Below are 91016 nucleotides of genomic sequence, written 5' to 3'. Positions count from 1 at the left end.
CTGGCCAGAAAGCTGGCCAGGATCGCCTGGGGTGTCTTCAAAAGCGGCCGGGACTTCGATCCGGCCATGCTGAAGGTGGGTCAAGCCTGCTTCCAGCAGGCTTGACCACGAACATAGGATCTCGACTCTACAGAGGGGCGGGGTCACGGGCGTTTCGGGGCAAGCAGCCGAGCATCGCTCGGCTCTACCGAGATCACATCGTATGGGTCGGCTTGTCCGAGCCGGTCAGGCCGGCCAGCAGGGTCTCGATCTTGTGGCGCACGCCCTCGCCTTCGACACCATCGGCCAGCTGCACGCCGATGCCTGCGGTGCGGTTGCCCTGTGCGCCGGCCGGGGTCACCCAGATCACCTTGCCGGCCACCGGCAGGCGTTCGCTGGAATCGGGCAGGGTCAGCAACAGGAACACTTCGTCACCCAGGAAGTAGCGCTTGGGCGTGGGCACGAAGATGCCGCCGTTCTTCACGAATGGCATGTACGCGCTGTACAGCGCGGCTTTGTCCTTCACGGCCAGGGACAGGATGCCCTGGCGGGCGTTGCTGGCACTCATCGATTTCCCCTTGCGGCAGGCCGCTCGTTCACCTTGTTCCAGGCCAGCAGCAACTCGACCACGGCAAGGTCTGCACGCACCGTGGTGCGCAGCAGGTCGCGGGTGCGGTTGGCCGCATCGAACCAGGCTGCAAGCTTGTGCAATCGCTCCGGCGTGGTCAAGGCATCGGTGCTGGCCTGGGCCAGCGCCAGGTCGGCGGCGAAGCGCAGGCGCAGCGCCGCGTTGTCATCACCGCACCACTTCTGCGCCAGCTCCACCGCGCCGGTCTTGCCGGCGGCCAGCTGTTCCAGCTCGCGGCCCACTTCGCGGCGCAGGCTCAGGCCATCTTCGCGCAGCCAGTTGTCGGCCTGGCCGGGATGGCCGCGCGCTGCGTCCAGCGCTTCGCGCGCGGCCGCTTCGCTGTGGCCCTGCTGCTGCAGCCACGCCATGGCCTCCTCGCGCGGCGGCAGTTTGAATTCCAGGCGCTGGCAGCGGCTGCGCACGGTCTGCGGCAGGCGTGCCGGGTCGCTGCTGATCAACCACAGATAGCGGCCGGGCTGCGGCTCTTCCAGCGTCTTCAGCAGCGCGTTGGCCGCCGAGCGGTTGATCGCATCGGCCGGGTCGACGATCACCACCTGCGCCACGCCGTACTGCGGGGTCAGCGCCAGCTTGTCGGTGATCTCGCGCACCTGCTCGATGACGATCTCGGTGCGCAGCTTGTCGCCGCTCTTGTTCGGAATGAAGCTGACCAGCTGCAGGTCAGGATGGGTGCCGGCGGCGATCAGCTGGCGCGTGCGCATGGCATGCGCGGCATCGCCGCGCGCCAGCACGTGGTCGGCCAGCGCCAGTGCCACCTCGCGTTTGCCCAGCCCGGCCGGGCCGCAGATCAGCAGGCCATGACCAAGGCGGTCGGCATCGAGCGCTGCCACGGTCTGGTCGAACGCGCGCTGCTGCCACGGCGAGAATGTGCTCATGCGCCCTCCCCGTCCTGCAGCCAGCGCTCGACCTGCGCGACCACATCGGCCGCTACACGCGCCTGCACCTGGCCGGCGTCGATCAGCGCGAAGCGCTGCGGGTCCTGCTGCGCGCGGCTGCGGAACACTTCGCGCACGCGCTGGAAGAAATCATCCTGTTCGCTCTCGATGCGGTCCGGCCACAGGTCGCGGCCATTGGCGCGCGCGCGGCCTACTGCCACGTCCACGTCCAGCAGCAGGGTCAGGCCCGGCAGCAGGCCCACCGCGCGTCGTTCCAGATCGGCAATCCACTGCGGGTCGAGGCCACGGCCACCGCCCTGGTAGGCGTAGCTGGAATCGGTGAAGCGATCGCTCAGCACATAGGCGCCGCGCTGCAGCGCCGGCTGGATCACTTGGCGCACATGCTGCGCACGTGCGGCGAACACCAGCAGCAGCTCGGCTTCGGCGCTGAGCGGTTCGGCAGCAATCTCGGCATCGGGCTTCAGCACCAGGCCGCGGATGCGCTCGGCCAGCGGCGTACCGCCCGGCTCGCGGGTCAGCACCACCTCGTGGCCGTGGCTGCGCAGGCAGTCACGGATGGCATTGATAGCGGTGGTCTTGCCTGCGCCCTCGCCGCCTTCCAGGCTGACGAAACGCGGGTGGCGAAGCAGCGCGGGACTCATTGCGCCGGGGTCTCCTTGGTACGTTGCTGGCGCAGCTGCTGCAGGTAGCGGGCCACTGCGGCGTTGTGCTGGTCCAGGCTGGGCGAGAACACGTGCGCGCCACTGCCATCGCCCACGGCGACGAAGTACAGCGCGTCGCCCGCTGCGGGTTGCGCGGCTGCCATCAGCGCATCGCGGCTGGGCATGGCGATCGGGGTCGGGGTCAGGCCGGCGCGGGTATAGGTGTTGTAGGGGGTATCGGTGGTCAGGTCGCGGCGGCGGATGTTGCCGTCATACGCAGCACCGATGCCGTAGATCACGGTCGGGTCGGTCTGCAGGCGCATGCCGATCTTCAGGCGGCGCATGAACACGCCGGCGATCTGCGGGCGCTCGCTGGCCAGCGCGGTTTCCTTCTCGATGATCGAGGCCATCGTCAGCAGTTCGTAGGGCGTGTTGATCGGCAGGTCCGGCGCACGGCTTTCCCAGGCTTCATCCAGTGCGTCCTGCATTGCGGCGTGAGCACGCTTGAGCACATCCAGATCGCTGTCGCCACGCTGGTAGACGTAGGTCTCCGGCAGGAAGCGGCCTTCCGGATGCTGGCCACCGAAGCCGAGGCGCTGCATCAACGCGGCGTCATCGAGGTTGTCGGTGGTGTGCAGCAGCGGCTCGGCGCGCTTGAGCGCGGCACGCAACTGGCGGATGTTCCAGCCTTCAATGATCGTGACGCGGTGCTGCAGCACCTTGCCGGCGCGCATGCGCAGCAGCAGATCACGCGGGGTCAGGTCGCTGCTGAGCGCGTACTCACCCACCTTCAGCTTGCCGGCCGCATCGAGCTGGCGCGCCAGCAGCTGCCACTGCGCGTCCTGGCCCTCGTCCACGCCGGCGTCGCGCAGCTTGCGCAGCACGCTGTTCATGCCATCGCCGCTGGCGATGACCACGCTCTCGGCGGACGGGGTGATCGGGGCGTCGGCGAACCGGGTCTGCTGGTAGAAGAACCATGCGCCCGCGCCGGCCACGACGGCGGCCAGCACCACCACCAGCGTTACCACGAACAGACACCCGCGCTTGGCTCCCGCCATGGACTACCTCTGAACTCGATTCCGTCGTGCAGGATACCGTGCCGGTGGATTGGGGTCATGACCGGGGTGGCGTCGCCGTGCCGACCAACGGTCGGCACCCACCAAGAGCCCTATCCGGCACGGCCATCAGTAGATCCACGCCATGCGTGGATGAACGGCCGTGGAGGACTCCGTGCCGACCAACGGTCGACACCCACCCGAACAATGGCCCCACTGGTACCGGTAGTGCCGGCCGCTGGCCGGCACCACCCGCCCCCCCCCCCCCCCCACCCGGCCCCCCCGGGGCGGGGGCGGGGCGCCCGCGGCCCGCCACCACCGGAATACGCCTAGCCCTGCTGGCCCAGCGCGCGCAGCAGGCCGCGGGCCTTGGCGCGGGTCTCGTCCAGTTCCTTGTCCGGGTCCGAGTCGACCACGATGCCGGCGCCGGTGCGGAAGCTCACCTCGTGGCCATCCACTTCGGCGGTGCGGATCAGGATGTTCAGGTCCAGGTCGCCATCGCGGTTCAGCCAACCGAAGGCGCCGGTATAGGCACCGCGCGGCACCTGCTCCAGCTCGCTGATGATCTGCATGCAGCGCACCTTGGGGCAGCCGGTGATGGTGCCACCCGGGAACGTGGCGGCAATCACCTCGCCGGGCGTGATCTCCGAGCGCAGATGGCCGCTGACATTGCTGACGATGTGGTGCACATGGGCGTAGCTCTCCACCGTCATCAGCTCATCGACCACCACGGTGCCGGGCAGGCAGATGCGGCCCAGGTCGTTGCGTTCCAGGTCGATCAGCATCACGTGCTCGGCACGCTCCTTGGGGTGGCCGACCAGCTCCTGGATGCGCGCGGCATCATCGTCCCCCTCGAAGCGCGGACGCGTGCCGGCAATCGGGCGGGTCTGCGCGTGGCCGGCATGCACCGACACCAGCCGTTCCGGCGAGGAACTGACCACATGGCGGCCGTGCGCGCTGAACAGGCCGGCGAACGGTGCCGGGTTGGCACGGCGCAGCTGCGCGTACAGCGCCTGCGGACTGACCGGCGCGGCGAACTGCGCGCTCCAGCGCCGCGACAGGTTCACCTGGAACACATCGCCGGCACGCAGGTACTCGATCACCCGGCGCACGCCGTCGGTGAAGCGCTGCGGCGCATCCTCGCCCACCGACTGCGGCGGCTGCCAGCCCTGCCCGGCTTCGGGCAGCACGGCCGAGGCCAGTGCCACCAGCGCATCCAGCAACGCCTGCTCACCGGCTTCGGCGATGACGAAGCTGGCCTCGTGGTGATGGTCGTGCAGCACCGCGGCCGGGCAGCGCAGTGCCAGCGCGGTCGGGCGGCCGTCCTCGCGTGCGCGCGCCGGCAGCACCGGTTCTATCTGGCTGGCCACTTCGTAGTCCAGCATCAACGCCCAACCACCGCGGAACGGCAGGCTGTGGCTGCCGTCATGCGGCAGGCGTTCGTGCTGCCAGGCGCGGTCCAGCACCTGCAGGAAGCTGCCGGCCTGCACCGCATCATGCTGGTCGCGCACCTGGCCATCGGCATCCAGCCGCAGGCTATCGCCCTGCGCCGCCAGCAGCAGGCTCCAGCGGCCCTGGGCGGTGCCCGAGGCGGTGGATTCCATCAGCAGCGGGAAGCGTGCCGGGTCGTGCTGCTGCAGAGCCAGCAGATCGATCGGGTGCGGCAGCGGGTGGATCAGCGGTGCGTGGGTCATGGCGGCCAGTTCGGGGATTCAGATGCACGGAAGCCGCCTTGCGGCGGCCTCCTCGTGCGTAGAGTCGAGCTTGCTCGACTGTGTTGCACGTTCAGTCGAGCATGGCTCGACTCTACACAAGGGCGGAGTCGAGCAAGCTCGACTCTACAACGCCGGTCAGACGCGCTTGAAGATCAGCGTGCCGTTGGTGCCGCCGAAGCCAAAGCCATTGGACATCACCACGTCGACCTTGGCCTGGCGCGCTTCGTTGGGCACGTAGTCCAGATCGCAGCCTTCGCCCGGCTGCTGCAGGTTGATGGTCGGCGGAATGACATTGTCCTGCAGCGCCATCACCGAGAAGATCGCTTCCACGCCGCCGGCAGCGCCCAGCAGGTGGCCGGTCATCGACTTGGTGGAGCTGACCATCATCTTGTAGGCGTGGTCGCCGAAGGCGGTCTTCATCGCCATGGTCTCGCCCAGGTCGCCCAGCGGCGTGGAGGTGCCGTGCGCGTTGAGGTAGCCCACCTGTTCCGGGGTCACGCCGGCGTCCTTCATGGCCATGACCATGCAGCGGGCGGCGCCTTCGCCGTTCTCGCTCGGTGCGGTCATGTGGTACGCGTCGGAGCTGGCGCCGAAGCCGGCCAGTTCGCAGTAGATCTTCGCGCCACGTGCCTTGGCGTGCTCGTACTCTTCCAGGATCAGGATGCCGGCGCCGTCGCCCAGCACGAAGCCGTCACGGTCCTTGTCCCACGGGCGCGAGGCCTGTTCCGGGGCGTCGTTGCGGGTGCTCATGGCCTTCATCGCGCAGAAGCCGCCCAGTGCGGTCGGCGACGAGCCACGCTCGGCACCACCGACCACCATCACGTCGGCATCGCCGTACTGGATCATGCGCATGGCGGTGCCGATCGAATGGTTCGAGGTCGCGCACGCCGACACCGCCGAGAACGACGGGCCCTTCAGGCCGGTGATGATGCTCAGCTGGCCCGGCAGCATGTTGATGATGGTCTTGGGCACGTAGAAGGGCGAGATCTTCTTGCCCTCATGGAACTCGATGGTCTGCTCTTCGATGCCCAGCAGGCCGCCGATGCCGGCGCCGACGATGGCGCCGATGCGCTCGGCATTGGCGTCGGTGATCTCAAGGCCCGAGTCGTGCAGGGCCATGAACGAGGCACCGAGGCCGTAATGGATGAACGGGTCCATCTTCTTGGCATCCTTGCCGCTGACCCGGAACTTGCCGAACAATTCATTGTCGGCGGTGATGTCGAATCCCTTGACCTCACCTGCAATCTTGGTGGTGAACCGATCCAGATAGGCATCAGAAACGTTGGTCAGCGGACCGATGCCCGAACGACCCTGGGTGATGCCTTCCCAGCTGCTGGCCAGATCATTGCCCAACGGCGAGACGATACCCAGGCCGGTTACGACGACGCGACGCTTCATTGCTGATTCTCCTGGCCCGGATGATTTCAACGGGCAACTCGGTTTGCTTCGGTGTGATGCTCAAACACACGGGGCCGCAACAGCGGCCCCATGGGGTGCGGTGCGCGGCGAGCGTGAGCCCGCGCGCGCACTGCCGTCTGACATCAGGCCTTGACGTGGGCCTTGATGTAGTCGATGGCGGCCTGCACGGTGCTGATCTTCTCGGCTTCTTCGTCCGGGATCTCGCACTCGAATTCTTCTTCCAGGGCCATCACCAGCTCGACGGTGTCCAGCGAGTCAGCGCCCAGGTCATCGACGAACGATGCGCTGTTGGTGACTTCTTCTTCCTTGACGCCAAGCTGTTCGACGACGATTTTCTTGACGCGTTCTTCGATGGTGCTCATGGGATCTCGCTCCAGATGGAGTTGTGGTTCAAAAGTGGTCGCCATCAAAGGCGATGGCCGTGGGATAGTGTAGTGGAAACCGGCGCGGCCTTGCATCGCAGCAAAAACCTCCGCAGATCAACCACTTGCGGCGCAATCCCTGCGCCCCTTGCTTACGGCATGTACATGCCACCGTTCACATGGAGGGTTTCGCCGGTGATGTAACCGGCAGCCGGGCCGGCCAGGAAGGCCACCGCATGGGCGATGTCTTCCGGCGAACCCAGGCGTTCGAGGGCGATGTCGTTGATCAGCGCGGTACGCGCTTCTTCCGGCAACGCCTTGGTCATGTCGGTGTCGATGAAGCCGGGTGCGACAACATTGACGGTGACACCGCGCGAACCGATTTCCTTGGCCAGCGACTTGCTGAAGCCGATGATGCCGGCCTTGGCGGCAGCGTAGTTGGCCTGGCCGGCATTGCCGGTCACGCCCACCACCGATGCGATGTTGATGATGCGGCCCTTGCGCGCCTTCATCATGCCGCGCATCACCGCCTTGCTGGTGCGGAACACGCTGGTCAGGTTGGTGTCGATGATCGACGCCCAGTCCTCGTCCTTCATGCGCATCAGCAGGTTGTCGCGGGTGATGCCGGCATTGTTGACCAGGATCGAGATCGGGCCGAATTCCTTGGCAATGCCATCGAGCACACTGTCCAGCGCGGCGGCGTCGGTGACGTTCAGCGCGCGGCCGTGGCCACCGTGGGCGGCCAGGCGCTCACCGATCGCGGCGGCGCCGGATTCAGTGGTGGCGGTGCCGATGACGGTGGCGCCCTGGGCGGCCAGCAGATCGGCGATGGCGGCACCAATGCCACGGCTGGCGCCGGTGACCAGTGCGATTTCACCCTGCAGGGGCTTGCTCATGATGTTTTCCTCAGGCTGGGACGGCCGCCGTACCCGTACCGCTTGCAGCGGCCACCGGTACGGTCGGCAGGAACAAGGGGGATCAGGCCGACCATGCCTCGCGGGCGGCTTCGAAGTCGCCTGGCGTGGCCAGCGAACGGCCGTCGATGGCCTTGTCGATACGCTTGACCAGACCGGTCAGCACCTTGCCCGGGCCGCACTCGGCGATCCGGGTGACGCCACGGCCAGCCAGCGCCTGCACGCACCCGGTCCACTGCACCGGCTGGTACAGCTGCTGGACCAGCGCGGTACGGATCGCGTCAATGCCGTCATGCACCTTGGCGTCGACGTTCTGCACCACCGGCAGCTGCGGCGCCTGCCAGGCCAGGCCGGCCATCACTTCGGCCAGGCGGTTGGCGGCTTCGCGCATCAACGGGGTGTGCGAGGGCACGCTCACGGCCAGCTTGACCGCCTTGCGCACGCCCTTCTCGGCCAGCAGCGCCAGCGCACGGTCGACCGCGTCGGCGTCGCCACCGATCACGATCTGGCCCGGCGAATTGAAGTTGGCCGGCACCACCACCTGGCTGCCTGCGGCTTCGGCGCAGACGTCCAGCACCAGCTGGTCTTCGGCGCCGAGCACGGCGGCCATGGCACCGACGCCGGCCGGTGCGGCTTCCTGCATCAGCTGGCCGCGCAGGCGCACCAGGTGCGCACCGTCATGCAGGCTCAGCGCGCCAGCGGCAACCAGGGCGGTGTACTCGCCCAGGCTGTGACCGGCCAGCACCGACGGGCGCGGACCGCCCACGGCGTTCCAGGCGCGCCACACGCCGATGCTTGCGGCCAGCAGGGCCGGCTGGGTGTATTCGGTGCGGTTGAGCATTTCCTCCGGGCCACCCTGGGACAGCGCCCACAGGTCGACGCCGGCACCATCGGATGCCTCGGTGAAGGCTTCACGCACCTGCGGGTGCAGTTCAGCCAGCTCGGCCACCATGCCCACAGACTGCGAGCCCTGGCCGGGGAAGACAAAAGCGAGGGTGGATACGGTCACGCGGTCATCCGCTTGTTGCAATCGAAGCGGGCCATGATAAGGGGGAACATGCCGTGTCGTCTGTACGTGCGCGTATGCACGCGTATGGTGGGCCAGCCGCGGAACGCCGCCGGGCATGGCCCGGCGGACGCACAGTCAGCAGAACAGCTGCAGGACGTCCAGATCGCCGTCGGCGAGGAAATCCACGCACAGGCCCACCAGCATCAGCACGCCAGCGGTGCTGGCGCCATGGGCGATGAAGATGGAGTGGGCCAGCGCGCGCGCCGAGCGGCCCAGCTTCATGCAGACCCGGGCCAGGCTGCGCAGGCGGCCAGTGACCGCGTGCACGTGCTCGCGCACCGGCGCCTGCGCATCGCCCATCGCCTCGGCCATCATCGCCTGCAGGTGCTCGGGGCGGTCGGCGTAGTACTTGGCCACGCCATAGCCGAACATCAGCCAGTCGCGGGCCTGCGCTTCGGACAGATCCATCACTTCCAGCGGATCTTCCTCGAAGTCGATGAAACCGACCTTCTCGCCATCCCAGGTGAGATTGCGCGGCAACGGCTGGCCGAAATAGGCGCCGCGCGCATGCGCTGCGGCAATGGCCAGCATGGCCGCCATCACCAGGCGGTCGCGACCGGCCTCGTCGGCTTCGCGCAGGCAGGTATTGAACGAACTGCCGTTGTCGCCGATCACCAGCGCAGCATGGCCGGTGCCCAGCACATCGGGCACGTTCACGCCCTGCGCCTGCAGTTCTGCAAGGCGACGGGCTTCGGTTTCGCGCGCGGCGTCACCGCCACGGTGCGGCGGCGGGCGCAGGGCATCCAGATGAAAACGACGGGCAACAAAATTGAGCAGGCCAAGGGCCAGCGCGCGGCTTCCCTTGCCGTACTGCTTCAGCCAGGCACGTTGCCCTTCGATGACGATGGGCTCAACCATGACAGGTCCTCCTTAAACGCGTTACGGCCCCAAAGGGGCCGCAACGACAAAGCTTCACGTTGTCGTAACTTGCACTATCAATAGCGCAGCAGAGCCGAACCCCACGTGAAGCCGCCGCCGAAGGCTTCCAGCAGCAGCAGCTGGCCACGTTCGACCTTGCCCGAGCGCACGGCGGCATCCAGCGCCAGCGGCACCGAGCCGGACGAGGTATTGCCGTGCTTGTCGACGGTGACCACGACCTGGTCCATCGACATGTCCAGGCGCTTGGCGGTGGCTTCGATGATGCGCAGGTTGGCCTGGTGCGGAATCAGCCAATCCAGGTCGGACTTGTCCAGGCCGTTGGCAGCCAGAGTCTCGTCCACGACCGAGTCCAGCGCCTTGACGGCGTACTTGAACACGTCGTTGCCCTTCATGTTGATGGTGCCGCCGCCATTGGCGCCGTCCTTGAAGCCGGTCGAAACGCCAACCGGGTTCCACAGCAGCTCCTTCTTGCTGCCATCGGCATGCAGGTGGGTGCTGAGGATGCCGGTGTCTTCGTCGGCCTTGAGCACGACAGCACCGGCGCCATCGCCGAACAGCACGCAGGTGGTGCGATCGTTCCAGTCGACCATGCGGGTCAGCGTTTCGGTGCCGATCACCAGCACGTGCCTGCAGTCGCCGGAGCGGATGAACTTGTCGGCCACGCCCAACGCGAACACGAAGCCCGAGCAGGCGGCGTTGACGTCGAAGGCGGGGCACCCGGCCACACCGAGCTTTGCCTGGATCAGGCACGCGGTGGACGGGAAAATGAGATCAGGGGTGGTCGTGCCGACCACGATCATGTCGAGCTGCGAGGCGTCGATGCCTGCGGCTTCAAGCGCGCGCAGGGCGGCGTTGTAGCCAAGGTCGCTGGTGGTTTCGCCTTCGGCCGCGATGTGCCGCTCACGAATGCCGGTGCGCGACTGGATCCACTCATCCGAGGTTTCGACCATTTTTTCCAGGTCGGCGTTGGTCAGGACTTTTTCCGGCAAATAGCTACCGGTGCCCGCGATCCTCGAGTAGATCCGCTTGCTCATCATGTTTCCTGTTGCGCGGGCCGCCGATCACCGGCACACCCGGGAAAGAAGGCAAAGGCCGCTGCCCGGGGGCAGCGGCCTTCCCGGCACATCAATCTTCTTCGACGGCCGAGGTCTTGGTCTGGATGACCTTCTTGCCGCGGTAGAAACCATCGGCAGTGATGTGGTGACGCAGGTGCACTTCGCCGGTGGTCGGGTCGGTCGACAGCTGCTTGGCGCTCAGGGCGTCATGCGCACGACGCATGCCGCGGCGGGACGGGGTGACACGGGATTTCTGCACAGCCATGGGATTGCTCCAAACTCGGTTCGTTTTGCTTCGTCGTATCGTCGCGCAGGACGCCAGCGCCCAGCACACTTTCGCTTTCGCCGCAGCCGCCGACGACAATCCGGCTGCTATTGTTTCTTCAGTGCCGCCAACGCCGCGAACGGGTTGGCCTGCTTTGTTTCTTCTTCGCTCGGCGCCCAGTCCTTGTCGACTGCTTCACCGTCGGGCGACAGCGGCACCACAGGCACCGCCAGCACCAGCTCGTCCTCGACCAGGTCCAGCGGACGCAGCTGGCCGTCTTCCGGCACCAGCAACGCCTCGTACTCCTCCGGCAGGGACGATTCCTCGTCCTCGTCGCGGATCAGGCCAAGCCTCTGGGTCATCTTCACCGGCAACAGGAATCGCTGCATGCTGCGCTGACAGGTCAGCGGCAACGCGGTGTCGATGGTCAATTCCACATAGGATACCCGCAAGACGTCGTCGCGACCGAATTCAAGCGAGTAATTGCACTCACCGTCGGTATCTGCGACCAACCCCTGCAGGCGGGTCAATTCAGCCAGGGACACCTGACCGTCGAAGCGCCTTCGCGCTACAACCATCCGCCAGGCATCCAGCGTTTCGGGCACGTTCGCGGACATAAGCCGCTGAATACTAAGGATCGGGGCGGCGGCTGTCAAATGCCCGCCATACAGGACTTGCCGCTGGCGCTGCGGACACGCCAGACTGCCGCGCCCTGCCCCGGTATTCTCGCATGTCACTGGTCCTGGCCTCCACCTCCCGCTACCGCCGCGAACTGCTGCAGCGATTGGGCCTCGCCTTCGACTGCGCGCGCCCGGAGGTGGATGAAACCCCGTTGAATGGCGAAGCGCCGCGGGCTCTGGCCACGCGCCTGGCTGCGGCCAAGGCCGCCGAGGTGGCTGCCCGCCATCCGGGCGCCTGGGTAATCGGCTCGGACCAGGTCGCGGACCTGAACGGCCAGCCGCTGGGCAAACCCGGTACGGTCGAGGCCGCCTGTGCGCAGCTGGCAGTGATGTCCGGGCAGACCGTGCGCTTCCACACCGCCGCCTGTCTCAGCCGCGATGGAGAATCATTCACGGCCGTCGATCTGACCGAAGTCTGCTTCCGCGCACTGGAACCGGACGAGATCGCCCGCTACGTGACCACCGAGCAGCCACTGGACTGCGCCGGCAGCTTCAAATGCGAGGGCCTGGGCATCAGCCTGTTCGACGCCATCGACAACCGCGACCCGACCGCGTTGGTCGGCCTGCCGCTGATCGCGGTATGCGGATTGCTGCGCAGGGCCGGTTTCACGGTGCCCTGAACTGTAGCGTCGAGCCCTGCCCGACTGCTTCTGCTGTAGACGGCAGGCGGCCCGGAAAAAGCAGTCGAGCATGGCTCGACCCTACAAAAGCAGAGGCCTCAACGGACCTCGAACGGCTGCTCCTGCCATTGCTCCACGCTGCCATCGCGGCCATACAGGCGCAGGCCCAGCCAATGCCTGCCCGGCGCCAGCGTGGTGGTATCCAGCGATGCGTCGAAGCCCACCGCCGGGTGCTGCGGATCGGTGCTGTCCGGCCACACGGGGCGCACGTCGAACACACGCCCATAGCGGGCGTCACCGATGGAACGGCCATCGACCAGCACTTCGACGCGTGCCAGGCCGACGCCATCCTTGAACGCCCAGCCCTTGATCGCGAACGTGCCGGACACCTTCTCGCCATTGGACGGTGCATCCAGCCACGCCATCGCCGGCGTCACGCACGGCCCTTCCGCGCGCTGCACCGGCAGGCGGAACAACAGGAAGCGCTGGAACCCGTGATCACTGCTGACCACGCGTGGCGCCGGCATCGGCCCCACCTGATCGCAGATGGCGTGATAGCGCTCCAGCAGTTCGCGATAGCGCTGGTCGCTGGGTGACAGCACCAGCAGCATCGGCGCCGTGCGCTCGCCCTCATGCAGCAGGCCCCACTGTGCCAGCTGCGCGGTGCGGCCATGCTTGTCATTGAGCGGATGCGGCAGCACCTCGATGTTGCCATTGCCCAGCTGGAAGCCCAGCTCGGCGCCAACCTTGAAGTTGCCGGCCAGCACGCGCGTCCCTTCCGGCATCTGCCGCAGCTCTTCATGGACCGCTACGGCCAGTGGTTGCCAGCCAGCGAAATTGCGCGGGTAGTACTTGCTGCCGGCCATCTGCTCGCGCAGTGCCGGCGTGGATGCCATCAGGTAGTAGCCGAACGCCAGCACCATGCCCGCGCCTGCCAGCCACCAGCCGGTGCGGCGCAGCCAGCGCGGCCAGCCGTTGAGCACTACCGGCACCGCCACCAGCAGTGCGAGGTAGCCCGGCAGCGGCCAATGGAAACTGATCCGCTCGACGTCAGTGAAGAAGCCAAGCACGAAAATGCCCAGCGTGGATACGCCGCCCACCAGGCCGAAATAGCGCCACTGCACGCGCGCACCGCCACCGCTCCGGGTTCCTGCCAGCGCCACCTTCCACATCGCCATGCACAGGATCGGCGTCACCAGCATCGGCTGGATCACCAGGAACCACAGCCCGCCCCATTCAAAGGCCCAGGGATGACGCTCGACCACCTGGAATTTCAGACCGGCATCGTGGTTGTCCGCATTCCACGCCAGCAGTGGCAGCCATGCCAGCACGCCCACCGCCAGTGCGACCCACACGCGCGGATCGGCCAGCATGCGCCGCCCCTGCGGCAATGCCAGCAGCGCGATGAAACCGACGCCGATGACACCGATGAAACGGTAGTGGCTGAGCGCACCGATCAGCAGGCCCAGCGCCAGCTTCATCGCCGAGGAGGCATCCACGTTGTGCAGCAGGCGCGCACCGGCGTGCAGGCAGATCACCGCCGCCAGCGCCATCGGCACGTCGGGTACCGCCAGCAGGCCCAGCGTCGCCGACAACGGCATCAACAGCGTGAGGCTGCCCGCCTGCCAACCCGCCACATTGCCGAACCAGCGCGTGGCCGTGCGCACCACCAGCAGCGGCAACAGCGCACCGATGGCCAGGAACGGCAGGCGCAGCGCAAGCACGTGATGACCGCCGAGCTCCACGCCCAGGCGGGCCAGCCAGGCGGTCAACCCGGGCAGATCCGAATAGGCCGCGGCCAGATGCTGGCCTTCCTGCCAATAGAACGCTTCGTCGACGAACAGCGGCAAGCGCGCGGCAACGATCAGCTTGGCCGCTGTGACCAGCGTCCATAACCAGAGAAATATCGTCCGTGCGCGCTGTTCGCCTTGCATTGCTCTATGGATAATCGAGTGGATTCCAGATCTGAGACGATCATGCCAGCTTCGTCCCCCAACCCCAGCATGCTAACCGATCAATTGCGTCAGGCCCTGCGGGAGGCACAGGATCAGGTGAACGCACTGGTACTGGGCAAGGTGCCGGAAGTCAGGCTGGCGTTCGTCGCATTGCTGTCCGGCGGTCACCTGCTGATCGAAGATCTGCCCGGCCTGGGCAAGACCACGCTGGCGCATGCGCTGGCCAGCAGCCTCGGCCTCAGCTTCCAGCGCGTGCAGTTCACCTCCGATCTGTTGCCCGCCGATGTGCTGGGCGTGTCGGTGTATGAAGCCGGCAGCCGTCAGTTCCAGTTCCACCCCGGCCCGGTGTTCACCCACGTACTGCTGGCCGACGAGATCAACCGCGCACCACCGCGCACGCAGAGCGCGTTGCTGGAAGCGATGGCCGAGCAACAGGTCACCCTGGATGGACAGACCCATGCCCTGCCCGATCCTTTCTTCGTGATCGCTACGCAGAACCCGGTGGATCTGTCCGGCACGTTCCCGCTGCCGGATTCGCAGCTGGACCGCTTCCTGCTGCGACTGGCGATGGGTTACCCCAGCGCGCAGGCCGAGCGCGAGCTGCTGCGCGGCAGCGATCGCCGCGACCTGATCGCGCGTGCCGTACCGAAACTGGATGACACCCAGGTGCGCGCGCTGCGCGACGCAGTGAACCAGGTGCATGCCAGCGACGCGCTGATCGACTATGTGCAGGCGCTGCTGACCCGCAGCCGCCAGCATGCCGGTGTGCGCGTGGGCCTGTCGCCACGTGCGGGCCTGGCGCTGCTGCGCGCGGCCAAGGCACATGCACTGCTGCTGGGGCGCGGCCATGTGGTGCCCGAAGACGTGCAGACCCTGTTCGTGGCGGTGGCCGGTCACCGACTGGTGGCGGAAGCCGAATCCAGTTCGGGTCCGGCACTGGCGCGCGCGATCCTGCAGACCGTCGCGGTGGACTGAGCGTGGCCACACGCTGGGCACGCATGCAGCTGCTGGCTCGGCCACGCAGGCCCGAAGCCTTGCCGAGGCGGCTGGACCGCCATCGCATCTATGTGCTGCCCACCCGCTTCGGCCTGTTCGTTGCCACCCTGCTGGCGGCCATGCTGCTGGGCGCACTGAACTACAACAACAACCCGGCGCTGCTGCTGGCCCTGCTGCTCGCGGCAGCAGCAATCGCCAGTGCCATTGCCGCGCATCTCCAGTTGTCCGGCGTGCAGATCGATGCGATCTCCGCCGAGCCGGTAGCGGCCGGGCAACCATTGCGTCTGCGCGTGGACCTCTCACTGCGTGACCCGCGTGCGCGGCACGGCCTTCATCTGCAGCTGGGTGACAGCAACGCCTGGACCTCGCTGCCTGCGCACGGCCGTGGCGAAGTGGAACTGGACGTTCCCAGCGAACGCCGTGGCTGGCTGGAACTGCCGCGCATCCGACTGTCCACCACCCAGCCGCTGGGCCTGGTGCGGGCGTGGTCGTGGGTGTGGCCGGAACAGCCGCTGCTGGTCTACCCGCTGGCCGAAGCCGTGGCGCCTGCACTGCCGGAGAGCGGCAGCGATCCGCTGCACACCCGCGCCCATGCCAGCGGCGAGGAACTGCATCAGCTGCGCCCCTACCGGGCCGGCGATGCGCCGCGCAGCATTTCCTGGAAGCACTCGGCACGCCGCGACAGCCTGCTGGTGCGCGAGTACGAAAAGCCGGTCGGCATCGAAGTGATCCTCGACTGGCGCTCGTTGGCGCCGTTGGGCCATGAAGCACGCATCGCTCGATTGGCGCGCTGGGTGGATGTGGCAGAGCGCGAGGGCCGCCGCTACACCCTGCTGCTGCCTGCACACCCGCCGTTCGGGCCCGGTCAGGGCGCCAGCCACCATCACCTGTGCCTGCGCGCGCTGGCGCTGATGCCGCATGACTGAGACCCCGGCCCTGCTCGACCGCAATGCCCGCAACTGGACCCTGGCCAGCGCGGCGCTGGCCTTGTTGCCGTTGCTGCTGCAGCTGCCGCCACTGCTGGCTGGTGTGATCGCGCTGGCGGCGATCATCACCGCCGCCCTGTCGTGGCGGACAGTGTTGCCGATGCCGGTACGCCTGCTGCTGGTGCTGGGCATGCTCGGCGCCATCGTCTGGCAGATGGGCATGGTGCGCCCCGGGCGCGATACCGGTTGCGCACTGCTGGCCGCGATGCTGGCGATCAAGTCCAGCGAGCTGCGCAGCCTGCGTGATGCCCGCAGCCTGCTCGGCTTCGCGCTGTTCTCGCCCTTTGCAGCATTCCTGCTCGACCAGGGGCCGCTGACAACCGCGCTGGCCGCGCTGGCCGGGGGCAGCGCACTGATCGCGCTGCAACGCCTGGCCCAGGATGAAGGTCATGCCGGCCGCCTGCCACTGCGCGGGCAGCTGCATGGTGTCGGCCGCCTGTTGGCGATCGGCCTGCCGCTGGCATTGGCCTGCTTCTGGCTGTTCCCGCGCCTGGCCACACCACTGTGGGGTGTTCCCGAGCGCGCCGTGGGTACACCGGGGTTGTCCGACAGCATGGAGCCCGGCCAGTGGTTGGACCTGATGGCCGACGACAGCCCCGCGCTGCGCGTGCAGTTCTTCGGCACTCCACCCGAGCCGGCGCAGCGTTACTGGCGCGGCCCTGTACTGACAGCCTTCGATGGACGGCGCTGGACACGCGACCGCGCCAGCGCGCGGCGGCCTGCTGCGGTGGTTGAAGCAAGTACACAGGGCTGGGATTACCAGATCGACTACGAGCCGACCGACCGCCGCCAGCTGGTGGCGCTGGACCTGCCCAGCCGCGCGCCTGCAGGCAGCATGCTGGATGCGGACATGAGCCTGAGCAGCGAACGCCCGCTGGCCTCGCTCAGCCGCTGGCGGTTGCATTCGGCCCCTCCCCTGCGTTTCGACAGCACGCTGTCGCCCTATCTGCGCCGCGCGACGCTGCAGCTGCCAACCGGCTTCAACCCGCGCACCGCCACGTTGGCGCAGCAATGGCGACAGGAGGCTGGCAGCGATGACGAGGCCATCGTGCGCCGCGCGCTGCAGTGGATCACCACCGACTTCTCGTACACGCTGGACACCCCTGCGGCGGGACGCGACCCGATCGACGAGTTCCTGTTCGGCTACAAGGCCGGCTTCTGTGAACACTTCAGCTCGGCCTTCGTGGTGCTGATGCGCAACGCCGGCGTCCCGGCGCGGGTGGTGACCGGTTTCGCCGGCGGCACCCGCAACCGCATCGGCGACTACTGGGTAGTGCGGCGAATGGATGCCCACGCCTGGGCCGAGGTGTGGCTGCCGCAGCGCGGCTGGGTCCGGGTCGACCCGACCGCAGCCGTGGCACCGGAACGCATCCTGGACACACTGGATGACCGCCTGCAGGCCGGCACGGACACGCCACTGCAGCAGCGTTGGCTGCAGCTGGGCCAGCTGGGCGACTGGCTGCGCCGCGGCTGGAACGACCTGGTGCTGTCGTTCGATGCGCGCCGCCAGCAACAGCTGCTCAAGCCGTTCGGGCTGGACGATCTGGGCCCCGGGCAGCTGGTCGCTGGCTTCGTGGTGGCCGCACTGCTGGCGCTGGCGTGGATGGCCTGGCTGCTGGCCCGTGGCGAGCGCGAACGCGACCCTCTGCTGCGCGCCTGGCACCGGCTCGGACGGCGCTACGCCCGCCTCGGCCTGGCCCGTGAACCGCACGAAACCGCCCAGGACTGGGCACAGCGCGTACACCGGCAGCGTCCTGACCCGGCCCTGCTCGCGCTCAGCCAGCGTTTCGCTGATGCGCGTTACGCTGGAACTTGCACCGACCTCGCTTCATTATTGCGGGACCTGCGCAGGCATCGCCCGACTTCCGGAGCCTCCCCATGAACACCAAGTTCCTTCTCACCGCTGTGGCCACGCTGGCCCTGTCGGCCTGCGCCACGGCCCCCAAGCCGCTGCAGGGACAGTTCAGCCTGGTCTCCCCTCGCGATTCAGTCGCTACCCAGCAGGTCGGCACGCCGGTCCGTTGGGGCGGTCGCATCATCGAAACCAAGCCCGGCCAGGGCGAGACCTGCTTCCAGATCATCTCGCGCCCGCTCAATGGCAGTGGCCGCCCGAACACCACTTCGTCCGATGCCAGCGACGGTCGTTTCATCGCCTGCCGTGCCGGCTTCTACGACCCGGCGGTGTTCGAAGCCGGTCGTGACGTGACCTTCATCGGCAAGATCGACGGCTACCAGAACACCCGCATCGGCGAATACGACTACCGCCTGCCGAAGCTGTCGGCTGATGTGATCTACCTGTGGCCGGAACAGCGTCAGGTCGACGTGGTGCCCTATCCCTATGGCCCGTGGGGCCCGAGCCCGTATGGCCCGTACTGGGGCGGCTATGGTCGCTGGGGCTGGTGGTGATCATCAGCGCACAGGCATGACGGAAAAGGCCGCCCTCGGGCGGCCTTTTCCATCCACGCCGGGATACGGTAGATCCACGCCATGCGTGGATAGGGGCTTCAACGCCCCGGGGTACCGAAGTGCCCCAGCGGCGCACCGGCCAGCAGGTGCATGTGGATATGGAACACGGTCTGCCCGGCATCCTCGCGGCAGTTCATCACGATGCGGTAGCCGTCCTGAGCAAAGCCCTCGCGGCGCGCGTACTCGGCGGCAGCCAGCGCCAGCTTGCCGATCAGGTGCGCCTGCGACGGCTGCAGGTCATCCAGGGTCGGAATGATCTCGTTCTTCGGAATGAACAGCACGTGCACCGGCGCCTGCGGTGCGATGTCCTTGAAGCCCAGCACCTCGTCATCCTCGTAGACGATGGTGGCCGGGATCTCGCGACGGATGATCTTGCTGAAGAGGGTTTCGTTGCTCATGGTCGGCCTCGGCGGGGATGTCTCCCGCATTGTAGGCCGCCCGCGCCCGGCCATGCCGGCCGTTGCTCAATCGCGGAATTCGCTGCGCGTCCCGAACGCGTGCGACAGCGTGCCACGATCGACGTATTCCAGTTCACCGCCCAGCGGCAGGCCCTGCGCCAGGCGGCTGGGCTGCACCTTGCGCGCGCGCGCCAGCTGCGCCAGGTAATGCGCGGTGGCCTCCCCCTCCACAGTGGCGCTGGTGGCGATGATCAGCTCCTGCACCTCGCCTTCGGCCAGCCGCCGCTCCAGCTGCTCCAGGCCCAGCTCGCGCGGGCCGATGCCATCGAGCGGCGACAGCCGGCCCTGCAGCACGAAGTAGACACCGCGGAAGCCGGTGGCGTTCTCGATGGCCAGGCGGTCGGCCGGTGATTCGACCACGCACAGCTGGCTGCGCTCGCGGCTGCTGTTGGCACAGGTCGGGCACAACTCGGTTTCGCTGAAATCGCGGCATTGCGCGCAGTGGCCGATGCGCTCCACCGCCAGCGCCAGGGTTTCGGCCAGGCGCTGGCCACCTTCGCGCTCGCGCTCGAGCAGGTGGTAGGCCATGCGCTGCGCCGTCTTCTGGCCCACGCCAGGCAGCACCCGCAGTGCGTCGATCAATTGTTCAAGCAGGGGTGCGGACACGGCGGCAGGCTTTCATTGCGTCGAGCAGGCTCGACGGCTGTTTGTAGAGTCGAGCCATGCTCGACTGAAGGTTGGAGCAGTCGAGCAAGCTCGACTCTACGGGATCCGTGGCACCCGGTTACACGGGTGCCACGCTGAAAATCAGAACGGCAGCTTCATGCCCGGCGGCAGCTGCATGCCGGCGGTGGCCGAACCCATCTTCGACTTCGACTCGGCATCGATCTTGTTCGAGGCATCGTTGAAGGCGGCGGCGATCAGGTCTTCCAGCATCTCCGGGTCGCTGGCCAGCGACGGGTCGATGCGCACCTTGCGGCATTCCTTGGCGCCGGTCAGGGTCACGCTGACCATGCCGCCACCGGCGCTGCCGGTCACTTCGATCTTGGCGATTTCTTCCTGGGCCTTCTGCAGGTTTTCCTGCATCTTCTGGGCCTGCTGCATCAGTTGGGCGATGTTGCCGCGCATAGTGTCTTACTCGTCAAAAGAACGGATGGAATCGGAAACAACCCGGGCGCCGTGCTGTTGGATCAGCACCTGCACTTCCGGATCGTCCATGAAAACAGCCTCTGCCACCTGCTGCCGCTCGCCACGCTGGCGATCGGCACGCTGGTGCAGGGTCTCGGCCGGAACGTGTTCGGTTTCCACGGTCTCGACCACGATCTTCGGCGCTTGGCCGAGGGCCTTCTCCAGCATCTCGCCCAGGGCGGCCAGCGCGCGCTCCGAGCGCAGATATTCAAATCCGGGCGAAAGACCCAGTTTCAAGGTCCCGTGCTGGCAACTGATGAAGGCGGCGTTGGCGGCCAACTGCCGCGACGGGCCGCTCAGGCCACTGTTGGCGACCAGATCCAGCCAATCCTCGGCGCTGGCCAGATCGCTGACACCTTCCTGCGGCACGGCATCACGTGCCGGGGCCGGCTCGGCCGGCGCGATGGCAATGCCTTCAGTGCGGAACGGGCGCTCGGGCGGCGCAGGCTCGCTGGGAGCCGCGACGGGAGCTGGCGGTTCATGCCAGGGCGCCACCATGGCGGCGTCCGGCCCAGCCATCTCGGCCGCCAGCGCCTCGTCACGCGCCTCGGCTTCGTCGGTGGCCCACGGCGGCAGGTCGTCGCCCGCTTCGGCTTCAACGGATGCCGGTGCCGCTGCTTCGGCCTTCACCGGCGGCGGTGACACGGGCTCTTCCACCGGAACCGGCTCGGGCTCCGGGGTCGGGTCCGGTTCGGGTCGTGGGGCCGGCTCAGGTTCGGGTTCAGGTTCGCGCGGCGCGGCCTGCGCCGGAGCGGCCACCTGCGCTACTACGGCCGGGCTTGCCGAAGTGGCGGCAGCCGCCGGTGTCGCTTCGTGGGTACCCGTACCGCTGCCACCACCGGCAGCATTGCCACCCGGCGCATTGCCTGCACCATCCACCGACTTCGGCACCGGCGGGACCGCCGCGGCCGGGCGGAACGCCAGCATGCGCAGCACAGCCATTTCAAAGCCCGCGCGCGGGCTAGGCGCCAGCGGCAGGTCGCGACGGCCGTTCAAGGCCATCTGATACCAGAGCTGCACCACTTCCGGACGCAGGCGTTCGGCGAACACCGTCGCATCCAGGCCTTCGGCAGCCGCTGCGGCACCCGGTACCAGCTGCTGCACCTGGATGCGATGCAGGCCTTCGGCCAGCGCTTCCAGCACGCCGCTCCAGTCCGGCGAGAACTCCGCCAGCGCAGCCACTACCTGCAACAGGCGCGGACCATCGCCTTCGGCCAGCGCATCGAGCATCGCTGCCACCTGGGTGCGGTCGACCGTGCCCAGCATGGTGCGCACTACGTCCTCGCGCAGCGCGCCGCCGGCGTAGGCGATCGCCTGGTCCAGCAGCGACAGGCCGTCACGCAGGCTGCCGTCGGCGGCCTTGGCCAGCTGCACGATGGCGCTGCCGTCGGCCTCGATTTCCTCAGCCGCCAGGATGCGGGTCATCTGGCCCTGGATCTGATCCTCGTCCAGGCGCTTGAGGTTGAACTGCAGGCAGCGGCTGAGCACGGTGACCGGCAGCTTCTGCGGGTCGGTGGTGGCCAGCAGGAACTTCACGTGCTCCGGCGGCTCTTCCAGCGTCTTCAGCAGCGCGTTGAACGCCGCCTTGGACAGCATGTGCACTTCGTCGATCAGGTAGACCTTGTACTTGCCACGCGAGGGCATGTACTGCGCGTTCTCGATCACCTCGCGCACGTCATCCACACCGGTGTTGGACGCGGCGTCGATTTCCAGCAGGTCGATGTAGCGGCCAGCGTCGATGTCCAGGCAGGCCGCGCACTGGCCGCATGGGTCTGCGCTGGTGCCCTGCTCGCAGTTCAGCGACTTGGCGAAGATGCGCGCGATGGTGGTCTTGCCCACGCCGCGGGTGCCGGTGAACAGGAACGCGTGGTGGACCCGGCCGCTGTCCAGCGCGTTGCTGAGCGCACGGACCACGTGTTCCTGGCCCACCAGCTCGGCAAAACGCTTCGGACGCCACTTGCGGGCAAGGACGAGATAGGACATCAGGCCACCGTTTTCCATCGGATGTTCCATTGTGCCATGCCTGTCCAGCCCCCTCGCCTCCGGCACGTCCTTCGCAGGTTCCTGACCGGGGTGCTTGTGAAGTGTCGCGCAGCCCGCTAGAATCTGCGCCCCTGCTGAGGCGTTTGCCGATGGCAGGGATCCGGAGAGGTGTCCGAGTGGTTGAAGGAGCACGCCTGGAAAGTGTGTAAGCGTCTAAACCGCGCTTCGGGGGTTCGAATCCCCCTCTCTCCGCCAGACAAACGCAAAAGGGCCGCCCACAGGGTGGCCCTTTTGCGTTTGTCTGGCGGATGGGATGGGTGGTGAGAAGCCACGCCGGGGTTCGACGGTTCTGCAGGAGCAGAACCGGACCGCCGCAGGCGGGTCCCGAGGCGCAACGCGCATCGGGATCGGGTGCATGGATGCACACGACAATCCCCCTCTCTCCGCCAGATAACTGAAAAAGGCTGCCCCCAGGGGCGGCCTTTTTCAGTTATCTGGCGCGGGACGCGAAGTGCGCTGCGCGCGCTTCGCCCCAAACGTTGCTGCGCAACCTTTGGGCCCCTCCCTTTGCCAGCCTCTCCCCGCCCCTGTCGGGGGCAGCCCCTCAACAGAGGGGCTTGTTCCTCCAGATGCGCGACATGCACGGACAGATCACCGCAGGCGGGTCCCGAGGCGCAACGCGCATCGGGATCGGGTGCATGGATGCACACGACAGTCCCCCTCTCTCCGCCCCTGTTGGGGCAGCCCCTCAACAGAGGGACTTGTTCCTCCAGATCCATCAGTAGATCCACGCCACGCGTGGATGCTTTTGATCGCCTTACGCACGCTCGTTGGCACTCCAAAACAAAGCTGAACGAAACCTGAAAATTCGCTATCGTAGGCGCCTTCATCCGACGCCTGGCCCTTTGCCCATGAGTTCGACCGACAGCGCTCACGCCGACTGCGAGAACTGCAACACCGCCCTGCAGGGCCACTACTGCCATCGCTGCGGGCAATCGGCGCACAACCCGCTCAAGCACGTGGGCCACGCCATTGAAGAAGTGTTCGAATCCTTCTGGCACCTGGACGGGCGCATCTTCCGCACGCTGCGCGATCTCTGGGTTCCCGGCCGCATCACGCAGAACTACCTCAAGGGCCGCCGGGTCGGATACGTGCAGCCTTTGCGGCTGTTCGTCATCCTCACCCTGTTTACGTTCTTCATCGGCAAACTGTTCGTGCACGTCGACGACATCCGCATGGGCGGAGGCGATTCGCTGTATGCCAAGTCCATCACCGTTGAACAGGTCGAGGCCGCACGCGCGAAACAGCTGACGATGATCGATCAACAGCAGGCCAGCTCACCTGCTACCGGCAACGCCGGCTTCGCCATGGCCAGAGCGGCGGTGAATGCGGCAGCCGCACAGCGTAAAGCCGAGCTCACCGGCACCAGCAAGGAGGTCGCCACGACCGAGCCCGGCACCTTCTTCAACCACACCGTCAACGGCAAACCGTGGGACGCTGACACCAACCCCATCGTGGTGGCCGGCTGGCCCCGGTTCGCCAACAACTGGCTCAACAAGCGCCTGCACAACGGCAACGCCAACATCCAGCGCATGGGGGGCAAGACCGATCTGTACATGCAGGCGATCCTGACCGCATTGCCCGGTGCCCTGTTCTTCCTGATGCCGGTGTTCGCGCTGGTTCTGCGCATCGCCTACGTGCCACGGCAGATGGGGTATCTGGAACATCTGGTGGTGGCGCTGTACAGCCACTGCTGGCTGATGATGGTGCTGCTGGCAACCTTCCTCATCGCCGGCATCAGCAGCGCGCTCGCATCCCCCGCCTTCGCCGCCGCCAGCCAATGGCTGTATGCCCTGCTGTGGCTGGCGGTCCCGGTCTATCTGCTGTGGATGCAGCAACGCGTGTATGGCGGCAACAAGGCGCTGACCGTGTTGCGCTACCTTGCCATCGGCGGCGTCTACCTGTTCCTGGTGAGCTTCGTGGTGATGTATGCGGTGCTGGCGGGAATCTCGGCCTGAGGGATACACGCACGGCATCCGGCCCATGAATCCACGTGTAGCGTGGATCTACTGACGATCGTCTATCGTGGGCCCATGAACCTCCGCCTCTACCGCCCCGCAGATGCCAGCGCCTGCCTGTCGATTTTCGACAGCAACGTGCCCACCTACTTCGCGCCCGAAGAGCGCAGCGACTTTGAACGCTTCCTGCGTGAGCAGGCCATGGACTGCGCCTTCCAGGTGATCGAGCGCGACCACTGCGTCGTTGCCTGTGGTGGCCTGTCGCGCCGCGGCGATGGCAGCGCCGGTTTCTGTTGGGGCATGGTGCAGCGCGCGCTGCACCGGCATGGACTGGGCCGCGAACTGGCGCTGGCGCGCCTGCGCCAGGCCGAAGTGGATCCCTCGATCAATCGCGTCACGCTCAGTACCAGCCAACACACCCAAGGCTTCTATTCCGGTCTCGGCTTCCAGGTGACACGTGTGGTGCCCGATGGCCACGGCGCCGGGATCGACGCTGTGGAAATGGAGCGGGAGCTCTAGCGCTCCCGCCCCGGTGCCATCCACGCCCGCCGTGGTTCTACCGCTGGCCCGCTCCCCTCAGAAGCCCACGCGCAGGTTGATCTGCCCGCCGACATCGCGGCGACCGTCGCCGTGCTGGCCCTGCACGAACATCGACAGCTGGCTGTTGCGGCCGAGCCCAACCGCCACGCCCAGCTGGCTGACCAGCGCGTTGCGTGCCATCACCGCGCTGTACACATCGAACGCATTGCCGCCGACCGCGAAGCGGTTGCGGCTGGCCACGTCGGTGTCACCCGAAGCATGCTGCCAGCCGAGGCCGACCGTCAGCTGTGCAGGGAAGCGCTCGCCGCTGCCCACGTCCCAGCGGCCGCGCACACCCACGGTGCTGACATTGAGCGTGTCCTTGCCGCCTTCCAGCTCCAGCGCAGCAGTGCCGCCCTGCTCCACCGCGCGATCACTGTCGACCCAGTGCTTGGTGAACTGCACGTACGGCTGCAGCTGGGTCCTGCCGTGGGTCCAGGTCCAGCTGCCCTCCACCTGGGCGATGGTCACATCCGAGTCCTGGCGGCTGTACAGGGTCTGGCCCAGCAGCGGCACCTCACGTGTGGTGCGCGTGCGGTAGTCGCCGCGCGACACGCTGCCACCGACCGCAAAGCCGTTGTTCCACTGGCCCTGCGCATACAGGCCGAAGGTGTTGCCACGCAGGCGGGCGCGCGAGCTGCGATCGTACAGGCGCGTATCCAGCCGTTCGTTGCCGGCCGCTGCACCCAGCACCACGTGCTCGCCCAGCTGCCAGTCCACGCCGGCCATCAGCGCATTGCGGTTGGAGCGGATGTCGTCGCCGTTGCCATCACCATCCTGCCTGAACACCTTGCCGCTGCCGGCCAGCCAGGCCGAGGCACGCTCACCGCGCACGGTCGGCAGCTCACTGCCCAGGCGCTGGCGGATACCCTCTTCCAGGTAATTGTCGTACAACAGCACCGCACGGCTGGCCGCATGCACTTCACCGGACAGCTGGTCGAAGGCCGCGCGCGCGGTACCCGCGTCATAGATCAACACCGTGTTGTACAGCCCCAGTGCCGAGCCACTCTGCGGCAGGCTGTCCAGCGCCGCAGCGGTGTTGTACTGGTTGCGCGTCTTCGCCGCCGTGGTGAAGGCTGCGGTCTGCGCCACATCGATCTGCAGGTTGGCCGTGTTCGCCGTGTAGACCGGGGTGATGGTCAGGAAGGCCGACGGCGTCTTCGCCGAAGCGAACTGCCCGCTCACGCCACCGGCCGCGTTGACCACGGTGTACTGCTGGCCCTGCTGATAGCTGGTGCTCGGCGAGATGGTGTTCACCTGCACGTTGCTGCCACCCACGTTGGCACTGCCGCCCACCTGCACCGTGTCGCTGCCGGTGGCACCCAGATCGATGCCCAGCGTGCTGCCCGGCGCCAAGGTCAGGTTGCCACCCACCGTGATCGTGCCGGTGCCATTGCCCGCACCGCTGCCATTGCCTGGGCCATTACCCGGCGACAGCACACCGCCACTGGATACCGTCACGCCACCACCGGTACCCCCGATGGTGCCGGTGCCGGACAGCGTGGTACCGCTGCCGATGGTCCACTGGCCGCCGATGTTGCCGGTGACATTCAGGCCACCGCCGGTGACCTGGCCGGTGCCGCTGAAACCACCACTGTTGCCGCCGAGATTCAGCCCGCCCGGGCCGGCCTGCACGATGCTGCCACCTCCGCTGATGGTGCCACCCAGCGTGGTGCTGCCACCGGTGTTGATGATCAGCCCACCGTTGTTGGTGATGTTGCCGGTGATCGAGCCACTGGCGCCGCCATTGCCAACCTGCACCGTGCCACCGGCGTTGATGGTGGTGCCGCCGGTGTAGGTGTTGTTGCCGGTCAGGGTGATGGTGCCAGCGCCGGCCTGGGTCAGGCCACCGCTGCCGCTGATGGTGCCGCCAACGGTGGTATTGCCACCGACGTTGAACACCAGGCTGCCGTTGTTGCTGACGTTGCCGGCAATCGATCCGCTCGCGCCGCCGTTGCCGACCTGCAGCGTGCCGCCGGTGTTGATGGTGGTGCCGCCGGTATAGGTGTTGTTGCCGCCCAGGATCAGCGTGCCGCTGCCGGCCTGGGTCAGGCCACCGCTGCCGCTGATGGCGCCGCCGACGGTGGTGTTGCCACCCACGTTGAAGATCAGGCTGCCGTTGTTGGTGACGCTGCCGCCAATCGCACCGGTCGCGCCGCCATTGCCCACCTGCAGGGTGCCACCGGCAGTGATGGTGGTCGGGCCGGTGTAGGTGTTGTTGCCGGTCACGGTCAGTGTGCCGCTGCCGGCCTGGGTCAGGCCACCGCTGCCGCTGATGGTGCCGCCCAGCGTGGTGTTGCCCGCGACGTTGGACACAAGCGTGCCGTTGTTGGTGATGTCGCCGACGATCGAGCCGGTCGCACCACCATTGCCCAGCTGCAGCGTGCCGCCGGCATTGATGGTGGTACCGCCGGTGTAGGTGTTGGTGCCGGTCAGCACCAGCGAGCCACTGCCCGCCTGGGTCAGGCCACCCGCACCACTGATGGTGCCTCCCAGCAGGGTGTTGCCCGCGACGTTGGAGATCAGCGAACCATTGTTGGTGATGTCGCCAGCGATCGAACCGGTCGCTCCACCATTGCCCACCTGCAGCGTGCCACCGGTATTGATGATGGTGCCGCCGGTGTAGGTGTTGTTGCCGACCAGCGTCAGCACGCCGGCACCGGCCTGGGTCAGGCCACCGCTGCCACTGATCGCGCCGCCGACCGTGGTGTTGCCCGCCACGTCGAACACCAGGCTGCCGTTGTTGGCGACATTACCGGTGATCGCACCGGTCGCACCGCCATTGCCGACCTGCAGCGTGCCACCGGCATTGATGGTGGTGCCGCCGGTATAGGTGTTGTTGCCGGTCAGCACCAGCGTGCCAGCGCCGGCCTGGGTCAGGCCACCACTGCCGCTGATGGTGCCGCCCAGCGTGGTGTTGCCCGCCACGTTGGACACCAGCGCGCCGTTGTTGGTGATGTCGCCGACGATCGCGCCGGTCGCACCACCGTTGCCCACCTGCAACGTGCCGCCGGCATTGATGGTGGTACCGCCGGTATAGGTGTTGTTGCCGGTCAGCACCAGCGTTCCGCTGCCAGCCTGGGTCAGGCCACCGCCACCGCTGACCACACCGCCTACGGTTGCGGTGGTGCCCAGGTTGTAGACCAGGCTGCCGTTGTTGGTGATGTCGCCCAGCACCGAACCGGTGCTGCCGCCGTTGCCGATCTGCAGCGTGCTGCCACCATTGATGGTGGTGCCGCCGGTATAGACGTTGTCACCGCTCAGGGTCAGCGTGCCGGTGCCGCTTTGCACCAGGCCACCGGTGCCACTGAGCACACCGCCGAAGGTGGTGCTGCCGTTGTTGCCGCCGGTGGTCAGGGTCGCACCACCCAGCACCACGCTGGATCCGGCTACACCGGCCAGGCCACCAATGCTCTGGTTGCCACCGGCACTGATGTCCAGCGTACCGGCACCGGTCAGATTGACCGTGCTCGCACCCGACAGGCTGCCACCGGCCGCCACCGCCAGCGTGCCGCTGTTGATGGTGGTGTTACCGGTGTAGGTGCTGGCACCGCCCAGGGTGACCGTTGCTGCGCCATCCTTGAGCAGGCCGCCAGCGCCGCTGATAGGGCCGTTCAAGGTCAGCGCGTTGCTGCCGGCAAGGGTCAGCGTGCCGCTGGCCAGCTGCACGGTATTGGCCAGGGTCAGCGCGCTGGTGCCGTCCAGGCTGGCATTGCCGCCCACGGTCAGCGTGCCGGTTCCCAGTGCATTGTTGTTACCCAAGGCAAGGCCACCGGCGTTGAGTGCCACGCCACCGCTGAAGGTATTGCTGCCGGTCAGGCCCTGGATGCCTGCACCATTCTTCACCAGGCCACCGGTACCGGTAATGTCACCAGCGAAGGTCGTGTTTCCTACGCCATTGAGGGTCAGCGTGCTGCCGCCGAGCGCAACCGTACTGCCGGTAACACCCGCCAGTGATCCGATGCTCTGCGCGCCACCGGCAGAAATATCGAACGCTGTTCCGGCGTTGGCCAGTGTCACCGCGCCATTCGCTGCCAGGCTTCCTCCGGCGCCAATCGCCAGCGTGCCCGCATTGATGGTGGTGCCACCAGTGAAGGTATTGGCACCGGTCAGGGTCTGGGTGCCGGTGCCTTCCTTGATCAGCCCACCGGTACCCCCCACCGAACCACTGAACGTGCCATTGACGGGACCACCAATGGTCAAGGTGTTGCCGCCCAGGTTCACCGTGCCGTTGCCGATCAGGGTACCGAACTGCTGCGTGCCGCTGCCCGCCGACAGATCGAAGGTCGCACCACTGGCCAGGTTGACGATGCCACTGGCATTCAAGCTCGCGCCGGCACCCAATGCCAACGTACCGGCATTGATGAAGGTGCCACCGGTATAGGTATTGGCACCGTTCAAGGTCAGCGTTGCCGCGCCCTCCTTGGTCAGCGAGCCGGTGCCACTCAGGCTGCCGTTGAGGGTGAGGTTGTTGCTGCCGAGTACGGTCAGCCCGGCGTTGAGGACGAAGTTGTTGGCCAACGTCACCGCAGTGTTCGAATCGAGCGTACCGTTGCCACCCACCGTTACCGCCCCGGTGCCGAGAGCGGCATCGTTGCCGACCACCAGGCCGCCTGCATTGAGCGTTACACCGCCACTGAAGGTGCTGGCGCCGTTGAGGGTCTGCACGCCTGCGCCGTTCTTGACGAGGCCACCATTGCCGGTGATCGCACCGTTGAACGTGCTGTCTACCGTACCGCCCAGGGTCAGCGCACTGCCCCCCAGCGCCACGGTGCTGCCGGCCACACCGGCAAGCGAACCGATGCTCTGGTTGCCCGCAGAGATGTCGAGCGTACCGGTACCGGCCAGGTTCACCGCGCCGGTTGCGGCGAGGCTGCCACCGGCACCGATCGCCAGCGTGCCGCTGTTGATGGTGGTGCCTCCGGTGTAGGTATTCGCACCGGTCAGGGTCACGGTGGCCGCACCGTTCTTGATCAGGCCACCGGTACCGGAAACGATGCCGCCCAGGGTCAGTGCATTGCTGCCCAGCAGGTTGAGGTTGGCACCTGATGCCAGCGTGATGTTGTTGGCCAGGTTGGCCGCGGTCGAAGCATCCAGCGTAGCGCTGGCCCCCACCGTCAGCGCACCGGTGCCGAGCGCGGCGCTGTTGCCGACCACCAGGCCGCCGCCATTGAGCGCCAGGCCGCCACTGAACAGGTTGGCGCCGCCCAGCGTGAGGATGCCGGTGCCGTTCTTGACCAGGCCACCGGTGCCGGAAATCGCGCCGTCGAACACGCTGTTGCCGTTGCCGCCGAGGATCAGCGACTGCGCGCCCAGAGTGACCGTGGAGCCGGTCACGCCGGCCAACGAACCAATGGTCTGGCTGGCACCGGACGTCGAGATGTCGAAGCCGGTTCCCGCTGCGGTAAGTGTCACTGCACCGGTGGCCGCCAGGCTGCCGCCCGGACCGATCGCCAGTGTGCCGGCATTGATGAAGGTGCCGCCGGTGTAGGTGTTGGCACCGGTCAACGTCTCGATGCCCGCACCGACCTTGGTCAGGCCACCCGTACCTGCGATAGAGCCACTGAAGGTGCCATTGGTCGCCCCGCCGACTTCGATCGAATTGGCGCCCAGGTTGACCGTACCGTTGCCGACCAGGGTGCCGAACACCTGCGTGCCACTGCCGGCCGACAGATCCAGCGTCGCGCCGGTGGCGAGGTTCACGGTACCGCTCGCCGCCAGGCTGGCACCGGCACCCAGCGCCAGTGTGCCGGCGTTGATGTTGGTACCACCGGTATAGGAGTTGATACCGTTCAAGGTCAGCGTTGCGCCACCATCCTTGGTCAGGCTGCCGGTACCGGAAATCACCCCGTTGAGCGTCAGCGCATTGGTGCCCAGTACGGTCAGGCCTGCGTTGAGCGCGATGTTGTTGGTCAGTGCTGCCAGGCCGGTGGTGTCCAGCGTGGCGGCCCCGCCGACGGTGAGCGCGCCAGAGCCCAGCGCCGCGTCATCGCCGAGCACCAGCCCGCCTGCATTGAGCGTCACGCCGCCGCCAAACGTGTTGGCACCGGACAGCGTCTGTACGCCGGCGCCCACTTTCACCAGGCCGCCGCCGCCACTGATCACGCCATCGAACGCAGCGTTGCTGGCGGTTCCGAACGTCAATGAGTTTCCGCCCAGCGCCAGCGTGCTTCCGCCCGCACCGTTGAGCGCGCCGATGGTCTGGCTGCTGCCGGCACCGGAGATATCGAAGCCAGCGCCTGCGCCCAGCGTGACATCACCCGCCGCGGCAAGGCTGCCACCTGTTCCCAGTGCCAGCGTACCGGCGTTGATGGTGGTACCGCCGGTATAGGTGTTGGCACCAGACAGCGTCAGCGTGGTGGCACCGTTCTTGATCAGGCTGCCGTTGCCATCGATCACACCCGACAGCGTCAGCGCATTGCTGCCCGGCAATGTCAGTGCAACACCCGAGCCCAGCGTGACCGCATTGCCGAGCGTCGCTGCAGCACCTGCATCCAGCGTGGTGCTGGCATTCACCGCCAGCGTGCCGGAACCGAGTGCGCCGTTCGCGCCGACCACCAGGCCACCACCGTTCAAGGTCAGGCCGCCACCGAAGGTATTGGTGTTGTTGAGCGTCAGCAGGCCTGCACCGTTCTTGATCAGGCTGCCGCTGCCGGCCACCACGCCTGCAAGGGTGAGATCGCTGCTGCCGCCCAGCGTCAGCTGCGTACCCCCACCGAAGTTCACGGCGTTGGCCAGATTCAGTGCCGTCGTTCCGTCCAGGCTGACGTTGCCGCCGATGCCCAGCGTGCCCGTGCCCAGCGCCCCCGAATTCCCGAGGATCAGGCCACCTGCATCAAGCGCGACACCGCCACTGAAGGTATTGGCACCGGACAGCGTCTGCACGCCAGCACCGACCTTGATCAGCCCACCGCTGCCATCGATGACACCGGCAAAGCTGCCATTGCTGGCGCCACCGAAAGTAAGGGTCTGCGTGCCCAATGCCACATGGCTGCCTGCCACGCCGTTCAACGCGCCAATGGTCTGCCCGGCACCCGCTGCGGAGATGTCCAGCGTCGCGCCGGCACCGGCGAGGTCCACCGCACCGATGGCGGCAAGACTGCCACCCGCGCCGAGTGCCAGCGTACCTGCGTTGACCGTGGCGCCACCGAGGAAGGTATTGGCACCGGACAAGGTCAGCGTCGAGGCGCCGTCCTTGATCAGGCCACCGGCACCACTCACCACACCGCTCAGAGTGAGATTGCTGCTGCCCGGCAGGGTCAGCGTATTGGCGCCCAGGTTCACTGCATTGACCAGCGAAACCGAGGCGCTCGCATCCAGAGAAACATTGCCGCCGATGTTCAGTGCACCGGTACCCAACGCACCGTTGGCGCCGACCGACAGACCGCCCGCGTTCAGCGCCAGACCACCACTGAAGGTGTTGCTGTTGTTCAACGACAGCACGCCAGTGCCGGTCTTGATCAGGCCACCGGTGCCGGTGATCAGTCCGCCCAGAGCAACATTCTCATTGCTGGTCAGGCTCAGCTGCGCACCGGCATCGAGATCGATGGCATTGCCCAGGTTCAATGCCACCGTACTGCCCAGGGTCGCGTTCGCGCCCACGGCAAGCAGCCCGGTTCCCAGCGCGCCAGCGTTGCCCAGCATCAGGCCACTGCCGTTGAGCGTCAGCCCACCGGCGAAGTTGTTGGCGCCGTTGAGCGTGAGCGTGCTGGCGCCGTTCTTGACCAGGCCACCGGCTCCGGAAACCACCCCGCCAAGCGTGATCGCCTGCGAACCCGGCAGCGACAACACGGCCCCACTGCCCAGAGTGACATTGTTGACCAGGTTCAACGCCGTGCTGCCATCGAGCGATGCATTGCCACCCACGCTCAATGCGCCCGTCCCGAGTGCACCGCTGTTGCCCAGCAGCAGGCTGCCGGCATTGAGGTTCAGGCCGCCGCTGAATGCATTGGTGCCGTTCAAGGTCAGCAGCGAGGCACCGTTCTTGGTCAGGCTGCCGGTGCCGGTGATGTTGCCGCCCAGGGTGAGGTTCTGGCTGCCCGGCAACGTCAACGCCGCCCCCAGATTGATGGCATTGGCCAAGTTCAATGCAGCGCTGCCATCGAGCGAACTGTTGCCGCTGACCGTCAACGCCCCGCTGCCGATTGCACTGTTGTTGCCCAGTAGCAGGCCGCCCGCCGTCAGATTCACGCCGCCGCTGAAGGTGTTGGTGCCGCTGAGCGTCTGCGTGCCCGTTCCCTGCTTGACCAGGCCACCGGTACCGCCGATCACGCCGCCGAATGCCTGGTTGGTGGCATCACCGAAGGTGAGCGTGCTGCCGCCCAGCGAGAGGATGCTGCCTGCCGCACCGGACAGCGCACCGATGGTCTGGTTGGCGCCGAGCGAGATGTCCAGTTCGGCGCCGGCTCCCGCCAGGCTCACCGCCCCGGTGGCCGCCAGACTGCCGCCACTGGCCAGTGCCACCTTTCCTGCGTTTACGTTCAGACCGCCGGTGAATGCGTTGGCCCCACCCAGCGTAAGCGTGGAGGCGCCGTTCTTGACCAGGCTGCCGGTACCACCGATCACGCCGCCCAGCGTCAGCGCGTTGGAGCCCAGCACGTTGAGCGAACCACCCACCCCCAGGTTGATGCCGTTGCCCACGGTCAGTGCCGAGCTGGCATCAAGCGTCACCGCGCCACCGACATTCAATGCGCCGGTTCCCAGCGCACCGCCGTTGCCGAGCACCAGTCCTCCAGCCGTGAGCGACAGCCCTCCACCAAACGTGTTGGCGTTGTTGAGGGTCAGGGTGGCCGCGCCGTTCTTGACCAGGCTGCCGGAGCCACCGATCACGCCGTTGAAGGTCAATGCCTGGTTCCCGGACAGATTGAGGATGCTGCCCGCGCCCAGATTGACCGCGTTGGTGAGAGCGAGCGCCCCGGTGCCATCGAGAGACACGTTGCCGCCAACACTAAGTGTTCCAGTACCCAGCGCGCCTGCATTGCCCAGCAGCAGGCCACCGCCGTTGAGCGTGACGCCATCTGTGAAGGTATTGGCGCCCGACAGGGTCTGGGTACCCGTGCCGACCTTGACCAGCGCGCCGCCGACACCGCCGATGACGCCGGAGAAGCTGGTGCTGGTGTTCAAGCCACCCAACGTGAGGCTGCGCGCGCCAAGGTTGAGCGCACCGGATCCGGCGAGTGAGCCGATGGTCTGGCTGGCCGCAACCGAGAGATCGAGGTTGGTACCTGCGCTCAGCGAGATCGCACTTGTCGGCGACAGACTGCCACCGGCGCCCAATGCCAGCGCACCACCGGTGACCGCGAAGGAGCCCGTAAGCAGGTTGGCACCATTCAAGGTGAGGGTACCCGGACCCGCCTTGACCAGGTCGCCAGCGCCGGAGATCGAACCATTCAGGCCCAGCGCGTTGCTGCCCAGCAGGTTGAGCGTGCCGCCACCGTTGATGACGAGGTTGTTGCCCAGATTGAAGTTGGCCGAGGTATCCAGCGAAGCGTTGCCACCGACGGTCAGATTGCCGCTGCCGAGCGCACCGGCATTGCCGAGCACCAGGCCGCCAGCATTGAGGTTGACGCCACCGCTGAACAGGTTCGCACCGCCCAGGGTGACGATGCCGGTGTTGTTGACCGTCAGCCCACCAGCGCCTGAAAGCACTCCGCCCAGACCGAATGCATTGGTTCCGGACAGAGACAGATTGCCACCGAGGCTGAAAGCGTTGGCCAGGTTCAGACCGGCCGTGGAGGACGCGATGGCACCGCCGCTGGCGGTGAACAGCCCTGTGCCGAAGGAACCGGCATTGTTGAAATTGATCAGACCATCATTGAGTGTGGTCGTACCTGCACCAGCCCACGCACCCTGCAGGTTCCAGGTACCGCTGTTGACGGTGAGCCTCTGGAAGTTGATGTACTGGTTCCAGCCCAGCGTGGTCACCGCCCCACCGGTACCGCTGCCCGGGCCGGTTGGGCTGTTCTGCAGCACCAGCCTGTTGTTGGACGCCGAACCACCGTCGACGATGCCGGCCGCGGCCAGATTCACCGCAAGCACGCCGACCTGTCCAGCGACGCCGATACCGGCGGTATTGACGCTGGAACCAGACACGGCGGTGAAGGTGTTGCCGGTGACCGAACTACCCAGGTTCACGCTGCCGTTGATGGTTCCCGCATTGAGGAAGGTATTGCCGGCCCCCGCCGTGGCCGAGCCTTGGAACCCTATGCGGCCGGTAATGGTGCCGGTGTTGTTGAGATTGGTCTGCGCACCACCGTAGCTGACGATCGATGCCGCATCGGCCGTGGTCAACAGGCCTGCGCCAAGGATCGACATGTCCACATTGCCGGCGTTGATGATGTTGCTGACACCGCCGGAAGCGTTCTGCATCACCAGCGCCTGTCCACCGAAACCGAGAATGGAGCCGATATTGACCAGGCCTTTGATCGCCCCGCCCGCCTGGTTGTTGACGTTGATGGTGTTTCCACCGACGGTGTTGTTACCCAGCACCATGCCCGACGCCGCCAGGCTCAGGCCACCGTTGAGGGTGGGATCGATCGTGCCCTGGTTGTTCACGGTGATGCCGTTACCGCTCAAATTCACGGCACTTCCGCCAACGATCGGCGGCACGCTGAGCACAGCGCCGGTCTGGATATCCAGCGTCACGCCATTGATGCTGTTGGCCAGCGAATTGGTATTAGAGCCAGTCGCGCAGGTCACCGTGGTGCCTGCGGTAGTGCACGCCGCGAACGCCGAACCACTGGCCAGCGTGGCCGCCAATGCCACCGCCAACTGGTGCGCCCGCAATCGCGGCACCCACCCTGCGCAGACCGCGCTTCCGCCGGGATTCTGGGTGACCTCCGAAGCAACCTGCATTACGCCGAGGGCGCGATTGAAAACCAGACGGTAAATGCGGTTCATCGGTAAATCTCCATGAAAAGACCGGATGGCACTGCAGGCAGGTTTTTTTGAAGACAATGCGGCCCACCCCGGCTCCCGACACGGGAACAAGGCCTGGCGTCATTAACTTCTGAAAATCTTCACATCTTCACGCGACCGCACCTGGGACAGGCAGGCCAACGTGTCCGCCAAGGCGAAAACTCCCCGATTTCGCATGACGAATGGCGGCACTGTGCGGCCGATGGCGCCAGCGGCATGTGAATCACGCGCGTTATTTTCATGACGCACGTCAAATAAAACGGGCGGACAAAATGGTTTTGCCGAAAATGCATATACCTGCAGCAGGCGGAAATTCCTTTCTCCGCCCAAATAAATGCATTCAGCTGCTCGAGAGTTTCATCAGCACCAGGCCGGAAACGATCAGCACCGCCGCACCGATCCGCATCGGGCTGACCTGCTCACCGAGGAAGACGATGCCGACCACGAACGCACCGACCGCGCCGATGCCGGTCCAGATCGTGTAGGCGGTGCCCAGCGGCAGGCTGCGCATGGCCACCGCCAGCAGCCAGAAGCTGGCGATCATGCCGATGATGGTGACCACGGTAGGGGTGAGCTTGGTGAAGCCTTCGGACTGCTTCATGGACACGGCCCAGACGATTTCCAGCAGGCCGGCGAACAACAGATAGATCCAGGCCATGACAGCCCTCCTCTTGGTAGGGCCAGGCCGTCCTGGTCATTGATTCCCGATGTGGGGGAGGTCGTTCCTCCTGGCCGGCATTCTAGCAACACCGGTCGGCGCGGGGCGTTGCCGGCAGACGCGGGTTACAGCCGATTCAGTGCACGAAGCTGGCGTCGATGTACCTGCCTGCGCTATAGTTGCCGTCTGCCATCGGCCAGCCGATGTGTAGTCCGGCTGTGGTCTCCGGCGCATCGCGCGCTGCTTCCCCTGATCCGTGAACCGGCCGCCCACTGGGCGGCCAACGTCTCTATGGTGGCCCCGTCGGCCCCTCGCGACGCTAGGTCGAAAATCCCGCCAGGGCCGGAAGGCAGCAACGGTATCGATCGACGCGGGCGCCGAGGTCAGCCGGCGGGGCCATCGCCTTTTCGGGCGTGGCCCCACTTCTGGTAGCTGCCAGCCTTGGCTGGCGCCCTTCACCGGGCATCGCCCACCACTACCCCGCCGCGGGCGTGCCCTGGTGAAACACCACCCTCCATTCCTGCGCATGCCGTCGCCACAGCGAACTGCGCAACACCCAGCCCTGGGCCTGGCCATCAACGTGATAGCGGCTGCGGTAGCGCACCTGGGCCAGATCCTCGGCCAACAGCCACACCGCGTACTGTTCCGATTCGATCAGCACCTGAGCGCGCTCCAGCGGGATCTCCTGCAACGCCGCATCACGGCCGTAGCATCGCCCGGAACTGCCGATCTCGCTGAAATCCTCGTCCAGAAGTGCCGCCAGTTGCTCGCGATCGGCCCGCACCTGCGGCGCATGCAGCGCGCGTTCCAGCGCCTCCAGCTCGGCAGCCAGCGCCGTGTCGGCGGGCTGGCCAGCACCGCTCACGGCGGATCCTGCACCAGCACGTGCGCTGCAGTGGGGTTGGCCAGCGGCACGCACTGCCCCGGCTGCGCCACGCGGTGCCCCCGCGCGGCCAGCGCCTGGCCGTCGGCCTCGCTGGCGTAGTGGTAGAGCATCATCCGCGCCTGCAGTTCGGCACTGTACTCACGTTCCAGGTCGTCCACGCCGGTGTGCGACGGGTTGCCGTGCAGGCCGCAGTCGTGCGCGATCAGTTCATTGTCGTTGGCGAAGCGGGCCAGCATCTCCGGAATCGGCCGGGTATCGCCGCTCCAGGTCAGCGCGCCCTGCAGGCGCAGGCCATAGGCCGTCTCCGGCCAGTGGTGGCGCACCGGGAACACTTCCAGGCGCACGCCCTCGTGCCAGAACGCCTCGCCCACCACGACCAGCTGGAACGCATCCCAGAAGTTGGCACCGCCCTCGGCCAGCACGTTCGGGTAGTCCCCGATGCGCTTGTGCAGCAGCGGCACCACGGTGGCAGGCACATACAGGCGCACCTTGCCGCGCCGGTGCGCGTTGAAGAAGGTATCGACGAACAGGCGCTCGAAGCCCGCTACGTGGTCCAGGTGCACATGGGTGACGAACAACGCCTGCGGCATGTGGCCGTAGTGCGCCTTGAACGCGGTCAGGCCTTCGCCGCCACAGTCGATGGTCAGCCACGGCCGACCGTCCCGTTCGATCACCGACATCGGCGACCCCAGCTCGACCGCCGACGCATTGCCGACGCCGAGGAAACGCAACGACCAGTCCATCAGGTGCCCCGGTTCCAGGCCATGTCATAGGCGCGGCGCAGCCGCGCGTAATCCTTCTGCACGTCTTCCATGCTGCGCTCGCCGCGCAGCTTGATCAGCGAGCGCAGCAGGCGCTTGAGATTGCGTTCGCGCCAGGCGGTCGCCGGGATGCGGATCACCCCGCGGTCGAAGTCGATCAACCAGCCGTGGCCGTTGCCGTCGAACAGGATGTTGTGCGCATTGAGGTCGGCATGGTCCAGGCCGGCACGATGGAAGCGGGCGATCAGCCGCCCGGTCTCCTCCCACGGTGCGCCCCGGCCCGCGACCAGCGCGCGGTCGGCCAGCGAACGGACACCCTCGATCCGCTCCATCAGGATCGCAGCCCGGTAGCGCAGGCCCTCGCGCATGTAGAACGCCGCCAGTGGCCGGGGCACCGGCAGCTTTTTCTCGCGCAGCGCGCGCATCAGCCGGAATTCGGCGAAGCTGCGCGTCCGGTCCGCGCCGCGCCAGAGGTACTGGTCATGGCTGATCTTCGCCGCCAGGCCACCGCGCAGGTAGTGGCGCAGCACGCTGGCGCCGAACGGCGCATCGACGAACCAGGCGCTGCCACGACCGCCCTCGCCCACCGGCCGAGCCCTGCTGCCCCAGTGCTGGGGCGAGAACAGGCCGATCTCGGCTTGCCGCAGCCGCTCGCGGTCGAACAGAATGGCCCCGCTGCCGCGACCCTCGCGGCATGGCGTCAGCGCTTCATTGGCGTCGAATGCGACCATTTCATTGAGTCTAACAACACATGGCATCAGCGTCCTCCTCCTTGTGCCTCCTGCGCCTGTCCGCACTTGGCGATGTCACCCACGTGGTGCCCCTGGTGCGCACCCTGCAGGCTGCGCGCCCGGATACGCCGATCCACTGGATCATCGACAAGGCCGGCCACAAGCTGCTCGACGGCCTGCCCGGTGTCACCTTCCATGCCTACGACAAGAAGAGCGGCATGGCCGGGGTCAAGGAACTGCGCAGGCAGCTGCCGCCGGGGCGCTTCGAAGCGCTGTTGCAGATGCAGGTGGCGTTCCGCGCCAACCTGCTGTCGGCCTTCATTCCCGCAGAGCGTCGCATCGGCTATGACCGCAGCCGCTCGAAGGACCTGCATGGTCTCTTCATCAACGAACGCATCCCCGACCGCCCCGGCATCCATGTGCTGGATGCCATCGGCAGTTTCTGTGAACCCCTTGGCCTGCGCCAGACCGAGGTCAGCTGGGACCTGGCGGTGCCGCAGTCCGCATATGAGTGGTCCGCCGCGCAATGGCAGGACGATGGCCGCCCGGTGTTGATGATCTCGCCCTGTTCCAGTCACGTGCGCCGCAACTGGTATGCAGACCGCTACGCCGCCGTGGCCAACCACGCCGCACAGCGCGGTTGGCAGGTGGTGCTGTGCGGAGGCCGCAGCGAACTGGAGCGCAGCATGGCCGATGCCATCCAGGCACAGCTGCACACACCGGCGCTTGACCTGGTCGGCAAGGACACCTTGAAGCAGCTGCCGGCGCTGCTGGCCCGCGCCAATCTGGTGATGACCCCGGACTCGGGCCCGATGCACATCGCCAACGCGATGGGCGCCAAGGTATTGGGCCTGCATGCAGCCAGCAACCCGAACCGCAGCGGTCCCTATTCCGACCGCCGCTACTGCGTGGACCGCTACGACGATGCCGCGCGCAAGTACCTGGCCAAGCAGGCCTCGGATCTGAAGTGGGGCACCAAGATCGAGTTCGACGATGTGATGGAACTGATCACCGTGGAAGACGGTATCGCTGCGTTCGAACGCTACGTCGCCGACCACCTGGGGTGAGCAGCAGGCTGCCCCGGATTACGCGCGCTGCGCGTAATCCTGGTAGGACTTCTCTTCCACGTACGCCGAACCCAGCGCCAGGTTGATCGCCTTCTTGATGCGCGCGCGTTCGTCATTGCGCAGGTAGACGCTGCGCGCCAGGTCGATGAAACCCTGGTCGAACGCCTGCGCCTTCTCTTTCAGGCGGATGTCGTCCTCGATGTCCCACAGCTGCTCGTTGACCGCCTTCAGCTCGGCACGCAGCTTGGCGATGTCCTTCACCGCCGCCGGGTGTGCCATCCAGGTCTGCTCCAGCGCCGACAGCTCTTTGCGCACATTGGCCAGCTTGCCCTCGTCACTGATGCGCTCGGACTTGATCTGCAGGATCGAGATCTTGTCCAGCAGCTCGCCGAAAGAAACGGGAACGAGGATTTCAGCGGTCATGGGGAAAGCTCCAACAGGTGATGCAGGCAGTTTAACCCGCAGCTCGCGATGGAATGGGTAGATCCACGCCATGCGTGGATGAGCCTGCCAGCAGGAACAGCATCCACGCATGGCGTGGATCTACTGATGCACCTGCCCCGACAGCAGCGGGGAGAGGCCGGCAAAGGGAGGGGCCCACAGGTTGCGCAGCAACGTGTGGGGCGCCGCGCGAAACGCGCGGCGCATCCCGCGCCAGATTAAAGAAAAAGGGCTGCCTTTCGGCAGCCCTTTTTCTTTAATCTGGCGGAGAGGGGGGGATTCGAACCCCCGAGGCGCTATAAACGCCTGCCTGATTTCGAGTCAGGTACATTCAACCACTCTGCCACCTCTCCGGGTGGTCCCCGGCGGACCGGGGACGCGCATCATACGAGGAAGTGAGGCCGACGACAAGTCATTCCGGCCAACGAAGTGAAAATTTCCTGAGCGCACGCCTTGCCGGATGCGCGCAGCCACCCGATGATGCCTGTCTCCCCAGCAACACCCCGCCCCAGCGCCCATGATCGAATTCGGACACCTCACCCACCCCGGCATGCGCCGCGAGCTCAACGAGGACACCTACTACGGTGACAGTGAGCTGGCCCTGTGGCTGGTGGCCGATGGCATGGGCGGGCACGCCTGCGGTGAAGTGGCCAGCGCGCTGGCGCGCGAGACCATCGTGCGCGAGATCCGCCGCGGCGCACCGCTGGCGCAGGCCATCCGCACAGCCGACGAAGAGATCATCCGCGCCTCGCGCCGGCGCAACGACACGTTGCCGATGGGCACTACCGTGGTCGCCGCACGGGTACAGGGCAACCGCTATGAAGTGGCGTGGGTCGGCGACAGCCGTGCCTACCTGTGGCGCGACGGACAGCTGGCCCAGCTCAGCCAGGACCACAGCGTGGTGCAGGAGCTGGTCGCGCAGGGCAACCTGACCGCCGAACAGGCGCGTGCGCATCCGCACCGCAACGTGGTCACCCAGGCGCTGGGCGTGACCGATCCGGCGCATCTGAACGTGGCCACCACCAGCGGCGAACTGCGTCCGGGCATGCAGCTGCTGCTGTGCAGTGACGGCCTGACCGAAGAAGTGGACGACCGCAGCATTGCCCGCACCCTCGCCTTCGAGGATGCCAGCGCACAGGAATGCGTGGACACGCTGGTTGCCGCCGCGCTCGACGGCGGCGGCCGCGACAACATCAGCGTGATCCTGGTGCGCTGCCACTAACCGGTAGATCCACGCCATGCGTGGATGCGACGCTGCCGGCCAGCGGCCGGCACTACCCCACTCCAGGCATTACGCGCTGGCGGGCTCTTCCACCTTCGGGCCATCCCACAGCGCGTGGCCAGCCTTCTTGCGCAGCCGCTCCAGTCGCGCCGCATGCGCTTCCAGCTCCGACGGCGTGGCAACCACGCGCGGGCGCGGCAGCAGCTTGCTGGTGTCGAAGGCCTGCAGCGCCGCACCGGCAGCACCGCCATCGTCATCGCCCAGACCAAAGCCAATTTCTTCCTGGCCCGAGGTCAACGCGATATAGACGTCGCCCAGGATCTGCGCATCGAGCAGGCCGCCATGCAGCGCACGGTGCGAGTTGTCCACGCCCAGCCGCTTGCACAGCGCATCCAGCGAATTGCGCTGGCCCGGGAAGCGCTCGCGCGCCATCACTAGGGTATCGATCACCGTGCAGCGGTCGGTGATCTTCCCGTACTGCGGCCCCAGCAGCGACAACTCGTTGTCGAGGAAGCCGAGGTCGAACGCCGCGTTGTGGATGATCAGCTCGGCGCCATCGATGAAGGCCAGGAACTCGTCGGCGATCTGCGCGAAGTCCGGCTTGTCATCGAGGAACTCCAGGGTCAGGCCGGTGACTTCCTGCGCGCCCTGTTCGAACTCGCAGTCCGGCTTGATGTACTGGTGATAGTTGTTGCCGGTCGGGCGGCGCTTGAACAGCTCCACGCAGCCGATTTCGACGATGCGGTTGCCCTTCTTCCACTCCAGGCCGGTGGTTTCGGTATCGAGGATGATCTGACGCATGGGCTCAGTTTACCGGGCTGGCGTCACGGATCTGGATCGCCGCGTTGCGGGCCAGCGTATCCACCCGCTCATTGTCCGGGTCGCCGGAGTGACCCTTCACCCAGCGCCAGTCGATCTGATGCCGCAGCGTGGCCGCCTGCAGGCGCTCCCACAGCTCGCGGTTCTTTACCGGATCGCCGCCAGCCGTCTTCCAGTTCTTGCGGATCCAGCCCGGCATCCACTGGGTCAGACCCTGCCGCACATACTGCGAATCGGTATAGAGCACGATGTTGCACGGCTCGGTCAGCGACTCCAGCCCGGAAATGGCCGCCATCAGCTCCATCCGGTTGTTGGTGGTGTGCGCCTCGCCACCGCTCAGTTCGCGCTCGTGGCCCTTGTAGCGCAGCAGCGCAGCCCAGCCGCCGGGGCCGGGATTGCCAAGGCAGGAACCGTCGGTGTGGATTTCGATGGTTTTCAATACAACTCCAGAATCAGGTAGCTACGGTGCCGTGCCAGCGCACCGGCAGCGGTTTCGGCCCAGGCAGGGCCAGCGTACGTTTTTCCGCATGGAACAGGCAGGCCGCGCGCAGCGGTGCCCAACCTCCGGGACGACGGCTGCCCGCACCGCGCCAGAGCGGGCCCAGGTAACGCATATCGTCGCATTCCAGCCCATGACGGCCGAGCAGCAGGCGGATCCGCTGCGGCGTGCGCACCACCAGCCCATGCTGGCGCCAGCGCGTGCGATACGGACTGAACGGATTGAGGCTGCTCAGCCACAGATGGCCGCCCGGCATCAGTACGCGCTCGCACTCGTCGAGCAGCCGGTCGGCATCGGCCGCGGTGACATGCTGCAGCACGATCGCATTTACGCTTTCATTGGCCAGCGGCAGCGGCAGCGCACAACGGGTGTCGCCGGCATAGCCCTGCCCCTGCCGATACAGGCGCAGACCGCGTCCGCCCAGCTGTGCATCGTCCAGCCAGGCCGCACTTGGTGCGATCCACAGCCAGGGCTGCGCCGGCAGCACCGACAGCTGCGGCAGCAGCAATTGCCGCTCCAGCACACGCAAGGCCTCCGCCGGTTCGCTGTCGAACCACGGGGTCTGGCTCGCTTGACGGGTGCTCTGCAGCGCGGGCATGGTCCAATTCTATGCGACTGACTGCCCTGCCCGCATTTGCGGATAACTACATCTGGACGCTGATCGACAACGAGGGCGCTGCCGTGGTCGTCGACCCCGGCGATGCCGCGCCAGTGCTCGCACTGGCCGATCAGGGCCTGCGCGTGGACACGATCCTGCTCACCCATCACCACGACGACCACATCGGTGGCGTGCCGGCATTGCAGGCGCGTTTCCCCGGCGTGCGGGTCATCGCGCCGGTCGAGGAACGCATTCCCACGGCCACCGAGCGGGTCGGCGAAGGTGAACGCGTTCAGGCACTGGGCCGGACGTTCCACGTACTATCCGTGCCCGGGCATACCCGCAGCCACATCGCGTTTCACACTGCTGAACATCTTTTCAGCGGAGATTCGTTGTTCAGCCTGGGCTGTGGACGCCTGTTCGAAGGTACGCCGTCCCAGCTGCTGGCGTCGATGCGCAAGCTGGGTGCCCTGCCCGCGCAACTGCTGCTTTGTTGCGCTCATGAGTACACCGTGTCAAATGCCGTCTTCGCGCGGCATGTCGACCCCGCCAACGCTGCCTTGTGGCAGCGCCAAGAGGAGGCTTTGGCCATGCGCCGCGATGACCGTTCCACCCTGCCGGTAACCCTGGCCAACGAATTCGACTGCAATCCCTTCCTGCGTGTGCACGCTGCACCGATCCGTGCGTCGGTGTCGGCACACCTGGGCCGTGACGTCGTGGACGACGTCGACGTGATGGCCGGTCTCCGGCACTGGAAAGACGGCGTCCGCGCATGATGCGCCGAAGTCTGCCGTTGGCCCTGGGCCTTGCCCTGGGGCTGGCCGGAACCGCGGGCGCACAGTCGCTGGGCGCCGGCATCAGCCAGAACCTGACCGCCGCTGCGGCGCTGCCGCTGGATCCGTCCGCGCTGCCTGCGCCCTCGGTGCGCAATGGCCAGGAGATCTTCACCAGCTTCCGCGACGGCCTGGCCGAGCCCAGCTGCGATGCCGAGGCTACCAGCCCGCGCTGGCAGAAGCAGTTCGCCCACGCCCCCTCGCGCCTGGCCAACCAGGATGACGATGCGCTGGTGCTGTTCGGCTATGTGGTCGAAGAGCTGCGCAAGGCGAACCTGCCCACCGAATTCGCGCTGATCCCATTCGTGGAAAGCGGCTATCGGCCCAATGCCCGCAACGGCAGCGGCCCGACCGGCCTGTGGCAGTTCATCGCCACCACGGCGCGCAACCACCGCGTGCCCATGGCCAACGGCTACGACGGTCGCCTGTCGGCGGTTGATTCCACCCAGGCCGCGGTGCGCTACCTGAAAACCCTGCACGGCATGTTCGGCGGCGACTGGCGACTGGCCACCATGGCCTACAACGCCGGCGAGTACCGGGTGCTGCAGTCCATGCGCAAGGCCGGCATGAACGCGCAGAATGCCAAGCCGGCAGCCCTGCCGGGGCTGTCGCCGGTTACCCATGCCTATGTCGAGAAGCTGCATGCCCTGGCCTGCGTGCTGGAAGACGTGGAGGACCAGCCTCGCGTGATGGCCTCGCTGGACCGCACCGTGCCGGTGTTGAAGGACCACACCCTGCCGGCCGGCACCAGCGTCCAGCAGTGGGCCGCACAGCGCGCCCTGGACCCTGCCAGGATCGCCCGCCTCAACCCGGCCCTGGCCGCCGGCAACCGCGCCTCGGGAACCACCCGGGTCCTGGCCCCGGTCTCGGCCGCCAATGCGACGGTGACGGAAGCCGCGACCACGCTGGTGGCCAGCACCGCACCGGTTGCCACGACCACGCCGACGCCGCAGGTGGCCAAGACCGTGGCCGCGATCGCCGACCGCCCGCGCAGCCGCCGCCACACCGTGCGTGATGGCGAGTCGGCCTGGACCATCGCCCGCCGCTACGGCATGCCGGTAAAGGCCCTGCTGTCGCTGAACGGCCTGAGTGGCAGCAGCGTGCTGAAGCCCGGCGCAGTGCTGCGCGTCGAGGACTGACGCGCTCCAACCCCGCTGTATCTGCTCTTTGTAGAGTCGAGCGATGCTCGACTGCATCTGCACGACTCTACAAAAGGCGGTCGAGCAAGCTCGACCACTACCAAAGCTCAAGCGCGCCACAGACGACGCGAAGGCACAAAAAAAGGCCCGGCAATGCCGGGCCTTCTTCTATCCTGCTCGCCGCGAGGCTTACAGGTTCTCTTCGGTGGTCTGGATCACGAACTTCCTGCGCATCGCCTCGACGTAGGCCTTGGCTGCGGCCATGCCGTCGATCTGGCTCAGCTGATCCTTGAGCTGCTTCTGCTGCTCGGCGGTCACTTCCTTGATGTCGCCCGGGTTGACCTTGTTCACGGCGAACAGCAGCGCGTGGCCGTTGACGTCGACCTTGCCGTAGCTCGGCTTGCCTTCCGCCGGCACCGGTGCACTGAAGATCGCGCGGTTGATTTCCGGGGTCGGCACCGGCTGGCTGCGCGGCAGGCCCGGCATCGGGCTCACCTGCAGCTTCTCGCTGGCGGCCAGCGACTGCAGGGTGGCGCCCGCCTTCAGCTTGGCCAGCACGGCGTCGGCGGCCTTGTCGCTGGCTTGGCGCTGGCGGTCGGCGCGGATCGCGGCGATCACCTGTTCACGCGCCTTGTCCAGCGGCGTTGCCTGTTCCGGGGTATGCGCGGCAACGCGGATGACCACGCTGTGGTTGGTGGCACCACCCAGGGCGATCGGGTCGCTGGCAGTACCATCCTGCACCAGCACTTCGGAGAAGGCCGCACGCAGCACGGCCGGATCGGTGGCGATGCCACTGGCGGTTGCGCGGGTGATCGGGCCCAGGGTCTGCAGCGGCAGGTTCACTTCCTTGGCCGCAGCAGCCAGATCACTCGGGCTCTTGTTGATCGCATCGACCAGGTGGCCGGCCAGCTCGTTGAAGCCGCGCTCGCCGTCGGCCTTCAGCTGCTCGGCGGCCAGCGTGTCACGCACTTCCTCGAACGACTTGCCTTCGCCGCCACGCATCGCGGCGACCTTGATGACGTGGTAGCCGAAGTCGGTCTTGACCGGGCCGATCACGTCACCCGCCTTGGCGGCGAACAGGGCGTCTTCGAACGGCTTGACCATCGCGCCACGCTCGACCCAGCCCAGATCACCGCCCTGGTCCTTCGAACCCGGGTCTTCCGAATTGGCCTTGGCCAGTGCAGCGAAGTCGGCACCCGCCGCCTTGGCTTCGGTGGCGATCTTGTTCGCCTTGGCTTCGGCACCGTCACCGGTGATCAGGATGTGCGCGGCCTGGCGCTGTTCCGGCGAAGTGAACTTCGCCTTCTCGTCCTCATAGCGCTTGCGCAGGGTCGCTTCGTCGGCCGCGGTCGGTGCCGGCAGGTTGGCGCCATTGATCTCGACGTATTCCAGCGACACGCTTTCGGCCTGGCGGAAATCCTTGCCGTGGCTGTCGTACCACTGCTTGATCTGCTCATCGGTGACCGGCGCGGTATCGGCCGGAACCTCCGGCAGCGCGGCCAGTTCGACGTCGCGGGTCTCACCCAGCAGCTTCAGCAGGCGCTCGGTCTCGGCCTGGGTGACGAAGCCCGAATTCTGCAGGCCCGACGGGATCACCGACTGCTGCAGGCTCTCGCGCACCAGCTCCTGGAACTGCGTGGGGGTACGCGGCGGATTGCCACCGGCCAGAGCCAGGCGGTAGTTGTTCTCGTTGAACTTGCCGTTCGAATCGAGGAAGGCCGGGATGGTGGCGATGTACTCGCGCACCGCGCCATCGCCGATCACAACACCGGCCTGCTCGCCCACCAGGCGCACGACCTGCTCGTCGATCAGCTGATCGAGCACGGCCATCTTGTTTTCAGTGCTTTCGAACGCGCGCGGGTCGAAGTTCTCGCCCTGCTGCTGGCGCTCACGCATGCGCTCCTGCTCGAAGCGGGTGCGGAAATCCTGCGCGCTGATCTCGTGGTGCTGCCACAGCATGCGCACCGGCCACCACGACGGTGCCGAACGCCACCAGGTCGGAGGCGCGGAAACCTTGGCCACGTTCTGTGCGCCAACGCCACCCAGGTAGCTGTTGTCGATCACGAACAGGAACGGAATCATCAGCAGCCCCAGGATCACGGTGACGATCCAGCCTGAGGTCTTGTCGCGGAGTTTCTGCAGCATGGTGAGGAATCACAAGGCCTGATTGGCGAGCCCGGCAGTGTAACCCGCTTCGTCGCAGGGACCAAAAGCAGCGCCGGCGTGGCCTGCGCCGATCTCCGCGGACCTGTGCCGTCAGCACCTCGACAGGCCTGCCGCAGGGCACAAAGAAAAAGCCCCCGGCTTGCGCCGAGGGCTTTTAAAGTTGGCGGAGCGGACGGGACTCGAACCCGCGACCTCCGGCGTGACAGGCCAGCATTCTAACCAGCTGAACTACCGCTCCGCGCTGAAACTTTGCAGGCGCCCAGTATATCCGAAGACTCCCTGGAAACCCAGCCCGATGAACACTTTTTTCAAAGTTTTTTCACAGGGACTTAAGAATTCTGCAATGGCGGAGCGGACGGGACTCGAACCCGCGACCTCCGGCGTGACAGGCCAGCATTCTAACCAGCTGAACTACCGCTCCGTTCTTGCAAAAACCTTTTCGCCTTCCTTCCGAACCTGTCGGTGAGAAGACAAGGCCCCCAGCTTTAGGCCGGGGGCCTCGATGTAGTGGCGGAGCGGACGGGACTCGAACCCGCGACCTCCGGCGTGACAGGCCAGCATTCTAACCAGCTGAACTACCGCTCCGCATTGTTGCTATTTCCTGTTTTCCCACCGGCCTGGACCGGGGAGAAAACAAAGCCTCCAGCTTTTGGCCGGAGGCCTCGTTGAATGGCGGAGCGGACGGGACTCGAACCCGCGACCTCCGGCGTGACAGGCCAGCATTCTAACCAGCTGAACTACCGCTCCACACTCAAACTTTTACCGCGGTGCTGTGGTGGGTGCTGAGGGTTTCGAACCCCCGACCCTCTCCGTGTAAAGGAGACGCTCTACCGCTGAGCTAAGCACCCCAGCGAGCCGCTTAGTTTACAGCATCCTTCAGGGCCTTACCAGCCTTGAACGACGGATTCTTCGAAGCAGCGATCTTGATGGTGTCGCCGGTCTTCGGGTTGCGGCCGGTGCGGGCAGCACGGTCGCGGACCTGGAAGGTACCGAAGCCAACCAGGGTGACCGCATCGCCGTCCTTCAGCGCCTTGGTGACGGCAGCAACGACGGCATCGACAGCGCGGCTGGACTCGGCCTTGGTCAGGTCGGCAGCTTCAGCAACGGCATCGATCAATTCGGTCTTGTTCATTCTCTACAACTCCTTTGGCGGTGGGTTCCGCTTATTCGACAGGGAAGCAACCGCACGCCTTCTGCATGCGGCCGCCATGTGGAAACGGTTCGCCGATTCAGTCATCGCTGACAGCGATCACTCATTCGCGAGTGCTGCTTTTATACCAGTGGCCCTACCCCCACGCAAGCTGGAAAGCCAGCAACGACGCGGGTTTCGGGCCATCGGACAGCGCGCGTCAATGCTTGACGCGCGCGCTTCCACTCGGTTTGGCCTTGCTGCGCACCGTGACACGCTGCGCACTCTTGCGCGCCTTCTTCGGTGCCAGCGGGCGCTCCAGCGCCAGGTCCAGGACTTCTTCGATGTACTTCACCGGCACGATCTCCAGATCGCGGGTGACGTTGGCCGGAATGTCTGCAAGGTCCTTGCGGTTCTCTTCCGGAATGATGACCGTGCGGATACCACCGCGCAGTGCGGCCAGCAGTTTCTCCTTCAAGCCACCGATGGCGGTGACACGACCACGCAGGGTGATCTCACCGGTCATCGCCACGTCGGCACGCACCGGCACCTTGGTCAGCATCGACACCAGCGAGGTGACCATTGCCGCACCGGCACTCGGTCCGTCCTTCGGCGTGGCACCATCGGGCACATGCAGGTGCACGTCGTGCTTCTGCAGGAAGTCGCTGTCGATGCCGAAGCCGACCGCGCGCGAACGCACCACCGACAACGCCGCCGACGCCGATTCCTTCATCACGTTGCCGAGCTGGCCGGTCAGGATCAGCTGGCCCTTGCCCGGCACCAGCGTCGATTCGATCTGCAGCAGATCGCCACCGACTTCGGTCCACGCCAGGCCGGTGACCAGGCCGATCTCGTTCTCTTCCTCGGCGCGGCCGAAATCGAAGCGACGCACACCCAGGTACTTGTCCAGGTTCTTGCTGGACACGCTCACCAGCGCCTTGGACTTCTTCGCGCCCTTCTTCGCCTTCACCGGCTGCGGGCCGGCCAGCGCGATCTCCTTCACCACCTTGCGGCAGATCTTGGCGATCTCGCGTTCCAGGTTGCGCACGCCCGATTCGCGCGTGTAGTAGCGCACGATGTCCTGGATCGCATCGCTGCCGATCTCCAGTTCTTCCGGCTGCAGGCCGTTGGCCTTGATCTGCTTCGGCACCAGGTAGCGGGTGGCGATGTTGAGCTTCTCGTCCTCGGTGTAGCCGGGGATGCGGATCACTTCCATACGGTCCAGCAGCGGGCCGGGAATATTGAGCGAGTTCGAGGTGGCCACGAACATCACTTCGGACAGGTCCAGGTCCACTTCCAGGTAGTGGTCGTTGAACGCGTTGTTCTGCTCCGGGTCGAGCACTTCCAGCAGCGCCGACGACGGATCGCCACGGAAGTCCATCGACATCTTGTCGATCTCGTCGAGCACGAACAGCGGGTTCTTGCTGCCGACCTTGTTGAGGTTCTGCACGATGCGGCCCGGCATCGAACCAACGTAGGTACGACGGTGGCCACGGATCTCGGCTTCATCGCGAACGCCGCCCAGCGACATGCGCACGAACTTGCGGTTGGTAGCCTTGGCGATGGACTGGCCGAGCGAGGTCTTGCCCACGCCCGGCGGCCCGACCAGGCACAGGATCGGGCCCTTCATCTGCTTCACGCGCGACTGCACCGCCAGGTATTCAAGGATGCGCTCCTTGACCTTCTCCAGGCCGTAGTGGTCGGCGTCGAGGGTGTCCTGTGCGGCCTTCAGGTCCTTGCGCACCTTGCTGCGCTTCTTCCACGGCACGCCCAGCAACCACTCCAGGTAGTTGCGCACGACCGCCGCTTCGGCCGACATCGGCGACATCTGCTTGAGCTTGTTCAGTTCATTGCGTGCCTTGGCTTCAACCGCCTTCGGCATGCCGGCTTCGGCGATCTTGCGGGCCAGCTCTTCCAGCTCGCCTGGTGCATCGTCCAGGTCACCCAGTTCCTTCTGGATGGCCTTCATCTGCTCGTTGAGGTAGTACTCGCGCTGGCTCTTTTCCATCTGCGACTTCACGCGGCCGCGGATGCGCTTTTCCATCTGCTGCACGTCGATCTCGCCATCGACCAGGCCGACCAGCATCTCCAGGCGGTCACCGACGGCCAGCGTTTCCAGCAGGCGCTGCTTGTCGGCCAGGCGCACGCTGATGTGCGCGGCGATGGTGTCGGCCAGGCGGGCCGGCTCATCGATGCCCGACAACGTCTGCAGCAGCTCCGGCGGCAGCTTGCGATTGGTCTTCACGTACTGCTCGAACAGCGACATCAGCGAGCGGGCGATCGCCTCCACCTCGCGTGCTTCGCGCTCGTCGGTGGCGTCGATCTCCACGGCCTGGCCGTGCAGCGAGCCGTTACGCTCATCGACGTGGGTGACCTGCACGCGCGACAGGCCTTCGACCAGCACCTTGATGGTGCCGTCGGGCAGCTTCAGCAGCTGCAGCACCTGCGCCATCGTACCGACCTGGTAGAGGTCGGCCGCATGCGGGTCGTCGGTCTCGGCCGACTTCTGCGCCAGCAGCAGGATGCGCTTGTCCGACTCCATTGCCTGTTCGAGCGCGTGCATGGACTTGTCACGGCCGACGAACAGCGGGATGACCATGTGCGGGAACACCACTACGTCGCGCAGCGGCAGGACCGGCAGGTCGAGGGTTTCACTTGGGGAACGGGCCATGGGGGCTCCAGGGAAGGGGAAAACCGCCTCCGGGAGGGCATCTTCCGGAGACAAAAAAAGCCGATGGCCCCGTTATGGGGCCATCGGCTTTCAGATGCAAGGCATTCCTTGAAAATCCTTTCCAATCAACAACCTGGAAGGATCACTCGGCGCCTGCGGCCTTCTGTTCAGGGGCCGCCGGGGTCTGGTAGATCAGGTACGGCTCGGACTTGTGCTCGATCACCGACTCGTCCACCACCACCTTGCTGACGTTTTCCTGCGACGGCAGGTCGTACATGGTGTCCAGCAGGACCGATTCGACGATGGTGCGCAGGCCGCGTGCACCGGTCTTGCGCTTGAGCGCCTTCCTGGCGATGGCCGACAACGCGTCCGGACGGAACTCCAGCTCGACGTTCTCCATCTCGAACAGCTTCTTGAACTGCTTGGTGATGGCGTTCTTCGGCTCGGTCAGGATCCTGATCAGGGCCGGCTCGTCCAGCTCCTCCAGGGTCGCCACCACCGGCAGGCGGCCGACGAACTCGGGGATCAGGCCGAACTTGATCAGGTCTTCCGGCTCGACTTCGGCCAGCACCTTGCCCACTTCCTGCTTGCGCTCGCTGCTCTTCACCTTGGCGCCGAAGCCGATGCTGCCGACGTCGGTGGAACGGGCCTGGATCACCTTGTCCAGCCCGGCGAACGCGCCGCCGCAGATGAACAGGATGTTCTTGGTGTCCACCTGCAGGAATTCCTGCTGCGGGTGCTTGCGGCCACCCTGCGGCGGAACGCTGGCCACGGTGCCTTCGATCAGCTTCAGCAGGGCCTGCTGCACGCCTTCGCCGGACACATCGCGGGTGATCGACGGGTTCTCGCTCTTGCGCGAGATCTTGTCGATTTCATCGATGTAGACGATGCCCTGCTGCGCCTTCTCGACGTCGTAGTCGCACTTCTGCAGCAGCTTCTGGATGATGTTCTCCACATCCTCGCCCACGTAACCGGCTTCGGTCAGCGTGGTTGCGTCGGCCATGGTGAACGGCACGTTGAGCAGGCGGGCCAGGGTCTCGGCCAGCAGCGTCTTGCCCGAACCGGTCGGGCCGACCAGCAGGATGTTCGACTTCGCCAGTTCGACGTCGTCGTTCTTCTGCCGGCTCTCGATGCGCTTGTAGTGGTTGTACACGGCCACGGCCAGCGTGCGCTTGGCGCGGTTCTGGCCGATCACGTACTGGTCGAGGACCTCGAGGATCTCGCGCGGCTTGGGCAGCGAACTGCGCGCCGACTGCGCCTTTTCCTCAAGTTCCTCACGGATGATGTCGTTGCACAGCTCCACGCACTCATCGCAGATGAATACGCTCGGACCCGCAATCAGCTTGCGCACTTCATGCTGGCTCTTGCCGCAGAAAGAGCAGTAGAGGATCTTGCCGGTGTCCGTGGAACGACCTTGGCGGTCTTCGCTCATGCTTCGCTTACCCAGTTACCCCACCCGCTGAACGGGGGTTCGATTCGAGAATAGCACAGGGCCGAGGGGACACCAGTCCCGCCCGACCCTGCAGGAACGGGGCCTCCATGGCCCCGTGATGGCCGGTCAGCCGGCCTGGATCGACTCGTCCGGACGACGCTCCAGGACCTGGTCGACCAGACCATAGGCCTGCGCCTCGAAGGCGCTCTTGAAGTTGTCGCGCTCGGTGTCGCGGGCGATCGTCTCCAGCGACTGGCCGGTGTGCTTGGCCAGCACCTCGTTCAGGCGCGAACGCAGGGTCAGGATCTCACGCGCGTGGATGTCGATGTCGGTGGCCTGGCCCTGGTAGCCACCCAGCGGCTGGTGGATCATCACGCGCGAGTTCGGCAGCGCATAGCGCTTGCCAGCTTCGCCCGCGGCCAGCAGCAGGGCGCCCATCGAGGCGGCCTGGCCGATGCAGGTGGTGCTCACATTCGGCTTGATGTACTGCATGGTGTCGTAGATCGCCATGCCGGCGGTGACCACGCCACCCGGCGAGTTGATGTAGATGTTGATGTCCTTTTCCGGGTTCTCCGACTCCAGGAACAGCAACTGCGCCACCACCACGTTGGCCATGTGATCGTCGATCGGGCCCACGAGGAAGATCAGGCGCTCCTTCAACAGGCGCGAATAGATGTCGTAGGCACGCTCGCCGCGGCTGGTCTGCTCGACCACCATCGGAACCAGGTTCAGGGCTTTGGTTCGGTTGTCCATTACGTGAGGTACCTATCTTGGGGGGCAACAACCCCGCGCCGGCAAAGGCGCGGGGCATCCGGTGATCCGCCCGGGCTTACTGGCGGATCGCGTCCTGGAACGACAGCTTCTCTTCGGTGTGCTGGGCACGCTCGGCGATCCAGTCGATCACCTGCTCTTCCATCACACGGTTCTGCAGGCCAGACATCAGCTGGGGGTCGTTGCGGTACATCTCAATGACCTGTTCCGGCTCTTCGTAGGTCGAAGCGATCAGACGCATCGTTTCGTTCAGGCGCTTGGCTTCCAGGCGCAGGTCGTTGATGCGGGCCACTTCACCGACCAGCAGGCCGACCAGCACGCGCTTGGCGGCCGCTTCCTTGAAGCCTTCGTGGGCATCGGCCGGGATCTCGCCGACGTTCTGGCCGTTGCGGCGGATCTGCTCGACCTGCTGGGCCAGCATGGCGCGGGCTTCGTTCTCGACCAGGCGCGGCGGCATTTCCACCGACGAGTAGGCGGCGATCAGCTGCTCGCCCACTTCGCGGCGCAGGCGGTTCATCAGAGCGCCCTTCAGCTCGCGCTCCAGGTTGGCGCGGATGTCGCTGCGGAACTGCTCGACGTCGCCGCCCTTCACGCCGAAGCTCTTGATGAAGGCTTCGTCGACCGCCGGCACGACCGGCTCGGACACTTCCGCGACCTTGACGGTGACCTGCACGGTCTTGCCGGCCAGCACCGGCACGCGCCAGTCAGCCGGGAACTCGACGTCCAGGGTCTTTTCTTCGCCCTTGGCCAGGCCGACCAGGCCCTTTTCGATGGTATCGAACATCATGCCCTGGCCGAGCACGATCGAACCCTTCTCGGTGCCCTCGGCCGGCAGGCGCTCTTCGCCGGCCTGCGACCAGGTTTCCACCGCGACCAGGTCACCGTCCTGCGCGCCACGGCTGACCGGGGCCCAGGTACGACGCTGGTTCTGCAGGTTCTCGATCATCTGGTCGATGTCGGCGTCGGTGATCTCGGCGCTGTGGCGCACGACGGTCAGCTTGCTGACGTCGATGTCGCCGAAGTCCGGCACCACTTCCACGGTGGCCACGAAGGAGAATTCACCCTCGTCGCCCTTGTCGATGCGCGGGCTGCCGACGATGCGCAGGTCGTGCTCACGCACGGCGGCATCGAAGGTTTCGCGCAGCAGGCCGTCCAGCGCCTCGCCACGGACCTGCGCGCCGAAGCGCTGCTCGATCACCTTGGCCGGCACCTTGCCCGGACGGAAACCCTTGATGCGGGTGGTACGGGCGATTTCGCCCAGGCGGCCGACGATGTGGCTCTGCAGACGCTCTTCCGGCAGCGAGAAGCTCAGGCGGCGTTCCAGGTTGCCGGTGGATTCGATCGAAGCTTGCATGTTGACTCCTGCCACCGGTGGCCCACGCCCCCGGCTCGATGATTGGGATGAAACGGTTGTAAGGACACGACGTCTGGGACGCGCCTGCTTGCCGCAGCCCTTTAGTTTCGCCCAATTCGGCCTGCACTGCCAGCGCGTGCCGGTCAAGGGGGCGCAGATGGCCCGATCAGGGCGGGGACAGGCCGGCACTGGTGCGAAAGGGGGGACTCGAACCCCCACGCCTTGCGGCACTGGAACCTAAATCCCGAAGCCCCTGCCGATTAGTGCTGACCACTCAACTACTTACAGCGTTCCAGTCTATCAGGTGACGCTTCGGGTGACATATAGGTGACGCCGGGTGCCGCGACAGGTGACACCAGGTGACGCCGAATAAAGTGGTCATCTTCGGCGGACCTCCTCCTAGGACAACCATTCAGAACTACTCATTGCTGTTCACCACCGAGGACTACTACAGTTCCACATAGGTCCACCCAGGACCAACAACCGAACCACTCAGGACCGTACCGGGCAGCCCCCGGTGCGGTCCTCCCGTTTTGACTTTTGCATCCCCCGAGGGCAAACGATGACGACTTGGCAAGAGAACGACCTGCACGCCGCCCAGCTCGAACTGGAGAAGGAAAGCACCAGCCTGGGCATTGCCCGCTACGAGAAGATCAGGGAGCAGCGCCAGGAGGCCGAGACCGGCCCCGGCCGCAAGCTGGTCATGGAGAGCATCGACGCCACCGCCGCCGCGATCATGGCGTTCGTGGCCGAAGCCGACACCGGCAAGCCGGGCAAGCGCCACGCCGCCCTCAAATTCATCCGCCACCTGAACCCCCACGCCCTCGCCTATCTGACCAGCTTCACCTGCGTCAACGCGCTGGTCGCCGATCACCGCAAGGCGGTGTCCGTGGCGATCACCCTGGGCCACGAGGTCGCCAACGAGATCAACTTCTCCCTGCTCCGCGAGAAGCACCCCGGCCTGTACCGGGTCGTCCAGGAGCAGCTCAAGAAGTCCACCTCGGCCCGGCACTCCACCGCCGTCATGCGGCACGTCATCGCCGACGCCGAGTTCGCCCCCGAGGACGACAAGCGCCTCTACCTGTCCGACAAGGACGCGCTGCTGGTGGGCATGAAGCTCATCGAGCTGTTCGTCGAGGCGACCGGGCTGGTCGAGCTGGTCACCGTCGCCGAGCGCGGCAAGCGCCACCTGCTCATCGCCGGGAATCAGAAGGTGCTCGACTGGCTGACCAAGGCCCACGACAGCGCCGCCCTGTACCAGCCGGTGCTGATGCCGATGGTCGTCCCGCCCCGTCCGTGGACCACGCCCCGCGACGGCGGCTACCTGACCGACATCGGCGGCCGGGCTGACCTCGTGCGTACCCGCAACCGCGCCTACAAGCGCGAGCTGGCGCTGGTCGATATGCCCAACGTCTACCAGGCCCTCAACGCCATCCAGGCAACCGCCTGGAAGGTGAACGTGCCCGTCCTAGAGGTCATGCGCGAGCTGTGGAACGCAGGCGGCGGTGTCGCCGGGCTGCCGGAGCGTGAACTGATGGACCTGCCGAGCCGCCCTGCCCTGCTGGAGACCGACCCGGACTACTTCAAGGAGCACCACGCCGACGAGTTCAAGGAATGGAAGCGCGACCGCGCCAAGGTCTACGAGGCCAACGCGCGCAGCGTGTCCACCCGCCTCGCCGCCGCGCAGAAGATCGCCTTGGCGGAGAAGTTCGCCGAGTACCCCGCGATCTACTTCCCTCACAACCTCGACTTCCGCGGCCGGTGCTACCCCCTGCCCCCGACGCTGACCCCGCAGGGTGATGATGCGGCCAAGGGCCTGCTGACGTTCGCCCAAGGCGTGCCGCTCGGCGAGGACGGTGCCTACTGGCTCGCCATCCACGTCGCCAACTGCTTCGGCGTGGACAAGGTGTCGTTCGAGGAGCGCGTGGCCTGGGTGCGCGAGCACGAGGAGCAGATTCTCGACAGCGCCCTCGATCCGCTGGACGGCCAACGCTTCTGGATGGACGCCGACAGCCCGTTCTGCGCGCTGGCAGCGTGCTTCGAGTGGCTCGGCTACAGCCTCAACGGCCGCGATCACGTCTCCCATCTGCCCATCGCGCTCGACGGCTCCTGTAACGGCCTCCAGAACTTCTCGGCCATGCTCCGCGACTCCGTGGGCGGTGCAGCCACCAACCTGATCCCGCAGCCGAAGCCCGCCGACATCTATTCGCGCGTGAAAGACGTGGCCCAGGAGAAGCTGCGCGCCCGTGCCGAGAGCGGCGACCCGCTGGCGATCAAGCTGGACGGCCAGCTCACCCGCGACATCGTGAAGCAGCCGGTGATGACGCTGCCCTACGGCGTCACGAAGTCGGGCATGCGCGCCCAGGTGCTCTCCAAGTTCAAGAAGCTGGGCATGGAGGACGATTGGGAGACCGCCGAGTACCTGGCGACCCTGCTGTGGGAGTGCATCGGCGAGGTCGTGATCGCAGCCCGCGCGGCGATGGACTGGCTGCGTGACGCCTCCAAGGTCGCCTCGTCGGCCGACCTGCCGGTGAGCTGGACGACCCCCGCTGGCTTCCCGGTCCTCCAGGAGTACCGCGAGGAGGAAGGCGTCCGCATCCGGCCGCACGTCGGAGGCCGCGAGGTGAATTTAGTGGTCAACATCGGCGGTACTAAGCTCGACCGTCGCAGGCAGACCCTCGGGATCAGTCCGAACTTCGTCCACTCCTGCGACGCCAGCCACATGATGCTGACCACCTGCCTCGCGGCAGAGAACGGCATCGAGTCGTTCGCCATGATCCACGACTCCTACGGTACGCACGCGGGCCAGGCAGCAATCCTCGCCGCCGCACTCCGGCAGGCGTTCGTCGATCAATACAGCGGCGACGTACTGGCCGACTTCCGACAGCAACTCGTCGAGCAGCTCCCGCCAGAAGCGGCAGAGAAACTCCCACCCCTCCCGCCGCATGGCGACCTGGACCTCAGCCTGGTGCTGGAGTCGCGCTATTTCTTTGCCTAGTCCATCCCCCTTTGGCAATTGATACCCCAAGCGAGAACATCAACATGAGCATCAACTACCAGCACGCACTGAACACCTACGTTGCCCAGGACCACTTCGGTGTGGTCCTCGGCATCTACAACCCGGCCGAACACGGCACGGTCGAGGAGTTCAAGCACCGCATGACGGAGCTGCACGCAGGTGCGTGATCGCGTCATCGACGGACTGCACTCACGTTCTGCCGAGAGCGCCGCACGCGGCGCTTTCGTAGTGATCGACAGCGTGCAGTCCCTCGGCCACCCGGCCGATCAGGTGATCGGCTTGGCGTGCGCCTTCAAGAACTTCTGCGAAGTGCTCGGCCTCGATCCGATGGAAGTGCTGCGGGTCGTCTCGCGCATGGAGCAGGACTGCCGCTACCGGCAGGTCAACACCCTCAACGCCGTGCGCCGCTACGCGGAGCGCGAGCTGAAACCGCACTACCCGTGATGCGTGACCCGATCACCGACGCCTTCATCGACGAGGCGCTCATCGGCTTCGACATCGACGAAGCCTTCGGCATTTCCGCCGACACCCCGTTGACCGCCGCCGCTGACCTGTGGCGCGCGGGCATCTATCTCCCGACCAACTACGAGACCGACAACTGATGGCAACCAAGAAGCGCGAACGATTCGTCTCCCCCAAGGGCACCGCCGTGTGGCCGCGCCTGAACGAACCGGACACCAAGTTCAAGCCGGAAGGCGAATACACCGTGAGCCTGGCGTTCGACCCGAACGACAAGGACTTCAAGGCGCTGGCGAAGAAGCTGGAAACCCGGCGCGACGAGCTGTTCCAGGAGTTCCTGAGCGAGAACCCGAAGAAGAAGAAGGGTGCCGAAGTGGCCCCGGTGTTCACCGAAGAAACCGACGAGAACGGCGATGACACCGGCCGCGTGCTGGTGAAGTTCAAGATGAAGGCCAGCGGCGTCAGCAAGCGCACCGGCAAGAAGTTCACCATGCGCCCGGACATCTTCGACGCCCGCGGCAAGAAGATCGACAACCCGCCGCAGATCGGCGGCGGCAGCGAACTCAAGGTCTCCTACGAGATCGGCGGCTCGTTCGTCGAATCGGCCAAGAAGTTCTACCTGACCTGCTACATGGTCGCCGTCCAGGTGATCGAGCTGGTCGAGTTCGGCCAGCGCAACGCCAAGGACTACGGCTTCGGCGAGGAGGACGGCTACGAGGCCGCCGACAGCGCGCCGTTCAGCGACAGCGATGACGACTCGGACGACGACAGCGACTCCGACGACGAGGGCGATGACGGCGACTACTGATCCGCTGTCGGTCATCGTGAACACCGCGAGGGGGGCCAAGCATTTGGCCTCCCTCACGTTCCCGTTTGACCCGGTGCCCGCCTCGCGCCCGAAGGTTTCGCGCTGGGGCGTCTACTACGGCAAGACCTACAAGACCTGGAAGGAAGCCGCAGAGAAGCATCTGCCAGCCGGTGATCTGGACCTGTCGCCGACCGATCCGGTTTTAGTGGTCATCATCGCGGTATGCAAACGCGCCAAGACCTCGAAGGCCGCGTTTCCCAAGGGCGACGTGGACAACCTCGCCAAGGGGCCGATGGACGTTGTGACCAAAGCCACCGGCTATTGGGCCGACGACAAGCAAGTCATGTGGCTGCTCTCCGGTAAGCGCTGGGCGCAGCCGGACGAAGAACCACGCACCGAAGTCCACCTCTACAAACTCTAAGTGCGCCTCAAACCTCTGGAATCGGTAGAGGCGCTGTTCGTCCTCGCCAGCATGACCCGCCCCGAGCAGGTCACGACCGGCGAAGAACTCGCACGCCTGCACCGCTCGCAGGGCTACTCGAAGATCGCCGTCCACTTCGTCATCGAACGTGACGGCTCGATCTACGACGGTCGCCCGCTGAATCAGCCCGGCGCTCTCGCCGGTAAGCACAACCAATCCGCATACCAAGTCTGCCTCCTGGGCGGCGTCAACGACGCCATGCAGCCCGAGGACAACTTCACCGAAGCCCAACACGCCGCGCTGCGACGCCTGCTCGCCGCCTACGGCAAGCCCGTCGTGTGGGCACCTGACTTCCCTCGATAGGAGAACCCAACGTGAAACCGCTGCCCCCGCAAACCCAGGTCGTCCTGGATCACCTGCGTCGCCACTCGCACCTGACCTCGTGGCAGGCCGAAGGCGTCTACCGCATCCGCCGCCTCGCCTCGCGCGTCGATGAGCTGCGCGCTGCTGGCTTCGAGATCGAAACGCAGACCTGCGAGGACGCCTCGGGGCAGCGGTACACGCGCTATCGCCTGTCGCGCCGTCAGCGCCGCAGCAAGGCTCCGCTCCTGGAAGCGCGCCGCGCTCCGAAGCAGTACCGCGTCGATGCGCTGCTCCAGCTGTATCGCAACTACTGCACCGACGAGCTGGGCCTCGACGCCAACGATGCGACCGAAGAAGTCGCCGCATTCACCAAGTTCCTGCTGGAGAAGAACGCATGACCAACACCGCTACCACCGTCATTCCGTCCGCGATGCGCCTGGCTTTCGAGCGCGCATGGGCGCGCGCCGACAAGCCGTTCCGCGGCCTGGGCCGCACCGTCAAGGGTGCGCTGAATCGTCGCCTCGGCATTTCCTACCGCAAGCGCATGTGGTCCGTGGAGCGTGCAAAGCGCTGACTCCGAATACCTCCACAAAGAGCCGTGCCCGAACTGCGGCAGCAAGGACAACCTTGCGCGCTACAGCGACGGGCACGGCTACTGCTTCGGCTGCGGTCACTACGAGCCAGCCGAAGGCGAGGAGGTCTCTCAACCCACCAGCAGGAAAACCATGAGCGACTTTGCGAAGGGTGAACCGCAAGCCCTGGCGAAGCGCGGTATCACTGAGGAAGCATGCCGTAAGTACGGCTACTGGATCGGCAAGGACAAGCACGGCAAGACCGTGCAGATCGCCAACTACAAGCGCGATGGCGGCATCGTCGCGCAGAAGCTCCGCTACCCCGACAAGAAGTTCTCATTCATCGGCGACTCGAAGGCGTGCGGGCTGTTCGGCCAGCACCTCTACGAACCGGGGCGACGCCTCGTCATCACCGAAGGCGAGATCGACGCGCTCTCCGTGGCGCAGGCACTCGGCCTCCGCTGGCCGGTGGTGTCCGTTCCGAACGGAGCGCAAGGCGCGGCCAAGTCCATCAAGCGCGAGCTGGAGTGGGTCAACGGCTTCGACGAGGTTGTGCTCATGTTCGACATGGACGAACCGGGCCAAGCCGCCGCGCAGGAAGTGGCGCTGCTGCTGACTCCCGGCAAGGCCAAGATCGCACAGCTCCCGGCGAAAGACCCGAACGAGCTGCTCCAGCGTGGCGATGCCGAGGCGATCACCCGCGCCATCTACGAAGCGCAGACCAAGCGCCCCGATGGAGTGGTGACGTTCGGCTCCCTCAAGGAGAAGGCACTCAAGCCGGTCTCGATGGGCATGCCTTGGCACGACCCGCGCCTCACCGCGCTGACCTACGGCAAGCGGTACGGCGAGGTCTACACCTTCGGCGCGGGCACCGGCATCGGCAAGACCGACTGGCTGATGGAGGAAGCAGCCTTCATCGCGCAGGAAACCGGCGACCGCGTTGGCCTGTTCTTCCTGGAGCAGCAGCCGGTCGAGACGGCGAAGCGCATGGCAGGCAAGGTTGCTGGCCGCCGCTTCCACGTCCCCGATGGGAGCTGGACGCAGGAGGAGCTGGAAGCCGCGTTCGAGATTCTCGACAAGGGCCAGGTGTTCATCTACGACCACTTCGGCTCGTCCGAGTGGGACGTGATCGAAGCCAAGATGGCCCACATGGTCGTCGCCGAGGGCGTCAAGCACATCGTCCTCGACAACCTCACGTCGTTTGCGGCCGGTGCCGAGGACGAGCGGAAGATGCTGGAGGACACGATGGCGAAGATCGCGCAGTTCGCGCAGCGCCACCTCATCTGCATCTACCTGGTCTCGCACCTCGCCACGCCGGAAGGCAAGCCACACGAGGAAGGCGGGCGCGTGATGCTCCGCCACTTCAAGGGCAGCCGCGCGATTGGCTTCTGGACGCACTTCGCGTTCGGCCTGGAGCGCAACACGCAGGCCGAGAACGAGGCCGAGCGCAACTGCACGACCTTCCGCGTCCTAAAGGATCGCTTCACCGGCCAGTCGAACGGCCAGGTTCTCTACTACAGCTACGACCACGCATCCGGCCGCCTGCTCAATGCAGATGCTCCGGGCGAATACGGCGACTTCGCCGACGAGTCATCCGATGTATCCACCTCCGACTACTGACGGCCGCTCGGTCGTCGGCTTCATCCCAGCTGATGCGCCGCTCTCCTTCGCTGAGAGCCTCGTTCTCCCCTACCAACTCCCGCGCTCCGACCAAGCCTGCCGTGTCATGTACGGCAAGCCTGGGCGGCGCGTGGTCATCCACATCAAAGCCGAGGAACTACCCCAATGAAAGAGATCGTCGCCATCGCAATCGACCTGCTGACCGCTCCGTTCCGCAAGGACACCGTGACCGACGTGGTGAAGGTGCTGGAGGGCCAGGTGGACAAGCTGTTCAAGATCAGCGCCGACCGCATCGCCACCGCATCGACGCTGCGCGACAAGGCCGATGTCCTGCACTCGCAGGCCGACGAGCACGAGGAAGAAGCCGAGCGCGCCCTGCGCGTCGCCGAGCGCTTCACCAACCTGATCCGCTAAGGGACCAACCATGACTGCCGAGCAACACGCTCGGTCCCTGTTCGACGTGTTGCCGGCCGAAGTCCGCCACCTGGTGATCCTGGGTGGCGGAAGCCTGCGCGCGTTCTACGACGGGACCGAAATCAAGGACATCGACTGCTTCTTCGTGTCACTGGCGAGCTACACCTACGTGGCCGCGTACCTGAGCGGCCGTAACGACTGGACCAGCGAGGCCGCTCCGAACGGCATCCGCAACTTCCGCTCGCCCGAGGGTCACCTCGTGAGCCTGATCGGCTTCGAGTTCGGTACGCCGCACGAGCACTGCGCCCGGTTCGATCTGCGGTGCTGCGCCCACGTCGCCATCTACGAACCCAGCACCGACGAGGTGGTGGTCGTATCCCTCGAAGGCGCGGTTGCCGACGCATCGGAGAAGCTGCTGTTCGTGCTGAACAACAACGGCACCGAGCGCACCATCCGCCGCATCACGCACTACGTCGAGGATTACGGCTACACGCTGCATCCCGACCAGCCCGAGCAGGACGAACTGTTCGAGGACGACGACTTCCCCGGCCACGCGCCGCAGGGCGTCCACACGCCGCCGAAGGCCCCCGAGCCGGAGTACATCCTCCGCGCCCGCCGCCGCGTCCGCGCAATCCCCGTAACCAACCACGGCTACCCGTAAGGAGGACCGCCGTTGATCCTCGTATTCGACTGCGAGACCAATGGCCTCCTCGACGAACTTGACACGATCCACTGCATTTCCCTCCAAGAGGTAGATGAGACCGGCGCACCGCGCGGTCCCATCCTGTCCGCCAACGATCACGGCACGGGCGAAATGACAGTCCGTCAGGCCGTCGAGAGGCTCAAGAAGGCCAAGCGCGTTGTCGGCCACAACATCGCCGGATTCGACATTCCGGCTATCGCCAAGGTGTTCCCGGACTTCAAGGTCCAGGCGTACTTCGACACGTTGCTGATGTCCACGCTGGTCTACCCGGACCTCAAGGACCGCGACTTCAAGGCCCGCAAGAAGCAGGGAGCGAACCCGGTGTTGCCGGGCAAGCTGATCGGCCGCCACGCCCTCGAAGCGTGGGGCTACCGCCTCGGTCGCTGGAAAGGCGACTACGCGGCGCAGATGGCCGCACGCGGCCTCGATCCCTGGGCACAGTGGTCTCAGGAAATGGACGACTACTGCGACCAGGACGTTGCGGTCACGCAAGCGCTGTTCGCGTTGCTGATGAGCAAGGGCCTCCCTACCGAGGCCATCGAGCTGGAGCAGGCCGTCGCGCCGATCCTCTCGCGTCAGCAGCGCTACGGCTACCTGTTCGATCAGGAGAAGGCGCGTGAGCTGGAGTGCATCCTCGTGTCCCGGCGCACTGCGCTGGAGGCCGAGCTGCGCAAGGTCATTCCGCCGTGGAAGGTGGTGAAGCGCAAGTTCGTACCGAAGCGCGACGACAAGCGCCGCGGTTACGTCAAGGGCGTGGAGGTCACGACCTACAAGGACGTGGTGTTCAACCCGGCAAGCCGCCAGCACATTGCTGACCGCTTGACTGCAATGTACGGCTGGCAGCCCCAGGAGTTCACCGAGAAGGGCCAGCCGAAGATCGACGAAGAAGTCCTGGGCGCGCTCAAGTTCCCGATCATCCCGCTCCTGCTGGAGCACTTCATCGTCAACAAGCGCCTCGGCCAGCTCGCCGAAGGCGACGAGGCGTGGCTCAAGGCCATCAAGAAGGACGGCCGCATCCACGGCAGCGTGAATCAGAACGCAGCGGTGACCGGCCGCATGACGCACTCGAAGCCGAACATCGCTCAGGTGCCGAAGGTCCAGCACTCGAAGGAGAAGGGAATCCTCAAGGGCCAGGAAGGCGGCTACGGATTCGAGTGCCGCTCGTTGTTCTGCGTCCCAACAGGGAAGCTCCAGGTCGGCGCGGACGCCTCGGGATTGGAGCTGCGCTGCCTGGCGCACTTCATGGCAAAGCACGACGGCGGCGAGTACGCCAAGGTCATCCTCGAAGGCGACATCCACTCCGTCAACCAATCGGCGGCAGGACTGCCAACCCGCGACAACGCCAAGACCTTCATCTACGCCTTCCTCTATGGGGCAGGCGACGCGAAGCTCGGCTCCATCGTTGGCAAGGGTCGCCAGGCCGGGGCGAAGCTCCGCTCGAAGTTCCTGGCCGGGCTGCCTGCGCTGGAGAAGCTGGTACGCGGGGTCAAGAAGCGCGCGGCCGAGAAGGGATACCTGATCGGTCTCGACGGCCGGAAGCTGCACATCCGCAGCGACCACGCCGCGCTCAATACCCTGCTCCAGTCGGCCGGTGCGCTGGTGATGAAGAAAGCCCTGGTGATCCTCGACGCCGACCTGCAAGCCGCAGGGTTGGTGCCGGGCGTCCACTACGAGTTCCTCGCCAACGTCCATGACGAGTGGCAAATCGAAGTGGACGAGGACAAGGCCGAGTTCGTGGGCAAGACCGCCCAGGCTGCCATCCGCAAGGCTGGCGATTACTTCGGCTTCCGCTGTCCGCTCGATGGCGAGTTCAAGATCGGAAGGAATTGGGCCGAGACGCACTGACCCGCGGCAAGCGGGACATTGCACTCGCCCTGGTGCGCCAAGCGAAACGCCGGGCAGCTAGGAAGGGACTGCCGTTCGACCTCACGTCGGACGACATCGTGGTCCCCGACTTCTGCCCGGCACTGGGCATCCCGCTGTACCGCGCTGTCGGGCGCAAGGCCCAAGGCCCCAACTCACCCACGCTCGACCGCATCGAACCTGACCTCGGCTACGTCCGGGGCAACGTGCGCGTGATCTCCGCACGCGCGAATCAGATCAAGTCCGACGCGACTCCCTCGGAGCTTCTGCGAGTCGCCTGTTACGTCCAAGAGAACCGATGAACCCAACCAACATCCTGCGCGCCCTCGCGGCGCTGCTGGTCGTTGCCGCGCTCGCGGCAGGCGGCTTCGCAGCCTGGAAGTACACCGCAATGGCCCAGCGCGTGACGGAGCTGGAGGAGTCGGCAAAGGAACTGGCCGACCTCAAGCAGACCGTCGAGACCCTCAACCGCGAAGCCGTGCGCCGCTCTGCCTTCGATGCAGCGCTGCGGAACGCCCGCGCCACCACCAACCGCTCTGTGGAGATTGCAGCAAATGCTGACCCGGAAACTGGCGATTACCTGTCTCGCCGCATTCCTGACGAGCTGCGCCGCGCACACCTCGAAAGTCGTGCCGGAGCAGTTCCTCCAGCCGACCGTCATTGAGGGCACGCACTCCTCACTCGACGCCGTGATGGCTGACCCGACCACCACCACCTACGACCTCTACCGCTTCGGCGGCAACGCCGAGGACGGCCTCCAGCGTTGCAACGCCGACAAGGCGAGCGCCCTGGAAGTCCTCAAGGAATCGAACCGATGAACGAGAACCGGCTTCGCGTGCATTTCATTGGCGGCCCCGCTGACGGCGATGTCCGCGTGATCGATCCGTGTACCACCTACCGCGTGGCTGTGCTCGAACACCAGCCCGAGGTTCATGCCTACAACGCCAAGTGCCCGTGCTGCACCGAGCGCATGCTGCGCCCCGTGGAGTGGAGCACCGCGACCTACTTCATCCGCCGCGTTAGCGAGAAGTGCTGGGTCGCCGTACACGAGAGCATGGTATGAAGCGCGCTCTCCTGATCCTGGCGCTGTGTGCTGGCCTCGCTGCGTGCGATATGAAGCCCTGGCCGCCGAGTGCGGACTATGGCTCGTGCCTGAAAGGGCACAGCGAGAACTCCTACATCATCATGTGGCAGTCGATGTGTACGGGGAACTCCTGCACGCAGATTCCGTACACCATCCCGACCACCGACTTCGTGTGCGACGAGCACGAGTACCCGCTCGGCGACGGCCCGGAGTACCAGGCCGGAATGAAGCGCTACGCCGCCGAGCTACAGGCGTGGTATGAGCGCTACCCGGAGAAGCGGCCATGACTTCCTACGTCACCTATCGGCCACCGCAGGCGGCCGGTTCCTGGGTCATTGGCGGCAACTTCTTCGTGCAGGTCCGGGAGCGTCCGAACTGGCTGCACCGCTGGTTCGCGCTGGCGTTCCTGGGATGGCAGTGGGTGGACGCATGAACAAGCGCGGCCCCCTGCTACTGATCGACGCCGATGTGCTGCGCTACCAGCTCGCGTTCTCGAACACCGCGAACATCGACTGGAACGGCGACGGCAACAAGGTCGAAGCGATCCAGCCCGAGCGCGCGAAGGCGAAGCTGGAGGACTACATCGACGAGATCGTCGAGAAGTTCGGCGCGCGTGATTACCTGCTGGCCCTGTCCTGCAAGAAGCACAACTTCCGCAAGGACATCGACCCAACCTACAAGCTCAACCGTGCCAGCAAGGACAAGCCTGCCCTGTGGTACGTGCTCGACGAGTTCGTCTACGACGAGTTCGGCGACAAGATCGTGGAGATCGAGAACCTGGAAGGTGACGACGTGCTGGGGCTGCTGGCCTCGCACCCGAATCCGAAGCGCGCGCCAGGCAGCCGCATCGTCGTGTCCATCGACAAGGACATGCAGACGATCCCCGGCATCCGTCTCTACAACCCCAACCGTCCCGACGTGGGCGTCCGGCCGATCTCGGCTCACGACGCTGACCTGTTCTGGATGAAGCAGGTGCTCACGGGCGACCAGGTGGATAACTACCCCGGCTTCCCCGGCATCGGCCACAAGGGCGCGGACGAGCTGCTCATGCCCATCCACGAGGCGTACCGCGATGCGTCCGTCGAGGAGCACCTCGGCGCGCTGTGGAACACCGTCGTCACCACCTACACCACCCGCATCCCCCGCGGCGGCACCGAGCCGCTGTCGAAGCACGATGCGATCCGCCAAGCACGCCTCGCGCGAATCCTGCGCTACGGCGACTACAACCCCAAGACCAAGGAAGTGAAGCTGTGGAAACCCTGATCCTGTTCATCACCATCGTCGCCGTGCTGGCCGTGCTGTTCGCCTTCGTCGCCTACGGCGCTGCCTGGCTGTGGTGGCGCAGCCTCAACACCCTCGAACGCACCCTGTACCGCTCGGCTGGCAGCGTCAAGCTGTGGCCGGCCGCTGTCGGCGTTGCTGGCGCGGCTTGGCTGATCGCCCGGTGTTTCGCCTGACGACAACCAAGCCACCTGATCCTGCTTACCGCAACTCGTCCACGTAGAACTGCTTCCAGTGTGCAATCTCTGACGGATTCCGACTTACGGGTTCTCGGCTATTGAAAACCCAAAGCTGGATCGCCTTCGGCGTAGTCAACGTTTCATACGTGCAGCTGAACTCAGTGAGCTTATCTGTGATGAGCTGCTTGGCCGCATCGTAGCGCTCTCGCTGAATTCCTTGTGCTTGCCCTGATGCCACGAGCGCATCCATCGCCTCCTGTAGGCCATAGAGCTTCTGTGCAAGCTCAGAGATTTCCGCTCCGTTTGTGTTACTCGGCGTAGAACTCGCCATACCTGTCTCCTTCCATAACGAACACGAATTGTACCCGGCTAAGGCCGGGTTTCTCTTTTGGAGTCCCCATGAAGATCATCGGAATCACCGGCCGCGCCCGCAGCGGCAAAGACACCCTGGCCGAGTTCCTGGTCAGCGACCACGGCTTCGTGAAGCTGTCCTTCGCGGCCCCGATCCGCGCCTTCGTGGCGGACATCACCGGCCTGCCGGTGTCCGCGATGGAGGACGGCCCGCTCAAGGAGGAGCCGCTCGACTGGCTCAACGGGCAGACCCCGCGCCGCCTGATGCAGACCGTGGGCACCGAGTGGGGCCGTGAAATGATCGACCGCGACCTGTGGGTCAAGGTGGTCGCGCAGAAGATCCGTCAGGCCCGCCGCGACGGCGCTGCTGGCGTCGTGGTGTCGGACGTTCGCTTCGACAACGAGGCGCAGTTCATCCGTGAGTGGGGCGGCCAGGTGGTCCAGGTGCTCCGCGACAGCGCGGCCCCGGTCTCGGCGCATGCCTCCGAGGCAGGCGTCCACGGCGACCTGATCGACACCGTGATCGACAACAACGGCCCGATCCACCGCCTGCGGATGGTCGCGGAATCGCTGGCCCGACTCTAAGGGTTTAGTGGTCATCATCGGGGGAAACGACAGTTTCCCCACCTATTCATAACCCAGGAGTTCTATGCAAATCCCTCTGCACTCCTACGACCTGATCGACCTCCTGGACGAACTGCACCCCGAAGTGATCTACGACCCCGCCAAGCCGAAGGAGGAGTTCCTGCTCCGGCAGGGCGAGCGCCGCCTGATCCTCCGGCTAAAGGCGCTGCGGAAGGTCGAGCAGATGGAGCACCGCGCCCGCTAATCATGTGCAGCAAGCCCAACATGCCGGACCAGCAGGAGAAAGACCCGATCCTGCTGACCCGCCAGGACACCCAGCCGACCGGCCACGCGGCCGATCAGCGGCGTAAGTCCAAGGTCCGACTGGACCTGAACAACGCAACGCAGTACCAAGGACTGACCATTCCGAATGGCTGACGCCAAGCAGACCTCGGCCGAGAAGCAGACGGCCGCGAAGCGCTACGGCGATCTCAAGTCCAACCGCAAAGAAGCCGAGACGCGCGCCAAGCGCTGCGCCAAGGTTACCCTGCCCCGCCTGTGGGTGGACGAGGGCGCGAAATCGCGTACCCCCGGTTCCGCCTACATCGACACCGGCCCGAAGTGCGTCAACGCCCTGGCCTCGAAGATCGTGCTGGCCTGGCTCCCGCCGAACGCCTCGGTGTTCAAGCTCGCGCCTGACCAGGCAGTCGCCGAGAACATCGCCGAGCAGGCTGGCGTGGAGACCTCCGAACTGGAGGCCGCGCTGGTGGACGTGGAGCGGGTCATCGTCAACGACCTGGAGACCAGCGGCGTCCGCCCGGTCCTCAGCGAGGCGGCCAAGCACGCCATCGTCCTCGGCAATTTCCTGCTCTACGACCCCGACGAGGGCAAGCCTAAGCTGTATCCGCTGACCTCCTACGTGACCGACCGCGACGGCCTGGGCAACGTGCTGGAGATCATCACGCTCGACAAGATCGCCCCGGCCATGCTGCCGGACTCGATCCGCGCGGCGGTGATGCAGAAGCTCGCCCAGGAACGCGACGAAAAGACCAAGAACGACGACGTGAACCTCTACACCTGGGTGCGTCGCTCGGAAGATGGCAAGGAGTGGGAAGTGGTCCAGGAGGTCGAGGGCGTCGAAGTCCCCGAGACCGTGGGCACCTACCCCATCGACGCCTGCCCGTGGATTCCCCTGTGCGCGCCGCCGTCCCTCGTGGACGACTACGGCGAGGGCTTGGTCTACGACTACGTGGGCGCGTTCGAGTCGCTGGAGGCGCTGCGCAAGGCGATCCGTAAGGGTGCCGCCGCGCTGGCGAAGATCATCATGTTCCTCAAGCCGACCTCGACGATCCGCGAGCGCCAGCTCACCGAGGCCGAGTCCGGCGCGGTGCTGCGTGGCGAGGCCAGCGACGTGACCACGCTCCAGCTCCAGAAAGCCTACGACCTGAACTTCGTGCGTCAGGAGGCCGAAGGGCTGGCGAACTCGCTGGAGCTGATCTTCGGCGTGAAGTCCGCCGTGCAGCGCCCCGGCGAGCGCGTGACCGCCTACGAAATCCGGGTGCTCACCCAGGAACTCGACGACGCCCTCAGCGGCTTCATGGCGATGTCGGGCGAGCAGCTCTTGCTGCCGCTGATCCGCCGCCGCCTGCACAAGCTCCAGAAGCAGGGTCGCCTGCCCGAGCTGCCGCAGGAACTCATCAAGCCGCGCATCACCGTTGGCATCGCCGCCCTCGGCCGCGGCCACGACCTGAACAAGCTGATCGAGTTCGGTCAGGCAGTGGATGCGCTTGTCGGCGCAGAGGAGAAGGCGCGCCGCCTCAACAGTGGCGAGGCGATCTCCCGACTGGCCGCCGCTTCCGACATTTCCACCAAGGGCCTGATCCGCTCCGACGACGAGCTTGCTGCCGAGCAGCAGGACGCCTCGGCGCAGGAGGCGATGGTCCGTGCCGCTCCGAATATCGCCTCAGCGATGACCCAAACCCCGTAACCCCGAGAAGGACGCAATGTCGAACGAAACCACCGAGAAGCCCGCCAAGCCGACCAAGGAAGCCCCGAAGGCTCCGAGCGTCGAGCGTAAGGGCAAGGCCGAGATCACCCGCAAGACGAACGGCCTGGTCATCGTCAACTACAAGCCCGAGGACAAGTAATGTCGCAGCCGGGCAAGTCCGAAGTGACCGTCAGCCTTGACGGCATCAACGGCCAGCCGACCCCAGGTCAGCAGCCGCCGCAGAACTCCCAGGACACCCAGCAGCCCGCACCGGGCGCGCAGGGTGGCACCGATGGCGAGCGCCTGTTCGGCGGCAAGTACAAGACCGTGGAGGAGCTGGAAGCCGCCTACGCACAACTGAGCACGCCAGCCGACGACAAGGGTGGCAAGGGCGGCCCCGCGACCATCGACGACGCCACCGCGGATGACGCGCGTGACGCCTTGGCGCGGGCTGGCCTGAACCTGGACGACTTCGCCACCGAGTTCAACTCGAACGGCTCGCTGTCCGAGGAGAGCTACAAGAAGCTCCAGGACGCGGGCTATCCGAAGGAGCTGGTGGACGTGTACGTCGATGGCCTGCGCGCTCGCGTGCAGACCTACGAGAACGCCGTCTACTCGCCCGCAGGTGGCAAGGCCGGTTACGACGGCCTGGTCCAGTGGGCTAAGACCAACCTGAGCGCCGAGCAGAAGCGGGCGTTCAACGAAGCGGTGCAGTCCGGCGACGCCGGCCGCGCAGCGCTGGCAGTCCAGGGCCTCGTCGCCCTCCGTGGCGGCAACGGCCGCCTTCTGAATGGCAAGACCGCATCGAACGCCGATGCAGGCCCCAAGCCGTTCCAGTCGCAGGCGCAGGTCGTCGAAGCGATGCGCGATGTGCGCTACCACCGTGATCCGGCTTACCGCGCGGAAGTCTCCGCCCGCCTGGCCGTGTCGCCGCTGTTCAAGTAATCCACTCAACCTCAAGCAAGGACTAAATGTCGGACGCAATCCCCTCCCGCCTGGGTCAAGCCCAGGCCAACGGCGACGCCTGGGCGCTGTTCAAGCAGAACTACACTGCTGAAACCATCACCAGCTTCGTCGAGAACTACAAGCTGGACGGCCGCGTGTCGGTGCGCAACATCGAGAGCGGCAAGTCCGCCTCGTTCCCGAACGTCGGCACCATCGGCTCCGAGTACCATGTGCCGGGCACCGAGATCAAGGGCCTGGTGGTCGAGCACAACGAGACCATCATCACCCTCGATCCGATGCTGATCTCGCACGCCTTCATCGCCAACATCGACGAGGCGATGAACCACTACGACGTGCGTTCCGAGTACACCCGTCAGCAGGGTGCGGAGCTGGCGCTCAAGCGCATGCAGAACGAGCTGCGCTGCGCGATCCTGGCCGCTCGTACCACCGAAGGCAAGGTCGAAGGCCAGCCGGGTGGTGCCATCATCAAGGCCGCCACGATGGCCTCCGATCCGACCGTGCTGGCCGATGCGTTCCGCAACGCCCGCATGCTGTTCGACGAGAAGCTGCTGCCGGACAACCCGCAGGAGTTCACTGGCGCACTGGCCCCGGCTCAGTGGTATCTGCTGACCGAGAACAAGGACTTGATCGACCGCGACATCAACGCGGAATCGAACGGCTCCTACGGCCAGGCGATCATTTCCTCGGTCGCCCGCATCCCGCTGGTGAAGATCAACGCGATGCCGCGTGTCGATGAGTCGGCCCTGGCCTCGATCCCGGCCAAGTACCGCGGCAACTTCGCGGACACCGTGGGCGTGATCTTCCACCGCTCGGCGGTCGGCACCCTCAAGCTGCTGGACCTGTCCCTGGAGGACGTGTACCAGGGCGAGAAGCAGGGCACCCTGATGCTGGCGAAGTACGCGCTGGGTCACGGCATCCTGGCTCCGCGCGGTGCCATCGAGCTGTCGAAGGCCCCGTAAGCAATACCGCGCCGTTGGGCAAATCCCGCGGCGCTTCAATCTCTCTCCATCTACGGGGGACATCCACATGGGTGTCCCCCGTTTTTTTGCCCCGAATCCATGAACCTCGAACTCACTCCGACCACGGAACTCGAAGCCGTCAATGTGCTGCTCGGTGCTATCGGCGAAGCGCCGATCAGCGACCTCGAAGCGCTCGGCAACCTGTACGCCTCGCAGGCGCGCGACACCCTCCGCGCGGTGAGCCGCGAGGTCCAAACCGCTGGCTGGTGGTTCAACACCAGCGAGTCGTTCACCTTCACGCTCAACGCGGAAGGCAAGGTGCTGCCGCCGCAGTCGATCCTCAAGCTCGTCCCCGCACGCGGAAGCGAGCCGCTGGTGATCCGAGGCACGCGCCTCATCAACCCGCTCACCCTCGCCGACACGTTCTCGTCGGCCCCCACCGCCGACTTCGTGACCTGGTTCCTCGCCTACGAGGAGCTGCCCGAGTCGGCCCGCCGCTACATCGCCGTGCGCGCTGCGCGTCTGTTCCAGACGAGCGTGCTGGGTAGCGACCAGCTCTACGTGTTCACCGAGAAGCACGAGGAGGAGGCATACCTCATCTTCGCGCAGGAGCACGCCGACTTCACCTACGCCCGCGGCCACAACTTCCTCAGTGGCTCGACGGACGTGTCTGATATTTGGGACCGCTGATGCCGCTAATCACGGGGGACTATCCCTCGTTCCTGGGAGGCGAGTCGCAGCAGGACGATACCGTCCGCTCGCCGAACCAGCTCACCAAGGCGATCAACGCCTGGCTGCATGCCGCAATGGGCGCTGGCAAGCGCCCGCCCGCCGAGTTCGTTGCTGGCCTTGGCGTCACCCTCGATCACGACTGTGCCTTCCACTCCATCGTCCGCGATGAGAACGAGCGCTACATCGTCGCCGTGGGTCACCGCAGCATCCGCGTGTTCGACCACGAGACCGGCAAGGAATACACCGTCAACGCCACGGGCGACGCGCTCAACTACCTGGACACCCAGGGACAGCGTGCGTGGTCGTGCTTCGCGCTGGCGACGTTCTCCGACACCACCTTCATCGTCAACCGGCTGGTAGACGTGAAGCAGAGCGATGAGCTGTCGCCCGGTTCGCTGTACGGATCGGCGCAAACGATGTCCGACCTGCCGAAGCCCGGCGACAAAGGCTCGGCCGTTGTGCCGACCGGCGCGATCTACAACATCATCGGCTCGTCCGAATCGCAATTCGACGACTACTACGTCCAGAAGCAGTCCTCCTCGGTCTACCTGGAGGTCGCCCGGCCGGGCATCAAGCACCGCTTCGATGCCAAGACGATGCCGCACATCCTCAAGCGCATCCCCGATCCAGTGCATGCGGACGGCTTTTGGTTCTCCTTCGGTGGACCGGAGTGGACCGCGCGCCTCGCGGGTGACGAGCAAAGCAACCCGTTCCCGTCCATCGACGGCCAGCGCATCCGCGAGGTGTTCAAGCACCGGGACCGCCTAGGCTTCCTGGCCGGGGAGAACGTGCTGATGTCCGAGGTCTCCGATCCGTTCAACCTCTGGCGCACTTCGGTGACCCAGGTGCTCGACGCCGACCCCATCGACGTGAGCGTCAGCGGGTCTAACGGCGTCACCACGCTCTACCACGCAGTCCCGTTCCAGTCGGCCCTGTTCCTTGCCGCTGCGGGCGGCCAGTTCCTCCTGACCGCCGAGCCGTACCTGGCCGCCAAGAACGTCAAGAGCGATCCGGTCAACAGCTACAGCAGCTCGCCGTACATCCGGCCGAAGCTGATGGGCGAGTCGCTGTACTTCACCGAGGACAGCGGCGCATACGCCAGCGTGCGCGAATACTTCATCGACGACCTGTCGGTGACCGGCGACGCCGCCGACGTGACGGCGCATGTGCCCAAGCTGATGCCGGGCCGCATGCGAGCGATGGCGAGCGCAAGTGGTGCCGACTGCGTGTTCTTCGCTCCTGACGAGCCGACCGACGCGCAGCTCTACGTCTACTTCGTCCGCTGGATCGGCGACGAGAAGCAGCAGTCCGCATGGACGCGCTGGTCAATCTCCGGCGTCGGTCGCATCGTCCACATGCACGCCATCAACGACGTGCTGTACGCCGTCGCGGAAGCCCCAGGCGGCGGCTGCGAGCTGCTCAAGTTCCGCATGGTGCTCAACCAGCACGACACGGATGCCACGGGCGACTACAACTTCCTGCTCGACCGCATGCTGGTGGTGCAGCCCACCTATCAGCAGTTCGGCAACGAGACCTGGATCGACCTGCCCTACATCGTGCCCGATGGCATGACGGTCACCGTCCTCAAGACGGACGACTGGCAAGACCCCGGCGCGTACCTGGACATCACCAAGGCGCGCTGGGACAACGCCCGCACCCGCCTTGCGCTCCCCGGTAACCACACCGAGGGCCGCGTGGTCGTCGGCATGGACTACGAGCACCGCCTCACCCTGACCAAGCCCATCGTTCGCGGTGGGCAGAACCAGGCCGTGCTGGTGGGCCGCACGCAGGTGCGTGACATCGAGGTCGCCTACAAGGATGGCGCGTACTTCGAGCTGGAGGTCGAGCAGCACGGCAATGGCCGCGTCGAGACCTACGTGGCGTCGCACTCCGGTGCGTACACCGCGCGCGTCCTCAACGACTCGGTGTTCCGCACCAGCGCCCCGACGTTCCACTCCGGCTCTCGCCGGTTCCCCGTGCTGGGCGACGCCAACAGCGTCCGCATGCACCTCGTCAACCGCCTGCCGTTCCAGTGCTGGTTCCAGTCAGCACAGTGGCGCGGCATGTTCGTCTCCCGCAGCCGAGTATGACCCTGACCTATCGAAGCCCCACCGCCAGCGACATCCTCCACGTCGCCGAGAACATGCGGCAGGAGGACATCCTGGAGGTGGCGGCTTCGCATGGTCACACCCCGCTCCAGGCGCTCGCATTTGCAGTGACCGCGAGCGACCGCAGTTTCGCCGCGATGCACGACGGTTCCCCCGTGTGCATCTTCGGCTTCAGCCAGCACGCCGAGGGTATCGCCTCGGTTTGGCTGCTGGGCACCGACGCCCTGGTGGCTCCCACGTTCTGCCGCACGTTCCTCCGAGAAGCTCGGCGGATCAGCGACGAGTGGTCGGCCACCTTCGGCACCATCTTCAACTTCGTCGATGTCCACGCCGTCACCACGCGGCGATGGCTCGGCTGGCTTGGCTTCCGCGAGAGCGGCGTCGAGTCCGCCTACGGCTTCGCCAAGACACCCTTCGTCCGAGTAACCAAGACCCCATGTGCAACCCCGTAGCAGTCCAGGTCGGTATCGCCGCAGTCAGCGCGATGGCGACCATGTACGGCCAGGATCAGAACAACAAGGCCATCGAGGAAGCCGCGGAGCGTCAGCAGGAGCAGATCAACGACCAGGCCGCCGAGCGCACCCAACAGCGCATGGAGGAGGCCCGCGCACTGCGATCCGCGATGCGCGCCTCCGCAGCAGAAGCGGCAGTGTCCGGCAACTCGGTCGAGCTGCTGGCGAACGACATCATGGCCCAGGCTGGCCGTGACGTGGCCCTCATCGAGAAGAACCGCAGGAACGGAGTCGTCGAAAGCGGCTCCGAAGCACGCGCTCGTATCCGCACCGGCAATGCCGAGGCGCTGGGCGGCGTGATGCAGTCAGGCGCGAATGCCTACAGCAACATCCAAACCTACAAGCGCTATTCCATTCCCGGAGACGAGTAACCCGTGGCTCGCACGAAACCCCAAGAGATCATCCGCCGCGCGCAGGTGCCGCAGCGTCTCGCCGAGCGCCCCGTTCTGGCGGTGCAGGCTGACCAAGCGTCCTCCGCTGGTGCCGGTGTCCTCTCTCGCACCGCCGCTGCGGTGCTGACGCGCGTCTCGGATTCCGTCAACTCGCAGATGATCTCAAACAGCCGCGAGCAGTACAGCGCCGCGGCGACCCAACGTATGCAGGAGGACGCCGAGGGTACGCCCCGGCAGGCCGAGGACTTCGTTGCCCAGCAGTCGGAGTCATGGCGTCGCGGCTACCTCAAGGCAGACGGCATCATCCGCGTCCGCGACTGGCAGATCGAAGCGGCCAAAGAGATCGCCAAGGCCGAACCCGGCACCGACATCGAGCCGCTCATCAAGGAGCGGATGGCTGCGCTGACGCAGAACCCCGAGTTCCAAGACCCGCAGGTCCGCAAGGCCCTGATGCCGGTCGCCATGCGCGCCGCGCAGCAGGTCCGCCAGCAGTGGCAGGCCGACTCGATGCGGGAAATGCTGGTCCGGCAGAAGGAGTCGCTGACCGCGATCATCCGCGACGGCATCAAGGGCGGCACGTTCCTCACTTCCGAGGGCATGAACGGCCTGTACGCGATGCTGGACCAGGAGGAGTACGCCTATCTCAACAAGCGCGACGTGGACGAACTCTACGTCGAGGCCGCCAAGGAGGAGCTGGCCGCAGGCAACCGCGATCCTCAGTCGATCCTGGCGTTCCTGGAGCAGGACCGCGGCGACGGCCAGCCCGGCTTGATGAACACCGAGCACGGCGACGAGCTGCGCGCGGCGGCTGCCGCTGGTGCCCGCGTGATCGCACACCGCGAGGACGAGGCACGCAAGCAGGCGATGGCCGAGGCAGAGTGGACGCTCCAGGGCCTCGCGGATCGCGGCCAGCTCACCCACAAGACCATCGACACCTGGGCCAGTAAATTCGGCCTGAGCGGTGGCGACCTCCAGTCCTTCAAGCGATACTGGAACAACCAGCAGGAGCAGACGCTTCGCCGCTGGGAGCAGGAAGCGAAGGAGCGCGCCCGAGAGGAGCGCATCCGCAAGCTGGTAGCCGGGGGCAATCCCTACGAGATCAGCGACGCCGACCTCAAGAAGCAGGCCGGTAAGGAGTGGGAGGAAACCCCGCAGGCCGCACGCGGCCAGGTGCTCCAGAAGTGGGCACGGCAGGGCATCGTCATCCCCCAGCTCGAACGCATCCTCAAGCGCGCTGACCCGGCGTTCCAGGAGAACTTCCAGAACGCCGCGACGCTGTACGAACAGCTCCGCAAGGTCTCGCCCAAGTACGCCGATACGGTCGCTGGCGGCGAGGCTGCCGCAATGCTGGACCAGTACCTCTACGACACCCGGCGCAGCGGTCAGTCTCACCAGGAGGCCGCTCGCGTCCTGACGCAACCGAAGCGGGAAGTCGAGGAGGCCCGCTCGGTCATCAACGACACCTGGAAGTCCGGCATCAAGGACTACCTGGAGATCGACGGCAAGCCGCGTGACCCGCGTGAGCTGCACCGCATCCGCCAGGAAGCCGAGCGCATCGCCTCGCGTGGCGGAGTGTCCGGCGAAGCTGCCATCCGTGCAGCGGTCGGTCAGATCGACGCCCAGCGCACGACCGTCAACGGCCGCCGCGTGCCAAACATCGGCATGCCGCAGGGTGCCGAGCCAGCGGTAGACGAGCTGATCCAGACGGTCGCGCGCAAGCTCGGCCGCGACCCGGATGAGCTGTCGGCCCTGCCCAATCCCCGCAATCCGGGGCAGTGGCAGATCGTCGGCCCCGACAACTGGCTGATCCCTGACCCGGACACCGGCCGCGCCATCGGTTTCGACCCGCGTGCCATCGCGGCACAGCACCAGCGCTGGAAGGGAGACCTTGCGGAATCCCAGGCGCGTCGTCGGGTCGAGCAGCGCACCACCTGGGCGGACCAGTCCCGGAACATCCGCGACCTGCGCTCGCAGTCGGCGACCACGGAAGTCCCTGCGGCCATCGCCAAGCGCGACGCCAGCGCCGCCGAGGCTCCCGCCTTCGAGCTGCCCAAGTTCGACCTCACCAAGCCGCTGGTTCCCAACGCGGGCACCAAGCAAACCACCACCACCCCGGCAGTCCCCGAGGACTTCCTGGAGTACCTGACGAGGAAGTAAGACCGCATGTTTGAATCCCTACCCGGCGCAGACGAGAACATCGTCAAGCCGGCAACCCAGCAGCCCATCGTGCAAGCCGTGCGCGAGCGCAAGGAGCAGCGAGAGGCCGCGGAGCGCCGGAAGGATCAGACGACCGTATGGGACGGATGGGGCGCTGCCCAGGCAAAGGGCGGCATCGGCTTCATCGACCGCTTCATCACCGAGCTGGGCTACGAGCCGCAGCAGGGCTATCGCATTCCCGCAGACGCGCGCAAGCGCTGGGAGTCGATGGGCCTGCGCCCGGAGCAGTGGGAGCTGTTCGGCCGGGCCACGTCCGACGAGCACCTCTCCTATCTGGAATCCGTGGCCTTTATGAATCAGATGGCGGACGACGACCTGGCGCAGTTCGGCCTGGGCGGACAGATCGCCCTCGGCTTCACCGACCCGGTGGCAACCGGCCTCGATCTCGCCACGGGCGGCCTGGGGTACGCAGCCAAGGCCGGACGCCTCGCCAACGCGGTGCGTTCCGGTCTACAGGCTGCGGGCACCTCCGCGCTGATGTCGGCCGCAACCTCCACCTACGACCCCGAGCAGACGCTCGCGGATGGCGTGCAGAGCGCCGCCCTGTCGTTCGCGTTCGGTGGTGCCCTCGGCGCTCGCCGGGGTGCCCTGTTCGACGGCGAGGTGAAGCCTGACGTGGTGAAGCGGCTGGCCGGTGACGACTCGCTGTCCGCCGCCCGCGTGGCAGGCACCGCCGCCAACGACCTCACGCCAGGCGTCCTCCCGCTGCGCAACGAGAGCGCATTCGAGCAGGAGTTCACCGACAAGGCGCTGGTCAACGCGCACATCACGCCCCACTTCGCCACCGTCCGCCGCGACCTTGCTGCCCGCATGGGTAGCGCCAAGTCGCCGCTGGTGCGCGAGGCGGGCCGCCTGCTGTTCCGCGATGGCGTCGGCTACACCGATCGCTCCGTCGCGGTCCAGGAGTCCACCAGCGAGTTCGCCAAGCGCCACCTGGCCGTCATGGAGACGGAATGGCGGAGCGGAGTGAACGCCGCATGGGACGCCTACAAGCAACGGACAGGCACCCATTGGTGGAACTTCTCCGAGCGCGCAAAGTTCAACGAGGAGGTCGGCCGTGCCGTGCGCGGTGCGCCTGACGTATCACCGGAAGCCGCCAAGGCGGCCGGCAGCGTCGCCAAGGCGATGCGCGATGCGCTCAAGCTGGCGCAGGACAGCAACCTCGACGGCTTCGCCAACGTGGCGCAGAACGGCAGCTACCTGCCGCGCTACTGGAGTGGCAAGGGCTTCAAGCGCCTGTTCGGCGAGATGCAGCTTCACCAGGACGACGTGATCGAGCAGCTCATCAAGCCCGCCATGCGTCGCGCCTGGGAGGCCACCACCGACGAAGGCGACGAGATCGACGACGAGCTGCTCGGGGCGGTTGCACGCTCCTACCTCAAGCGCGCCCAAGCGAACTTCGAGGGCGACGGGATGGACCTGCTGGTCCGCCCGCTGGACAGCGATTCGGTCGAGGAGATCGGCAACATGCTGACCGAGGCGGGCGTCTCGCCCGTGCGGTCGCAAGAGCTACTGTCCAAGCTGGAGCGCAAGACCTACGAGTCGGGCAAGCTCGACCGCGCGAAGAAGCGCATCGACCTCGACGAGACCTACTCCACCACCATCCGCAACGAGGCTGGCGAGGACGTGCAGGTCTCGATGGCCGACCTGTTCGACAACGACGTGGACTCGGTGATGACCCGCTACATGCGCGAGATCACCGGCTGGTCGGCGCTGTCGTCGAAGGCTGGCATCAAGAACCGCGCACAGCTCGACCGCTTCGTGTCGAAGCTCAAGAGCGACGCCCGCAAGTCCGGCGACGACGTGAAGGACATCGAGCGCCTGATCGACATCGGCCTCAAGTCCACCTTCGGCCGCAGCACCGAACTCGATCCCGCCAGCCGAGGCGCACGCTACGCGCGGTTCCTGCGCAACTGGAACTTCGCCCGCGTGATGAACCAGGTCGGCTTCTCGCTGTTCGCCGAGCTTGGCCCGACCATCGCGCATGCCGGTCTCCGCAACTTCTGGAACTCCGTGGGTGCCGCCCGCGACTTCCTGGTGCGCGGCGCTGACGGCAAGCTGTCCTCGCAGGAGGCGCGCGTCATGGAGCGGCTGTTCGCACCCGGCACCGACTGGCTGCGCAACCCGCCGTTCCTGCGCCTGGACGAGGATGCGCTAGTGCCGCAGACGTTCAACGTCAAGCACGGCGAGAAGATCGACAACGCGATGAACATGGCGACGCACGTCACCTCGGTCGCATCCGGCATGGCCCCGATCAACACGATGCTCCAACGCATCGCCGGTCGCGCCACGCTGCTGCGGCTGCTGGACATGGCGAACGCCAAGAAGCTGTCGGACGCCGAAGTGGCCCGCCTGCGCACCTGGGGCCTCGACGAGAAGGCCCAGGCCGACGTGTTCGGCTACCTCAAAGGCAAGCGGCAGATCGAGCAGATCGACCCGGACAAGCTGCCGTTCCAGACGCGCGAGCGCATGGCGGCCTTCCTGTTCCGCGTGACGCGACACCAGGTTCTCGAAGGTGACGCCTCGGACAGCATCGAGCTGATGCACTCCACCACCGGCCGCATCGTCACGCAGTTCCGCAGCTTCATGGTCAACAGCTACACCCGCCACTTCCTGAACTCCGTCCACCACTACGACGACTGGCGCACCTACGCGATGGTCGTGCTGTCCACTTCGGCAGCAGGCATGGGCTGGGCGGCTCGCACGTACATCAACACTGCGGGCAACCCCGAACAGCGGAAGAAGCAGCTGACGCAGGAGAACTTCTACAAGAACGCTGTCGCGCAATCGAGCTGGTCGAACGTGATCCCCGCGGTCACCGACGCCGTGTGGGCGGACGCCTTGGGTAACGACCCGGTGTTCGCCAACAACCGCTCGACCGGCCTGGAGAACGGCGTGATGGGCATCCCGTCCATCGACCTGTTCAACAAGGTCTACGGCAGCACGCGGATGATCGGTTCGGCCATCCGCGACGATGAGGAGATCACCGAGAAGCAGATGCGCGACTTCTGGAAGATTTGGTGGTTCAACAACATGACGGGCGTCCGCAACATCGCGGATCAAGCCCTACAGCAGTTCCCTGACCGCAAGGACGGGACTGATCGACCGTAACCAGGAGGCCCTTCGGGGCCTCCACCTTTTTGAGGACGCATGATCGAACTATCGCGCGGCCTTTCCTTCGTGCTCTACACCTACGAGGGAGGCCCTACGCGGTTCACCGTGCCGTTCCCGTACATCGCCCGCGAACACATCCGGGCGTTCGTCGGTGAACCGGACGCGGCCCGCGCTGTCTCCGTGTCGTGGGTGGACGCCAGCACCATCGAGATTCCGTCGCAGGATGGCGTGCTCGACGCACCCTACACTGTGACCATCCGGCGATTCACGCCGATTGACGCCCTCCTGGTCAACTACAAGGAAGGCGCAAACCTCCCGGCGCGCGACTTGTCCAAGTCGTTCCGCCAACTGCTGTACGCACACCAGGAACTCGCCGAGTTCGGTGGTGGCAGCGGCCTCCCCGGTGGCGGCCCCGGTAACCCCGGTGGCGACCCGGACCTCAACGCAATCATCGAGCAGCTCCTCCGCTCGCCAGCACTGCAAGACCTGCTGACCCGCATCGACCTTATCGACGTGAACGCCGAGGCGATCCTGGAGGAAATCATGCGCTCGCACGAGTTCTTCGACGTGCAGCGCGACTATGGCGACAAGATCAGCACGGCCACCCACGAGATCGGACTGCTGACCGAAGGCAACAAGGTCATCGCGCAGCAGATCATCGACCTGTTCGCGCGGGTGGACTACGGCGAGCAAAGTAGCCAGGCACGATTCCTGGAGGTCAATCGCGCCATCGCTGACGAGCGCTCCGCGCGCGTCGAGGCGATCACCGAGCTGCAAGGCCAGGTGGTCGAGAACGGCAAGACGATCTCCGCAGCGCTCAACCAGCGCATCGACGAGGTGGAGAGCACCACCGAAGCGGCGCGTGCGGCCACCGAGCAGCGCCTCGGCGCAGAGATCGAGGACAGCGCGGCGCAGGTCCGCACCGCGGTCATGGCCGAGGTTGACGCAACCAAGGCCCGCGTGTCCGACGTTGAGACGGCAGTAGTCCGCCACGGCGAGAACATCGCTGGCCTGGCCGAGACCACCGAAGCCCTGACGGACGCCGAGGGTGCCAACACGGCATTCCGACAGCAGATGGCGGCCAGCTACGGCGCGAACGTGCCGCAGGGGATTGCCAATGAGATCGACGGCCAGGTGTCGGCGGTTTCGGCCGCCTTCGAGCAGCGCATCGACACCGAAGCGTCCGCGCGCGAAGCCCTGGCTTCCCAGGTATCCACGCTGGAGACCAGCACCGCGCCGACGATCTTCTCGGACGCGCAGCCCTCCCCGCCCGCTGGCGGCTTCAAGGTTCCGACCTTTTGGGTCAAGACCGTGCAGACCGGCGCGTACCTGACGCAGATTTGGGATGGCACCGGCTGGCGCAAGGCCGACCTGGATGTCACCTCTCCGACCGGCGCGCTGGTGCAGCAGCTCAACACCACCAAGATCACCGCCGAGCAGGCACAGGCCATCGCGGCCACGCAGGTCCAGGCGTTCAAGGACGGCGACTTCGCCACCATCCGGCAGGAGTTCAACGTGGTCGCCGGGCAGCACTCCGGCATGTACGGTCAGTGGCAGGCCAACTACTCGGTCAAGATCAACGCGGGCACCATCAACGGCGTCCCCGTGGTCGCCGGTATCGCCCTCTCCGCCAACCCGCAGACCGGCAGCGACTTCATCGTCACCGCGGATCGCTTCGCCTTCGTCCACCCGCAGTACACCTCGGGCGGCACCTTGGCGAGCATCAAGTATCCGTTCGTGATCGGCACTGTCGGCGGCCAGTCCACCGTGGGCATCCAGGGTGCGCTGGTGGTGGACGGGACGATCACTGCGGACAAGATCAGGGTGAACTCCCTGGCCGCGCTCACGGCAAACGCAGGCACGATCAACGGCGGCACGTTCAAGACCCACACCCTCGACGGCAACGGCAACATCGTCAACGCTGCCGAGTTCCGCGTGGAAATCTCCAACCTCGGCGACTGGCCCCTGTGGGTCGGCTCCGGCGCGAAGAACGCCAACAACGCGGTGTTCTACGTGGACCGCAACGGCGGCGCGTTCTTCCGAGGCCGCGTCAATGCTCCCAACATCGTTGGGCAGTTCCAGTCGGCGACCGGCGTGTGGTGGACCGGGGCAACGAGCCTCTGCTACCAGGCGGGCAACAACTTCATCCCGCTCGGCGATTGGGTGGCGATCCACGAGTTCTGGCTCGGCGCTCCGGTGCTGGCTGGCGAGGGTCATACGCCCTCCGTGTCGGTGACCGTCACCGCGAACACGCGCGTCTACGGGCTGCACGTCATCTTGGAGGAGCTGCGCGACTCTGTGTGGGTCGTCATCGCCTCGCACGAGCCGCCGATGTACCGCGCGTTGATTCAGCAGATGGGCGGCGACGGCAACACCTTCACTGCGTCCAACTTCTACACCTACGAGCAGTCGGTGACGCTCTCGGCGTCCGGCGCATGGACAGGCGGTGCCCGCGCATTCCGCGTGCGGTGCCGCGCATCCAGCCCGCCTCCGCAGGTCCACGGCTACGACGCCCCGGCCTACCCGAACTACCTCATCACGTCGATTGGCGGCTTCGCCTTCGGCATCCGATAACCCTCAGAGAGAACCCAAGCACCGCATGAGCACTACCCCCGGCTACGTCTCCAACGCCGAGCTGGCCTCGCGCCTCTCGACGCTGGTAGACCGCTGGAACCGGCGCGAGAATCAGATGATCGCGCTGCTGACTCAGGAGGAAGGCACCGTCGTCGTGACGGACGGCCTGGGCAACAACCACACCCTCCCCTCGTTCCCGCAGCTCCAGAAGGACGTGGCCGGGCTGACCGACGAGCTGACCGGCTCGGTCGTGCAGGTGCGCGACCTGGTGTCCGTGGCAACCGGCATGGCGAACGCCGCGCAGGCGTCCGCAGATGACGCCTCTGGCTTCGCCGACGCTGCCGAAGCATCCGCCGTGCGCGCTGCGGAATCCGCCGCGAGCATCGACGACGACGTGCAGGCCACCGCCGACGCGGCGACCTTCGCTGCTGCCAAGGCGGCCGAGGCTTCCGACAGCGCGACCGAGGCGGCAAGCTCCGCAGTGGACGCCGCCGCTTCGGCGACGGCCTCGGCCACCTCGGCGCTGGCTTCGGCTGGCTCCGCAAGCCAGGCGGGCACGTCGGCCACCGCAGCGGGTCAGGCGCGTTCCGACGCGCAAGCAGCGGCGACTGCTGCCGCCACGTCACGGGATCAGGCGCAGACCATCCTGGGCTATGCGACCGACGCGGCCGACCGCGCGGAAGCTGACGCCACCGCTGCCGCAGCATCGGCTGCCGCAGCCGCCGACAGCGCGACCGCCGCAGCGACCTCGGTCACTCAGGCGACCACCCAGGCCAACCGGGCGGAAGCCCAGGCGTCCGCCGCGGCGACCAAGGCTGGCGAGGCTGCTGGCTCGGCGACCACCGCAGCCGGTCATGCCTCCGCTGCGTCCGGCTCGGCGTCTGCCGCCTCGATCTCGGCGCAGACCGCATCGTCGGCCAAGGCCGCTGCCGAGGCTGCCCGCGACAAGGCTGGCCTGTACGCGAACGCGCCGCAGGGCACCGAGGTCTCGCCGGGCGAGTTCTCGGCGAAGCATTGGGCCGCCCAGGCGCAGGCTGCCGTCACTGGCTCGCTGGTCTACATGGGATCGTGGGATGCCGGCACTGGTGCGTTCCCGGCCAACCCGGTGAAGGGTCACTTCTACAAGGTGGTCGGCGAAGGCACTGTGGGCGACATCCACTGGCGAGTCGGCGACCAGGCGCTCTACGGCGCTACCTGGGAGAAGATCGACAACACCGATCAGGTCACCAGCGTCGCCGGTAAGCAGGGCGACGTGACCCTCGTGGCTGGCGACATCGGCGGCCTGGGCGCGCTGGCGACCCGCGACGACGTGGACTTCAACACCCACGTCACCGGGAAGCCGACGACCTACCCGCCGAGCACCCACACGCACACCAAGGCGCAGGTCGGCCTCGACAAGGTGGACAATACCGCCGACCTCGACAAGCCGATCAGCACCGCGACGCAGACGGCGCTCGACGGCAAGGCGGCGGCGACGCACACGCACACCATCGCCAACGTGACCGGCCTCCAGTCCGCGCTCGACGGCAAAGCGGCGGCGTCCCACTCGCACACCATCGCAAACGTAACCGGGCTGCAAGCGGCGCTCGACGGGAAGTCGGCAATCGGCCACACGCATACCGCCGCCGAGATCGCCAACGTCGTCAACGTGACCGACGATCAGTCCATCGGTGGCGTCAAGACGTTCGCCTCCGGGCAGATTCGTGTGCAGGGATTTGGCGGCGAGGCCACGTCCGGCGTCATGTACCTGGGGTCGCTGGATCGCTATGTGTACGTGCCGCCAGCTGCGAACTCGCTGGAGTTCCGATTCGGCGATGGCACGGGTGGCGTCGCGTCCCTCAACGCTGGCGGCACCGTCTGGACCTCGGCGAACTTCAACCCGGCAGGAAAGGCCGACGCCGGTCACACGCACACCATCGCAAACGTCAGCGGCCTCCAGTCCGCACTGGACGGCAAGGCGAGCCTGGGTGGCGCAACCTTCACCGGGCAGGTCACTCTGGCCTATGGCGCGCCGCTGCGGTTGACCGGCATGGGTGCAGCGGGAACCGCGTACATCCACGGAACGAACGGCGCTGGCGATGACGTTTGCTCGATCACCCGCGTGAACACGAACAGCTGGTACAACCTGTACTGGAACGGTGCTGCGAACATTGCGGGCCGCCTGACGGTCGGCGATCAGATTTACCTCAACGCTGGCTGGTTCCGCTCCCAGCAGTCCGGCACCGGCTGGTACTCGGAAGCGCACGGCGGCGGCATCTGGATGCAGGACAGCACCTGGGTTCGCACCTACGGCGGCAAGGGATTCCTTATCGCTGGCCCAGGCGGTAGCGGTGGCGACCTCCGTTTGGAGAGCTACTCGCCAACCATCACCTGTTACGACTCCGACAACGGGACCACGCACTGGCTCCATTGCAACGACAACAACCACGGCTTCCTCGCCAGCAACGCCTTCTCGTGGTGCGCCTACCGCGACGGCAGCAACAATTGGGTCGCCACGGGCAACATCGTCGCCTATGCGTCCGATGCGCGTCTAAAGAAGAACATCGTGGACGCCTCGGCCTCCAAGGTGGCCGACTTCTTCGACCGCTTCCGTGTACGCGAGTTCGATTGGGATGCCAAGGCAATCGCCGAGCTGAATCCCACGTTCCACCCGAGCGCGGATCACGAGGTCGGCGGCATCGCGCAGGAGGCCGAGGAGGTCTACTCGTTGATGGTCGCCACGCACGCAAACGGCATCAAGACGATCCAGTGGGAGAAGGCTATTCCCTTCCTTATCGCTGAGGTGCAGGCGCTGCGTAAGCGCGTCGCGGACCTTGGGGGAGGTGCCTGATGGCCCTCCCCGGCTCCGGCCCTATCTCCTGGGAAATGATCCGCGCCGAGTTTGGCGGCGGCTACCCGATCTACGCGGACCAGTATTACCGAGGACGTGGATTGGTGCCCGACGTTCCGGCCAACTACGGCGTCCCCACGAGCGGCCCGATCTACGCCTCGCAGTTCTACAACGCGGTCAAGGCGACGCCGTTCCAAGCATCGCTGTCGCCGAGCTACCTGATGGGTAACTGGCCTCAGTCCACCAACGGCACGGTCAGCGAGTCGTTCAGCGTTTATTGCTCGGGCGGCACCGGCAACTACTCCGTGGTCTCCCGCTCCGTCACAGGCGGCGCGTCGATCTCCGGCAGCGGCCTCGGTGGCACTGTGACCGCCTCTGGGCGGAACACCTCCCGCATGGGGCAGTTCACAGTCGTCGTCACCGATGGCGTCACGCAGATCACCCTGACCGGCAACTACGAGTACAGCTTCGGTCGTCCGCTCTAACGCATCCACCACCTACAAGAGACCTAATGCACGATGAAGTGAAGCTGGTCGGCGCTCTCGCGGGCGTCGGCCTCATCGTGGGCATCGCAAAGATGCTCACGTCGAACGATCCGATCACCTGGAAGCAGGCGCTCGGCCGCGCAATCCTCTCTGGCGCTACCGGCCTTGCCGCTGGTGCCATCGTCATTTTCATCCCCGGCGTCTCCTTCGTCGCCCAGGTCGCGCTCGCGTGCATCCTGGCGTCGCTCGGCACGTCCGCGCTGGAGACCGTACTGAACCGCGTCGTCAACAAGTGACCGCCCCCAAGGATGCCTTGGAGCGACTGCACGCCGCAGTCGCTGACAAGCTCGCCGACACCATCGACTCGATGGAGTCGGACGCGAAGGGCCTGGCCTCGATCCTCAACGTGGCCCGGCAGTTTCTCAAGGACAACGGCATCGACGTTGCGGCCACGCCGCCCGGCTCACCGCTGGGCAAGCTGGCCGACAAGGTGTCCGAGTTCCCGTTCGATCCCGCTGAGGATGGGCGGCTGAACTGATGGAGGGCATGACGAGCCTCCACGTTCGTCACCCTTTCGAGGACTTCCGCAACTTCGCCTGGTACGTCTGGAAGGAGCTGGGGCTACCAAGCCCCACTCCGATCCAGTACGACATCTGCGAGTTCCTGAAAACCGGCCCGCGCCGTCGCGTCATCATGGCGTACCGCGGCGTCGGCAAGTCCTGGGTGACGGCCGCCTACGTCTGCTGGCTCCTCTGGAAAGACCCCCAGCACAAGATCATGGTGGTCTCGGCATCGAAGGAACGCGCCGATGCGTTCTCGGTGTTCGTCAAGCGCCTGATCGAAACCCTGCCTGAGCTGCAACACCTGCGCCCGCGTCCCGACCAGCGCAACTCGAACCTGGCGTTCGATGTCGGTCCCGCGCAGCCCGATCAGTCGCCCTCGGTGAAGTCGGTCGGCATCAACGGCCAGCTCACCGGCTCCCGCGCCGACACCATCATCGCGGACGACATCGAAGTCCCAAAGAACTCCATGACCGTCGTGCAGCGCGAGAAGCTCGCCGAGCTGGTCAAGGAGTTCGACGCGGTGCTCAAGCCTGGCGGCGAGATCATCTACCTCGGCACTCCGCAGACCGAGGAGTCGCTCTACAACAAGCTGCCCGAGCGCGGCTACGTCATCCGCATCTGGCCTGCGCGCTACCCGAAGGACACCAAGCACCGTCAGGTGTACGGCGACCGCCTCGCGCCGATGATCGCCGATGCGTTCGACGCGAACCCCAAGCTCGCCTGGAAGAACTGCGAGAGCGTCCGCTTCTCCGATGAGGACTTGATGGAGCGCGAGGCGTCCTACGGACGCTCCGGCTTCATGCTCCAGTTCATGCTCGATGCGTCGCTGTCCGACGCCGAGAAGTACCCGCTCAAGCTGTCCGACCTGATCGTGATGGACGTGGACCGCGAGGTCGCTCCGATCCGCGTGGTCTACAGCAGCGGCCCGGAGTACATCGTCAGCGACATCCCGTCCGTGGGCTTCACTGGCGACCGCCTGTACCGGCCCATGTACCTCGCCTCGGAAATGGAGGAGTTCACCGGCAAGGTACTCGCCATCGACCCCTCGGGCCGAGGTGGCGACGAAACCGGCTACGCGGTCGTCGGCATGCTTCGCGGCATGCTCTACGCGCGCCGCGCTGGTGCGACCAAGGGCGGCTACGACGACGACACGCTGGAGACCCTGGCGCACATCGCGCGCGCCGAGAAGGTCTCCGCAGTCCTCATTGAGGCGAACTTCGGTGACGGCATGTTCGCCAAGATGCTCTCCGGCGTCCTGGCGCGCGTGTACCCGTGCTCCATCGAGGAGGTGAAGCACTACGGCACCTCGAAGGAGAACCGAATCATCGACGTGCTGGAGCCGGTGCTGAACCAGCACCGCCTGGTGGTCGATGCCTCGATCATCCGCGCCGATCAGAAGTCCGAACAGAAGTACCAGCTGTGCTACCAGCTGACGCGCATCACGCGCGACCGCGGCGCACTGCGCCACGACGACCGCCTCGAAGCGCTGGCGATGGCCGTGAAGTATTGGGCCGACCAGCTCTCCCGAGACGTGTCCAAGGAGGAGCAGCGCTACCTGGAGGAGCTGCTCGACCGCGAGTACGCCTCCTTCATCCAGTCCGTGACCGGCCGCATGCCGTCACCCGACAACTACCTCGACATCCTGTAGGAGACCCAATGTCCAACACGCTCGCTGCGTGGCTGATGGCGCTCGCCGCCGCTGGCCTGCTGTACCTGTTCCTGCGCCGCAAGAACGACGACGACAACGACGGCCCGAGCGCACCCGCGCCGGTAACGCCGTGCGACTGCAACCACGCTCCCTGCTGCCACACCCAGGGCGGCCAGTCGAACCCCTACGCGCCGGTATGACCGACGCAAAGCTGCCGAGCCTCGTGGAGGTCAGGGACAACCTGATCCCCGCGGCGGCCCGGCTGCTCCCCGGCGTGGCCTTCACTCCCGAAGCGAAGGTCATGCTGCTCGCCATTGGTCTCCAGGAATCTCGCTTCGAGCACCGCAGGCAGATCAAAGGCCCCGCACGCGGCTTCTGGCAGTTCGAGGCGGGCGGCGGCACCGCAGGTGTACTCCGTCACCCGGCGACCTCCGCACGCGCCTCACAGCTCGTCTCCGCGCGTCTGGAGCGTCCCTCGACCGCTGCGGTCAACGAGGCGCTCGCCTCCGACGACGTGCTCGCCTGTGCGTTCGCTCGCCTGCTGCTGTTCACCGATCCGCGTCCGCTGCCCGCCCTGGGTAACCCCCAGGCCGCATGGGACTACTACGTCCGCAACTGGCGGCCGGGCAAGCCGCACCGTGACACCTGGGACGCGCTCTACGCGAAGGCCCTGGCAACCATCCGCAACACCTAACCGGAACCCATGAACTTCAAGACCATCTACAACCGCGCCAGCGAGCGCCTGGTGCGCGCCTACGAGCGCGCTAAGGGGTACGTAGCGCTACGCATTGCCCTCGCCTCGCAGTGGCTCCTGGAGCGCCTGCGCGAGACCTCCCGTCGCACCTACACCGGCTGGCTGTTCGTCGTCGTGTTCCTGGCGCTGCCCTACGTCGTCCTCGGCGGCCTGTGGGAGCACCTGCGGAATGCCGCGGAGCGCCTGTGGGATGACGTGAACGACATCGAGTGGGCTGCGTTCACCCCGAGCTACTGGCGGGAGCACATCAAGCAGTGACCACGCTGGCCTTTGACGGCCGGCTCGTTGCTATCGACTCGCAGGTCACCGCTGGTGATCTGCGGTACGAGGAGGAGAAGTTCTACCGCACCACCGACACCACCGGGCGCGACCTGGTGGTGTTCGGCGCGGGCACCACTTCCCACATCCAGCGAGCCGTGCGCGAGCTGTCGGAGGGATTCGACGAACTGACCAAGGGCGAGTACACGATCCTCGTGGTCGGCCTGCGGGACAACCCGGTGGCCTTCTACCACGACGGTCTCCCTCTCGACCTCCGGCGCGACTTCCTCGTCGCCGGTAGTGGTGGTGCGATTGCCCTGGCCGCCATGAAGGCAGGCCACAACGCGACCGAAGCAGT

Annotated in this window: 89 protein-coding genes, 7 tRNA genes and 1 other RNA gene (1 of these 97 running past the window's edge); 57 read left to right on the top strand and 40 right to left on the bottom strand. The window is 66.1% G+C overall.

The window, feature by feature from the left end:
* Positions 1 to 193: 193 nt before the first annotated feature.
* The 13 genes from V3B64_RS12300 to V3B64_RS12240 all read right to left on the bottom strand — a co-directional run bounded on the left by V3B64_RS12300 (position 194) and on the right by V3B64_RS12240 (position 11512).
* Complete coding sequence (locus V3B64_RS12300) at positions 194 to 547, bottom strand: PilZ domain-containing protein (RefSeq protein WP_329914195.1); 354 nt, start codon at positions 545 to 547, stop codon at positions 194 to 196.
* On the bottom strand, positions 544 to 1500 hold the full coding sequence (locus V3B64_RS12295) for a DNA polymerase III subunit delta' (RefSeq protein WP_182267338.1): 957 nt from the start codon (positions 1498 to 1500) through the stop codon (positions 544 to 546). Before V3B64_RS12295 ends, V3B64_RS12300 begins: the two co-directional genes overlap by 4 nt.
* A complete protein-coding gene (gene tmk / locus V3B64_RS12290; protein WP_049400648.1) occupies positions 1497 to 2162 on the bottom strand; it encodes a dTMP kinase in 666 nt (221 codons plus the stop codon). Before tmk ends, V3B64_RS12295 begins: the two co-directional genes overlap by 4 nt.
* Entirely contained in the window at positions 2159 to 3220 is a 1062-nt protein-coding gene (gene mltG / locus V3B64_RS12285) for an endolytic transglycosylase MltG (protein WP_049400647.1), read from the bottom strand. Before mltG ends, tmk begins: the two co-directional genes overlap by 4 nt.
* 326 nt (positions 3221 to 3546) lie before the next feature.
* On the bottom strand, positions 3547 to 4911 hold the full coding sequence (locus V3B64_RS12280; protein ID WP_329914194.1) for an aminodeoxychorismate synthase component I: 1365 nt from the start codon (positions 4909 to 4911) through the stop codon (positions 3547 to 3549).
* A gap of 156 nt (positions 4912 to 5067) precedes the next feature.
* Entirely contained in the window at positions 5068 to 6330 is a 1263-nt protein-coding gene (gene fabF, locus V3B64_RS12275) for a beta-ketoacyl-ACP synthase II (protein WP_049463472.1), read from the bottom strand.
* A gap of 143 nt (positions 6331 to 6473) precedes the next feature.
* Positions 6474 to 6713 carry an acyl carrier protein gene (acpP, locus tag V3B64_RS12270; RefSeq protein WP_005415509.1) on the bottom strand — a complete coding sequence of 80 codons (240 nt, stop codon included), beginning with the start codon at positions 6711 to 6713 and terminating at the stop codon, positions 6474 to 6476.
* Between the two features lie 152 nt (positions 6714 to 6865).
* The gene (gene fabG / locus V3B64_RS12265; protein WP_004146899.1) at positions 6866 to 7609 is read right to left on the bottom strand and encodes a 3-oxoacyl-ACP reductase FabG; all 744 of its coding nucleotides are present in this window, start codon (positions 7607 to 7609) and stop codon (positions 6866 to 6868) included.
* Between the two features lie 82 nt (positions 7610 to 7691).
* Positions 7692 to 8636, bottom strand: coding sequence for an ACP S-malonyltransferase (gene fabD, locus V3B64_RS12260; RefSeq protein ID WP_032127764.1), 945 nt, complete (start codon positions 8634 to 8636; stop codon positions 7692 to 7694).
* A gap of 135 nt (positions 8637 to 8771) precedes the next feature.
* Positions 8772 to 9554 carry a hypothetical protein gene (locus V3B64_RS12255; RefSeq protein WP_032127765.1) on the bottom strand — a complete coding sequence of 261 codons (783 nt, stop codon included), beginning with the start codon at positions 9552 to 9554 and terminating at the stop codon, positions 8772 to 8774.
* A gap of 77 nt (positions 9555 to 9631) precedes the next feature.
* On the bottom strand, positions 9632 to 10609 hold the full coding sequence (locus V3B64_RS12250) for a beta-ketoacyl-ACP synthase III (protein ID WP_032127766.1): 978 nt from the start codon (positions 10607 to 10609) through the stop codon (positions 9632 to 9634).
* Between the two features lie 91 nt (positions 10610 to 10700).
* Positions 10701 to 10895: a 50S ribosomal protein L32 gene (gene rpmF, locus V3B64_RS12245; RefSeq protein ID WP_004154640.1), complete on the bottom strand. Its 195-nt coding sequence runs from the start codon at positions 10893 to 10895 to the stop codon at positions 10701 to 10703.
* A 107-nt stretch (positions 10896 to 11002) separates the two neighbouring features.
* Positions 11003 to 11512 carry a YceD family protein gene (locus V3B64_RS12240; protein WP_032127767.1) on the bottom strand — a complete coding sequence of 170 codons (510 nt, stop codon included), beginning with the start codon at positions 11510 to 11512 and terminating at the stop codon, positions 11003 to 11005.
* Positions 11513 to 11625: 113 nt separating this feature from the next.
* Between V3B64_RS12240 and V3B64_RS12235 the strand changes: the two genes are divergently transcribed.
* Positions 11626 to 12195, top strand: coding sequence for a Maf family nucleotide pyrophosphatase (locus tag V3B64_RS12235; protein ID WP_329914193.1), 570 nt, complete (start codon positions 11626 to 11628; stop codon positions 12193 to 12195).
* 98 nt (positions 12196 to 12293) lie between these two features.
* Here the strand turns inward: V3B64_RS12235 and V3B64_RS12230 are convergent, their stop codons facing one another.
* Positions 12294 to 14129, bottom strand: coding sequence for a glycosyltransferase family 39 protein (locus V3B64_RS12230; protein WP_032127769.1), 1836 nt, complete (start codon positions 14127 to 14129; stop codon positions 12294 to 12296).
* 42 nt (positions 14130 to 14171) lie between these two features.
* Here V3B64_RS12230 and V3B64_RS12225 point away from each other — a divergent pair, with 42 nt between their 5' ends.
* Genes V3B64_RS12225 through V3B64_RS12210 form a run of 4 tightly spaced genes read left to right on the top strand, consistent with a single transcriptional unit; the run spans position 14172 to position 18538 of the window.
* Positions 14172 to 15125: a MoxR family ATPase gene (locus V3B64_RS12225; protein WP_032127770.1), complete on the top strand. Its 954-nt coding sequence runs from the start codon at positions 14172 to 14174 to the stop codon at positions 15123 to 15125.
* Positions 15126 to 15148: 23 nt separating this feature from the next.
* Positions 15149 to 16072 carry a DUF58 domain-containing protein gene (locus V3B64_RS12220; RefSeq protein ID WP_032127771.1) on the top strand — a complete coding sequence of 308 codons (924 nt, stop codon included), beginning with the start codon at positions 15149 to 15151 and terminating at the stop codon, positions 16070 to 16072.
* On the top strand, positions 16065 to 18014 hold the full coding sequence (locus V3B64_RS12215) for a DUF3488 and transglutaminase-like domain-containing protein (RefSeq protein ID WP_149908909.1): 1950 nt from the start codon (positions 16065 to 16067) through the stop codon (positions 18012 to 18014). The genes V3B64_RS12220 and V3B64_RS12215 overlap by 8 nt, the downstream gene beginning before the upstream one ends.
* Positions 18011 to 18538, top strand: coding sequence for a Slp family lipoprotein (locus tag V3B64_RS12210; protein ID WP_032127773.1), 528 nt, complete (start codon positions 18011 to 18013; stop codon positions 18536 to 18538). The genes V3B64_RS12215 and V3B64_RS12210 overlap by 4 nt, the downstream gene beginning before the upstream one ends.
* A 98-nt stretch (positions 18539 to 18636) precedes the next feature.
* Here V3B64_RS12210 and V3B64_RS12205 read toward each other — a convergent pair whose 3' ends face one another.
* From V3B64_RS12205 to dnaX, 4 genes are all read right to left on the bottom strand, one after another.
* The gene (locus V3B64_RS12205) at positions 18637 to 18996 is read right to left on the bottom strand and encodes a histidine triad nucleotide-binding protein (RefSeq protein WP_014646179.1); all 360 of its coding nucleotides are present in this window, start codon (positions 18994 to 18996) and stop codon (positions 18637 to 18639) included.
* Between the two features lie 66 nt (positions 18997 to 19062).
* Positions 19063 to 19662 carry a recombination mediator RecR gene (gene recR / locus V3B64_RS12200; RefSeq protein WP_032127775.1) on the bottom strand — a complete coding sequence of 200 codons (600 nt, stop codon included), beginning with the start codon at positions 19660 to 19662 and terminating at the stop codon, positions 19063 to 19065.
* 141 nt (positions 19663 to 19803) lie between these two features.
* Complete coding sequence (locus tag V3B64_RS12195; RefSeq protein WP_004154630.1) at positions 19804 to 20124, bottom strand: YbaB/EbfC family nucleoid-associated protein; 321 nt, start codon at positions 20122 to 20124, stop codon at positions 19804 to 19806.
* 6 nt (positions 20125 to 20130) lie between these two features.
* Positions 20131 to 22167, bottom strand: a complete 2037-nt coding sequence (dnaX, locus tag V3B64_RS12190; protein WP_329914192.1) for a DNA polymerase III subunit gamma/tau — start codon at positions 22165 to 22167, stop codon at positions 20131 to 20133.
* Positions 22168 to 22329: 162 nt separating this feature from the next.
* Between dnaX and V3B64_RS12185 the strand changes: the two genes are divergently transcribed.
* The 3 genes from V3B64_RS12185 (at position 22330) to V3B64_RS12175 (ending at position 24704) form a co-directional block, all read left to right on the top strand.
* Positions 22330 to 22422, top strand: a tRNA-Ser gene (locus V3B64_RS12185).
* Positions 22423 to 23078: 656 nt separating this feature from the next.
* On the top strand, positions 23079 to 24185 hold the full coding sequence (locus V3B64_RS12180; protein ID WP_182267334.1) for a DUF3667 domain-containing protein: 1107 nt from the start codon (positions 23079 to 23081) through the stop codon (positions 24183 to 24185).
* 75 nt (positions 24186 to 24260) lie between these two features.
* Positions 24261 to 24704: a GNAT family N-acetyltransferase gene (locus V3B64_RS12175; RefSeq protein WP_329914191.1), complete on the top strand. Its 444-nt coding sequence runs from the start codon at positions 24261 to 24263 to the stop codon at positions 24702 to 24704.
* Positions 24705 to 24761: 57 nt separating this feature from the next.
* Here the strand turns inward: V3B64_RS12175 and V3B64_RS12170 are convergent, their stop codons facing one another.
* Both V3B64_RS12170 and sugE read right to left on the bottom strand, forming a co-directional pair.
* Entirely contained in the window at positions 24762 to 35663 is a 10902-nt protein-coding gene (locus V3B64_RS12170; protein WP_329914190.1) for an autotransporter-associated beta strand repeat-containing protein, read from the bottom strand.
* Positions 35664 to 36021: 358 nt separating this feature from the next.
* Positions 36022 to 36339 (bottom strand): quaternary ammonium compound efflux SMR transporter SugE, encoded by a 318-nt coding sequence (gene sugE, locus V3B64_RS12165; protein WP_010483859.1) that lies wholly within the window; start codon positions 36337 to 36339, stop codon positions 36022 to 36024.
* Between the two features lie 300 nt (positions 36340 to 36639).
* On the opposite strand from sugE, the gene ffs reads away from it, so the two are divergent.
* An RNA gene (gene ffs / locus V3B64_RS12160) (signal recognition particle sRNA small type) lies at positions 36640 to 36736 on the top strand.
* A 78-nt stretch (positions 36737 to 36814) separates the two neighbouring features.
* Here the strand turns inward: ffs and V3B64_RS12155 are convergent.
* Genes V3B64_RS12155 through V3B64_RS12145 form a run of 3 tightly spaced genes read right to left on the bottom strand, consistent with a single transcriptional unit; the run spans position 36815 to position 38717 of the window.
* Entirely contained in the window at positions 36815 to 37204 is a 390-nt protein-coding gene (locus V3B64_RS12155; protein ID WP_329914189.1) for a nuclear transport factor 2 family protein, read from the bottom strand.
* Positions 37201 to 37968: an MBL fold metallo-hydrolase gene (locus tag V3B64_RS12150; RefSeq protein ID WP_329914188.1), complete on the bottom strand. Its 768-nt coding sequence runs from the start codon at positions 37966 to 37968 to the stop codon at positions 37201 to 37203. The genes V3B64_RS12155 and V3B64_RS12150 overlap by 4 nt, the downstream gene beginning before the upstream one ends.
* Positions 37968 to 38717, bottom strand: coding sequence for a 3-deoxy-D-manno-octulosonic acid kinase (locus V3B64_RS12145; RefSeq protein WP_329914187.1), 750 nt, complete (start codon positions 38715 to 38717; stop codon positions 37968 to 37970). The genes V3B64_RS12150 and V3B64_RS12145 overlap by 1 nt, the downstream gene beginning before the upstream one ends.
* 20 nt (positions 38718 to 38737) lie before the next feature.
* Between V3B64_RS12145 and V3B64_RS12140 the strand changes: the two genes are divergently transcribed.
* Positions 38738 to 39784 carry a glycosyltransferase family 9 protein gene (locus V3B64_RS12140; RefSeq protein ID WP_329914186.1) on the top strand — a complete coding sequence of 349 codons (1047 nt, stop codon included), beginning with the start codon at positions 38738 to 38740 and terminating at the stop codon, positions 39782 to 39784.
* A gap of 18 nt (positions 39785 to 39802) precedes the next feature.
* Here V3B64_RS12140 and V3B64_RS12135 read toward each other — a convergent pair whose 3' ends face one another.
* On the bottom strand, positions 39803 to 40207 hold the full coding sequence (locus V3B64_RS12135; protein WP_046982834.1) for a DUF6165 family protein: 405 nt from the start codon (positions 40205 to 40207) through the stop codon (positions 39803 to 39805).
* A gap of 280 nt (positions 40208 to 40487) precedes the next feature.
* Positions 40488 to 40578, bottom strand: a tRNA-Ser gene (locus tag V3B64_RS12130).
* A gap of 164 nt (positions 40579 to 40742) precedes the next feature.
* Here V3B64_RS12130 and V3B64_RS12125 point away from each other — a divergent pair.
* Positions 40743 to 41447 (top strand): PP2C family serine/threonine-protein phosphatase, encoded by a 705-nt coding sequence (locus V3B64_RS12125; RefSeq protein WP_032129328.1) that lies wholly within the window; start codon positions 40743 to 40745, stop codon positions 41445 to 41447.
* Positions 41448 to 41516: 69 nt separating this feature from the next.
* On the opposite strand, the gene dnaQ is transcribed toward V3B64_RS12125, so the two are convergent.
* From dnaQ to V3B64_RS12110, 3 genes are read right to left on the bottom strand one after another with little or no spacing between them, the layout of a single operon-like run.
* Positions 41517 to 42248: a DNA polymerase III subunit epsilon gene (gene dnaQ, locus V3B64_RS12120; protein WP_032129327.1), complete on the bottom strand. Its 732-nt coding sequence runs from the start codon at positions 42246 to 42248 to the stop codon at positions 41517 to 41519.
* Positions 42249 to 42252: 4 nt separating this feature from the next.
* Positions 42253 to 42705 carry a ribonuclease HI gene (gene rnhA, locus V3B64_RS12115; protein ID WP_032129326.1) on the bottom strand — a complete coding sequence of 151 codons (453 nt, stop codon included), beginning with the start codon at positions 42703 to 42705 and terminating at the stop codon, positions 42253 to 42255.
* Positions 42706 to 42718: 13 nt separating this feature from the next.
* Positions 42719 to 43363, bottom strand: a complete 645-nt coding sequence (locus V3B64_RS12110) for a methyltransferase domain-containing protein (protein ID WP_121504044.1) — start codon at positions 43361 to 43363, stop codon at positions 42719 to 42721.
* Between the two features lie 11 nt (positions 43364 to 43374).
* Between V3B64_RS12110 and gloB the strand changes: the two genes are divergently transcribed.
* A complete protein-coding gene (gloB, locus tag V3B64_RS12105; RefSeq protein ID WP_329914185.1) occupies positions 43375 to 44139 on the top strand; it encodes a hydroxyacylglutathione hydrolase in 765 nt (254 codons plus the stop codon).
* Positions 44136 to 45335, top strand: coding sequence for a lytic transglycosylase domain-containing protein (locus V3B64_RS12100; RefSeq protein ID WP_032129323.1), 1200 nt, complete (start codon positions 44136 to 44138; stop codon positions 45333 to 45335). The genes gloB and V3B64_RS12100 overlap by 4 nt, the downstream gene beginning before the upstream one ends.
* Before the next feature lie 189 nt (positions 45336 to 45524).
* On the opposite strand, the gene V3B64_RS12095 is transcribed toward V3B64_RS12100, so the two are convergent.
* From V3B64_RS12095 to tig, 11 genes are all read right to left on the bottom strand, one after another.
* The gene (locus tag V3B64_RS12095) at positions 45525 to 47480 is read right to left on the bottom strand and encodes a peptidyl-prolyl cis-trans isomerase (protein WP_329914184.1); all 1956 of its coding nucleotides are present in this window, start codon (positions 47478 to 47480) and stop codon (positions 45525 to 45527) included.
* A 182-nt stretch (positions 47481 to 47662) separates the two neighbouring features.
* A tRNA-Asp gene (locus tag V3B64_RS12090) sits at positions 47663 to 47739 on the bottom strand.
* A gap of 106 nt (positions 47740 to 47845) precedes the next feature.
* Positions 47846 to 47922 (bottom strand) — tRNA-Asp (locus V3B64_RS12085).
* A gap of 87 nt (positions 47923 to 48009) precedes the next feature.
* Positions 48010 to 48086, bottom strand: a tRNA-Asp gene (locus V3B64_RS12080).
* Positions 48087 to 48171: 85 nt separating this feature from the next.
* Positions 48172 to 48248, bottom strand: a tRNA-Asp gene (locus V3B64_RS12075).
* Positions 48249 to 48274: 26 nt separating this feature from the next.
* Positions 48275 to 48349 (bottom strand) — tRNA-Val (locus V3B64_RS12070).
* An 11-nt stretch (positions 48350 to 48360) separates the two neighbouring features.
* Positions 48361 to 48633, bottom strand: a complete 273-nt coding sequence (locus V3B64_RS12065; RefSeq protein WP_004146343.1) for an HU family DNA-binding protein — start codon at positions 48631 to 48633, stop codon at positions 48361 to 48363.
* Positions 48634 to 48850: 217 nt separating this feature from the next.
* On the bottom strand, positions 48851 to 51301 hold the full coding sequence (gene lon / locus V3B64_RS12060) for an endopeptidase La (protein WP_329914183.1): 2451 nt from the start codon (positions 51299 to 51301) through the stop codon (positions 48851 to 48853).
* 142 nt (positions 51302 to 51443) lie between these two features.
* Entirely contained in the window at positions 51444 to 52733 is a 1290-nt protein-coding gene (gene clpX / locus V3B64_RS12055; protein WP_032129320.1) for an ATP-dependent Clp protease ATP-binding subunit ClpX, read from the bottom strand.
* Positions 52734 to 52859: 126 nt separating this feature from the next.
* Positions 52860 to 53486: an ATP-dependent Clp endopeptidase proteolytic subunit ClpP gene (gene clpP / locus V3B64_RS12050; RefSeq protein WP_004146318.1), complete on the bottom strand. Its 627-nt coding sequence runs from the start codon at positions 53484 to 53486 to the stop codon at positions 52860 to 52862.
* 76 nt (positions 53487 to 53562) lie between these two features.
* Positions 53563 to 54858: a trigger factor gene (gene tig / locus V3B64_RS12045; protein ID WP_049400909.1), complete on the bottom strand. Its 1296-nt coding sequence runs from the start codon at positions 54856 to 54858 to the stop codon at positions 53563 to 53565.
* 562 nt (positions 54859 to 55420) lie between these two features.
* Here tig and V3B64_RS12040 point away from each other — a divergent pair.
* From V3B64_RS12040 to V3B64_RS11940, 21 genes are all read left to right on the top strand, one after another.
* Positions 55421 to 57856, top strand: coding sequence for a DNA-directed RNA polymerase (locus tag V3B64_RS12040; protein WP_005412423.1), 2436 nt, complete (start codon positions 55421 to 55423; stop codon positions 57854 to 57856).
* 44 nt (positions 57857 to 57900) lie between these two features.
* On the top strand, positions 57901 to 58044 hold the full coding sequence (locus V3B64_RS12035; RefSeq protein WP_005412422.1) for a hypothetical protein: 144 nt from the start codon (positions 57901 to 57903) through the stop codon (positions 58042 to 58044).
* On the top strand, positions 58037 to 58321 hold the full coding sequence (locus V3B64_RS12030; RefSeq protein WP_005412421.1) for a hypothetical protein: 285 nt from the start codon (positions 58037 to 58039) through the stop codon (positions 58319 to 58321). Before V3B64_RS12035 ends, V3B64_RS12030 begins: the two co-directional genes overlap by 8 nt.
* Positions 58321 to 58479: a hypothetical protein gene (locus V3B64_RS12025; RefSeq protein WP_154267700.1), complete on the top strand. Its 159-nt coding sequence runs from the start codon at positions 58321 to 58323 to the stop codon at positions 58477 to 58479. The genes V3B64_RS12030 and V3B64_RS12025 overlap by 1 nt, the downstream gene beginning before the upstream one ends.
* On the top strand, positions 58479 to 59144 hold the full coding sequence (locus tag V3B64_RS12020) for a hypothetical protein (protein WP_004154595.1): 666 nt from the start codon (positions 58479 to 58481) through the stop codon (positions 59142 to 59144). The genes V3B64_RS12025 and V3B64_RS12020 overlap by 1 nt, the downstream gene beginning before the upstream one ends.
* A complete protein-coding gene (locus V3B64_RS12015; RefSeq protein WP_157178715.1) occupies positions 59128 to 59565 on the top strand; it encodes a RusA family crossover junction endodeoxyribonuclease in 438 nt (145 codons plus the stop codon). Before V3B64_RS12020 ends, V3B64_RS12015 begins: the two co-directional genes overlap by 17 nt.
* A complete protein-coding gene (locus tag V3B64_RS12010) occupies positions 59566 to 59928 on the top strand; it encodes an N-acetylmuramoyl-L-alanine amidase (protein ID WP_004154593.1) in 363 nt (120 codons plus the stop codon). It begins immediately after the preceding gene.
* A gap of 11 nt (positions 59929 to 59939) precedes the next feature.
* Positions 59940 to 60326 carry a helix-turn-helix domain-containing protein gene (locus V3B64_RS12005; protein ID WP_004154592.1) on the top strand — a complete coding sequence of 129 codons (387 nt, stop codon included), beginning with the start codon at positions 59940 to 59942 and terminating at the stop codon, positions 60324 to 60326.
* The gene (locus V3B64_RS12000) at positions 60323 to 60502 is read left to right on the top strand and encodes a hypothetical protein (RefSeq protein ID WP_004154591.1); all 180 of its coding nucleotides are present in this window, start codon (positions 60323 to 60325) and stop codon (positions 60500 to 60502) included. The genes V3B64_RS12005 and V3B64_RS12000 overlap by 4 nt, the downstream gene beginning before the upstream one ends.
* A gap of 151 nt (positions 60503 to 60653) precedes the next feature.
* The gene (locus tag V3B64_RS11995) at positions 60654 to 62120 is read left to right on the top strand and encodes a toprim domain-containing protein (RefSeq protein WP_005412418.1); all 1467 of its coding nucleotides are present in this window, start codon (positions 60654 to 60656) and stop codon (positions 62118 to 62120) included.
* A 165-nt stretch (positions 62121 to 62285) separates the two neighbouring features.
* Positions 62286 to 62534, top strand: coding sequence for a hypothetical protein (locus V3B64_RS11990; RefSeq protein WP_005412417.1), 249 nt, complete (start codon positions 62286 to 62288; stop codon positions 62532 to 62534).
* A gap of 10 nt (positions 62535 to 62544) precedes the next feature.
* Entirely contained in the window at positions 62545 to 63195 is a 651-nt protein-coding gene (locus V3B64_RS11985) for a hypothetical protein (RefSeq protein WP_005412416.1), read from the top strand.
* Positions 63196 to 63207: 12 nt separating this feature from the next.
* Positions 63208 to 65082 carry a DNA polymerase gene (locus V3B64_RS11980; protein ID WP_049417451.1) on the top strand — a complete coding sequence of 625 codons (1875 nt, stop codon included), beginning with the start codon at positions 63208 to 63210 and terminating at the stop codon, positions 65080 to 65082.
* A complete protein-coding gene (locus V3B64_RS11975) occupies positions 65064 to 65402 on the top strand; it encodes a hypothetical protein (RefSeq protein ID WP_050483582.1) in 339 nt (112 codons plus the stop codon). The genes V3B64_RS11980 and V3B64_RS11975 overlap by 19 nt, the downstream gene beginning before the upstream one ends.
* On the top strand, positions 65399 to 65764 hold the full coding sequence (locus V3B64_RS11970) for a hypothetical protein (RefSeq protein ID WP_005412414.1): 366 nt from the start codon (positions 65399 to 65401) through the stop codon (positions 65762 to 65764). Before V3B64_RS11975 ends, V3B64_RS11970 begins: the two co-directional genes overlap by 4 nt.
* A 28-nt stretch (positions 65765 to 65792) precedes the next feature.
* The gene (locus V3B64_RS11965) at positions 65793 to 65918 is read left to right on the top strand and encodes a hypothetical protein (RefSeq protein WP_005412413.1); all 126 of its coding nucleotides are present in this window, start codon (positions 65793 to 65795) and stop codon (positions 65916 to 65918) included.
* Entirely contained in the window at positions 65915 to 66163 is a 249-nt protein-coding gene (locus tag V3B64_RS11960; protein WP_005412412.1) for a hypothetical protein, read from the top strand. Before V3B64_RS11965 ends, V3B64_RS11960 begins: the two co-directional genes overlap by 4 nt.
* Positions 66160 to 66471: a hypothetical protein gene (locus tag V3B64_RS11955; RefSeq protein WP_005412411.1), complete on the top strand. Its 312-nt coding sequence runs from the start codon at positions 66160 to 66162 to the stop codon at positions 66469 to 66471. The genes V3B64_RS11960 and V3B64_RS11955 overlap by 4 nt, the downstream gene beginning before the upstream one ends.
* Positions 66468 to 66617, top strand: coding sequence for a hypothetical protein (locus V3B64_RS11950; RefSeq protein WP_005412410.1), 150 nt, complete (start codon positions 66468 to 66470; stop codon positions 66615 to 66617). Before V3B64_RS11955 ends, V3B64_RS11950 begins: the two co-directional genes overlap by 4 nt.
* Positions 66614 to 67447 carry a hypothetical protein gene (locus V3B64_RS11945; RefSeq protein ID WP_004154583.1) on the top strand — a complete coding sequence of 278 codons (834 nt, stop codon included), beginning with the start codon at positions 66614 to 66616 and terminating at the stop codon, positions 67445 to 67447. Before V3B64_RS11950 ends, V3B64_RS11945 begins: the two co-directional genes overlap by 4 nt.
* Positions 67435 to 67641 carry a hypothetical protein gene (locus tag V3B64_RS11940; protein WP_005412408.1) on the top strand — a complete coding sequence of 69 codons (207 nt, stop codon included), beginning with the start codon at positions 67435 to 67437 and terminating at the stop codon, positions 67639 to 67641. The genes V3B64_RS11945 and V3B64_RS11940 overlap by 13 nt, the downstream gene beginning before the upstream one ends.
* Positions 67642 to 67666: 25 nt before the next feature.
* Here the strand turns inward: V3B64_RS11940 and V3B64_RS11935 are convergent, their stop codons facing one another.
* Complete coding sequence (locus V3B64_RS11935; protein ID WP_032961816.1) at positions 67667 to 67975, bottom strand: hypothetical protein; 309 nt, start codon at positions 67973 to 67975, stop codon at positions 67667 to 67669.
* Between the two features lie 68 nt (positions 67976 to 68043).
* Between V3B64_RS11935 and V3B64_RS11930 the strand changes: the two genes are divergently transcribed.
* The 23 genes from V3B64_RS11930 to V3B64_RS11820 form a co-directional block, all read left to right on the top strand.
* Entirely contained in the window at positions 68044 to 68580 is a 537-nt protein-coding gene (locus V3B64_RS11930) for an adenylate kinase (protein ID WP_004154581.1), read from the top strand.
* Between the two features lie 64 nt (positions 68581 to 68644).
* Entirely contained in the window at positions 68645 to 68824 is a 180-nt protein-coding gene (locus V3B64_RS11925; protein WP_005412407.1) for a hypothetical protein, read from the top strand.
* A 20-nt stretch (positions 68825 to 68844) separates the two neighbouring features.
* Positions 68845 to 68997, top strand: a complete 153-nt coding sequence (locus tag V3B64_RS11920; protein WP_005412406.1) for a hypothetical protein — start codon at positions 68845 to 68847, stop codon at positions 68995 to 68997.
* A complete protein-coding gene (locus tag V3B64_RS11915; RefSeq protein ID WP_005412405.1) occupies positions 68990 to 70546 on the top strand; it encodes a portal protein in 1557 nt (518 codons plus the stop codon). The genes V3B64_RS11920 and V3B64_RS11915 overlap by 8 nt, the downstream gene beginning before the upstream one ends.
* 16 nt (positions 70547 to 70562) lie before the next feature.
* Positions 70563 to 70706, top strand: a complete 144-nt coding sequence (locus tag V3B64_RS11910; RefSeq protein WP_004154577.1) for a hypothetical protein — start codon at positions 70563 to 70565, stop codon at positions 70704 to 70706.
* Entirely contained in the window at positions 70706 to 71491 is a 786-nt protein-coding gene (locus V3B64_RS11905; RefSeq protein ID WP_005412404.1) for a capsid assembly protein, putative, read from the top strand. The genes V3B64_RS11910 and V3B64_RS11905 overlap by 1 nt, the downstream gene beginning before the upstream one ends.
* 26 nt (positions 71492 to 71517) lie before the next feature.
* Positions 71518 to 72471 (top strand): phage capsid protein, encoded by a 954-nt coding sequence (locus tag V3B64_RS11900; protein WP_005412403.1) that lies wholly within the window; start codon positions 71518 to 71520, stop codon positions 72469 to 72471.
* Positions 72472 to 72570: 99 nt separating this feature from the next.
* Complete coding sequence (locus V3B64_RS11895) at positions 72571 to 73161, top strand: hypothetical protein (protein WP_005412402.1); 591 nt, start codon at positions 72571 to 72573, stop codon at positions 73159 to 73161.
* Positions 73161 to 75293, top strand: coding sequence for a hypothetical protein (locus V3B64_RS11890; protein ID WP_005412401.1), 2133 nt, complete (start codon positions 73161 to 73163; stop codon positions 75291 to 75293). The genes V3B64_RS11895 and V3B64_RS11890 overlap by 1 nt, the downstream gene beginning before the upstream one ends.
* On the top strand, positions 75290 to 75763 hold the full coding sequence (locus V3B64_RS11885) for a hypothetical protein (protein WP_005412400.1): 474 nt from the start codon (positions 75290 to 75292) through the stop codon (positions 75761 to 75763). Before V3B64_RS11890 ends, V3B64_RS11885 begins: the two co-directional genes overlap by 4 nt.
* Positions 75764 to 75795: 32 nt before the next feature.
* Complete coding sequence (locus V3B64_RS11880; RefSeq protein ID WP_032961812.1) at positions 75796 to 76194, top strand: hypothetical protein; 399 nt, start codon at positions 75796 to 75798, stop codon at positions 76192 to 76194.
* A 3-nt stretch (positions 76195 to 76197) separates the two neighbouring features.
* Positions 76198 to 78372, top strand: a complete 2175-nt coding sequence (locus V3B64_RS11875; RefSeq protein ID WP_032961810.1) for a hypothetical protein — start codon at positions 76198 to 76200, stop codon at positions 78370 to 78372.
* 69 nt (positions 78373 to 78441) lie between these two features.
* Positions 78442 to 81543: a hypothetical protein gene (locus V3B64_RS11870; protein WP_234500153.1), complete on the top strand. Its 3102-nt coding sequence runs from the start codon at positions 78442 to 78444 to the stop codon at positions 81541 to 81543.
* 39 nt (positions 81544 to 81582) lie between these two features.
* A complete protein-coding gene (locus tag V3B64_RS11865; protein WP_005412396.1) occupies positions 81583 to 84120 on the top strand; it encodes a phage tail fiber protein in 2538 nt (845 codons plus the stop codon).
* 25 nt (positions 84121 to 84145) lie between these two features.
* Positions 84146 to 86950 (top strand): tail fiber domain-containing protein, encoded by a 2805-nt coding sequence (locus tag V3B64_RS11860; RefSeq protein ID WP_005412395.1) that lies wholly within the window; start codon positions 84146 to 84148, stop codon positions 86948 to 86950.
* Positions 86950 to 87435 carry a hypothetical protein gene (locus tag V3B64_RS11855; RefSeq protein WP_126411773.1) on the top strand — a complete coding sequence of 162 codons (486 nt, stop codon included), beginning with the start codon at positions 86950 to 86952 and terminating at the stop codon, positions 87433 to 87435. The genes V3B64_RS11860 and V3B64_RS11855 overlap by 1 nt, the downstream gene beginning before the upstream one ends.
* Before the next feature lie 26 nt (positions 87436 to 87461).
* Entirely contained in the window at positions 87462 to 87731 is a 270-nt protein-coding gene (locus tag V3B64_RS11850) for a hypothetical protein (protein ID WP_005412393.1), read from the top strand.
* 17 nt (positions 87732 to 87748) lie between these two features.
* Positions 87749 to 87973: a hypothetical protein gene (locus tag V3B64_RS11845; protein WP_005412392.1), complete on the top strand. Its 225-nt coding sequence runs from the start codon at positions 87749 to 87751 to the stop codon at positions 87971 to 87973.
* Between the two features lie 8 nt (positions 87974 to 87981).
* The gene (gene terL, locus V3B64_RS11840; RefSeq protein WP_032961836.1) at positions 87982 to 89646 is read left to right on the top strand and encodes a phage terminase large subunit; all 1665 of its coding nucleotides are present in this window, start codon (positions 87982 to 87984) and stop codon (positions 89644 to 89646) included.
* Positions 89647 to 89654: 8 nt separating this feature from the next.
* Positions 89655 to 89846 (top strand): LPXTG cell wall anchor domain-containing protein, encoded by a 192-nt coding sequence (locus V3B64_RS11835; RefSeq protein WP_005412390.1) that lies wholly within the window; start codon positions 89655 to 89657, stop codon positions 89844 to 89846.
* Positions 89843 to 90340 (top strand): hypothetical protein, encoded by a 498-nt coding sequence (locus tag V3B64_RS11830; protein ID WP_065426719.1) that lies wholly within the window; start codon positions 89843 to 89845, stop codon positions 90338 to 90340. The genes V3B64_RS11835 and V3B64_RS11830 overlap by 4 nt, the downstream gene beginning before the upstream one ends.
* 9 nt (positions 90341 to 90349) lie before the next feature.
* Complete coding sequence (locus tag V3B64_RS11825; protein ID WP_005412388.1) at positions 90350 to 90658, top strand: hypothetical protein; 309 nt, start codon at positions 90350 to 90352, stop codon at positions 90656 to 90658.
* Positions 90655 to 91016 carry the 5' portion of a hypothetical protein gene (locus V3B64_RS11820; RefSeq protein ID WP_005412387.1) on the top strand. It continues 91 nt past the right edge of the window, so only the first 362 of its 453 coding nucleotides appear in the window; it begins with the start codon at positions 90655 to 90657; its stop codon lies beyond the right edge, outside the window. The genes V3B64_RS11825 and V3B64_RS11820 overlap by 4 nt, the downstream gene beginning before the upstream one ends.

The organism is Stenotrophomonas sp. SMYL86, assembly GCF_036320025.1.
In the GTDB taxonomy this organism is placed as follows: domain Bacteria; phylum Pseudomonadota; class Gammaproteobacteria; order Xanthomonadales; family Xanthomonadaceae; genus Stenotrophomonas; species Stenotrophomonas maltophilia_A.
The sequence above is the reverse complement of the archived record's forward strand: the minus strand, read 5'-3'. Positions and strand labels throughout refer to the sequence as shown.

Coding starts and splice junctions, on each gene's coding strand:
- V3B64_RS12140 (WP_329914186.1), top strand. CDS start 38,738: ATGGCATCAGCGTCCTCCTCCTTGTGCCTCCTGCGCCTGTCCGCACTT.
- V3B64_RS11955 (WP_005412411.1), top strand. CDS start 66,160: ATGAAGCGCGCTCTCCTGATCCTGGCGCTGTGTGCTGGCCTCGCTGCG.
- V3B64_RS12125 (WP_032129328.1), top strand. CDS start 40,743: ATGATCGAATTCGGACACCTCACCCACCCCGGCATGCGCCGCGAGCTC.
- gloB (WP_329914185.1), top strand. CDS start 43,375: ATGCGACTGACTGCCCTGCCCGCATTTGCGGATAACTACATCTGGACG.
- V3B64_RS11915 (WP_005412405.1), top strand. CDS start 68,990: ATGGCTGACGCCAAGCAGACCTCGGCCGAGAAGCAGACGGCCGCGAAG.
- V3B64_RS12250 (WP_032127766.1), bottom strand. CDS start 10,609: ATGAGCAAGCGGATCTACTCGAGGATCGCGGGCACCGGTAGCTATTTG.
- lon (WP_329914183.1), bottom strand. CDS start 51,301: ATGGCCCGTTCCCCAAGTGAAACCCTCGACCTGCCGGTCCTGCCGCTG.
- V3B64_RS12295 (WP_182267338.1), bottom strand. CDS start 1,500: ATGAGCACATTCTCGCCGTGGCAGCAGCGCGCGTTCGACCAGACCGTG.
- V3B64_RS11880 (WP_032961812.1), top strand. CDS start 75,796: ATGGCGACCATGTACGGCCAGGATCAGAACAACAAGGCCATCGAGGAA.
- tig (WP_049400909.1), bottom strand. CDS start 54,858: ATGCAAGCTTCGATCGAATCCACCGGCAACCTGGAACGCCGCCTGAGC.
- mltG (WP_049400647.1), bottom strand. CDS start 3,220: ATGGCGGGAGCCAAGCGCGGGTGTCTGTTCGTGGTAACGCTGGTGGTG.
- V3B64_RS11855 (WP_126411773.1), top strand. CDS start 86,950: ATGGCCCTCCCCGGCTCCGGCCCTATCTCCTGGGAAATGATCCGCGCC.
- sugE (WP_010483859.1), bottom strand. CDS start 36,339: ATGGCCTGGATCTATCTGTTGTTCGCCGGCCTGCTGGAAATCGTCTGG.
- V3B64_RS11835 (WP_005412390.1), top strand. CDS start 89,655: ATGTCCAACACGCTCGCTGCGTGGCTGATGGCGCTCGCCGCCGCTGGC.
- V3B64_RS12065 (WP_004146343.1), bottom strand. CDS start 48,633: ATGAACAAGACCGAATTGATCGATGCCGTTGCTGAAGCTGCCGACCTG.
- V3B64_RS12280 (WP_329914194.1), bottom strand. CDS start 4,911: ATGACCCACGCACCGCTGATCCACCCGCTGCCGCACCCGATCGATCTG.
- V3B64_RS11990 (WP_005412417.1), top strand. CDS start 62,286: ATGAAAGAGATCGTCGCCATCGCAATCGACCTGCTGACCGCTCCGTTC.
- V3B64_RS12020 (WP_004154595.1), top strand. CDS start 58,479: ATGGCAACCAAGAAGCGCGAACGATTCGTCTCCCCCAAGGGCACCGCC.
- V3B64_RS12175 (WP_329914191.1), top strand. CDS start 24,261: ATGAACCTCCGCCTCTACCGCCCCGCAGATGCCAGCGCCTGCCTGTCG.
- rpmF (WP_004154640.1), bottom strand. CDS start 10,895: ATGGCTGTGCAGAAATCCCGTGTCACCCCGTCCCGCCGCGGCATGCGT.
- V3B64_RS11850 (WP_005412393.1), top strand. CDS start 87,462: ATGCACGATGAAGTGAAGCTGGTCGGCGCTCTCGCGGGCGTCGGCCTC.
- V3B64_RS12300 (WP_329914195.1), bottom strand. CDS start 547: ATGAGTGCCAGCAACGCCCGCCAGGGCATCCTGTCCCTGGCCGTGAAG.
- V3B64_RS12040 (WP_005412423.1), top strand. CDS start 55,421: ATGACGACTTGGCAAGAGAACGACCTGCACGCCGCCCAGCTCGAACTG.
- V3B64_RS11925 (WP_005412407.1), top strand. CDS start 68,645: ATGCAAATCCCTCTGCACTCCTACGACCTGATCGACCTCCTGGACGAA.
- V3B64_RS11935 (WP_032961816.1), bottom strand. CDS start 67,975: ATGGCGAGTTCTACGCCGAGTAACACAAACGGAGCGGAAATCTCTGAG.
- V3B64_RS11910 (WP_004154577.1), top strand. CDS start 70,563: ATGTCGAACGAAACCACCGAGAAGCCCGCCAAGCCGACCAAGGAAGCC.
- V3B64_RS12110 (WP_121504044.1), bottom strand. CDS start 43,363: ATGCCCGCGCTGCAGAGCACCCGTCAAGCGAGCCAGACCCCGTGGTTC.
- V3B64_RS12205 (WP_014646179.1), bottom strand. CDS start 18,996: ATGAGCAACGAAACCCTCTTCAGCAAGATCATCCGTCGCGAGATCCCG.
- V3B64_RS11930 (WP_004154581.1), top strand. CDS start 68,044: ATGAAGATCATCGGAATCACCGGCCGCGCCCGCAGCGGCAAAGACACC.
- V3B64_RS12180 (WP_182267334.1), top strand. CDS start 23,079: ATGAGTTCGACCGACAGCGCTCACGCCGACTGCGAGAACTGCAACACC.
- V3B64_RS12215 (WP_149908909.1), top strand. CDS start 16,065: ATGACTGAGACCCCGGCCCTGCTCGACCGCAATGCCCGCAACTGGACC.
- V3B64_RS11920 (WP_005412406.1), top strand. CDS start 68,845: ATGCCGGACCAGCAGGAGAAAGACCCGATCCTGCTGACCCGCCAGGAC.
- V3B64_RS11985 (WP_005412416.1), top strand. CDS start 62,545: ATGACTGCCGAGCAACACGCTCGGTCCCTGTTCGACGTGTTGCCGGCC.
- V3B64_RS11865 (WP_005412396.1), top strand. CDS start 81,583: ATGATCGAACTATCGCGCGGCCTTTCCTTCGTGCTCTACACCTACGAG.
- V3B64_RS11900 (WP_005412403.1), top strand. CDS start 71,518: ATGTCGGACGCAATCCCCTCCCGCCTGGGTCAAGCCCAGGCCAACGGC.
- V3B64_RS12000 (WP_004154591.1), top strand. CDS start 60,323: ATGACCAACACCGCTACCACCGTCATTCCGTCCGCGATGCGCCTGGCT.
- V3B64_RS11960 (WP_005412412.1), top strand. CDS start 65,915: ATGAACGAGAACCGGCTTCGCGTGCATTTCATTGGCGGCCCCGCTGAC.
- V3B64_RS12150 (WP_329914188.1), bottom strand. CDS start 37,968: ATGGACTGGTCGTTGCGTTTCCTCGGCGTCGGCAATGCGTCGGCGGTC.
- V3B64_RS12235 (WP_329914193.1), top strand. CDS start 11,626: ATGTCACTGGTCCTGGCCTCCACCTCCCGCTACCGCCGCGAACTGCTG.
- V3B64_RS12025 (WP_154267700.1), top strand. CDS start 58,321: ATGCGTGACCCGATCACCGACGCCTTCATCGACGAGGCGCTCATCGGC.
- fabF (WP_049463472.1), bottom strand. CDS start 6,330: ATGAAGCGTCGCGTCGTCGTAACCGGCCTGGGTATCGTCTCGCCGTTG.
- terL (WP_032961836.1), top strand. CDS start 87,982: ATGACGAGCCTCCACGTTCGTCACCCTTTCGAGGACTTCCGCAACTTC.
- V3B64_RS12095 (WP_329914184.1), bottom strand. CDS start 47,480: ATGCTGCAGAAACTCCGCGACAAGACCTCAGGCTGGATCGTCACCGTG.
- V3B64_RS12170 (WP_329914190.1), bottom strand. CDS start 35,663: ATGAACCGCATTTACCGTCTGGTTTTCAATCGCGCCCTCGGCGTAATG.
- V3B64_RS11885 (WP_005412400.1), top strand. CDS start 75,290: ATGACCCTGACCTATCGAAGCCCCACCGCCAGCGACATCCTCCACGTC.
- V3B64_RS11860 (WP_005412395.1), top strand. CDS start 84,146: ATGAGCACTACCCCCGGCTACGTCTCCAACGCCGAGCTGGCCTCGCGC.
- V3B64_RS11825 (WP_005412388.1), top strand. CDS start 90,350: ATGAACTTCAAGACCATCTACAACCGCGCCAGCGAGCGCCTGGTGCGC.
- tmk (WP_049400648.1), bottom strand. CDS start 2,162: ATGAGTCCCGCGCTGCTTCGCCACCCGCGTTTCGTCAGCCTGGAAGGC.
- V3B64_RS12220 (WP_032127771.1), top strand. CDS start 15,149: ATGCAGCTGCTGGCTCGGCCACGCAGGCCCGAAGCCTTGCCGAGGCGG.
- V3B64_RS11945 (WP_004154583.1), top strand. CDS start 66,614: ATGAACAAGCGCGGCCCCCTGCTACTGATCGACGCCGATGTGCTGCGC.
- dnaX (WP_329914192.1), bottom strand. CDS start 22,167: ATGTCCTATCTCGTCCTTGCCCGCAAGTGGCGTCCGAAGCGTTTTGCC.
- acpP (WP_005415509.1), bottom strand. CDS start 6,713: ATGAGCACCATCGAAGAACGCGTCAAGAAAATCGTCGTCGAACAGCTT.
- V3B64_RS11970 (WP_005412414.1), top strand. CDS start 65,399: ATGAACCCAACCAACATCCTGCGCGCCCTCGCGGCGCTGCTGGTCGTT.
- V3B64_RS12035 (WP_005412422.1), top strand. CDS start 57,901: ATGAGCATCAACTACCAGCACGCACTGAACACCTACGTTGCCCAGGAC.
- V3B64_RS11890 (WP_005412401.1), top strand. CDS start 73,161: ATGCCGCTAATCACGGGGGACTATCCCTCGTTCCTGGGAGGCGAGTCG.
- V3B64_RS12255 (WP_032127765.1), bottom strand. CDS start 9,554: ATGGTTGAGCCCATCGTCATCGAAGGGCAACGTGCCTGGCTGAAGCAG.
- V3B64_RS12225 (WP_032127770.1), top strand. CDS start 14,172: ATGCCAGCTTCGTCCCCCAACCCCAGCATGCTAACCGATCAATTGCGT.
- V3B64_RS11895 (WP_005412402.1), top strand. CDS start 72,571: ATGAACCTCGAACTCACTCCGACCACGGAACTCGAAGCCGTCAATGTG.
- V3B64_RS11950 (WP_005412410.1), top strand. CDS start 66,468: ATGACTTCCTACGTCACCTATCGGCCACCGCAGGCGGCCGGTTCCTGG.
- V3B64_RS11995 (WP_005412418.1), top strand. CDS start 60,654: ATGAGCGACTTTGCGAAGGGTGAACCGCAAGCCCTGGCGAAGCGCGGT.
- clpX (WP_032129320.1), bottom strand. CDS start 52,733: ATGAGCGAAGACCGCCAAGGTCGTTCCACGGACACCGGCAAGATCCTC.
- V3B64_RS12230 (WP_032127769.1), bottom strand. CDS start 14,129: ATGCAAGGCGAACAGCGCGCACGGACGATATTTCTCTGGTTATGGACG.
- clpP (WP_004146318.1), bottom strand. CDS start 53,486: ATGGACAACCGAACCAAAGCCCTGAACCTGGTTCCGATGGTGGTCGAG.
- dnaQ (WP_032129327.1), bottom strand. CDS start 42,248: ATGCGTCAGATCATCCTCGATACCGAAACCACCGGCCTGGAGTGGAAG.
- V3B64_RS12015 (WP_157178715.1), top strand. CDS start 59,128: ATGACGGCGACTACTGATCCGCTGTCGGTCATCGTGAACACCGCGAGG.
- fabG (WP_004146899.1), bottom strand. CDS start 7,609: ATGAGCAAGCCCCTGCAGGGTGAAATCGCACTGGTCACCGGCGCCAGC.
- V3B64_RS11830 (WP_065426719.1), top strand. CDS start 89,843: ATGACCGACGCAAAGCTGCCGAGCCTCGTGGAGGTCAGGGACAACCTG.
- V3B64_RS12145 (WP_329914187.1), bottom strand. CDS start 38,717: ATGGTCGCATTCGACGCCAATGAAGCGCTGACGCCATGCCGCGAGGGT.
- V3B64_RS12210 (WP_032127773.1), top strand. CDS start 18,011: ATGAACACCAAGTTCCTTCTCACCGCTGTGGCCACGCTGGCCCTGTCG.
- V3B64_RS12135 (WP_046982834.1), bottom strand. CDS start 40,207: ATGACCGCTGAAATCCTCGTTCCCGTTTCTTTCGGCGAGCTGCTGGAC.
- V3B64_RS11965 (WP_005412413.1), top strand. CDS start 65,793: ATGGCTGACCCGACCACCACCACCTACGACCTCTACCGCTTCGGCGGC.
- V3B64_RS12195 (WP_004154630.1), bottom strand. CDS start 20,124: ATGCGCGGCAACATCGCCCAACTGATGCAGCAGGCCCAGAAGATGCAG.
- V3B64_RS12100 (WP_032129323.1), top strand. CDS start 44,136: ATGATGCGCCGAAGTCTGCCGTTGGCCCTGGGCCTTGCCCTGGGGCTG.
- V3B64_RS12240 (WP_032127767.1), bottom strand. CDS start 11,512: ATGTCCGCGAACGTGCCCGAAACGCTGGATGCCTGGCGGATGGTTGTA.
- V3B64_RS11905 (WP_005412404.1), top strand. CDS start 70,706: ATGTCGCAGCCGGGCAAGTCCGAAGTGACCGTCAGCCTTGACGGCATC.